A 114996-nucleotide genomic window follows, 5' to 3' on the forward strand; every position below is an offset into this window, starting at 1 on the left:
AGAAAGCGCATCAGAACGCGCAGACGATCCCGCGCTCGCGCGGCTATATGTATTCCTGAACGTTCGGTGAGCGTGTGAGGAGACAGACGGCGTGCGGTAGCGTAACTTGCATTGCGCTACCGCACACCGTCCCTCATTCCTGATGGCTTACGTATGTTGGGCAACAACGACGCCAGCAGCGCGACGTCCGCCAGCGTGACGTCGCATTACCTCGCATTACCTTATTACGCGGCCATGACCGACACTGCCTTCGTCACGAGGTAAGCCTCCATCGCCTCGGGTCCGCCTTCCGAGCCGTAGCCCGAGTCCTTGACCCCACCGAACGGCATTTCGGGAGACGGAGCAGCCGGTTGGTTGATCCACAACATGCCGACTTCCATCTGCTGCGAGAGCAGATGCACATTGCGGAACGATTGCGTGAACGCATAGCCGGCCAGACCGTACGGCAGGCGGTTCGCTTCCGTAATCGCCTCTTCCAGCTTATCGAAACCGCGAATGGCGGCAACCGGGCCGAACGGCTCGTTGTTGAACACATCGGCGTCGAGCGACACATCGGTGAGCACCGTCGGCGCGAAGAAGTTGCCGGTCGTGCCAACGCGCTCGCCACCGGTGGCAATCGTCGCCCCGGTCTTGCGTGCATCGTCGATCACCCGGCTCATGGCCGTCAGGCGGCGCGCGTTCGCGAGGGGCCCGAGGGTCGTGCCTTCCGCCAGCCCGTCGCCCAACTTCAGGCTTTCAGCATGCTTGACGAGCGCCTTCGCAAATTCGTCCTTGATGCTGTTGTGCACCAGAAAGCGCGTCGGGGAGATGCAAACCTGTCCGGCATTGCGAAATTTGGCGCCGCCCGCGGCCTTCACGGCGAGGGCCAGATCCGCGTCCTCGGCAACGATGACCGGCGCGTGGCCGCCCAGTTCCATCGTCGCCCGCTTCATGTGCAGACCCGCCAGCGAAGCCAATTGCTTGCCGACCGGAGTCGAGCCCGTGAACGTGATCTTGCGGATCACCGGATGCGCAATCAGATAGCTGGAGATCTCGGCCGGATCGCCGAAGACCAGGCCAACCGTACCCGCCGGAACGCCCGCTTCGACAAAGGTTTGCAACAACGCCGCCGGTGACGCCGGGGTTTCCTCGGGCGCCTTGACGAGGAACGAGCACCCGCTGGCCAGGGCCGCGCTCAGCTTGCGCACGATCTGGTTGACGGGGAAATTCCACGGCGTGAATGCCGCGACCGGGCCGATCGGCTCCTTGAGCACAGTCTGCTGCGCATTCAGATTGCGTGACGGCACAACGCGGCCATACACACGCATGCCTTCGTCGGCGAACCATTCGATGATGCCCGCTGCCGCCAGCACTTCGACGCGTGCCTCGGCAAACGGCTTGCCCTGCTCCTGCGTCATGAGGCGGGCGATGGCGTGCGCACGTTCGCGCACGAGCGCTGCGGCTTTGCGCATGGTCGTGGCACGCTCGGCGGCCGGGATCTTGCGCCAGGCGGCGAAACCTCGCTGCGCGGCGTCGAGCGCGCGGTCCAGATCGGCGATGCCCGCATGGGCGACCTTGCCGATGGCGCTGCCCGTTGCCGGGTTGATGACGTCGAGCGTCTTGCCGCTGGCGGCGTCGCACCACTCGCCATTTATCAGAAGCCGGGTGTCTGTATATCCTGACGTAACCATTTGAGTTTCCTGAAAATATGAGAATCAGTGGGCAAAGAACGAGGCGCATCGGCCGCCTTGTCAGGCCGCGCGCCTGCCGCGCTTTACATCGACGCTTCGAGCATGTCGTGATAATCCTGCGCGCTGGCGTCTCGCGGATTGGTCTTGTGGCTGTGATCTTTGAGCGCACCCTCGATGATGCGGGGGAACTGCTCGCGCGTCACGCCCAGTTCCGCAAGACCGCCCGGAAGCCCCAATCTGGCGCTCATCTGCGCAATCGCCGGACCGACGTCGTCGCCCGACGCCAGCCCCATCGCCTGAGCCAGCCGGTCGAGCTTGGCGTCTTCCTGCATCGACGGCGCCGCGCGGTTGAACGCGATCACGGCCGGCAGGAGAATGGCGTTCAGCGTGCCATGGTGAAGGCGCGGATTGATGCCGCCGAGCGAGTGGCTCAGGCTGTGCACGCAGCCCAGCCCCTTCTGGAACGCCAGCGCCCCCTGCATCGACGCACTCATCATATTAAGGCGCGCGGCGCGATCCGACGGCTCGCGCGTTGCTCGCTCGATGTGCCGCCATGCGCGCCACAGACCGTCGAGGGCGATGCCGTCCGCGGGCGGATTGAACGCCGGTGCCATGAACGTTTCCATGCAATGAGCGATGGCGTCCATGCCCGTGGCGGCCGTCAGGGCGGCGGGCAGGCCCAGCGTCAGCGCCGGGTCGCAAATCGCCACGCGAGGCACGACGTACGGGGAGATCACGCCGACCTTGCGGCCGTCGTCGAGAATCAGGATGGCACCGCGCCCGACTTCGCTGCCGGTACCGGCGGTGGTCGGAATTGCGATGACCGGGGCCGTCGCCGCCGTGATATGTGCCGCACCGCCTTCGATGACCGCGAAGCGCCGGAGCGTGCCGTCGTGCGTTGCGCACACCGCGACGCCCTTGGCCAGATCGATAGACGAACCGCCGCCGAGCGCGATCACGCCGTCGCACGTGTTCGCCTTGTACATGGCCACGGCCTCACGCACGACCGATTCGTTCGGATTGGGCGGCGTGCCGTCGAAGACCGGCACCGGCGTGCTGGCGCCGAGCGCGTCCAGTACCGTGTCGAGCAGGCCAGCCACGCGAATGCCCGCGTCCGTCACGATCAGCGGCCGGCGGATCCCGATTCGCTCGCACTCTGCGGCGAGCAGACGAATCGAGTCGTAGCCGAACTGGATCTGGGTAATGTAATTGATGAGCGACATGATGGATGACGAAAAGTTATAGGAAGGCTATGCTCACGCAGAGATTTCGCAGTGTATGGCCCATCGCGTCGCGGCGATATTGACAGCATTTGATAGCGATATAACTTTTCATCAACACCATGACGCCCCCTTCGCTCAACTCGATCATCTCCCGATTGCACGTCAAGCAGCTTCGTCTGCTGATCGCCATCGAAGAACACGGCTCCCTGCTGGGGGCGGCCAAACAGCTCGCGATGACCCAGCCCGGCGCCAGCAAGGCGCTACATGAAATTGAGACGACGTTCGGCACGGCGCTGTTCGAGCGTTCGAACCGCGGGCTTGAACCGAACGCTGTGGGGCACTGTGTGATTCGCTACGCGCGCCTGATCCAGTCCGATCTCGCGCACCTGCGTGAAGAGATGGTGGGCATCATGCGCGGGCACGGCGGACGCGTCTCCGTTGGCGTCATCATGGGCGCCGTGCCGTTGCTCACCGACGCCATTACGTCCGTGAGCGAGGCGCAGCCGGAGATGTCGATCGAAATCGTGGAAGACACCAGCGCCACCCTGCTCAGCCTGATCGACGCCGGCCGGCTCGATCTCGCCGTGTGCCGAACCAGCGTGAGCCAGACGCCCTACCTCTACGACAGCGCGTTCGTTCAGAACGAAACGCTCGCCGTCATCGCCAACACTGCGCATCCGCTCGCGAGCGAGGGACGGGTCTCTCTGGCGGATCTCGCGGACTACCGGTGGGTCGTCTACCGCGCGAACATGCCGATGCGACGCCTGCTGGAGCGGGAGTTTCACGACGCAGGGCTGCGCTTTCCCGCGCATTTACTGGAGACGACCTCCGCGTTTGCGACGGTGTCGCTGTTGCAGAAAAACCCGTCTCTGGTCGCGCTCGTATCGATCGACGTGGCGCGCTTCTATACGGAGCACGGCGTGGCCTGCACGCTGCCGCTGCAACTGTCCTCACTCAGCGAGCCGTACGAACTGGTCACGCGACGCGGCGCGCCCGTCTCGCACGGCGCGCAAATGCTCATGGACGCCATTGCCGAAAACGGGGCGAAGCGCGCCACTTGAGCCCGATGCCCCCGCGAGCGCCGCAGGTATGCCTTCTCCGCATGGCGATGGAACGTGCTGCCATCGCCTGCCTTGACGAAAAGTTATAGCGCTCACGCAAACGGTCAGTGTACTGACGCGCGCCACCTTTGTAGACTTCGTCCGGTCATTAAATAACAAGGTGGAGACAATGAGCGGAATAGCGCCCAACAGCGCAGGCAACCCCGGCCTGACGTCTGCGACGAAAGAAACGATGGTCCCCGACGCCGAGCGCCGCCGCGCGCTGCTCGGCAGTGCCGTGGGCAGCACGATCGAATGGTACGACTACTTCCTCTACGGAACGATGGCGTCCATCATCTTCGCCAAGCAGTTCTTCCCCAGCACCGATCCGTTGGTCAGCAATCTGCTCGCGCTGGCGACATTCGCGCTGGCGTTCATCATCCGTCCGCTGGGCGGGGTAATCTTCGCGCACATCGGCGATCGGGTCGGCCGCAAAAAGACACTCGCCATCACGCTGACGATGATGGGCATGTCGACGGTGCTCATGGGCCTGCTGCCGAACTACGACCAGATCGGCGTATGGGCACCGATTCTTCTCTCGGTGCTGCGCCTGATGCAAGGTCTGGCGCTGGGCGGCGAATGGGGCGGCGGCGTGTTGCTGGCGGTCGAGTATTCGCCACGCCATCGTCGCGGCTTCTACGGCGCCGTGCCGCAGACCGGTGCGGTGCTCGGGCTTGCACTGGGCAACATCATCACGTCGCTATTGAGCAATTCGATCAGCGACGCGGACTTCCAGAGCTGGGGCTGGCGTATTCCGTTCGTCGGCTCGATCGTGCTCGTGATGATCGGCATGTGGATTCGTAACGCCGTTGGCGAGACGCCATCGTTCAAGAAGATCATGGCGACGCGCACCGACACGCGCATTCCGCTCAAGGAGACGCTGCAGGATCACTGGCGCTCGGTGCTGATCGCCATCGGCGCCAAGGTGGTGGAGACGTCGACCTTCTTTCTGTATGCGACCTTTACCGTGTCGTACATGATCGGTCATGGCTTCCAGCGCTCGGACATTCTGAACATCGTGCTGGTGTGTGCGTTGCTCGCCTTCCCGTTCATGCTGTATTTCGGTCATCTCTCGGACAGGATCGGCCGCAAGAAAGTCTTCCTGTTCGGCACGCTCGCCTTCATCGTCTGGATCGGCCCGTACTTCTGGCTGCTGAACCAGAAGTCGATTCTGCTCGCGTCGGTGGCGGTCGGTGTCGGCCTGAGCGTGATCTGGACGACCTATGGCTCGATGATCGGCACCCTGCTCGCGGAAGCGTTCCCGCCGTCGATCCGCTATACGGGCATGTCGCTGGGCTACCAGATCGGCGCGGCGCTCGTGGGCGGCCCGATGCCGCTCATCGCTACCGCCCTGGTGGCCTACTTCGGCGGCAGCTACGTGCCGGTGGTTATCTTCATGATTGCGTGCGCCTTGGTGTCGGTGGCGGCAGTCGCACGGGTGAACGACCGCAGCGGGCTGCCACTGGACGACTGATTCAAATCTGATTCACCTCGGTAGACGTCTCATGACGAGGCCGCCAGACGCGTTGTCCGGCGGCTTTCTTCCATTTCGTTGAGCTTTTTTCGCGCTGCCTGTTAGCGAAAAACCGTGTCATCTGCGATTCACGGAGCGTTTCGATAATCCGCGCAGATTCAACTCAGGGAAGTGATATGAAAACGAAATGGGTCCGGCAAGCCGCCTTGGCTGCCGGGGTTGTATTGGGGATGGTCAACGCCGCGCATGCAGCAACGGACATTGTGTTCTGGCATGCGATGGATAGCTCGCTCGGCGAACGGCTGAACGCCATTACGAACGATTTCAACGCGTCGCAAAGCGAGTTCAAGGTCGTGCCTGTCTACAAGGGCGACTACGATCAGACGCTCGCTGCGGGGATCGCCGCCTACCGCAGCGGCGACGCCCCGGCGATCCTGCAAGTGTACGAAGTCGGCACCGCCACGATGATCGGCGCGAAAAAGGCCATTGTTCCGGTGTGGAAAGTCTTTCAGGACGCGGGCGTTGCGCTCGACAGCAACGCCTTCGTGCCCGCCATCGCCAGCTACTACAGCGATGCCAGGACGGGCCGCCTGATGTCGATGCCGTTCAACAGCTCGACGCCGATCCTCTACTACAACAAGGACGCCTTCAAGAAGGCCGGTCTCGACCCGAACCGGGCACCGCAAACCTGGGACGAAGTCGCGCAGGACGCCGCCAAGCTCAAGGCAAGCGGCATGGCGTGCGGTTTCTCGACGAGCTGGCAAAGCTGGGTTCAGCTCGAGAACTACAGCGCCTGGCACGCCGCCCCGATTGCATCGAAAAACAACGGGTTCGACGGGGCCGATGCGGTGCTCGAATTCAACCGGCCGTTGCAGGTAAGTCACATCCAGTTCCTCGCCAATATGGCCAGGCAGGGAACGTTCTCCTACGCCGGCCGCAAGGACGAAGCCAATTCGAAGTTCTATAGCGGCGATTGCGGCATTGTCACCAACTCGTCCGGCGCGCTAGCCAACATCCGCAAGACCGCGAAGTTCGAATTCGGCACGGGCATGATGCCGTACGACGCCTCGGTGAAGGGCGCGCCACAGAACGCGATCATCGGCGGCGCGAGCCTGTGGGTGCTGGCGGGCAAGAACGCAGAGGTCTACAAGGGCACGGCGAAATTCCTGTCGTATCTGACGAGCCCGGCAGTCGCCGCGAAATGGCATGAGGACACCGGCTATCTGCCCGTGACGAAAGCCGCCTACGACCTCGCGCTCAAGCAGGGCTATTACGCGAAGAACCCCGGCGCGCAGACAGCAATCAAGCAGATCCTCAACAAGCCGCCGCTGCCCTACACGCGCGGCCTGCGTCTGGGCAATATGCCGCAGATTCGCACGGTGATCGACGAGGAACTGGAGCAGGTCTGGACCGGCGCCAAGACGCCGCAACAAGCGCTGGACACCGCAGTCGCACGCGGTAACGACCTGCTGCGCCGTTTCGAGCGTCAGCAGAACTGACCCGCTAACGGGCTAACGCGTGCCAACCCGTGCCCGTTAGCCCGCATGTGCCGATAATGCTTCCGACATCCCGTTGCGGCATCATCGGCGCTGACGCAGCGTGGTGCGCCACGCAACGCGCCCTCCTTGAATCGCGCCGTCCTCGATGCGGCGTCACGCAACGTGTCAGCCGTTCGCCGCTTCCGTGTCCAACCGATTGCGGTGATTCGTCGCCAGCGCCTCCTGGTCCGACGCCACCACGACACAGTTTCTGCCACTGGCTTTTGCGACATAGAGCGCAGCGTCGGCCCGTGCCATGACGCTCGCCAGCGTATCGCCCTGGGTGAACGCGTCGACGCCCGCGCTGAGCGTCGGCACGACGTCCCGGTTCGGCACGCAGGAACCCGAGGTGGCGACGATGTCGCGCAACCGGTCGACGAGACGGCCGGCCTCCTCTCTCGACGCTAACGGCAGCAGCAACGCGAACTCTTCTCCGCCAATGCGTCCGACGACATCGTTGGCGCGCACCGAACGGGAGATCAGCGACGCCACATGCGCGAGCACGAAATCCCCCGACGCATGCCCATACCGGTCGTTGACGCCTTTGAAATTGTCGATATCCAGAATCGCGATGGACAACGGCGATTTTGTCGCTGCCGCTGCGGCCACGACCGCCTCCGCACGTGCGATGAACGCCCGTCGGGCGAGCACGCCGGTGAGGTCGTCGTAGGTGGCCAGCCGCTCCATGCGGTCGGCCAGCCGGTCGTGCGCGAGCAGCACCATGCCGACAGAAAGACTCGGCAGGGTCAGCGTCGCCATGCCGAGGAACAGTACATTGAGGGGCGTTGGCTCCAGGAACATCCGTTCATGCGCCAGACCGAGGGCATACGCGACAGACCGCACGGCGTGCACGACAGCGCCCAGGCTTGCGGCAATCGAGACGAAGTAATAGGCGTATTTGGGACGACCCGGCGGACGGTATCTCAAGACCGTCCAGCCAATGTTGAATCGGACATACGCGATGAAGCCCGAGACCAGGGCGCTACGCGCGTCAACGTGAGGGGACACGAACGTCCAGTAGATCAGCAGCGCGAGGATGAAGGCAGTCGCCGCGTATTCCCAGGCGTAGGACGCACGCGTATTCAGAAATTGCCTGAAGCCCTGCACGCCGAGAAGCGAGGCAACGAGCAACAGGCTGCTCGACGTGGCAACGACGATGTCGGACGTTCCGGTGAGCAGCAGCGCGGACGTCAGGGCCAATAAGCCGCTTGCCACACTCCACAGACGAACCCCCGGGACATGCGCCTGGAACAGCGAGCCGAGAACGGCGACGCTCATCACACAGGACAGGATCGCAATGCTGATGAAAACTGCCGGGATAGACATGTAGGCGTGGCGTTGTATTTTGTTCCGTACACGGCCAGAGCGAGCAGACGGTGCGGTCCGACACCGTCGCCGATTTCGGCACGCAGACCCGTCGTCTGCGTCGCTCACCTTGTGTAGTCGCCAGCATAGCCGAATTTCGTGACGGGACCACCTCCGTCAGATCACACACACAACGCCGAGTGTGCGACCGTCCGCCTATGGCGGCGAAATAGCTTGAGGCTTGGGGCTTGAGCCTTGAACTCAGGCACGCGCTGCATGAGCGCGCACCCGAACCGTCACGGATCAGGACACGCTCGACACCGGTGCTCGCACGCCGGCCACCTTGCGCAGCGAATCCAGGCTGAATGCGCCCGCGCCGAAGTAAGTGATCTGCAGCAGACCGCCGGCCATCATCACGTTCTTCAGGAAGTGGATCATCTGGTTCTGATCCGCGAAATTGTGGTGGAAGAACACAGCCGTGGCGAACGAAAAGAGGGCCAGTATCAGCGACACCGGACGCGCGCGATACCCCGAAATCAGCAGCAGACCGCCGCCGACCTCGACGATCACCGCCACGAGGTAGGCGAGCGACGGTGCAGGCAGTCCGACTGCCGTGATGTAGCCGACGGTCGCGGCATGCGCGCCGAGCTTGCCCAACCCGCTCATCAGAAACGGTGCACCGAGCAAGACACGGCCGAGCAACGGAAGAAACTTGTAGCGTTCCATAACAATCTCCAAACAATTAGAAAAAATGAAAAACGGTGGGAAATAGAAGTAAGACGACGCTCAGCCGGTCTCCACCATGACCAGTTCCGCGTCTTCGAAAGCAAAGATTTCAGCCATCGCGACGTCCGTGATCGCCACGCCGTCCAACGGACTCATCAACTCGCCGTTGATGCTGATTCTTCCCGCGGCGACCACGAGGTAGGCGTCGCCCGACGGTTCGAGCGCATGCTGGAGCGTGTCGCCCGCGCGCAGCTTGACTCCCAGCAGACGAGCATCCGCGCGGATCGGCAGCGCGCCCTCGTCGTCTGCATAACCGCTGGCCAGCACAGTGAAGTGCCCCGTCCCCGGATGCGCCGGAAACGGCTTGGTCGCCCAATACGGCGAGCCGCCCGTCTCGCGCGGCCGCAGCCAGATCTGATAGACCTTGAGCGGCACTTCGCCCTTGTTGAATTCCGAATGACGGATGCCGGTGCCGGCACTCATCACCTGCACGTCGCCCGCATGGATCGTGCCTTCCGAGCCGAGGGTGTCGCGGTGCCCAAGCACGCCCTGACGCACGTAGGTGAGGATCTCCATGTCGTGGTGGCCGTGAAAGGGAAAGCCGTTGTCTGTCGCAATCTCATCGTCGTTCCAGACCATCAGCGGCCCGAGCGCCTGATGCGCCGGATTGCCGGACGGCGTGACACGAAAGTGATACTTCGCGCGCAGCCAGCCGTTCTCGGCGCTGTCCAGGGATTCCCAACGTCGGTGGGTCAGCATGTCCATCTCCTTGATTCAGATGCACTGAATGCCCTTCGCTCCCGGCGAAGGCATCAGCTCATGGACACAATGCTATTGACGCAACGATTGCCTGCCTATCTCCTGAAATGCAAAGTATCATTGCTGTCAATAGAACAATCCGAGCGCGTCTGGCGCCCCATGTCTTATGGACCCGATTTCCGATCTGAATGACCTTCGCCTGTTCGCCGAAGTCGTCGAGCGCGGCAGCTTCACGGCGGCGGCCCGCAGCCTTGACCTACAGACGTCTAAGCTCAGCCGGCGCGTTCGTGCGCTGGAAGAAGAACTCGGCGTACGCCTGCTCAACCGGACAAGCCGCAGCCTGTCCTTGACGGAGACGGGACGGCAGTTCCATCAACACTGTCTGGCGCTCGTCGCGGAATCCAGAGCCGCGCGGGAGCTCATCGACCGAACGCGCAGCGAGCCGCAGGGCACCGTGCGGATCAGTTGCCCGTTGGGATTGTTGAGTGTGGGCATCGCAGGGATCGTCTCGCGATACGTTCAGCAATATCCGCAGGTGCAGGTCCTCGTCGACGCGACCAACCGGCGCGTCGATGTCATAGAGGAAGGACTGGATTTCGCGATTCGCGTGCGTCTGCCTCCACTCGAAGACACCGACCTCGCGGTACGCCAACTCGGACTGTCGGCGATGATTCTCGTGGCAAGCCCGGAACTGGTGGCCCGGCATACCGCCCCAGACTCGCTCGCCTCGTTGAGCGACTGGCCGACCGTTTCGATGGCCGACAAAAACGAGCGTCACACATGGCGCCTGACGGATGCCAGAGGCGACGTGAGCGCTTTCACCCATCGGCCGCGACTGGCAATGGACGATCTTGCCAGTCTGCGCGCGGCGGCGATGGCGGGCGTCGGCGTGGCATTGCTGCCGAAGGAGTTCGTGAACGCCGAGATCCGCGCCGGGCGACTGGTCCGGTTGCTACCGGATCTGTCCACGCCCCCCGCACTCGTCCATGCGATCTTCCCCACGCGACGCGGCATGGTGCCGGCGGTGCGTCACTTGCTCGATGCCCTGGTGGCCGGGCTGGCAGACGTGGACGACCTCAACATCTTCTAGCCGTCGCCCGAACGGACCTCAAAAATGGGCCATCAAACCGATGGCCTCCCCCGGGCTTTGATTGCCCCCTTGACGTGTCACTCACGCCAGGCCGGAGCCGGCTTCTGATGGCTGCTGAGGCCTATCAAGTGCGTCTTGCAAGCACTTCGTCTCTCGGCCCGGCGTCGACGACTCGCCCGCCCTCCATCACGACGATGGTGTCGAAACGCGCCAGCAGACTCGGCCGGTGGACGGAGGCGACGATGCACGCCGTCGGGAACGCCGCGTACATGCGCTCGAACACGCGGCCTTCCGCCAACGGATCGAGCGCGCTGGTGGGTTCATCGAGCAGCAATAGCGAACTGCCCTGCGCCGCCAGCGCGCCCCGCGAGAGCGCGAGCCGTTGTCGCTGGCCGCCCGAGAGATTGCTGCCGCGTTCGTTAAGCGCGCTCGACAGTCCGGCGGGGAGATGTTGCAGAACGTCGTCGAATACGCCTGCGTGGATAGCCGCTTGCAATGCCTGTGTGTCGGCCGGCTCACCAAACGTCAGATTCTCCTCGACGCTCGCCTCGAACACTTCGGCTTCCTGCGGGATCAGCGTTGCCAGGGTGCGCAGTTCGGACCAATCCGTCGATTTGCCGTCGCGAAGCAGTTCCCCCTGCTGCGGGAGATAGAGCCCGGCCAACGTGCGAAGCAACGTACTCTTTCCGCCGCCGCTCGCACCGACGAGCGCCACGCGAGAGCCGCGACGAAGCACGAGATCGACGCCACGCAAACCGCCGCGTGCATCGTCGGCGTAATGCCACGACACGTGACGCAGCGCCAGCGTCTGCCACGGTGCGTCGGCGATCACGGCCGGGACGACGGCATCGAAATCGCCAGGGGCATCCCAGATCGGCTGTGCGCTGCCGTAATCCGTATGCATGCGCGCGAAGCTCTGGAAGTTCGACGCCATCGCGCCCACCACCGTCGCCGCCTGCTGCGCGTACTGATAAATCATGAACACCGTGCCCAGCATCACCGTCTCTCCCGGCTCGCGCGACTGCAACACGTAGACCACGACCAGAATCCACGTCAGTCCCATGCCGAGAATATCGACGGCGAACCACTTGCCTTCGTTGAGCGTCACCGTGCGACGCAGCGGCACCATCACGGCGTCGATACGATGTCCCAGCAGTTTGCGCGATGCCGCTTGCAGACGCAGGCCGATCACCGTGCCCGCATTGCCGACGAAATCGAGCAGCGCGGCGGCGTAGCGTCGCTCGGCATCGTTTTCCGCGCGCGCGAGTTGCATCAGCACACGGTCGAAACGCAGGATGATGAGCGCGATCAGGACGTAGCCGGTCACGGCAATGACGCCGCTGGTGCGCGAGAGCAAGGCCAGCGCCACGAGCGGGCCGACGAAGCTGAATGCGCTTTGCAGATAGCCGAACTGATTCTGTGCGAAGTCGGAGAGCGCCCGGCTGGACTGCACCACGCGATGCTGCAACTCACCGGAGTGTCGTGCGTCGCGCCAGGCCAGCGGCGCTGCCGCAATGCGTGCATACAGTTGGTCGGCCAGCCGCATTCGCACCCGCACGCCGACGTTGCGCTCGAGGATTCGCCCCGGGCCGTGCATCAGCCAGGACAACAGATAGATGCCAACGAGATAGACGATCCAGCGCCCGGCGACGGCCATATTGCCTTGCTGAAGCCCATTGATCGCCTGTGCGGCCAGCCAGGGCATCGTCAGACGCAGCAATTGCGCCGCCGATAACAGCGCAGCGGCGCCGAGCAACTGACGGCGCACGCCCTGCGCATGACGCCACAGCGCCCGATAAAGATCGCGCGCGGCACTGCCCAGTCCGATAGCGGGTTCGCGCGAGGGAGAATCTGGCGCTGTCATGCGTTCATCGCTCCTTTGCCATGATGCCGTGATGCCCATGCGGCTGGGCGGCACGGCGCCCGGAGCGCAAGGTGTCCTCACGCCCCGGGAGATGGTCATGCGCCGTGATCGGCGTCGAGACCGGACAATATAGGGGAAAAACGCGCAGACGTCCCGATTACAGACTTGCGTGCACGTGTCGGCTCCTCCGAGACGAGTGCGTCCCGCTGGGCTGCGGGGCATCCGACGTTGCCGGGGTCGTCATCGCGGGGGACACCCGATAGCGTGGCGTGGGGGCGACGTAATAGAACCGCAGCGCGGCATCGGGATAGTGATACGGCACCATCGCGAGATTGACCGCGCACGAGTCGCAGAACGGCATGCGCGAGCACATCACAATCGAGCGCACCACATTTTCGCCCGCCGGGTGATCCGCGTAGATCTGCGCCAGAATCAGGCGCTCGGTGTCGAGCGTGCGAGTCTTGGCGTCGCCAGAGACGGCGTTGTACGTGGGCAGATCGGCGTCGGCCATCGCGAAACGCAACTCGGGCGGTTCCGTCGGCTGAGGCTGCTGAGGCTGCTGAGACGGCCGTGGCGACTGAGGGGATTGTGACGAACGCGGCGCTTGCGGGAAACGTGCCGATGGCGACTGCGGCGAGCGCGCGGCACCCCGCTGCTCATTGCGCTGTTGCGTGATGACGTTGCGCTCGCGCTGGACATACGCGCGGCCGGCATCCACGAAGCGCACCGTCGGCGGGTTCGTGGGCACCGGTGTGCGCTGACGCCCCGAGAGGCAGTAATAGATCGTGCGCGTGCCGTCGGCAAGCGTCACCTCGGCGACCGCAATATTGGCGTTGCGAGAGACTTCGCGCATTTGGTCTTGTACGGCGCGTACCCCGCGCAGGTTGCCCGTCACCAGCGATTGCAAATCCGCCATGCCCGGAAACACCGTCTCGAAGATGGCCAACACCTCGCGCGTCGTCTGCGGGTCGCTCGTGAACGGCAGTTGCGACCAGACGGCGAGCGGTGCCGGGCGCGACATGAAGTCTCTCGCCACGGCGTTGACGAACGCATCGGATTGCGCCGGATAGCGCTGCCAGTGCGCCCACAAGCGGTTGAAGGTCGGCAGCAAATCGGGATCGACGACGGGTGGCGATGACGTCGAGGCCATTGCATCCGATAACGCCCCCGCTCTGGCAGAGGCGACCCGGTGCTCGATCGCTTGCGTGAGCTGACTCACCGCTTGCCGCGCCTGCATGACGGACAACGGAATATCCTCAAGTCCGCGCCAGACATCCGCCGGAGAGGGCGCCTGCTCCCAGATTCGCAGATACAACTGCAACAAGGTGCGCGTCTCGCCATACGAGATCGTCGGCAATACGATGGCGTTCTCCGCCGCCGCACGATGGTGCTGTGCAATCCAGTACTCACGGATGTCGCGATGCTCGCGGTGGCGATACTGGAGATGGATCTGTTGCGGCGATGACGTGGCCGTCTCCACGCCCCCCGCATCTCCTTCATCCCCCGGCGGCGTGAAGCGGTAAAAGACGTCGCGCGACAGTTGCACCACGCCGTGCAGCGTGCCATGACGGTCACGATAGGTGCCGAATGGCGCCGCGACCTGCATGTCGCCGAGCGTGAGGTGTACACGGCGTGCACCGACCGGCCCATCTGTCGTCGCCTGCTCGTAGTAGGCGAGATCGCCGTTCAGTTCCGGGGCGTATACGGCGGGGTCGACCAGCGGTGAGTCGGGGGCGACGTGCGGCACGTCGTGCGTGTCGAATTCGCCCAGCCTGCCGAATGCGAAGAATTGTCGACGTCCGTCAGCCGCCTCGAAGGGCTGCGAATACACCGCCACACGCAAACGCACCAGGGGCGACGCGTCCAACGGCTGATGCTGCGCCACCGTCGCGCCCTGCTCCGTCACCGACACTTCCCCCTCTCGTTCCGTGTGACATTCGAGACACATGCCGTCGACGTCGATCCCCACGCCGCGCGAAATGCGGCAAAGCGCCAGCGGCCCCAGCTCGCGACGAAGGTCGTCGAGCGGACGCAGATCGGACGCATGCTTTCGCGTCTTCGCCACGGTCGTGCCGTACAGCGTGCCGTCGATCTCGAAGACCTTCACGCCGTTCTGCGTCAATTCGGGGCGGTATTCGACGTAGACGTCTGCGGGCAAGGCCCACTGCACGCCGCGTCCGAACGGCCCGCTGAAGGATTCGTGCGGAAAATCGACGGCGATCGGGGCGGCAGGTTCGGAAAGCGACACGCGTCCATTGGGCGCCACCGCCGGGTTCGCCGGATTCGCCGGATTCGCCGGCCAAAGATGCTGCAACAGCGCGAGGGCGTGCTCGTGGAGTGTCCCGGTGCGGATGACGGCCGCAAGGCATTCGAGTCCGGACACGGTCAGCCGCGAGGCCAATGCGTGAGACGCTGGGGCTTGTGCCCCCGGCATCGCGACAGCGTCTCGCCTGGGTCGCTGCAAGGGCGCGTCGGTCGGCGTAATGCCGTACCCCCACGACGCGCTACCGATCACTCTCTCCAGCAATACCTCGGCCACTTCCTCCATGTCGGGCGATTCGAGCACCGGCGTGTCGGGGGATGGCCATCCGGGCGAGACGGTCGCGCCGGCCCGCGTCGAGAGAAACGACACTTCATCGGTGTCGTCGATCTTCGACTCGACCGACGCCCAACGCTCGCCCCAGAGAACGGGGCCAAGCGCCTTGGCGAGACACCACGTGCCGAGCCGATTGCGCGGTCCGCAGGGGGTGATCGGGGTGACGAGTGACGGGGCCTGCGAAGACAGCGATATCGCGAAGGCGCGCCAACGTCCCCGCTCGTCGCGAAGATGAAGCGCAATGCCGTAAGGCGCGAGATACACGCTGGGCGGCGGCCAGCCTTTCGCCCCGTTGCGACTGACGCGAAGCGAAATATGCCTGGGACGCAAGACCTCGGCGTTGGCAAATGCCTCGCGCGTGTCTGCGTCGGCGTTGGCCACCGCGTCGCGGATCGAGGCAACAACGACACGTTGCAAGTCTTCGCGATAGGCCGACAACCCCATGCTCAGCGCGTCGTCGCTATCTGCCGGTACCGGCGATATGCCGAGCGCCCGCGCATGCGGCGCTGGCAAACACTGCGGCGCCACGCGGCCCCCCTCGTCCCGTTCCGGACGCATGCGAAGCAACGAGCGAATGCCGGAGACGGCTTCCGAAGGCGCAAACGTTGCAGGCGGTGGGGAGGCGATGGGCGCGGATAGCGCGTTGTTCCGCCCTATCGTGCGCAACCGGGTGAACGGCCCGGCAGGGACGTTGGCGCCCGCTGCCATACCGGCGACGCCAACGACACCGACCACGCCGGCGACGGTCAATAACGTCCGCGCGAACGTGGCATTGGCGACGTCGCGAGGTGACGCGCCATCCGCGTCTCTCGTCGACGCGACGGTGCGGCTCGACCGTGAACGCGCCGGGTGCCGGTTACCGGTGCGAGGCAGTGCACCGCCGGCACGCCAGTCGTCGGCGAAACCGGAGCGTCTGTTGCGCGGCGCGGTATTGCGCAAGTGCGTGTACGGCCGATGAGCATGGTGCGGCATCGCCTGTTGCAATCGGGTCATTCAGCATGTCTCCTGGTGATTGCGCTGCCAGTGGCCGTCGCGCAAGTGCACGACGCATCACCACTCGCGGCAAAACAGAGAACGCTAACGCGGCGCGACGCCGCACGATTGCTGAAACGAACCGGCGGTTGTGCCAGTTCTGACGATCCCCGTGGGCTTCGGCAACAAAATGGGCATTCGACGCGCCCACTGCCGTCACTTAGTCCGTCGGTGCGACCGGCAGATGCTCACGAACGAAGCGCACCACCTCCGCACGCAACTCCCGGTCTTCCGGCGCGCCCATGAACCCGCCGTGTGGCATGGCTTCGAAAATATGCAACTCGCAAGGCACCTGCGCGCGACGCAACGCCCGGTGCATGCGAACGGCATTCGACAGGAACAGATCGCGCGTGCCGCTCTGGATGAACGTCGGCACGAAACCCCGGGTGCGTGCGGGGACCCGCACGCCATCGACAGGCGTGTTCATGAACGACGTTTCGGCGAAATGAAGAAATAGGGACGCTAGCTGGCGTCGGGCGTCGACGGCCAGTGCTGGAGCGACACATGGAGCGCCTCCAGACTTCGACACCACGAAATGTCAGCGTCGGGGGCGCTGTGGGAGAAACTGGTGGCCGACTCCAGCGTGATGTAGCCCATCAAGAAGCCACCGAGAAAACGTACGGCGTGAACCTGTTCCGCCTCGGACACGCGGTAGCCCCTCAGCACGGCGCGAATCAGTTGCGTGAGCTTCGGACCGGCGCTCGCGCCCGCCTGCTCGGACGTCAGCGGATGACGCGCAGCGGTGAAACGCCCTGGATGGCGTCGGGCGTAGTCGCGATGCGTGTCGGCCAGCGCGCGCAGGGCGTCTTGTCCTGAGAGGCCCGCCATTGCTTGCGCCGCCGCGTCGGCGAGTTGCGCCAGCGCGAGCATGGCGATCTGGCATTTGAGGGCGTCCAGGTTTTTCACGTGCGAGTAAAGACTGGCCAGACGCACGTCGAATTTGCGCGCAAGCGCCGCCCCGGTGAGATGCTCGAAGCCGATCTCGTCGGCCAATTCCGCCCCGCCTTCCACCAGACGCTCTACTGTCAATCCCGCTCTGACCATGACAACCCTCGAATCAATTCCTAACCAAGCAAGCTATTTACCTAATGCCATTAGGAAACGTTCGAGCGAGCAAGTCCGGCGTTCGGGCACGCGAGATCGGCTTGATGCCGAGCGAACGAGACACAGCGCGATGTCGCGTCACTCCGACGTCACCGCATCGCTGCTATGCTCGACGCATTTCGTCCCTCGGATAACGTACGTTGGATCCCTCGAAGTCCGATCTCCGGGCAGTCCCGGATACCCCCTCAACCCCGCGCGCCGCACTCGACGTGCTGCGCGTGTTTCTCATGCTGGGCCTGACGAGCTTCGGTGGCCCCATCGCCCACATCGGCTATTTCCGGCGTGAATTCGTGGAGCGGCGTCGCTGGCTCGACGACGCGAGTTTTGTCGATCTGGTCGGCTTGTGTCAGTTTCTCCCCGGCCCGGCGAGTAGTCAGGTCGGTTTCTCGATCGGACTGCTGCGCGCTGGCTGGCTCGGTGGCCTCGCCGCCTGGTGCGGTTTCACGCTGCCGTCGGCGTTGCTGCTTGCCGTGTGCGCGATCGCTGCGCCGCATCTGGGCGGCACGGCGGGCAACGGCGTGCTGCACGGCCTGAAGCTGGTCGCCGTCGCGGTGGTGGCGCAAGCGGTCTGGGATATGGCGCGACGGCTTTGTCCGGACGCACGGCGTGCCGCCATTGCGTTGATCGCCATCGCCGTTCTCGCTTTGACGACCACGGTCTTCGCGCAACTCATCGTCATCGTGCTCGGGGCCGCGTTGGGTTATGGGCTGGTGCGCTCGGCCGCGCCGTTGGTCACGCCCTCTCTCACGTCACCGCTTGGATTCCGAATCTCCCGCACCGCAAGCGTCATCGCGCTCGCGCTCTTCTGTCTGCTTCTGGCCGGACTCCCGCTACTGCATCCACTTACCGGCGAGCGGGCCGTCGCCATTTTCGACGGCTTCTATCGCTCGGGCGCGCTGGTGTTCGGCGGCGGCCATGTCGTGCTGCCGCTGCTTCAGGAGCAGACCGTGGCGACGGGATGGGTGTCGTCGAACGACTTTCTGGCAGGCTATGGCGCGGCACAGGCGGTGCCCGGCCCGCTCTTCGCCTTCGCCACGTTTCTCGGATGGCTCTCGGCAGGCCCATCGAATTCGTGGCTCGGGGCGTCGCTCGCCACGATCGGTATCTTCCTGCCCGGACTGCTGCTGGTGATCGCTGCCCTGCCGCACTGGCAAGCATTACGGGCGAATGCATCGACGGCAGCCATGCTCGCGGGGGTGAACGCCGCAGTGGTCGGCATTCTGGCGTCGGCGTTGTATTCCCCGGTATGGACGAGCGCGGTCCACAGCCCGGCCGACTTCGCTGTGGCCGCCGTCGCGTTCGCGTTGCTGGTCCGCTGGAAGGCCCCGCCGCTGGCTGTGGTCGCGTTGTGCGCGATAGCCGGGGCAACGGGGATCGTCTGACTGGCCAATTGACGCCGAATGCCGTTGACCTGCCCCTTGGGGCCGGCCTGAAGATGGCGTCACCCGGTCAACACCAAGAGGTCAACGATGAAGGATTTGGCGGCAAATGTGACGGCAAGCCTGAATGCGTCCGATGCGGCACGCCAGCTCGGCGTCTCCAACAAAGCGCTTCGGCTCTATGAACACCACGGCCTGTTATCGCCCGGACGCACGGCCGCGGGATATCGCGTCTACGGCCCGAACGAAATGGTGCGGGCGGCCGAAGTCGTGGCCTTGCGCGCTTTGGGCCTGAGTCTGGCGCAGGTGGCGCGCGTGCTCAACGGCGACGCGCAAACGTTGGCGTCTGCGCTCGAGTCGCACGAAGCGGCGCTGGAGGTCGAGATCCGCGACCGTCTGCATCGGCTGGAGACGATTCGGAGCCTGCGGGCGGGGCTTGCCGCAGGCAGAATGCCCGCCACCGGCGAATTGCCCGGCCTCATCGAGCGCGCCGCGCCCAGCGTGGCGTTCGCGTTGCCGTGGCCATGGGGCGGCGAGTGGTTCGAGTTGCGCGACATCCGTGCGTTGAATTACATCATCGGCTCGCTGGGCAGCGGCAAGACGCGTTTGGCGATGTGCCTGGCACAGGCCATGCCGCACGGCACGTTTCTCGGATTGGATCGGCTGACCCAAGGACGAGATGCCGCGCTCCGCTCGCTTGCGCACGACGCGGCATTGCGAGGCCGTGTCGATCAGGCGCAGGCCTGGCTGCTGGACGAAGGGGCACAGGCGTCCGAGGCGTTGACGGGGCTGCTGGCGGCATTGGAAGCCGAACGCCCAGGGGCGCTTGTCGTCGACATGATCGAGCAGGATCTCGCACAGAACACGCAGGAGGCGCTGATTCGCTATTTGCGGCAACGCGCGAAGACTCGCACACCACCGCTGTTCATGATGACGCGCTCATCGTCGATTCTGGATCTGGCCGCGGTCGGCCCCGACGAAGCGATCGTGCTTTGCCCGGCGAATCACAGTCCGCCGGTGCGCGTCGCACCCTATGCTGGCGCGCCGGGTTTCGAAGCGGTAGCAACGTGCCTCGCGTCGCCCGAGGTCCGCGCACGTATCGCCGCCCCGCCGGAAACTGCCTGACGGCGCCGCGATCCGAAGCTGTCGCGACAAGCGGTTGTCAGGCGTTACCGCTCATTGTCGCAACCCGACACCGGCGGCGATCCTGCCTCGGTACGGGAACGTGCCTGCGTGATATTGCTGAACGGGGGGACGTCCTGCGTGAGCCAGACGTTACCGCCGATAACCGAACCTTCACCGATGGTGACGCGCCCGAGAATCGTCGCCCCGGCGTAGATGACGACATTGTCTTCGACGATGGGGTGACGTGCGAGGCCTTTGCGCGGGTTGCCGTCGTCGTCGGCCGGGAAGCGCTTGGCACCGAGTGTGACGGCCTGATAGACGCGCACTCGCTGACCGAGAATGGCTGTCTCTCCGATGACCACACCGGTTCCGTGATCGATGAAGAATCCGGCGCCGATTTGCGCGCCCGGGTGGATGTCGATCCCGGTTTCGGAATGCGCCTGCTCAGCGATGATACGGGCGAGCAGCGGCAGTTCGAGGCGGTACAACTCATGCGCGATCCGGTGATGGATCATCGCGTGAATACCGGGGTAGCAGATGAGCACTTCGTCGACGCTGCCCGCGGCCGGATCGCCCTGATAGGCGGCGAGCACGTCCTGATCGAGCCATTCGCGGATTTCCGGGAGCTTGGCAGCAAACTTCTGGATGGCCGAATGCGCACGTTCTTCGATCAGCGTTGCGGTGATTTCGGCGTCATGACGCGCTTTGTAACGCCATTCGAGACGGGCTTGTTCTGCCAGACCGCTAAGGACGCTGGTGAGCGTATGGCCGACGTAGTAGTTCTCGCCTTGCTGGTGCAGGTCGAGCGGGCCGAGACGCATGGGGAACAGCGCCCCCTTGAGTTGCACGACGATGTCCGCAAGCCGTTCGCGCGACGGAAGATCGCGGCCGCCGGGCTCCAGCAAACGCCGCTGACCGTCACGCCAGCGCAAACGGGCGGCGTGCAATGAGGAAACGATGTCGTCGATGTCGAACGCTGCCACGTGGGGGACTCCTGGAAAGCTTGTAGTGCCGGCGCGGTTGCTATCGCCGTCGGCACGGAATTTTTTTCGGGACGCGATGGCGCCAATCCACGAAGGATAGCGGGTTTCGAAAGCACCTGTCTTGATGGGGTCTTATCCGGGTTGCGTCTGCTTCAGCGTGTGCCGCTTTGCCTTATTGATCGCTCGCCTCCCTTTCAACCCGCTTTTGCTGCCGCCCTCAACCGACGGCTCAACGCCAATGCCGCCTCCCGATCCGGTATGTTGGTGAACCCCATCAGCAATCCCGACCCCGTGGGCGTGCTGCCGTACCAGCGACTCAGCGCATGCACCGCCAGTCCGTGCCGATGCGCCGCTTCCGCTATCGATACGTCGCTTCGCCGGGCGAACGCGCGTCGCAGATACGCCAAGGTTTGTATGCCCCCTGCCTGAGGCTGGACGTACAAGTCGTCGCCGAAGACTTCGTCAAGCGCATCGACGAAGTAACCCCGCCGCTCGGCATACAGGGTGCGCATCTTGCGCAGATGCCTCGCAAAGTGTCCCTGCTCCATGAAGTCCGCCACGGTGGCTTGCACCGGGACAGAAGCCGGACCGCCAAGCTGACTCGCGGCCTGCGCAAAGCGCTCGATGTGCGCAGCCGGAACCACCAGATACGCGAGGCGGAGCCCCGGAAACAGCACTTTGCTGAATGTCCCCGTGTATAGCACCCGGCCATCCCGGTCGAGGCTCTTCAATGCAGGCAACGGGCGCCCGTGGTAGCGGAACTCGCTGTCGTAGTCGTCTTCCACGATCCACGACTTCTGTTGGGCCGCCCAGTCGAGCAACTGGAGTCGTCGGGGCAAGGAAAGCGTTTCGCCCGTGGGGCTTTGATGCGTGGGTGTTGCCACGGCGAAGCGAGCGTTGGGCGCGCGTTGCATGCCGTGACTGACATCGAGTCCTTCGCCGTCCACGGGAATCGGTGCGAGACGCATGCCGGCACTCGTCAGAAACTGACGCGCAAAGGGGTATCCGGGCTCTTCGAACCATCCCTCGTCTCCCGGTTTGAGCAATGTCCGGCACACGAGATCGAGCGCGGCACGGTAGCCGGGGGTTACGAAGACCTGATGGGCGGTGCATGCAATGCCGCGCGAGATGCCGAGGTAGGTGGCGATGGCATGTCTTAGCGGCCCGTACCCCGCCGATTCGGGGTAGACCATGGACGCGAGATCCATCATGCGCAGACGCCGCCCCGCCAGACGCACCCAGGTTTTGCGCGGAAAGGCGTCGAGCGCGGGCAGGCCCAGTTGGAACGGACGCGGTACGCCAGCGGCCATCTCGGCCTCGAATGGCGCGGGTGCCGGGGGCGTTGGGGCGGCCATGGGCGCCGTTTCGCCAAGCAACGCCAGACGCGGCGACACGAATGTCCCGGCCGCCCCCCTTGGCGAGAAGTAGCCCTCGCTGGTGAGCATCTGATAGGCCAGTTCGACGGTGCCCCGCGCCACATTGATTTCGCTGGCCAGACTGCGCACAGACGGTACGCGATCGCCCGCCCGGAGTTTTCCGCTGGCGATGGCATCGCGGTAACGCCAGTAGAGCTGCAGATAGAGCGGTACGTCGTCGCCGGCTCCCGGCGTGAGGGACGGGAAGTCCATTTTGAATGTCCTATTGATTTCGTCAATTCTTGCATCTGACGACTAGGACATGATTCTCTTAAAGTGGTGACGTTGTGACAAGCCCCCGCCATTCGCACTTTGCGTCACTTTTTCTGGAGAGTTTTGATGAGTACGCTTCGCCTGTCTTATTACACGTTGTCGCCTGAAGCCTATCAAGGGTTTGCCGCGACGAAGAAGGCGCTGGAGAAGAGCAGCCTCGGCAAGCCGCTGGTCGAGTTGGTTTATTTGCGTGTGTCGCAAATCAACGGATGCGCGTTCTGTCTGGAAATGCATTCAAAGGCGCTTCGCGCTGGCGACACACCGGACGTCAAGATCGACAGTCTGGCTGGCTGGCGCGTGAGTTCGCACTACAGCGCACGCGAACGCGCAGCCCTGGCCTGGACGGAATCGGTCGTCGCCATCGACCAGACGCACGCCCCCGACGCAGACTTCGAACCGCTGCGCGAGCACTTCACCGACGCCGAAATCGCCGACCTGAGCTTCGCCATCGCCCTGATGAGCGCGTTCAACCGTCTGGCCATCGGGATGCGGCAGTGAGGTTCGGTTGACGGTGAATTAGGTCGAGTCGCGGCTGTGCGCCTCGTCTGAAGATCCTGTCGGCCCCTCAACGGCACGCAACGTAATCCCCGTCCAGTGTCCGTCGGCCTGTAGCTCGCGGATGAGATCGGCAATGCATTGACGCACGGCTACGGTCGCCGAGCCGACCGGCAGCGAGTTGGACCAGCACACGCTGGCCGGTCGTTGCAGGTGCGGTGCGACGATGCGTCGGGACGGCGGGCACAAGGCCGCCTCGCGTGACGCCAGTGCAGACACGGGCAGAATCGAACAGGCGTCGCCCGAACGGGCGATGTCGATGAGCGTCGGCAGCGAGTCGATGTCCGCGACGATGTTCAGTTCCACATTCGCCTGCGCGAAGCTGCGCTCGATGAGCAAGCGCAGGCCGTTGGATGCGCTCGGCGCAACGATCGGCACATTGGCCAGCTTCGCCAACGCGCACGTGCCATCCGATGTCCCTTCATAGATCTCCGGACACACCCGATGTCCGCCAAGCACGTACAGCTCTTCGTCAAAGAGCGGCATCACCGAGATGCCCCGCGTCTCCGAGTCGCGAAACAGCATCGCGAGATCGAGACGTCCGTTTGCCAGCAACTCGCCGATGTACCCGCTCATGCTCTCGAATATCTGAAGTCGAATGCCGGGGTACTGCTCACGCACACGCGCAAACAACGGCACGGCAAGAATGGACGCAATCGTCGTGGGGAAGCCGACAGCCACCGGTCCCGCCTCGCTGCCCCCGCCCTCGCGCACTTCCTGGCGTATCTGCTCCATCTGCCGCAACACCACGCGCGCATGCCGGTACAGCGCCTTGCCCGCTTCGGTCGGCGTGACGCCCTGGGCGCTGCGTACCAGCAATTGCGCTTGCAACTCGTCTTCGAGTCCGCGCAGTTGTGCACTCAGCGACGGTTGCGCGATATGCAACCGCTCGGCCGCTTTCGAGACGCTGCCGCTATCGACGATCGCTACAAAATTCCGCAGTTGTCTTACATCCATGACGGCTCAGGCCACCGGCATGCGTCGCATGCATCGGTTGGCAATTAGGGAAAAGCCATAGCGTACTGCTATATGGAATTGGAGAAAACCCGGTTTCTTGCCCACTCAACGACCGCAAAACCGAGATTACCGCGCGACGAGAAGAACAAGCCATAGCTTCACCCTATACCCACATCCAAAATCGGTATTTCCTCCACCGGTTCGCGCGCGCCTATAGTCCCGTCAACAAAGCCATTCCAAACAGACAAACAGACGGAGACAGCAGGATGCGAGACGGACTCCCCGCCACTGCCGCGCAAGGCGGCCAAGGCGCGAAGGCAACTTCACAGGCAGTGCAAACCCACCCGTTGCGCGATCTCTGGTGGCGTCTCATGGACATGCGCGTTGGCATCGTGCCGCTGCCGGTTCATCTGGTGCTGATCGCCGCCATCGCGACGACGATCCTGACGACCGGCAAGCTCTCCGCCGAACTGTCTCCGATCATCGCCCTGCTCGCGGTATGCAGCTTCACCTGCATGGAAATCGGCCAACGCATTCCGATTTTCCGCAGCATCGGCGGCCCCGTCATTCTGGTGACGTTTCTGCCGTCGTGGCTCGTGTTCACGAACGCACTGCCCCCGTCGGTCGTCACCCCCATCGTGGCGTTCTGGAAGCAAAGCAACTTCCTGTATCTGTTTATCCCCGGCATCATCGTCGGCAGCATTCTGAGCATGGACCGCAAGGTGCTGATCGGGGGCTTTGTGCGTATTTTCGTGCCGCTGGCCATCGGCTCGGTGCTCGCTGGCATCGTCGGGACTGCCGTCGGCACGATGCTCGGCATGGGCCTGTTCCACACGGTGTTCTTCGTGGTGATTCCGGTGATGTCCGGCGGTCTCGGCGAAGGCGTGATCCCGCTCACCATCGGCTACTCCGAAGTCATGCATCAGAGCGCCGGCGACCTGCTCGCGCACGCCCTGCCCGCCGTGATGCTCGGCAACGTCTGCGCCATCGTCTTCTCGGGCGTACTCAACGCCATCGGCAAGCGCTATCCGTCATTGACCGGCAACGGCCAGCTCATGCGCTCCGGCAACGACGATCTCGGCGCGCACGACGTTCATGACGGCCCCGCAAAAGCCGTCGACGCCACAGACATCGCCGCCGCCGGCATGATCGCCGTGTGCCTGTACTTCGTCGGCATGCTCGCGCAGAACACGCTCGGGCTGCCCGGTCCAGTGATGATGCTGGTGCTGGCCGTTGCCGCGAAGATCGGTTTCATCTTCTCGCCGAAGCTCGAAGCCGGTGCCGGTGTCGTCTACAAGTTCTTCGCCACCGCCGTGACTTATCCGCTGCTGTTCGCCATCGGTGTCGTGATCACGCCGTGGCAGAAAGTGGTCGCGTCGTTCAACGTGCCGACGCTGGTGACGATCGTCGCAACGGTTCTCACGCTCATGGCGACGGCCTTCGTCGTGGCGCGCCGCATGAATATGCATCCCATCGACGCCGCCATCGTGGTCGGCACGCACAGCGGCATGGGCGGCACGGGCGACGTCGCCATCCTCACCGCCGCGAACCGCATGCGACTCATGCCGTTCGCACAAATCGCGACCCGCATCGGCGGCGCCATCACGATCACGCTGAGCCTCATCGTGCTCGCCAAGATCGTCTGAGGCGGCGATCGCCCCCACTCGCTTAATTTTCTCGGAGATTTCTGTCATGAGGCCCCTGGACGGCATCAAGGTCATCGCGCTCGAACACGCCATTGCGGCGCCGTTCTGCACCCGTCAACTGGCCGACCTCGGCGCACGCGTCATCAAGATCGAGCGCCCCGGCGCAGGCGACTTCGCCCGCGCGTACGACGCCCGCGTGAACGGCATGTCGTCGCATTTCGTATGGACGAACCGCTCCAAGGAAAGCCTGACGCTCGACCTGAAGCAGGACGCCGCCCAGTCCGTCCTGCATGACCTGCTCGCCGATGCCGACGTCCTCGTGCAGAACCTCGCCCCCGGCGCAGCGGACCGCCTCGGCCTGAGTTACGAGTCGCTCTCCGAGCGCTATCCGCGCATCATCGTTTGCGGCATTTCGGGCTACGGCCCGGAGGGTCCGTACCGGGACAAGAAAGCCTACGACCTGCTCATCCAGAGTGAGTCCGGCTTCCTGTCGGTGACGGGCTCGCCGGATGCCTCGGCCAAGGCCGGCTGCTCCATCGCCGACATTGCCGCCGGCATGTACGCGTACACGAACATCCTCTCGGCGCTGATCCAGCGCGGCAAGACGGGACGCGGCTGCCGCATCGACATCTCCATGCTCGAATGCATGGTCGAGTGGATGGGCTTCCCGCTCTATTACGCTGTCGACGATCAGACGCCGCCGCCGCGCGCAGGCGCCGCTCACGCGACGATTTTCCCGTATGGCCCATTCGAGACGGGCGACGGCAAGACGGTCATGCTCGGGTTGCAGAACGAACGCGAATGGAAGATCTTCTGCGAGAAGGTGCTGGAACAGCCGACACTGGTCGAGGATGCACGCTTCGCCTCCAATCCCATGCGTCTGGAGAACCGCGACGCGTTGCGCGCCATCATCCACGACGTTTTCATGCAGTTGAATGCCCCGCAACTGGTGAGCCGCCTCGATGCGGTCGGCATCGCCAACGCGAACCTCAATGAGATGCACGACGTCTGGCAGCATGCGCAACTCGCCGCACGCGAGCGCTGGGCCGCGGTGGTAACGCCGAATGGCACGATCCAGGCGCCCATTCCCCCGGGCATGCCATGCGCCGGGCCGGACTTCACACCGCGCATGGACCCGGTTCCTGCGCTCGGCCAGCACACCGACGCCATCCTCGCGGAGCTCGGCCGCTCGTCTGCCCAGATCGAAGCGCTGCACGCGGCGCAGGCGGTGTAAGCGATGTCGACGACCGCAAACCGTCCGGCCATTCCTGTCGTTCGCAGTTGGCTCTTCGTTCCCGGCAATCGCCCGGAGCGCTTCGACAAGGCGCGCGCCTCGGGGGCAGATGCCGTCATTCTCGATCTCGAAGACGCGGTGCCCCCTGCCGACAAATACGCAGCGCGCGAGCATGTGGTGCGCTGGCTCAAGGCGTTGCGGCCCGACGCGTCGGTGCCCGTCTACGTGCGCATCAATGCCGCGTCGACCGAGTGGTTCGATGCAGACGTCGCCGCGCTGGCCGAATGGGCACCGCTGAGCGGCCTCATCGTGCCAAAGACGGAAGACGCCGCCACGCTGCACCGCGCGGCACAAAGCGCGACGCCGAGCTTGCGGCTCGTGCCGCTGATCGAGACCGCGCAGGCATTCGCCGCATTGGAGGAGATCGCCGCGGCACCGCGCGTCGAGCGACTGATGTTCGGCACCATCGACTTCCAGCTCGACATCGGCATCGAGGGCGACGGCGACGAACTCCTCTACTTCCGCTCGCAACTGACGCTGGCGTCACGCATCGCGGGCATTGCGGCGCCGGTCGACGGCGTGACGACCACGCTCGACGATGCGGCACTGATCGAAGCCTCGGCGCGTCGCAGCCGCGCACTCGGATTTCGTGGAAAGTTGTGCATCCACCCACGGCAGATTGCCCCGGTCCACGCGGCTTTCGCGTGGCGTGACGACGAGATGGCGTGGGCGGCGCGCGTGGTGGCCGCGGCCAATGCCAGCGGCGGGGCTGCCGTGGCGCTGGACGGCAAGATGATCGACGCGCCCGTCATCGCGAAGGCGAACGAGATCCTCGCAAGCTGCTAAGGTTGTCGTGCCGTGCGATATCGCGCGGTGTCGGGCGCCGCGTCAGTCGCGCTGTCTGGCAGACGCGCGTCGGGACACGCCAGGCGCCGCGTCCGGCACATCGTCACTGTGACGTACCGACGAGAGCACGCGCTGCGCCGCCACCTGACAATCCTCCCCTTCCTTGCGGTGCTCGATGGCGTCGATCAGCAGCGTCAGATTGCGCTTGGACGCCGCCAGACTCCGCGCCAGCGTCTCAATCTCATGCACCTTTCGACGCAACGCGTCGAGCAGCGTGTCATGCGGCCATTCGTTGAGATCCGGCGGCAGAATGGCGCGGATTTCGTCCAGCGAGAACCCTGCGTTCTGTGCCCGACGAATCAGATTGAGACGCGTGAGCGCGTCGTCGTCGTATTCACGGTAGCCATTGGCCTGACGCTGGGCGTTCGGCAACAATCCCTGCGTCTCGTAAAAACGGATTCGCGACGCCGCCACGCCGCTTGCCTGCGCCAGTTCACCGATCTTCATTTCCCCTCTCCCACCGCTTGACATTAAAGTTAACTTTAAGGTTATGGTCATGCCATCGTCAACTGAAGATTCGAGGCACGACCATGACCCTCTTCACTCCGCTCACCCTGCCGAACGGCACATCGATCCCCAACCGCATCGCCAAGGCGGCCATGGAAGAGAACATGGCAGACGCCGAGCACGCGCCATCGGACGCGTTGCTCCGTCTGTATGACGCCTGGGCGCGCGGCGGTGCCGGCCTGATCATCACCGGCAACGTCATGATCGACGCCCGCGCGATGACCGGTCCCGGCGGTGTCGTGCTGGAGCACGATGCTCACCTCGCCCGCTTTCGTCGCTGGGCGCAGACGGCACGGCAAAATGGCGCGCAGGTCTGGATGCAGCTCAACCATCCGGGGCGGCAAATGCAGTCTGCGCTCGGTCAGCCGACGGTGGCGCCGTCCGCAGTCGCCCTCGAACTGGGCTCGCTGTCGAAACGTTTCGCGATGCCCAAAGCGTTGACCGACGAAGATATCGCCAACGTCATTGCACGCTTTACCCACAGCGCACGGCTGGCCGAGCGCAGCGGGTTTACCGGCGTGCAGATTCATGCGGCGCATGGCTATCTGCTCAGCCAGTTCCTGTCGCCGCTGACCAACAAACGTCTGGATCGCTGGGGCGGAAGTCTGGAGAACCGCGCGCGATTGCTGCTGGATGTCGTGCGCTCGGTGCGCGACGCCGTCGCCCCTGAATTCGCGGTGGCCGTCAAACTCAACTCGGCCGATTTCCAGCGCGGCGGGTTCGGGCCGGACGAAGCGCGTCGTGTCATCGAAATGCTTGGCGCGCTCGGCGTCGACCTGGTCGAGCTCTCCGGCGGCAGCTATGAAGCGCCCGCCATGCAGGGCGAGGCGCGCGACGGACGCACACTGGCGCGCGAAGCCTATTTCCTGGAGTTCGCACAGGAGATGGTGGCCGTGGCCAGCATGCCGCTGATGGTGACGGGCGGGATTCGCCGTCGCGCTGTCGCGGAACAGGTGATCGCGAGCGGTACGGCCATGGTCGGTATCGCGACGGCGCTCTCGCTCGACCCGCAACTGCCGAATCAGTGGCGGGCGGGCAAGGCGTCCGAGCCGCGGATTCAACCGATCCAGTGGAAGAACAAAACGCTCGGTTCGCTGGCGAACATGGCCGTCGTGAAGTTTCAGCTCAGGCGTTTGAGCGCCGGCCGCACGACCCATCCGGCAGTCTCGCCCGTGCGGGCGCTCATCGCGCAGCAGTTGGGTGCGGCGTGTCAGACGCGGCGATATCGTCAGTGGATGGCACGCGGCGTAGCGCGCTGAGCGCTCGGCAGGTGCCGCGTGCCGTTGGGCTAGCGACTTACTCGAAAGCAGGATCGATCGGCACGCGGTAGCCGACGGCCAGTCGGTTGGTCTCGTTGGCCATGCCGACTACCGCCAGCAACTCGCCGAACATCTCGTCGGTCATGCCCGCGCGGCGCGCGCCCGCCGTGTGGCTGGCAACGCAGTAGCCGCAATTGTTCGTGACGCTCACAGCGACGTAAATCAGCTCCTTGACCAGCGGATCGAGCGCACCGGCCGACATCACATCCTTCAGGCTATCCCACGTGCGTTCGAGAGTCGGCGGATGCTGCGCAATATACTTCCAGAAGTTGTTGACGTCGGGAACGCCGCGAGTGGCCTTGATGTCATCGAAGACGGCTTTGACCTCGGGCGTGGCGCAGGCATATTCAACAGGTTTTTGCTGGCTCATGGATGGGCTTCGCCGGACCGGCGCGAGTGGAAGTGAATGCGTAGATTACAAGTATTTCCCATCGAGCGCCGCTTCATCGTCGCGTGAAATCGCGCTGTGGCGGCAGAAAAAGACAGACGCAGCAACGGCTCGCAATATCGCTAATGAGAATCATTTTGCAATATCTTCCGAGATCACCGATCATTACGATTCTGTCTCTGGAGATTCCCCCCGATGGGCACTACCCCCGGCACTACCCCCGATTTCGCGGCTCTATGCGCCGCGTCGCATCAAGTGGCGCTTGAATCCTCGATCGAATCCCCGCTTGAATTGCTTCTGTCGCGTCGGTCGCATTGGCCGTTGGCCGCGCCCGCGCCGAGCGACGCCGAACTGAATGTGATTTTCGACGCCGCGCTGCGCGCCCCCGATCATGGACGTCTGCGTCCGTGGCGTTTCGTGATCGTGCGCGACGAAGCCCGCGAGGATCTCGGTCAGGCGCTGGTCGAAGCGTCCGCCAGACGCAACCCCGACGCGCCTGCGCAGACCCATGAGCAGCGCCGACGCCGGGCCTTCTGGGCACCGTTGATCATCGTGATCGCCGCCTCGATTTCGACGGAAACGAAGGTGCCGGAAGTCGAACAGCTACTGAGCGTGGGCGCGGCCGGCATGAATCTGCTCAACGCCATCCATATGCTCGGCTACGGCGGATTCTGGGCAACGGGCCCCGACGCCTACGACGCCGATTTGCACAATATTCTCGACTTCGAGCCGAACGAGCGGTTGCTGGGCTTCCTCTTTGTGGGCACACCGTCCGAGCCCAAGGAAGCCCCGCCGCGCCCCGAACGAGGCGATTACGTGCGCGAATGGTGGGGACGTTCGTCGATCTGAGTAACGCGCTACGGGACGCAATGGCTCACGACGCCACGGCGTACAGCCTGGCCCGAGCCATGCCCGCAGTCCCGGTAGTCATGACGTCAGGCCCGCCGTCGTCGTGCTGCGCCAGACGAAACACGGCGACGGCGGCTTTCAGCGACTCGGCCTGTTCCGCGAGGGACTGCGCCGCCGCCGATGCCTCCTCGACGAGCGCCGCATTCTGCTGCGTCACCTCGTCCATCTGCGTGACGGCGCGTGCGACCTGATCGATGCCCGAGGTCTGCTCTTCCGAGGCGGCCGAAATCTCCGCCATGATGTCCGTCACGCGTTGCACGCTGTGCGCAATGCTGTTCATCGCCGCGCCTGCCTCTGCAACGATACGGCTGCCCGCCGTCGAGCGCTCGGCAGACGTTTCGATCAATGTCTTGATATCGCGCGCCGCACTCGCCGAGCGCTGCGCGAGGGTACGCACCTCACCCGCGACCACGGCGAAGCCGCGTCCCTGCTCTCCGGCGCGCGCCGCTTCCACGGCGGCGTTCAACGCCAGAATATTGGTCTGAAAGGCAATGCCGTCGATGAGCGCGATGATGTCGCGAATCTTGGCCGACCCCGTGTCGATGGCATGCATCGTGTCGGTGACTTCGACCATCGCCTTGTCGCCCGCCCCGGTCTGTTCGCTCGCCTGACGCGCCAGTTGATTGGCCTGACGCGCATGCTCCATGTTCTGCCTCACCGTGCTCGTCAACTGTTCCATGCTGGCCGCAGTCTGCTGGAGCGAAGCCGCCTGTTGCTCCGTGCGCGCCGACAGATCCAGATTGCCCGACGCGATTTCGCGCGCGCTCGCGGCAATCGCCTCGCCGCTCTTGCGCACCTTGGCCACCGTTTCGTTGAGCTGCGCCTTCATGTTGGCGAGCGCTTCGAGCAGACGTCCCATCTCGTCGTTCGACGTCACGTGCACGGCACGCTGGAGATTCCCGTCGGCAATTTCCTGGAAGTGTCCGAGCACATCGTCAAGCGGACGCGTAATCGACCGGTTCAACGAGCGCGCCGTCAGGAACGCGGCGATGACGGCGAATGCAATCGCGCCGAGCGTCACGGCGAACAGCCGGTCGTAGGTGGACACCGCCGAGTCGAAGCTGGCTTTGGCGCGTGCGTCGTAGCGCGTCTTGAGCGCCTCGTTGGCGTTGACGTACGCGGTGTAGCGCTTGCCCAGCGCGGCCGCCTGCGCGTAATAGACGTCGGTCTGTGCGGCGGCGATGCTGTTCTGGATCAGCGTGAAGGCGTCCTTGAGCGCCTGACGTGCGCTCGTCACCTGAGCGGCGAGGCGTTGCTCTTCGGCGTCGGACGGGAGCGTCAGATACGCTTGCCACGCCTTTTCTGACTCGCCCCAATACTCATTGCCCTTCTGAACGTCGGCGGACCTGAGCTCATCGCTCGGGGCCTGCGGGGCGCGTAATACCACCGCGCGCGCTCGCCCGATCTGGATCTCCGACTCCCCCAGCAATCGGGTGCTCGCCAACTCCTTTTCGTACACCTCGTGCAGGCTGCCGACGGTACCTCGCAGCCCGATCAGCGCCAGCGCGCCGACGACAAGCACCAGACCGGCCAGACTGGCCACGGCCACCCGCAACCGCCAACGAATCGTCCAATTTTTCAACATTTGCGCTTCCGCCTTTCTTCCTGAGCGTGGCCGCCGACACCGGCAGCCCCCTCCGCCACCCGGCACGATACACGTGACTTGATGACAGCATTAGCGGCTCCAACGGCGCGAAAGCAAAAAACTTGAGACAACTTAACCGGGTCGGCGCTTATTGGTGCAATTTCCCAAAGAAAGATGCGATATACGGCACATATACAGCCCATATACGGTGCGTTAGCGACTGATTAGCGTCTGGTAGACGACATTCATCAGGCAAAACAAGACCCAACGGGAAATGACTCACGTGGCGTGCGAAATCTACATCGGTTTGTACGAAATACCCGCCGTCAAACCATCTTGAGGACGTAACCGCGTGCACCGGCGCCGTGCACGAAAATTGCGTCGGGAAACGGCATCCCGTGGCGCGCAAGACAACGGGAGGTTGCCCGACATCGAGCGCGCCCTTCGCCCCCTTCGCCAGGCACTCAAATACACCATGACGTCAAACGCCCGCTCACCGTCGCCTAAGCGTGCTAACCCGGCAAGCCCATCGTCACGACACCGGCTCGGCGCGTGGATCACGGAAAACGAGGCCGCCATCGCGGATCTGCGCACCGAATTCGTGCGGCGCGCACGGGCGCGCACGACCACGACCCCCTTGAGCCCCACCGTCGCGCGCATGCGCGATTGCGTTCTCGACGACCCGGTGCGGCGCATGGACTTCAGCCTCGCCATCTCGCAAGCGTGGGACGATGGCCATCGGCTCGGCTTCGAAGACATCGACACGCTGATGCAGACGATCGACTACGTCGTCACGACGGCCCCCGCGTTCGACACCAAGAGCCTGATCGTCTGCCCGATCAACGCGCTGCTGGACTGGCTGATGTGCATGCCCTCCGGCTATGCCTGCTTTCGCGACCCGGAATTCAATCGCTGCATGCAAGACGTGCTCGGCCAGTGGTGCCAGTTCCTCAGCGGCCCCGACTCGCGAGGCTTTCTCAACACGCGAGCCCCCGACGGGTGGTTCTGCCCCGCCGCGCAGACGCGACTCGGGCTGGAAGCGTTCGAGATGGATCTGTCCCGGCCATTCGGCGGTTTCGATTCCTGGAACGCCTTCTTCACGCGACGCTTCAAGCCGGGCGCCCGTCCTGTCGCAGCCCCGGACGATACGCGCATCGTCGTCAACGCCTGCGAGAGCACCCCGTATCACGTGCGGCGCGATGTCCGTCTGCGCGACACGTTCTGGATCAAGTCGCAACCGTATTCGCTGGTCGACATGTTCGGCGCGGCGCATCGAGGTCTGGCGGCGCCTTTTGCGGGTGGCATGGTGTATCAGGCGTATCTGAGCGCCTACGACTATCACCGCTGGCACGCACCGGTCGACGGCACCGTCGTCGCTGCGTATCGTCTGCCGGGCACGTACTTCTCGGAGGCCGAACCGGAAGGGGACGATCAGGCGGGACTCAACGACTCGCAGGGCTATCTCACGGCAACGGCCACGCGCGCGGTGGTCGTCATCAAGGCAGACGATCCGGCGATAGGCACGCTCGCCTGTCTGTTTGTCGGGATGGGGGATGTGTCGTCGTGTGTACTCCAGACGGAGCGCGGCAAACACGTCGGAAAGGGAGGTGCGCTGGGGCACTTCCAATACGGCGGCTCGACGTACTGCATGATCTTCGAACCGGGCGTGGTGCGCTCGCTCACGGTCGACGAAAATCGCCTTCCTCACGACAAGCCCGTCAAGGTGAATGCAGCGCTAGCCATACTGACGGATGCGGAGTGAGACCCCGTTGCGCAAAACAGCCGGGCCAGCGATGCACCCGGCGTTGGACTTCCTTGCGTCGCCTTACAGCGCGCGCTTGACGGTGCGGGCGGCACCGGAAATATCCTGCCCGACGCCGTCGACGGTATTGCAACCTGCCAACGAAAGCAGCGAACCGACCACCAGGAAAAACGCCATGAAACGCGCCAACATATCGACCTCGATACAAAAAAGCTGAATAACCCCCGGGTTTCCGGCCATCGACGACGTCAACGACGCCACTTGTCCCCCAATGCCCGGCACCCGATTCTTTTTGAATGACGCGAATGCTTCTGCCCGCGTCTTGAAACAACCTGCAATTGTGCTTCAAATTCCCCCGAAAAGGGGTGAATTCAGGCACCCCTGCACGGCTCCCTTCCTACAACAGCGCCAGCGTCTGCCGGATGTGATCGGCAAATGCCACGCTCAGCGGGTTGGGACTTGTGCGATCGAACTTTACCGTAATCCCGACGGACGGCAACGGCGGCAAGGTATCACCTGTAACAATGCGTAAGTCGGGGGGCACCGCCGTTTGCGTCATGACGGCAAATGCCTGACCTGAACGGGCCAGCGCCGTCAGCCCCGCGAGATTGCTGCTCGCATAGGCGATCCGGTAGGACCGCCCCACCCGCGCCAACGCCTCGCAGGCCGCCATGTGGTCGAGCGTATCGGGGTCGGACAGGGCCAGCGGCAGCGGTTCGCCCGGGTCGTCGAGCACACTGTCCAGCCCCGGACTCCCGATCCACACCAACGGCTCGCGTCGGATCACGTTGCGCTCGTCCACACCGTCCGGCAGAGACATCAACGCCAGATCGAGCGCGTGACGCGCCAGTTGTGCTACCAGACGTGGTGTCGGCTCGCAAATCACCTCCACGAAAGCCTGCGGATGCACGACGGCAAACTCGCGCAGCAGGTGTGGCAAAAATGCCGCAGCGTAATCGTCCGGACAACCGAAGCGGATCGTCCCCGTTAGCCCTCGGCCCGACATATCGGCCATCGCCTCGTCATGTGCACGAAGCATACGCTGGGCATGCCCCAGCAAACGCTCGCCGGAACTCGTCAGCACCACGCCGCGTCCGGTGCGCTGGAGCAGCGGCTGGTCGACGATCGCTTCCAGGCGCTGCATCTGCTGGCTGAGCGCCGACTGCGTCCGGGCAATGCGCTGGGCCGCCTTGCTGAGCGAGCCGGCTTGCGCAATGGCCACGAACGAGCGCAGGAGATCGATTTCGAGGGTCAGACTCAAGCTATTAGTCTCGCTTCTATCTTTCATTAGCATTATTCGCTTCTATGAAACCAGAGCGCTGCTTAGACTGCAAGCGGTGGTTGCCCCTGCGCGTCAATTCGCGTGTGCCTGACTTCTATCGGAGATTCCCGCGTGTCCAATAATCAAGACGCCGATTTCTGGCGCAATGCCCGGCAGCATCTGATCCGTTACGGTGGCACGTTCGAGCCGATGATCGTCGAGCGCGCGCAAGGCAGCTTCGTCTACGACGCCGACGGGCGAGCCATTCTCGACTTCACCTCCGGTCAGATGAGTGCGGTGCTCGGTCATAGCCATCCGGACATCGTCTCGGTCGTCACCGACGCCATCGGTAAGCTCGATCATCTCTTTAGCGGCATGCTCTCGCGCCCGGTTGTCGATCTCGCCAAACGTCTGGCCGACATCACGCCGGCGGGCCTCGACAGGGTGATGTTGCTGAGCACGGGCGCCGAGTCGAACGAGGCCGCCATTCGCATGGCCAAGCTCGTCACCGGCAAGTACGAGATCGTGGGATTCGCACAGTCGTGGCACGGCATGACGGGCGCAGCGGCCTCCGCCACCTACAGCGCGGGACGCAAGGGTGTCGGTCCGGCCGCCGTCGGTTCTTTCGCGATTCCGGCGCCGTTCACGTATCACCCGCGCTTCGGTCCGGCCGGTCAGTACGACTATCTCGCGGAGCTGGACTATGCGTTCGATCTGATCGACCGCCAGTCCAGCGGCAATCTCGCGGCCTTCATCGCCGAGCCGATTCTGAGCTCGGGCGGCATCATCGAACTGCCGCCGGGCTATCTGGCGGCGCTCAAGCGCAAGTGCGAGGAGCGCGGCATGCTGCTGATTCTCGACGAAGCGCAGACAGGGATCGGACGCACCGGCACCATGTTCGCGTTCGAGCGTGACGGCGTGACGCCGGACATCCTGACGCTCTCCAAGACGCTCGGCGCCGGTCTGCCCCTCGCGGCCATCGTCACGTCCACCGAGATCGAGGCGCGGGCGCACGAGCGCGGCTATCTGTTCTACACGACCCACGTCTCCGATCCGCTGCCGGCGGCCGTCGGGCTTCGCGTGCTCGACGTGGTCGCGCGCGACGGACTGGTCGCGCGCGCCAATGTCATGGGCGAGCGACTACGCAACGGCCTGCTGGGCCTGATGGAGCGATTCGATTGCGTGGGCGATGTGCGCGGGCGGGGCTTGCTGCTCGGCATGGAGATCGTCAACGACCGGCGCACCAAGGCGCCCGCAGACGGGCTCGGCGCAAAGATCACGCGCGAGTGCATGAACCTCGGCCTGAGCATGAACATCGTGCAACTGCCCGGCATGGGCGGCGTGTTTCGCATTGCACCGCCGCTCACCGTCAGCGAAGCGGAACTCGATCTGGGACTGTCGTTACTCGGTCAGGCCATCGAGCGCTCACTGTAAAGCCGTTCGCGGCGCAGTCGTACGCGCCGCCAGTCAGCTCGCCGGTAGTCGGCCCACGGGCCGGTTGGCAAACGCTTCGCGCCTGGGGCGGTTCGCTATGCGGCTCGATTCAATCAAGGGCATCCCCCCGTTTCATGCTTGCTATTGTTCCCAAAAAGTGGGGGGCGACGCGTTATCAATTTACTGAAAGCGTACCGACACATATCATCAAATCCACCGCGAGAAAGCCCCGTGTTTTTCGATGTCGCGCGAGTGGGCGCCTTTACGTGCCGTGTCCTCTGCAACAATAATTCGGACTAAAAATAATTTAACCGACAAACCACGACGATGACTTGATCGCCCCCGAATGATGGGCGATAGGAACAGTGGGGATCACCATATTCGTTAAGCGTCGCGAGGCGATGGTATCCGGCAGCAGGCAACGGTAGCCGCAGGTGCTTGATGATTTGATACTGTTGAGGCGCTTTATGAATAAAATCCGTACGTTGATTGCCACTGTTCTTGCCACCGTCGCTGCGTCTGCCGTCGCAGCCGAGCCGCAGTACCTGAATTCGGGCAAGGTCCTGAAAGGGTCGTTCCCCTTTACGGAAGCCGTTAAGGTCGGAAACACACTCTATCTGTCGGGCCAACTCGGCATCGTGCCAGAAACGCAGAAACTCGCTCCAGGGGGAGTGAAGGCCGAATCGCATCAGATGATGCGCAACATCAGGACCATTCTCGAAACGAATGGCTACGCGATGGACAATGTGGTCAAGTGCACGGTATTCCTCGCCGATATGAAGGAATGGCCCGCCTTCAACGAAATTTACAAGACCTATTTCACGCAAGGCAAATATCCGGCCAGAAGCGCCTTCGGCGTGAATGGCATGGCCTTCGATGCGCGCGTCGAAGTCGAGTGCATGGCCGCCAAGTAATCGGAAGCCTGTGTGCGTTTGCGGGGGGCACGGCGTGCTTCGGGTTAGAACACGGAATCGTCGCTCGTGTGACGTTCTCGATGACGGCGTCGCGTCAGCATCAGCACGAAGATCGGCAACGGGAGCGCCACTACCAGCAACAGCCATAGCAGCGCATAGACAGCGCCGAGTCCGTCGTTCTGCAAATTGACGTACAGCTTGACCGGAATGCCCTGCGGGAAATAGGCAAAGATCATGACGATGCCGAACTCGCCGATCACCCGCACCCACGCGACGACGAGCCCGGCCGCCAGCCCCCCGCAAGCGAGCGGCAGCGTGACGCGCCGGAAGACCTGCCAGGGCGTAGCGCCGAGACTGCGCGCAGCCATCGGCAATACCAGCGGCACGGTTTCGAACGCCGCGCGGGCGGCGAGGATGAAATACGGCAACCCGCCATAGACTTGAGACAACACGAACGCCGGGGCATTGTTGCCGAGCAGAATGCCGCCGCGAGCGAGCATCGTCCCGAACGTGCCGACCGGCCCGTAAGCCGTCGCGAGCAGAATGCCCATGGCGAGCGGTGGTGTCATGAGGGCGACGAGAACGAGCACCTCCGCGACACTGGCAATACGTGAGCGTGTCGACGCCATCCAGTACGCGCCCCGTGTGCCGAGCGCAACGATGATCGCCATTGACAGGCACGACAGTCCCATCGAGACGGCCACGGCATCCCAGTCGCCATAGGCGAGGCGGAAGTGCCGCCACGGTGTCTCGACGGCCAGCGCAATGAACGGCACGAGGAGCAGCGACCATGTGATGCTTTCGCCGAGCCGCCCCAATCCACTGCCCAGACCGCGCCACCCACTGAGGCGCAGACGCCGGCCCGTCTCGGCGGGCACGCCATCGATCCCCTTCTGCATAGGCCGGTCCGTCGATCAGTGATAAAGCGCGTCGCCCTTGGGCCTGCCGTAACCGTTCTCGTCGAACAGTTGTTGTCCCTGTGCGGACGTCATGAACGAGAGGAAGTCGTCCGCCGCTTTGGGGTTCGCTGCGTTCTTCAGCCTGGCCGCGTAAAACACGAGCGGTTGCGGGCGGACGGTCTTGGCCTTGCCGTCGGCCGCGGGCAACGTGAACGACACCGTGTCGTACCACGTCTTCGCGAACACCGGATTGCTCAGATTGATTTCGTCGGGCAACGCCACATACGGCAGCCTGGCCGAGCGCGTCGCGCTTTCGTAGCCCGAGGCGGCATCGACCTGCCCCGCCTCCAGTCGCGTGAGCAAACCGCCCTCGCCGAAGACTTGCTGCGGATTGCGAATGTCACCGAGCACCGACTGCGCGAGTCCCGCCTGATCGTAGTATTTCTGGGCAAGCATCAGCGTGAAGACGATGTTCTGACCTTGCGGGTCGGTAGCCGGGTCCGTGCGGCCAAAACGAAGCCCCGGGGTTTGCAGCACTTTCCACCAGGCCGGATGCGCAGCGTCGGTGCCCGCGAGACGGAAGGCTTTGCCGAAGCGCCCCTTCGGGTTATAGGCGATGACCATACGCGTGCTGGCGACGGGCACGGCCTCGTCGATCAGTCCCGCGTCCTTGAGAATGGCCATCGGTCCCGGCGTGATCGAGACGAACACGTCGGCCGTCGAACGCCCCGAAGCGAGCAGACGCGCCAGTCCGTAAGCGCCTTCGCCCTGCCCCTGGTACGTTACATGCTCGCGCTGCGCGAAGGCGGGCCCGAGCGCCTTGTCCATCACCACCCCCATCGAACCGGCGTACGCCACGCGGAACATCTCGTCGGCATGCGCCGGCATCGTCATCGCCATCGTCGCGCCGACACACAACATCAACTTCATCGTCGCGGCAACGCGCGCGGAAAACGCCGTCTTCTTCACAGCCTGAACTCCGTTATATATGTCGATATATAGCGAATATCATATATCAGAGACGGCGTTCTTTTGTGACAGTCCTGCGAATTTCCATGGTTTGCGACGGTGCGCTGTGCCTGCTCAGTCACGCCGCGCTACCATGTCGGACCCCGTGATATCGCACGCGCTGATCCGTTGCAACGACGGCACTCAGGCAATCGGACACCCCACATGAGTCATCTTCCCTACCTAGATCATGCCGCGCTCGTCGCTCTCGCCGAGTCGGCCGGCATCGTTGCTACCACTTGCCAATGTACGAAGACGCCGCTCGACGGTTGGGCGAGTCTTCCCAACTCCCTGCCTGACACGCAGCTCGAAGCCATCGGCACATTGCTGGCACAGCACGATGCCGAAGAGCCGACGTTCAGCGAATACCATCCGGACGGCACGTCGTACTGGGCCGTCGACGCCCCCATCGCGCCGCGCTACTTCCCATACAACCGCGCGAACGTCTGCCGATGCCGGGAATGCGGCCGCCTCTATCTGCGTTATCAGGAAGGCGGGGGCTACTTCGTCGATCAGCGCATCCGGCTCGTGAACTCCGCGTTGATCGTGGACGCACCCGCCGACGGCGTATGACGTTGGACGCGCCACCATGAATATCTAAAGCAGAATCGCTTCGTTGCCCACGCGGAACCGGCCCGGATAATCCGTCCCAATCAGCCAATTCCAAACGGGGGCAACGTCCATGAAACCGCTCAACCACCTCTCACGCCGCCAATTCCTCAACGCGCTGGGCGCCACTGCGGCCTCTCTCGCACTGCCCTCGCTGTCCGCCCACGCGGCTTACGAGCCCGGCAAATTCCGCATCGGGTATCAGAAAGCCGCCAGCACGCTGGTGCTGGCCAAGGCCAATGGGTCGCTCGAAGCGCGTCTGCGCCCGCTTGGCGTGGAGGTGACATGGGCCGAGTTTGCGGCGGGTCCCCAGTTGCTCGAGGCGTTGAACGTCGGGGCCATTGACTTCGGTTACGTGGGCGAAGCGCCGCCGGTCTTCGCGCAAGCCGCTGGGGCCGACTTCGTCTATAGCGCCTACGAAATTCCGACGCCGCTCGCCGAAGGCGTGGTCGTCGCCAATAGCTCACCGATCAGGACGGTCGCCGATCTGCGGGGCAAACGCGTGGCCTTCAATAAGGGCTCTGACGTCCACTGGTTCCTCGTCGCCTTGTTGCGCAAACACGGCCTGGATTACGGCGACATCAGTCCTGTGTTTCTCGCACCGGCCGACGCCCGTGCCGCGCTCGAGCGTGGAGCGGTCGACGCCTGGGCCATCTGGGACCCGTTCCTCACGGCCGTCATCGATCAAAGCCCCGTGCGTCTGCTCGCCAATGCCGAAGGTGCAGCGGATCACCATCAGTTCTTCCTCAGCCAGCGCGCCTTTGCGGAAAAACGAGGCGACGTGATCAAGGCGACGCTCGACTCGCTGAGCCAGACCGGTCAGGAAATTCGCGGCGACTATGCTGCCGCCGCGGCCAAACTTGCGCCGATTCAAGGCCTCGACGCGAAAATCATCGAGAAAGGACTGCGTCACTACGCCCACATCTACAAGCCGGTCTCGGAACCGGTGTTGGCCGCGCAGCAACGTATTGCCGACACGTTCCTTCAACTCAAACTGATCCCGCGCCCGATACGCGTGGCCGACGCAACGCTGCGCCAGCCGCTTGCCTGACACGCCCGACGTGCCCAACGCTTCAAGTCGGGCACAGATCCCGCGACAAATCCCAGCACAAACCTCGGTATTCATCCCGACGCAGCCCCGCCGCCATCCCGTTTTTCATCCGGCGTCTGCGTCGCGGCACTCTCCCGTTCGGCTTTCCAACTTGGCAAAGCCACCGCGAATGTGACAGAATTCGCAACTCAGTTGCATTGCAATTGAGTTGCGTTTAACTGTCTGCGCGGCGCCGCAACGCGCCGTGGCTCCCTCGTTCTCTCGTTTTTACGTCCCAATCCTCTTCGGCTCATGCATCGCCGCTGGCTTCCTCTATGGCTGATCGTCTGCGTGCTCGTCTCGCAGATTGCGCTTGCGCGGCACGTGGTGTTCCACACGGCGGCCGCGCTCGCGGCTGCCTCGGCCACGGGGCCGGTCGCGTCGTCAGTCGACCCGGCGCACCAGCATGCACTGCCGGACTCGCCGGACGGGGATGAGAACGGCATCTGCGAGCAGTGTCTCGCGTTCATTGCCGTGGACGTGGCGCTGCCGGCGCTACCTGTCTTCGCGTCGCTCCCGCTCTCGCGCGGGTGGCATTACCCGCCTGCTGCGCCAGTGCATGTGCGCTCCGCATCACGCGGACCCACGCGTAATCGCGACCCGCCCCGCGCCTCAGTGCCGTTTGTCTGAATCAGAACATTCGCCGTCGCAGGTCGCGGCTCGCCAACGTTGGCGAGTCTGCCACCGGTCGCACGGCGTCCACACGCTAAGCACACTGAGGTCCGGCATGTCTGCCCGCTCCAACCGTTTTTCCCGTTCCATTCGCGCCACCCACGCTCCCCGCTCCGTCCGCGCCACCCGCTTCGGCACGTTCACCCGTCACGCTCTCGCCTCCGCGGCGGCGTGCGCATTCGTCGTCAACGCACACGCACAGGTTGCATCGCCGCAAGCCGGGGGCAACACCGCCAATAGCGACGCCAACGTCTCGCTATCGGGCACGACCGTCTCCGCCAAGCGACTCGACGCTGCACGCAACGCGCTCTCGCCCGACACCGGCAGCTCCGTCTACAACTTCGACCAGACCGATATCCAGACGCTGCCCCTTGGCACGAATACCCCGCTCAATCAGGTGCTGTTGCAGGCACCGGGCGTGGTGCAGGACTCGTACGGTCAATTGCATGTGCGCGGCGACCACGCCAATCTGCAATACCGGATCGACGGCGTAATCATTCCGGAGGCGATCAGCGGCTTCGGTCAGGCTATCGACGCGCGCATTGCTTCGCAGATCAACCTGATCACCGGCGCACTCCCGGCGCAGTTCGGATATCGCACGGCGGGCATCGTCGACATTCACACCAAGGGCTCGCCTGGCCTCGATGACGACACCGGCGAGCCCCCCAAGGCTTTCGGCGGCGAAGTCGGCGTCGTGTTCGGCAGCCACGCGGACCGCGAGGTCAACACTCAGTTGTACGGCACCAAGGGCGCGCTCAGCTATTACTTCAGCGCGCGCGTGTCGGCCAACGACATGGGGATCGAGAATCCGACGGGGGACCGCAACGCGATTCACGATCACACGAACCAGACGAACGCGTTCGGCATGATGTCCTATCTGCTGAACCCCGATAACCGTGTCTCGTTCATGTTCGGCACGGCCAACAACCGCTTTCAGATTCCGAACCTGCCGGGCGTCTCCCCGCAGTTCACGCTGGACAACGGCACGATCCCCGACTCGGCGAGCCTCAACGCGCATCAACGCGAACTCACCGACTTCCAGGTGCTGTCGTGGCAGAGCCATGTATCGCCGCAACTCGACACGCAGATCTCGCTGTTCCATCGCACCAGCCGTGTGGATTACACGCCGGACCCGATCGGCGATCTGGTCTACAACGGCGTTGCTTCCAACATCACGCGTCGTAACGAGGCTTACGGCATTCAGGCCGACAGCAGCTACAAGCTGACTGACCGTCACACCTTGCGCTTCGGTCTGTTCGTGCAGCAGGAGCATTTCAGCGTCGATAACACGTCGAACGTGTTCCCTGCCGACGACAGTGGCGCGCAGACGAGCGGCACGCCGATCACCATCGTGGACAATTCCAACGATCGCGGCACCACGTACGGGCTGTATCTGCAGGACGAATGGAAAGCGACCGATCGTCTGACGATCAATTACGGCGCGCGCTACGACCACGTCAACACCGTCACGAACGAGGGGCAACTCTCGCCGCGCCTCGGGCTGACTTACGACCTGACGAGCCGCACGCGCGTACACGCGGGCTATTCGCGCTACTTCACGCCGCCGGCCACGGAGAAGATCGATACGACATCGGTCGCGAAATTCCTGGGCACCACCAACGCGCTGCCCTCTGACGCCAACACCGCCGTGCGCGCCGAGCGGTCGGACTACTTCGATCTGGGGATCTCGCATCAGTTGACGTCGTCGATCACGGTAGGCCTTGACGCCTACTACCGTCGCGTCAACCACTTGCAGGACGAAGGCCAGTTCGGCAATGCGCTGATCTACTCGACGTTCAACTACGACAAAGGCCGCATCTACGGCCTGGAAGGGACGGTCAACTATCGTCAAGGCAACCTCGGTGCGTATCTGAACGTGGCGCTCTCACGCGCGATGGGCCAGGGCATCGAGACGGGCCAGTTCAATTTCGGCGCCGACGAGCTCGCCTACATCAGCAATCACTGGGTGCATCTGGACCACGACCAGCAGGTGACGGCGTCGGCCGGGGTGTCGTATCAATGGGGTAAGACGCTGTTCTCGACCGACGCGCTCTTCGGTTCGGGCCTGCGCAGCGGCTTCGTCAACAGCGAGCATTTGCCGGCGTACTTCCAGGTCAACCTCGGTATCGGCCAGAAGGTCAACCTGCCGGGGTTGGGACGCTTCGACGCGAAGCTCTCGGTCATCAACCTCTTCGACCGCGTCTACGAACTGCGTGACGGCACCGGCATCGGTGTCGGCGCACCGCAGTTCGGCCCGCGCCGCACGTTCTATCTCGCGTTGTCCAAGCCGTTCTGACGGCAACGCCCCGCCGCCCGGTGTCAGGGCGGTGGGGCGCGCAGTGAGGCCGGCGGGCGTGTTCGTTATTCGTTCGCCGCCCTGCGACGAAAGTCAGTGGTCGTTTGCCCGGCGTAGCCCCAGTTATCCGTGTCGATTTCCTCGATCACGATATGCGTGAGATGCGGCGGTTTGTTCAACACGCGCTCCAGTGTCTCGGTGACTTCGCGAATCACCTGCGCCTTTTGCTCGACGCTGTTGCCCTCGCGGGTGATGAGAATGCTAACGAATGGCATGGCTGACTCCTGTGAATCCAACCGCTAGCGATCAGCGGCCTGCCGCGTAACCGCCGTCGACCGGCAGAATCGTGCCGGTCACGAACGCGTTCTGCACCAGATAGCGCACCGCCTGCGCGCCATCTCGAAGACGCGGCGCTGGTCGTAGTCGCCCATCCGAACTATCTCAAGCGCGCGGGAACGCCAAAGACGCCGGACGATCTGGCCGCGCACGAATGCATCGAATTCGACCTGCCGAGCACTGGACGCCCGATACCGTGGCTATTCCGCGCGGCAGGCGAGGACATCGAATTCCTGGCACGCGGTAGTTTTCGTCGTGCGGACGATGTGCTCGGCGGTGTCACGCTCGCCAAGGCGGGGGGCGGAATCTTCCAGACGTACCGGTTCAACGTCGAGGAGGATCTGGCCTCGGGACGCCTGGTCGAGGTGCTGCCGGACTACGCGGGACGCTCCCGCCCGGTGAGCCTGGTGTATCCGCACGGCAAGACACTGCCCTCTCGCGCCCGCGCCTTCGTCGATTTCCTGATGCAGACACTTGCGCACTCATCCGAGCCGCGCAAGAGTGTCGTACGCGCGCCAGAGGTACCCGTCGATACGCGCTCGGACTAGACTCGCAATATCCGTTGCAGCAGCGCCGGCAGTGCGCCGCCGATGGATGGCTAAATCGCGACATCGCGAAATTCAGAGGTTTGTGTGAATCCCCCGTCTCAGCCCGATACCCCCACCGCCAGCTACACAGAGCGCAACGCCGCCTACTGGCAACGCAATCTGGCGATCTGCGTCTTCGGCTCGTTTACCACGCTGGCCGGCCTGAGCATGTTGTTGCCGTTCCTGCCGCTCTACGTCAAACAACTCGGCGTGGAATCGGAGTCGGCGGTCATTCAATGGTCCGGCGTCGCCTTCAGTGCGACGTTTCTCGGCACCGCCGTGACCGCCCCGATCTGGGGCCATCTGGCCGACCGGTTTGGCCGCAAGCCGATGCTCATCCGTGCGGCGCTCGGCATGGTGATCGTGACATCGCTCATCGGCATTGCCCATAACGTCTATCAACTTGTTGCGCTGCGCCTGATGACGGGCCTGATCGGCGGCTATGCGTCTGCGTCGACGGTGATGATCGGCACGCAGGCGCCGCGCGACCGTGCGGGCTGGGCCTTGGGCGTGCTCTCGACGGGTGCGCTCGCGGGCAATCTGACCGGCCCCCTCGTCGGGGGCCTGCTCCCGCCCTTGCTGGGGATTCGCGGCACGTTCTTCGCTTGTGCCGGGATGATCTCGATCACCGCGCTGCTCACCATCTTCGGCTTACGCGAGAACTTCGACCCGGCGCGCGACGGCAAGCGGCGCACCGCGGCAGCGGCGTCGGGCGGCGTACCCAAGGCACACGCAGGCATCATCGCCGCCATTCTTTTCACCGGGATGATGGTGTTGCTCGCCAACATGTCGATCGAGCCGATCATTACCGTCTACATCGGTCAATTGGGCGTAGACAGCGCGCATCTCACGCGCGTGGCTGGCGTGGTCATGGCGAGTTCGGCGCTGGGCAGCATACTTACCGCGGCGAAGCTCGGCGCATTGGCCGATCGCGTCGGCAGTTGGCGCGTCATCGTCGGGTGTCTGATCGCCACGGCAGCCGTGATGGTGCCGCAGGCCTTCGTCACCGAGTGGTGGCAGTTGGCGGTCTTGCGTGTCCTGATGGGCATGACGCTGGCCGGTCTGTTACCCGCCATCGGCAAGCTCGCACGCAATGCGGTCGACGAGCGCAGCACCGGCAAGCTGCTCGGCTATTTACAGTCGGCGCAGTTCAGCGGGCAGGTGATCGGCCCCGTCATCGGCGGTCAGGTCGCAGTGATATTCGGGCTGCCGGCAGTGTTTTTCATGACGGCCGCCCTGCTGGTGCTTTGTAGCCTGCTTGCACACCGGGCGCGCACGGTCAGCGCGCGTCTTGCGCATCAACCCGCCTGACGCCGCGACCGGCGCGCCGGCACCGACGCCGCCAGCGCGTCTTCCAGAAACGCCATGAGCGCCTGCAATCGCGCCGTGCGACCTCGTCGCGTCGGCACGAGCAAGGTGACGGGGGCGCTGTCAAAGTCCCAGTCGGCCAGCACCCGCACGAGGCGTCCGGCGGCAACGGCCTCGCGGGTGTCCCACTCCGAACGCAACACCAGACCGAGCCCTTGCTCGGCCCACTCGCGCGCCACGCTGCCGTCGTTGGTGGTGTAGGCCGCGGCGACGCGTACGCTGTCGCGCGTCGTAGTGCGGGATGACGCACGCCGCGACGTCGTATCCGAGGCCCCGGACGACGTCTTCGTCCGCCGCCGAAAGCGCCACAACGTGGCGTCCTCATCGTTCTCCCGAAGACAAATGCACCGATGCTGCAACAGTGCGTGCGGGTCGTCCGGTGTGCCATGGCGTTGCAAATACGTGGGACTCGCGCACAGCCACCGGTCGTTCGGCGCGAGCGCACGCGCGATCCACGACGAGTCCCTGACCGTTCCCACATGGATGACGGCGTCCGAATCGTGCTTGTCCGGCCACGGTGTCTCGCGCAAGTCCAGTTGCAGTTTCAACTCGGGATGGAGCAGCCCGAAACCGGCCAGCACCGGCGCCACATGATGGCGGCCGTAGCCGAACGGCGCCGAAATCCGCAGCGAGCCGGTCAGCCGCTTGTCCTCCCGGCGAAACGATTCGGGCAAGGCATCGAGTTGCGCGAGCAGTGCCGACCCTTCACGCGCGAGGCGCTCCCCCTCGGCCGTCAGACTGAGCTGACGAGACGTGCGCGTGGCGAGCGCCAGCCCGAGCGTCGCTTCCAGTTTGCGCAAGCGGGCGGACAGTGCGGGCGGCGTCACGTTGAGCATGCGGGCCGCCGCACTGAGCGACGCCGACTGCGACAGCGCCTCGATCAGGCGCAGGTCTTCGATCTGGATCATTCACCTGAGCTTAATGTTTGATGTGCGGCAATTTAACCACGACACGGCCTATCCTTCCTACACTGCGTCCTGTCATCCCTTAAAAGCACAACGACAGAGGCCTCCATGTCCAACGCATCCCCCGCACCGAGCCACGCGTACCCGCGCGCCGTGCTCTTCGACCTGCTAACCGCGCTTCTCGACTCGTGGACCGTGTGGAATCGCGCCGCCGGCAGCGAAACGGCCGGCCGCGCATGGCGCGCCGAATATCTGCGCCGCACCTATGGCTGCGGCGCTTACGTGAGCTACGAGCAACTGGTGCGCGAAGCGGCGGCGCATACCGGTCTGCCGCTCTCGGCACCACAGGCGCTGGAAGCCGAGTGGCTAACGCTCCCCGCCTGGGACGGCGCACGCGAATTGCTGCAGGCGCTGCGCCCGCACTGCCAACTGGCGGTCGTCACGAACTGCTCGAAGACGCTGGGACATCAGGCGGCGGCGTTGCTCGGCATCGACTGGGATGTCGTCGTCACGTCGGAAGAAGCCGGCTTCTACAAGCCCGATCCGCGCCCGTATCGCATGGCGCTCGACCAGCTCGGTGTCGCCGCGAGCGATGCGGCCTTTGTCGCAGGCTCGGGCTACGACCTCTTCGGCACCTCGCAGGTCGGGCTGCGCACGTTCTGGCATAACCGTGTCGGCCTGACCCGCCCGGACGGCGCGCCCGCCCCCGACAGCGAAGCCCCGACGCTCGAACCCGCGCTCGACTGGATTCGCCACTTCAACACCACTGCCTGATGCACCTCGCCATGACCTCGATGCATAACGTCCCCCTCGCCGCGTTGCAGACGCTCGAGACGCCTGCCGCCGTCATCGACGTGCCGCGCATGCAGCACAACATCCAGCGCATGCAGTCGCGTATGGACTCGCTCGGCGTGCGCTTTCGTCCTCACGTCAAAACCAGCAAATGTGTGGAAGTGGCGCGCGCGCAAATCGACGCGGGCGCAACGGGCATTACCGTCTCCACGCTCAAGGAAGCCGCACGCTTTTTCGACGACGGCGTGACCGACATCCTCTACGCCGTGGGGATGGTCGCGAGCAAGCTGCCCGCAGCCCTCGCATTGCGGCGTCGCGGCTGCGACCTGAAGATCGTCACGGACAGCGTGGCCTCCGCACAGGCCATCGTGGCGTTCGGCGCGGAGTTCGGTGAGACGTTCGAGGTGTGGATCGAGATCGATACCGACGGGCACCGCTCGGGCATCCGTCCCGAAGAAGACGCCCTGCTCGATGTCGCGCGCGTGCTCCATGGGGGTGGCGCCACGCTGGGCGGCGTGATGACGCACGCCGGGTCCAGCTACGACTTCGACACCCCCGAAGCGCTCGCGGCCATTGCCGAACAGGAGCGCGCCGGTTGTGTGCTAGCCGCGACGCGTCTGCGCGAAGCCGGTCTGCCGTGCCCGGTGGTAAGCGTCGGTTCGACCCCGACGGCACTCGCCTCAGCCCACCTCGAAGGCGTGACCGAAGTCCGCGCGGGCGTGTACGTGTTCTTCGATCTCGTCATGCACAACGTCGGCGTGTGTACGACCGACGAACTGGCGCTCAGCGTGCTCACGACCGTGATCGGGCATCAGGCCGACAAGGGCTGGGCCATCGTCGATGCGGGCTGGATGGCCATGAGTCGCGACCGCGGCACGCAAAAGCAGAAACGCGATTTCGGCTACGGACAGGTTTGCCGCATCGATGGCAGCGTGCTGCCGGGCTACGTGTTGAGCGGTGCGAATCAGGAGCACGGCATTCTGTCTCGGGAAGGCGAGCCCGATGCCGATATCGTGGCGCGCTTTCCCATCGGCACCCTGCTGCGCATTCTGCCGAATCACGCCTGTGCGACGGGCGCGCAATTCCCCGAGTACCACGCGATCGATCCGGATCGCGACAGCGAGACGTGGCCGCGATTGCACGGCTGGTAAGCGGCGCTCTCACCGGCCGGCATCGCGCCTCTCGTCACAGATCCTTATGCCGCCATGCGGCATAACGAATCCCGATTTCCTTCGTTCACGGCGGGCCACGTGCCCGCTACGCTCGCGCTTTGCCTGTACTGGAGTGCATTCATGAGCGTAGAAATTATCGGGATGATCACGGCTGCGCCGGGGTCCGAAGTCGATCAACCCTCGGGCGCGGCCGTCGATCCCACGTTCATCACGCGCATGGCGCAGGCCCATGAGACCGCAGGCTTCGACCGTGCGCTGATCGGCTATTTCTCGAACGGCCCGGAAGGCAGCCTCGTGAGCAGCCATGTGGCCGCCGCGACGCAGCGCCTGGGCATTCTGCTCGCCTACCGCCCGGGCGTGATCGCCGCGCCGCTGGCCGCCCGCCAACTCGCCACTCTCGATCAATTCTCGCGCGGACGCCTCGCACTGAACGTCGTCTCCGGCGGCAACGATGCCGACCTGCGTCGCGACGGCGACTTCCTGGAGCACGACGCCCGTTACGGCCGCACCGACGAGTATCTCGACGCGCTAAAACGCATCTGGACCGCCGAGGGTCCGGTCGATTTCGACGGTAGGCACTACCGCTTCGAGCAGGCGTCGCCCGCCGTGCAGACGTGGCAAAAGCCGCATATTCCGATCTACTTCAGCGGCGCGTCCGACGCCGCCCTCGACGTTGCCGCTCGTCATGCGGACACTTACATGCTGTGGGGCGAACCGCTCGACGCCGTGGAATCGCTGATTACCCGTGTGCGCGCCGCGGCACAACGCCACGGTCGCAAGCCGCGATTCTCGATTTCTTTCCGTCCCATCGTCGCCGACACCGAGGCGCAGGCCTGGGAGCGCGCCGACGAAGTGTTGCGTCAGGTCAACGCGACGCGCGCGAGCCTCGGGTTGCGCACTGAAGCGCCCGAGAACGTTGGCTCGCAGCGACTGCTGGCTGCCGCGCAACGCGGCGATGTGCTCGACGAACGTCTCTGGATGGGCGTTGCCAAGGCCACCGGGGCGCGCTGGAATTCGACGGCGCTCGTGGGCACGGCCGAACAGGTCGCGAAGGCCCTCGGCCGCTATTACCAGCTTGGCGTCGACACGTTCCTCATTCGCGGCTTCGATCCGCTGGGCGACACGATGCGCTACGGCGAGACGCTCATTCCCGCCATCCGCCGGCATACCGCCGAGCTCGACCGGCTGCGCACATTGCAGGCGGCGTGAGTTCAGCGACCGCTTCCGTTACTCCACGTTTTCTCAATCGCTTTTCCTTACATAGGTGTCATGATGTTGCTGCGCTGGATTCGTCGCGCCCGCTTTGCTGTTCCGGCCCTCTCCCTGTCCGCCTTCACGGCGCTCGGTGTCATGCACACCGGCGCGGCACACGCGCAAGGTGTCACGTTGCGCGTCGGCGATCAGAACTACTACAACGTGCGCGCCTCCATGGAGGCCTCCGGGGCGCTCGAGGGCGCGAATTATCAGGTCGAATGGAAGCACTTCCAGTCGGCAGCGCCGGTCGCCGAAGGCCTCAACGCCGGGGCACTCGATCTCGGGTTTCTCGGTGACTCGGGTTTTCTGTTCCTCGCCGCGAAAGGCGCCCCCGTCAAGCTGATCGCCGTCTCGCGTCAGAACCCGGACACGATTGCGCTGCTCGTGCCGAAAGATTCGCCCGTGAAGACGATTCAGGATCTCAAGGGCAAGAAGGTCGCCTACTGGCCCGGCGCGTGGAGCCAGCAACTGACGCTGCGCGCGCTTGAGAAAGCCGGATTGCCGACGGACTACGTGCAATTCGTCAAACTCATGCCGGTCGATGCCGCCGTTGCGCTGCCCAATGGCTCGATCGATGCCTTCCCCGTTTGGGAGCCGTACATCTCGCAACAGGTGGTGCATAACGGCGCGCGCCCGATCATCACGGCCCGCAACCTGATGCCGGGCCTGAGCAGCGTTGCCGCGTACGGCCCGTCGGTGAGCGCGAAGCATGCGGCGATTGCCGACTTCCTCGTGCGTCTGCAAAAGGCGCGTGCATGGGTCGAGAGCCACAAGGAGGTCTACGCCGATCAGTGGGCGAAGAAAGCCGGTCTGGATCGAGAAGTGGCACGTCACTGGATCGGTCAGGCAGGCATGACGATCGACCCCGTCGACAAGCAAGCCGTGGCCGACTATCAGGGCACGAGCGACTTCCTGACGCAAACCGGAGCACTGCCGAATCGATTCGACGTGAGCAAGATCGTCGACACGTCGTTCACGCAAGTACTCGAGGCGAAGGGACAAGCGACGCGGCAGAGCGCGTCGCGTTGATGTTCGTTAGTCCTCGTTAGCCCCCCGTCCCGTTGCTCACCTGGGCGACGGGACGATGCCCTGCTTCGCCATCAGCGTCAGATTGCCGCCCATGCGCGGATCCTTGAACGGGCCGGCCGCATGCATCGCGTCAAAGCGTGCCGGATCCGGCGAGCGCAGGCGATAGAACTCGACCCAGCCGCTGGACGCCTTTGGCGTCGCCGTCTCCTGCACCGCACCGGACTGTTCGTTGAACCATGCCGGATCGCGGTAGCCGTCGGCCACCCGGCCCGCGAGGCGCGCCAGCGCCTCGGGGCGATAGGCATACCAGTCTTCCCCGCGAAGCCGCGCCAATTCCGCCATGAGGACGAGCGGCGCCGTCGCGTAGTCGTGGTAATGCAAAGCACGACGCTTGCGCGCCATCTCCATCGGAAGACTGCCATCCGGCTGAATCGCGTCGATCCCGGTGCGATAGATGCCTTGCGCGGTCTTGAGCAACGCATCGTCACGCGTGGCGACGGCCGTTGCCATGATGCCCACGCCCGTCCAGTAGTAGTGGTTGTTTCGCTTGTGCTTCGGGTTGTCCCAGTACGCGAGATTCGCGCTCGACAGACGACGCAACCACGATTCGATCGACGCGCGTTGCTGCGGCGTGGCCAACGCCTGCGTGCGCAGATACGCGAGCGCCACTGCGCCGTGCGTCCACTGACGCATGTAATCGGACTGGTCGTTGTTCACGTGCTCCATGCGCCCGAGCATCGCGCCGCTGTCGGCCCAGGCGTCGAGCCACGTCAACGTGCAGCGCGCGGCCGCCTCGTCGCCGTCCCTGGCATAGGCGTCGGCGGTCTTCGCGAGGTGCGCCGCGAAGTCGTTCAGCGGTTTGACGGCCGCCTCGTTTTGCGCCAGAAGCCGGGGGTCGATCACCGAACTGGCGGCGTCGGCGTAGTAGCCCATGGCGCGAATATCCGGGCTGCCGGGCGGGGGCGCGGGACATTCGCCCTGAGCGGCGAAAGCATGGGGATGAATCAGCATGGTGGCGACGAACCCTGCAATGGGGAGTAACCGGAAACCGCTACGTTTGTGTTGCATCTTCCTTATCCTTGGGACGCCTGCGCCAACATCCATTCCCGGAAGTGCCGCAAGGCAGTACGTTGTTGCAGCCGCTCTCGCGGATAACACAGGTAATGACCGTGGCGCGGCACGTCCACGCCCGCATCCACCGGCTCGACCAGACGTCCGGCCGTCACCGCCTCACGCGCCAGAAACGCCGGCACCAGCCCAACGCCCATGCCCGCTTCCGCCGCCTGAAGCAGCACAGAATACTGCTCGAAACGCGGGCCGGGACGCTGCGCGTGCGGCGCGACGTCGTAGCAAGTGGTCCACGTCCCCCAGACCTCTTCCGCCTGGTTGTGCACCAGCCTCGGCGCCTGGGCAATGTCGGCCACCGACTCGAGCGGGTAACGCGCGAGAAAGGATGGCGCACATACGGGCACGAAACGGCGTCCGTCCAGATACTCGCTCACCACGCCCTCCCACGTGCCGTCGCCGTAGCGCACGGCGGCGTCCAGCGTGAACGGAAACGGATCACCGTGGGCGAGATGGCGGCTGAAGCTCAGCGTCACGCCGGGCGTACTCGCCAGAAAATCCGGCAGACGCGGAATCAGCCACTTGGTGGTAAACGTCGGCACGCTGGCAATCGTCAGCAAATCGCTTTCCCCGCGTGAGGTCATCAATTCCAGCGAGGCATTGCCGATCTCGCGAAGCGGCTCCGCCACGCGATCATGATAGCGGCGTCCGGCCTCGGTAAGCACAAGGTGACGGCCTTCGCGCACGAACAGTTCGGTGCCCACCAACCCCTCCAGCGCTGCGATCTGGCGGCTTACGGCACTCGGGGTCAGGCCCAGCTCACGGGCGGCACGAGAAAAATTCAAGTGTCTCGCCGCGCTGGTAAAAGCGAGCAATTCGGCGATGTTGGGATAGCAATGGCGCATCTCGGAGGTAGGACAGACGTGGGTTTGCGTTCGATGGCGGCAACTCGCGACGATCCGGGATGGACTCGCCAACTGTTCCGTTTTCGCACAGCACGATGCCCGATTCGTGTGTTTTCTTCATGACGATGACATTTCAGACAACGAAACTCTCGCCCAACGTCGATATGGCTGTCCCCCCTTAGCCGCAAGGCCTTCAAGGACATCCGGTCGACCACCGCAATTTCGTAACCGTATGCCGCTCAGGTTTCCCCGATGTCCGACGTCCACGCCGACCGCCTTGCCCAAACTGTGCCGCCCCGGCACAGCCCAGCCCCTGCCGATGCAGGTGCCGCGGGGCGTTCGCAGCCGCGCCAGCGTACCGGTGTGCTGATCTGGATCGTGCGTGCCGTCGCCGCGCTGTTCCTGATCTATCTGGGCTTGCCGGTGCTCTTGCTGCTGGTGGGGGCGTTCGGTCAGACGTGGACCAACACGGTGCTGCCGACCGGTGTCACCGGTCACTGGTTCATGGACCTGGCCGGCGATCCGTCGTTCCGGCGCGCGTTCTCAACGAGCCTCATCGTTGCGCTGAGCTGCTGTGTGATGACCGCGCTAGTCGGTCTGCCGCTCGCCTACACGTTGCATCACCGCGCCCGCAGCGGACGCGGCGCGATTACGCGTGTGGTGACGCTGCTGCCGGTGGCCGTGCCCGCGCTGACGCTCGGCTTCGGCTATATCGCTGTCTTCAGCGGCGACACGCTGCCGTGGCTGGGCTCGCTCTGGCTGCTCGTGCTCGCCCACACCGTGCTCACGCTGCCGTACCTCACACAGACCCTGCTCGCCGACCTGCGTCATCTCGACATCGCCAAGCTCGAAGATTGCGCCGCCACGCTGGGCGCCTCGCCACTGCGTCAGTTTCTGACCATCGCCGTGCCGAATCTCACGCATAGCCTGGTAGCCGGACTCGTGATGGTCGCGGCGCTGTCCATCGGCGAATTCCAGATTTCCAATCTCATCGCGGGTTTCCGCTATCGCAACTATCCGGTGGTGTTGCTCCAGGCGTTCTACGGCGCAACCGGCTTCGCCTGCGCCGCCACCGTCGTACTGCTGGTGCTCGCGCTCGCCGCCACCGGCCTGTCGATCGTTGCCGCTTCCCGCCAGAAGGTCAGTTCATGAGTCTCACTCTCGAAAACGTCAGCTTCCGCTACGCCGGCGCCGCCCAGGGCCTCGACGGCGTCAGCCTGCAAGCGCGCCAGGGCGAATTGCTCGCCGTGATGGGCCGCAGCGGCTCGGGCAAGTCCACCGTGTTGCGACTGGTTGCCGGTCTGCTCGACGGCTATCTCGGACGCATCGCCATCGGCGGTGAAGACGTTGGGGGCGTGCCGGTGTGGCGTCGCCACGTTGGCATGGTGTTCCAGCAATACGCGCTGTTCCCGCACCTGAGCGTTGCCGATAACGTGGCCTATGGGCTACGCATGCGCGGGGTGAAGACGGCCGAGCGTCAACGTGCGGCACTCGACATGCTTGCCCGTGTCGGGTTGGCCGAGTTCGCGACGCGTCGTCCCACCTCGCTCTCCGGCGGTCAGCAGCAACGTGTGGCATTGGCCCGCGCGCTGGCCGTCTCCCCGCGCGTGCTGCTGCTCGACGAGCCGCTCGCCGCGCTTGACGCCGGTATCCGTCAGCAACTGCGCGACGAGATTCGCGCGCTGCAACAAGCGAGCGGCGCCACCACGCTCATCGTCACGCACGATCGCGACGAAGCGTTGAGTCTGGCCGACCGCGTGGCCGTCGTCGATAACGGACGCCTGTTGCAGATCGACACGCCGCAACGCCTGTACGACGCCCCGGCCTGCGCCACGGTCGCGAGCTTCACGGGATTGTCGACGGTGCTGCCTGCGCGCGTGGTGCGCCACGGCATGGTCGATACCGGCTTTGCCGAACTGCACGTGGACACCGGCGCGTGGCGTCCGGGCACGGCCGTCTCGCTGCTCGTGCGCCCCGAACACATTCAGTGCGATCCGCCGGTGAGCACCATCAATCGTCTGGACGGACACCCCGGCGCGGTGCGCTTTTTCGGCGCGACGTGCCGCTTCGATTTCCTGCCCGATGGCGCAACGACCCCGCTGCTCGGCGAAAACCGCACGCCAGCGTCGTTCGCCATCGCCCTGGACCCCGCGCATTTGCGCGTGCTGCCGCCGGTCGCCGGCTGAAATTGCCGAGAGATTGCCCCGATGCGACCCGCCACGAATTTCTTACCCCATGCCCCAGACGGAGCTATGTCGATGATTCACCCCGCCCCTTCCCTGCGCTCGCGTGCCCTGCCCGCACTGGCCACCCTCGCCGCTTCCTTTGCCCTGCTGACGGGTGCTGCCGGTTCGGCGTTCGCACAAGCTGGCGCCTCCGCCACGGCCGCAGCACCGCTCTACCCGGGCGAAGCCGAGCTGTACGCCAAGGCCGCCGAGGAAGGTCTGGTGGTGTCGTTCGACACCGGCCCCGAGTGGGCCAACTGGAAGGCGCTGTTCGCCGAATTCCGCAAGCGCTATCCAAAGGTCGAGATCACGTATAACGACATCGGCTCGGCCGCGACGGTCGTGGCGCTCGACAAGTCGCGCCGCCGTCCGCAAGCCGATACGGCCTATTACTTCGCAGGCTCGGCGCTCGACGCCGTGCAGAAAGATGTCGTCGCCCCGTTCAAGCCGATCAACTTCGACACGCTGCCGAAGGTCTTTCGCGACAACGACGGCCGCTGGTTCACGATCCACTCGCTCAATATCGCGTTCCTCGTGAACACCAAGCTGGTCAAGCATGTGCCGCAAACGTGGGCGGACTTGCTCAAGCCGGAGTACAGGAATTCCGTGGTGTATCTGGACCCGCGCTCGACCGGTCAGGGTCAGGTGGCAGTCTTCGCCGCCGCCTACGCGTTCGGTGGCAACGTCGACAACCCGAAGCCGGGCGCCGACTTCTTCGGCAAGCTGCGCGACGCCGGCAACGTGATGCGCGTGGAAGGCACCACACCGTACGCCAAGTTCGTCAAGGGCGAGATCCCGATTCTCATCGGCTATGAGAACGACGGCCTCAAGGCCAAGTACACCGACGGCATGGGCGACGCCGCACAGGTCGTGATTCCGAAGGACGCCAGTGTCTCGGCACCGTATGCGATCAGCCTGGTCAAGAACGGTCCGAATCCGGACGCCGCCAAGCTCTGGCTGAACCTCATCATGAGCCCGGTCGGCCAGTCGCTCTTCGCGCAAGGCTATGTGCGCCCGGCTGTGCCGGGCACGCCGTTCACGGCCGAGATGCGTGCCCGCATGCCGGACGCCCCCCAAGTCCACCCGCTCGACGTCGCCCGCGCCGCTGCGCAGAAGGCGCAAGTCGATCGTCTGTGGTCGGCTGCCGCGCTCGCCAAGTGAGTTCCGGCACCATGACGTCAGCGCGCGTATCGGCCAGTCCGGCCGAGCCTCTTGAGCCCCATCGGCCGCAATCCGCGCAGCGCGCCAAAGACGCGCCGCGCGGTTGGGTGCGCCGCTTCGGCGGCCTGCCCTCCGCGGTCGTGCTCATGCTCGGCTTCGGTTTGCCGCTCGCCGCGCTGGTCGCCGCCGCGTTCGACGGCAATGGCGCCGCCTTTTCGGCCATCGCCGTCGACCCGCTGGTGCGCGACGCTTTCATGGGCTCGCTCGCGCTGGCGCTCGGCGCAGGCACCGTGTCGTTGATCGTGGGGACGCTGATTGCCGTCACGCTCGCGCGTCAGACACCGAGCCGGCGCCGCGTCTGGCTCGCCGCCATGGGGGTACCGCTCGCGTTCTCGGGGCTGGTGATTGCCTACGGCTTCATTCTGGCGTTCGGCCGCTCGGGGTTCGTCACGATGACGCTCGCCTCGCTCGGCGCCGATCCGGTGCGTCTCGGCGCACTGATCTACACGGCGCCGGGGCTCGTGGCGGCCTACGCCTACTACCTGATCCCGCGCGTGGCGCTGATGGTGTATCCGGCCATCGCCAACCTCGACCGTCGCCCCATCGAAGCCGCGCTCACGCTGGGGGCAACGCCCCTGCGCGCGGTTATCGACGTAGCCCTGCGCGAACTCTGGCCGACGCTGGCCGCCGCGTGGTGTCTCGTCACCGCCATTGCCATGGGGACCTACGGCACGGCGCTCGCGCTGGCCGGTACCCAGATCAATATCCTGCCGTTGCTCATGTTCCTGAAGATGTCGGACGGGCAAACGGATTTTCCTCAAGCTGCCGCGCTGTCGCTCGTATTGATGGCGGTATGCAGCGGTGTGCTCGCTCTCGGAGAGTGTCTTGTACGGCGTCATCCTCAATGAGTGGTCGGCTTCGGCCCGCCTCGCACTCGATCAACTGGCGGCCCGCCAGGCAGGCCCGTCGCGGCATGTGACGCCTGTCGGCCTCATCGGCCCGCGCGAAGCCTCGCCCGCGCAACTCTATGCGGCGCAACGCATCGGCGAAGCGCTGGCTGCCGCGGGTATCGCGCTGGTGTGCGGCGGCAAGGGTGGCGTGATGGAAGCGGCGTCCGCCGGGGCGTCGTCTGCCGGCGGCATCGTGATCGGTCTGCTGCCCGAGGACCATGCCGGCGACGCCAATCCGCACCTGAGCGTGGCGCTGCCCACCGGGCTGGGCATCACGCGCAATGCCCTCATCGCTCGTGCATCGATATGCCTCGTCGCCGTGGGCGGCGGGCTCGGCACGCTCTCGGAAATCGCCCTCGGCCTGCAGTGGCGCAAACCGGTTTTTACCGTCCTCGATGCCCCGGCCGTGCCAGGCACCGAGAACTTCGACGATATCGACGCGCTGGTCGTGGCCGTTGCCACCTGGCTGAGCGTCACCGGACTTCCCGGAGGTGAAACCCACCGGTAAGTAACGCCGACAGTTTGGAAAACCCGCCCCACACCGGGGAACTGCCGGTGCGTTTTCGTGATGTTCCTGCAATGAAAATTTAGGATTACTAATATTATGAAACGTATTCTTCTCGCTGCACTCGGCCTTGGCGGTCTGGCCGGTTACATGGTTCCGGTCTACGCGCAAAGCAGCGTCACCCTGTACGGCATCGTCGATGCCGGCGTGGGTTACACGAGCGGCCAGCGCACGGCCAACTCGAAGGGTGGCGTCGGTGCACCAATCAACTATGTCAACGGTTCGACCTGGGGCTTCGCGAGCGGTACGTGGTCGGGTGACCGTTGGGGTCTGAAGGGCTCGGAAGATCTGGGTGGTGGCAACTCGGCCATTTTCCAGCTCGAAAACGGCTTCAACATCGGTAACGGCACGCTGGGTCAGGGCAGCCGCCTGTTCGGCCGTCAGGCATGGGTCGGTCTGCAAAGCGCCACGCTGGGCAAGCTCACGTTCGGCCGTCAGTACGATCCGATCGTCGACTTCGTCGGCCCGATCAGCGCAGGCACGTACGTGACCGGCATGGGCGCACATCCGGGCGATATCGACAACCAGGATAACCAGTCGCGCGTGAACAACTCGGTGAAGTGGGCAAGCCCGGTGTACGGCGGCTTCCAGTTCGGCGCGATCTACGGCTTCGGCGGTCAGCCGGGCAGCGTGAAGAACCAGAACACCTGGGGTGTCGGCGGCCAGTACGCCAGCGGCCCGGTCGCATTCGGCGTGGGCTACCTGCAGGCTACCAACGCCTACGGCACCTCGACGAGCACGTGGAGCGGTTCGTATGACGGCACGTTCGCGTCGTCGATCAACGAAGGCTTCGCCTCGGCCGCCAGCCAGCGCATCTTCTCCGCCGCCGGTTCCTACACGTTCGGCGCTACGCAAGTCGGTATTCAGTACGGCAACGTGCACTACACCCCGGGTGCCCTGTCGACGTTCGCCAGCGGCTTCACGTTCAACACCATCGGCACCAGCGTGGCGTACCAGTTGACCCCGGCCGTGCGTCTGGCTGCTGCGTACAACTTCACGCAGGGCAGCGACGTGAAGGGTTCGGGCGGTCCGAAGTACCACACGTTCAACGTGGCCACCTACTACGCCCTGTCGAAGCGCACGTCGCTTTACGGCCTGGTCGGTTACCAGAAGGCGTCGGGCAGCACGCTCGACACGTTCGGCAACGTTGTCTCGGCGACGGCTTCGGTCGGCGACGTGGGCAACGGCATCTCCTCCGCCACGTCGACGCAGACGATCGTGCGCGTGGGTATCCGTCAAACGTTCTAAGCGTCTTGAAGGATTGAAGTTGTAGTACGGCTGTACAGATGCGTCACGTTGTACTGCCCCCCGCCGCCCCACGGCGGGGGGCTTGAGCCTCACCTCGGGGACTTCGCGAGAACCGGAGTCGGCAAGCAACGTTGTGGACATGGTGTGGCGTTGCATGACGGACCGGCTCACCCTTGGGCACGCTTTCGCACACCCTTGGCATGGCCAGCCTCAAGCCGTGCAGTGCGCAGGCGTGCCGTTTTTTTCTCCTCTGACGCGGCGATTCGCTTATCCTTCAGGCTTTCCTACCCGCACATTCGTGACCGGAGAGCCTAACAAGGTGCCACGTCAAACCGCCCAGCCGACTGCTGAAACGCTCAACGAACAAGGGCTCGCGCCGCGCTATTTGCAGCTCAAGCAGTTCATCTGCCGTCAGATCGACAGTGGCGTGTGGCCGCCGCATCACCGCGTGCCGTCGGAAAACGAGCTCGTCGAGCAGTCCGGCGTGAGCCGCATGACGGTCAATCGCGCGCTGCGCGAGCTCACCGCCGAAGGCCGGCTCGTGCGCATGCAGGGCGTGGGAACGTTCGTGGCAGAGCCGAAATCGCACTCGCCGCTGCTCGCCGTCAACAACATTGCCGACGAGATCTCGGAACACGGACATCGCCATCGCGCTGAAGTGAAGCTGCTGCGCGAGGAACTGGCCGGTCCCGAACGCGCGCTCGCCATGGGCTTGCAGGAACGCGAGAAGCTGTTTCATTCGGTGATCGTGCACTATCAGGACAACGTGCCGGTGCAGATCGAAGACCGCTTCGTCAACCCGGCCCTCGCGCCGAACTATCTCGAGCAGGACTTCACCCGGCTCACACCCAATGCGTATCTTCAACGCACCTCGCCGCTCACGTCCGGCGAGCATGTCGTGGAAGCCGTGACCGCGACACCTGACGAAGCGCAGATGCTGCACATCCCGCGCAGCGAGCCTTGTCTGCTGATTCGTCGGCGAACGTGGTCGGGCAAGCGCGTCGTCTCGGTCGCCCGCCTGCTGCACCCCGGCTCGCGTCACCGGCTCGAAGGCCGCTTCGGCGACGCCGAGTGAGTTCGGGCGCGCTCGTCTCGCTTGTCTCCTGAGCCAGCACACGCCGGCCTGCGGCTAATGCCGTTCGTGAAAACCCTAGTTCTCGATGTCTTGTATATACAATACTGTACAAGTCATCATATGCACAGAACCAGAGGAATCACTGTGAGCCAATCCCCCCGATATCGCGATGTCACGATCCGCGCCCCGCGCGGCACGCAGCTCAATGCCCGAAGCTGGCTCACCGAAGCCCCGCTGCGCATGCTGATGAATAACCTGGACCCGGACGTCGCCGAAAATCCGAACGCTCTCGTGGTCTACGGCGGCATCGGACGCGCTGCGCGCAACTGGGAATGCTTCGACAAGATCGTCGAAACGCTCAAGACGCTCGGCGACGACGAAACGCTGCTCGTGCAGTCGGGCAAGCCCGTGGGCGTGTTCAAGACGCACGCCGATGCGCCGCGCGTGCTCATCGCCAACTCGAATCTGGTGCCGCACTGGGCCACGTGGGAGCACTTCAACGAGCTCGACGCCAAAGGGCTGGCCATGTACGGCCAGATGACCGCCGGTTCGTGGATCTACATCGGTAGCCAGGGCATCGTGCAAGGCACTTACGAGACGTTCGTGGAAGCGGGCCGTCAGCACTACAGCGGCAAGCTGAAGGGACGCTGGGTGCTCACCGCCGGTCTGGGCGGCATGGGCGGCGCGCAACCGCTCGCCGCCACGCTGGCCGGCGCCTGCTCGCTGAACATCGAATGCCAGCAGAGCAGCATCGACTTCCGTCTGCGCACGCGTTACGTCGACGAGCAAGCCACGGACCTCGACGACGCCCTCGCCCGCATCGCCAAATACACCGCGGCCGGTCAGGCCGTCTCTATCGCCCTGTGCGGCAACGCGGCCGAGATTCTGCCGGAGCTGGTGCGTCGCGGCGTGCGCCCGGACATGGTGACCGACCAGACCAGCGCGCATGACCCGCTCAACGGCTACCTGCCGATCGGCTGGACGTGGGACAGCTACCGCGAGCGTGCGCGCTCGAAGCCCGCCGAAGTCGTGAAGGCCGCCAAGCAGTCGATGGCCGTGCACGTCAAGGCCATGCTCGATTTCAAGGCGATGGGCGTGCCGACGTTCGACTACGGCAACAACATCCGCCAGATGGCCAAGGAAGAAGGCGTGCACAACGCGTTCGACTTCCCCGGCTTCGTGCCCGCTTACATTCGTCCGCTCTTCTGCCGTGGCGTCGGTCCGTTCCGCTGGGTAGCGCTCTCGGGCGATCCGCAAGACATCTACAAGACGGACGCGAAGGTCAAGGAACTGATCCCCGACGACGCCCACCTGCACCGCTGGCTCGACATGGCGCGCGAGCGCATCAGCTTCCAGGGCTTGCCCGCACGCATTTGCTGGGTCGGTCTCGGCCTGCGCGCGAAGCTCGGACTGGCGTTCAACGAAATGGTACGCTCGGGCGAGCTCTCGGCGCCGGTGGTGATCGGCCGCGACCATCTCGACTCCGGCTCGGTCGCCAGCCCCAATCGCGAAACGGAAGCCATGCGCGACGGCTCGGACGCCGTCTCGGACTGGCCGCTGCTCAACGCCCTGCTCAACACCGCCAGCGGCGCGACGTGGGTCTCGCTGCACCACGGCGGCGGCGTGGGCATGGGCTTCTCGCAGCACGCCGGCGTGGTGATCGTGTGCGACGGCACCGATGCCGCCGCGGCGCGCATCGCTCGCGTGCTGAACAACGATCCGGCGACCGGCGTCATGCGTCACGCCGATGCCGGTTACGACGTCGCCATCGATTGCGCCCGCGAGCATGGCCTGAACCTGCCGATGATGGGCACCGCAAAGTAAAGCAAGAGAAGACACCCCCCGACAATGTCGAATCAAGGAATTTCGTCCATGGCACAACTGTTCGTGACGCCCGGAACGCTCACGCTGGCGCAACTGCGCACCGTCTATCAAACCCCGACCACCCTCACGCTCGACGAGCAGGCCTATGCCGCCATCGACAACAGCGTGGCCTGCGTCGAAGGTATCGTGGCCGAAGGCCGCACGGCTTATGGCATCAACACCGGCTTCGGCTTGCTCGCCTCGACGCGCATCGCTCACGAAGACCTCGAAAACCTGCAGCGCTCGCTCGTGCTCTCACACGCCGCCGGTGTCGGCGCCCCGCTTGACGACGCCCTCGTGCGTCTCATCATGGTGCTCAAGATCAATAGCCTGGCGCGCGGCTTCTCGGGCATTCGCCGCAAGGTGATCGACGCGCTCGTCACGCTCGTGAACGCCGAGGTGTACCCGCGCATTCCGCTCAAAGGCTCGGTGGGCGCCTCAGGCGACCTCGCCCCGCTCGCGCACATGTCGCTGCTGTTGCTCGGCGAAGGTGAGGCACGCTATCGCGGTCAGTGGATGAACGCCCGCGAAGCCCTCGCCGTCGCCGGACTCGAACCGCTCACGCTCGCCGCCAAGGAAGGTCTGGCACTGCTTAACGGCACGCAAGTCTCGACCGCCTACGCACTGCGCGGTCTGTTCGAAGCGGAGGATATGTTCGCCGCCGCGAGCGTCTGCGGCGCCATGACGGTCGAAGCCATGCTCGGCTCGCGCGCCCCGTTCGACGCCCGCATTCACGCCGCTCGCGGCCAGCGCGGTCAGATCGACGCGGCAGCGCTCTACCGTCATCTGCTCGGCGAGACGAGTGAGGTCGGCCAGTCGCACGCCAATTGCGAGAAGGTGCAGGATCCGTACTCGCTGCGTTGCCAGCCGCAGGTCATGGGCGCGTGCCTCACGCAAATCCGTCAGGCGGCTGAGGTACTGGCCGTCGAAGCGAACGCCGTATCGGACAACCCGCTTGTGTTCTGGGAACAGGGCGACGTGATCTCCGGCGGCAACTTCCACGCCGAGCCGGTGGCGATGGCCGCGGACAATCTCGCGTTGGCGCTGGCCGAAATCGGCGCGCTGAGCGAGCGCCGCATCTCGCTGATGATGGACAAACACATGTCCCAATTGCCCGCGTTTCTCGTGGCCAATGGCGGCGTGAACTCCGGTTTCATGATTGCGCAGGTGACGGCCGCAGCCCTGGCATCCGACAATAAGGCCTTGGCACATCCCGCAAGCGTTGATAGTCTCCCGACCTCGGCCAACCAGGAAGACCACGTGTCGATGGCGCCCAATGCCGGCAAACGGCTTTGGGAGATGGCCGATAACGTCAAGGGCATTATTGCGATCGAATGGCTCGGGGCCTGTCAGGGCCTGGATTTCCGCGAAGGTGTGAAATCGACGCCGGCCCTCGAACGTGCCCGCGCACTGCTGCGCCAGTCGGTTCCGTTCTACGATAAGGATCGCTATTTCGCCCCGGACATCGAGGGCGCAAGCGAACTCATCGCACAGCGGCACCTGAGTGCCCTCGTGCCCGCCGGTACCTTGCCGAGCATTTGAGTCACGTCCGATTTCCGCCTTGCCGGGGCGAAACGAACAGTGATTCGCGCGCCGGCGCTGCGACGTAGCGGGATGCCCTTCGTGTGCCGACCCACCGGTTCGCCGGTCGATTCAGCACGCGTACAACCCGATTTCACCCGCCGCCCGCAAACGCGGGCTGGCGCATCACGCCTTCAGGAGACAGCTTGAAAAACCTGCAACGCAATCTGAGTGCGCGGCACATCCGCTTCCTGGCCCTCGGTTCCGCCATCGGCACCGGCCTGTTCTACGGTTCGGCCTCGGCCATTCAACTCGCCGGCCCCGCCGTGATCCTCGCCTATATCGTGGGCGGCGCGGCCGTCTACATGGTGATGCGAGCGCTTGGCGAAATGGTCGTGCGTCAGCCGGTATCCGGATCGTTCGGCCGCTATGCGCGCGACAACCTCGGGCCGCTGGCCGGGTTTCTCACGGGGTGGACGTACATTCTGGAGATGGTCATCGTCTGCCTTGCCGACGTAACGGCCTTCGGTATCTATATGGGCTTCTGGTTCCCGGACGTTCCCCAATGGATCTGGGTGCTCGGCATCGTGATGGTGATCTGCGCCCTGAATCTCTGCAACGTCAAGGTTTACGGCGAGATGGAGTTCTGGCTGGCGCTGGTGAAGATTGTCGCCATCGTGGCGATGATCGTGGGCGGGGCCGTCATTCTGTTTGCCGGGGTGCAACTGCATAACGAACATGCGCCGGCGGTGAGCAATCTGTGGTCGCACGGCGGATTCCTGCCAAACGGCTGGGGCGGACTGGCCGCATCGCTGGCGGTGGTGATGTTCGCATACGGCGGCATCGAGATCATCGGCATTACGGGCGGCGAAGCGAAGCATCCCGAGAAGGTGATCCCGCGCGCGATCAACGCCGTGCCGCTGCGCATCTTGCTGTTCTACGTGCTCACGATGTGCGTGCTCATGACGATCTTCCCGTGGACCGGCATTGGCTCCCAGGGCAGCCCGTTCGTGCAGATCTTCTCGGGTCTGGGTATCAAGTCGGCCGCCGCCATTCTCAATCTGATCGTGATTTCCGCCGCGATCTCGGCCATCAACAGCAATATCTTCGGCGCGGGTCGCATGATGTTCGGCATGGCCGAGCATGGTCAGGCCCCGGCGGTTTTCTCGGCGACATCGCGCCATGGCGTGCCCTGGGTCACCGTGCTCGTGATGACGGCCGCGCTGCTCGGCGGTGTGGTGCTCAACTACCTGATTCCGGAAGGCGTGTTCCTGATTATCGCTTCGATCGCCACGTTCGCCACGGTATGGGTGTGGCTGATGATCCTGCTCTCGCAGGTCGCGATGCGCCGCCGTCTGTCGGCTGACGAAGTCGCTGCGCTCAAGTTCAAGGTGCCGCTATGGCCGGTCGGCCCGGCGCTGGCCATCGCCTTCATGGGCTTCGTGATCGGTGTGTTGGGCTATATGGAAGACACGCGTGTCGCGCTCTATGTCGGCGCTGGCTGGATCGTGCTGATGTCGATGGCGTATCAGTTCGGCGTCAAACCCAAGGAAGCGCAACTGCGCAACCAAATGCGTCTGGAATAAGCCACCCATGAAACATACCTACTGGAAGCACTGCCATGTCGCAACGATGCGCGACGGCCGCTACCACGCTATCGAAGATGCCGTGATCGTGACGAACGGCAAGCGGATCGAGTGGGTTGGCCCGCGCGGCGAGCGCCCGGCCTCGGGCGCGGACGAGTGTATCGATCTGCAAGGGGCGTGGGTCACGCCCGGTCTGATCGATTGTCATACGCATCTGGTGTTCGGCGGCAATCGCAGTCTCGAGTTCGAGCAGCGCCTGCAAGGCGTGAGCTACGCCGAGATTTCGGCGGCGGGCGGTGGCATCAAGCACACGGTGCGGCACACGCGAGACGCCACGGAGGACGCACTCTTCGCGTCGGCGCGCAAGCGGCTGCTGGCGTTGATGCGCGACGGCGTGACGACGGTCGAGATCAAGTCGGGCTACGGGCTCGATCTGAACAGCGAGCGCAAGATGCTGCGTGTAGCCCGTCGGCTCGGGGAGACGCTGCCGGTCACGGTGAAGACGACGTGTCTGGCCGCCCACACGGTGCCCTCGGAGTTCGCGGGCAAGGCGGACGAGTATGTGAATTACGTCTGCGCCGAGATTCTGCCCACGCTCGCCGAGGAACGATTGGTGGACGCCGTCGATGCCTTCTGCGAGACGATTGCCTTCACCCCGGCGCAGGTGATGCGCGTGCTGCTGCGCGCGCAAAAGCTGAGGCTGCCGGTGAAGCTGCACGCCGAGCAGCTCTCGCCGCTCGGCGGTTCGAGCCTGGCAGCGGAGCTGGGGGCATTGTCGGCAGATCACCTGGAATACATGAGCGCCGAAGACGCCGCGGCAATGGGCCGCGCGGGCACGGTTGCGGTACTGCTGCCGGGCGCCTTCCACATGTTGCAGGAGACGCGCCGCCCGCCGGTCGATCTGCTACGGCGTCATGGCGTGGACATTGCGGTGGCGTCGGATCTGAACCCCGGCACCTCGCCCGCCCTATCGTTGCGTCTGATGCTCAACATGGCCTGCACGCTTTTCGGACTGACGCCGGAGGAGGCGCTCGCGGGCGTTACGCGAAATGCCGCGAAAGCACTCGGCATGCTCGACACGCACGGCACGATTGAAACGGGCAAGACGGCCGACTTCGTGGCGTGGGAAATCGACCGTCCCGCGGAATTGGCCTATTGGCTTGGCGGTGAGCTCCCCTCGCGCACGGTGCGCAACGGTGAGTGGCGCGACCTTCCGAGCGTCTGACACATCCGGCGAAGAGGAGACATTGGCATGGCAACGCAACTGAAGCCGGTATCGGAGGACACGCCGGTCTGGCAAGGCCGCACGGATACGGGGGAGCGAGGCGACACTCGCCGTCTTTTCAACGTGGTGCGGCGGATCGATCCGGGCACGGAGGTCTCGTCCGGCAGCGCCCCGGTCCTTCTCGGTTTTGCCTGCGACGCAGGCGTCAAACGCAATCAGGGACGCGTCGGCGCCGCCGAAGGCCCGCAAGCGATCCGACGCGCCCTCGCGAACCTGCCGGCACACGACATTGCCTGTCTGTATGACGCAGGTGACGTCACCTGCGACGGCGATGCCCTCGAAGCCTCGCAGCAGACGCTCGCCGACGCGGTGCACCGTCAACTCGATGCCGGGGCACAACCGGTGGTGCTTGGCGGCGGACACGAGATCGCATGGGGCACGTGGCAGGGTTTGCGCGCGCATCTCGACGCTCAGGGCGACCGCTCGCGTGTGCTGATCCTGAATCTGGACGCGCATTTCGACTTGCGCACGGCCCGCCCGGGTACGTCAGGCACGCCGTTCGATCAGATCGCTCAGGCTTGCGAGTCGGCGGGACTGCCGTTCGACTATGCCTGTCTGGGCGTAAGCCGGTTGAGCAATACGGTGTCGTTGTTCGAACGCGCCAACGCGCTGAAGGTGACGTATGTCGAAGACATCGATATGCAGGACCGTCATCTGGACGAGCGCCTCGCGCAAATCGATGCCCTGATGGCGGATGTGGCTCACGTCTATCTGACGATCGATCTGGACGTGCTACCGGCCCCGGTGATGCCCGGGGTGTCGGCGCCCGCCGCATACGGTGTGCCGATCTCGGTCGTCGAAGCCATCGTCACGCACGTTCGCCGCTCCGGCAAACTGCGTGTTGCCGATATAGCGGAGTACAACCCCCGCTTCGATCCTCAAGGCACCGGTGCACGTGTGGCCGCTCGGCTCGCTTATCGGCTGCTCTGATCGTTTCACCGTTTTTTCCGGGGCGTAATTTTTTACGCCCCGGATTCTGTCTGGGCGATTCACTTTTCTCCCTTCTCCCTTCTCCCTTCTCCCTTCTCCCTTTTCTCCCTTCTCCCCCGCCTCACCCACTTCACCCCCGCCTCACCCACTTCACCCCCCCCTCAGTCAGACGGACCGGGGCCCCTTTCCGCCTCTCAGACATAGACCCAACTCGATTCAGAAAGGGGCCCCGGTCCGTCTCTCTCAATTCCCTCGTCCCCTCAACAGAAACCCTCTCGCCCCACCTTCGATACTCCACGTTTCATCTGCCAAGACATTTGGCTCCCATTCCCGCTTTTAACACCTCTGGATTCTCATGCCCTAATACCAAGTATTAGTTTTACTTAACTTTGTTTTGTTTTTTCCCTCCTCGTCCCTACAATCCACAGAAATTCTTATACCAATTCACCGCGATACATCAGGAAGGCAATTCCGCCCCCGATTCGCGCCACCCGGAATGGAGACTCGCCGATGAAAAAGCGCGCAGACCTCGACGTCAGATCGTTGCGGATCTTCGAGGCCGTGGCGTCAGCCGGTAGCCTCTCAGGCGCCGCCGAAACGCTCGGCGTCACGCAATCGGCCATCTCTCAAGCAATCGCGCAAATCGAACAGACGGTCGGCACGCGTGTGCTCGATCGCTCGCGCCGCCCTCTCAAGCTCACCCCGGCAGGTCTGGCCCTCTCTCGCCATGCCCGCCAGATCGTGGACGACATGGACCGCCTCATCGCTCAGGTGCAAGACGCCGATGTCGCCAGCCGCGCCGCCGTCCGTGTCGGCATGATCGATTCGTTCGCCGCGACGGTGGGCCCCTCCATCGTGCGGCAAATGTCGGGGAGCACGAGCGAACTGCTGCTCTGGTCGGGGCTCGCGAACGGACACGCGCAGGCGTTGCTCGCCCGGCAACTGGATCTGATCGTGACGAGCGATCCGATGCACGACATGGAGCGCCTGGTGCGCCGGCCGATTTTCACGGAACCGTTCATTGTGGTGGTGCCGAAAACGCGCGAGGCGGAGCTCGCGCAAGCGGATCTGAGCGAGTTGATCCGCTCGATGCCGCTGATTCGTTTTTCCGGACGCTCCCACTTCGGTGCCGTGATCGAGCGCCATTTGCGCCGCACCGGACACTCGCCGCGTATGCACCTGGAAATCGATACGTCGGATGTGGTGATGTCGATGGTCGCCGCCGAGGTCGGTTTCACGATCGCGACGCCGCTCTGTCTGTTGCAAGGCCGCGCCTCGCTCCCGCAAGTCGCCGCCCTGCCACTGCCCGGCCCCGCGCTCTCGCGAACGATTTATCAGGTGTCGCGCGAAGGCGAGGTCTCGGAGATGGCATCGCAATGTTTTCTCGCCGGTCGTCTCGCACTCGCCCAGGAGGCTTTTCCGGAACTGCGCCGGATCATGCCCTGGCTAGGCGAACGGCTGGCACTGTGCTGAACCACCGCCCGGGGCGCCGGGCCAGATGATTTTCACCTGAAGCGCGCCCATCGTTCAACGCGAATAACACATAGCCTACAAAGGAGACACGCATGAACCTCTCACGACGCAAATTCCTCCACACGAGTGCCGCCATGTCGGCCGCTGCCGCCGCCGGTGGTCTGTCCCTGCCGGGCATCGCCCGCGCAGCAGATGCCACCACGGTGCAGTACGGCGGCTCGGCCTGGCTCGGGCACTATCCGGCTTATCTGGCGATGAAGTCCGGCGCGTTCTCGAGCGCCGGCATCGATCAGCAGTGGCAATCGTTCGGCACGTCGTCGGCTCGCATGAGCGCGGTGCTCTCGGGCGGCATCGATATCGCCTGCACAGGCATTGTGTCGGCCCTCGCGCTGATGGCACGCGGCTCGAAGCACTTTTCTATCGTCGCAGTACCGGAGAGTTTCGGTCGCGTGGAAGGCCTGTTCGTGCGGGACGGCGTGAATTCGCTGCAAGACCTGAAGGGCAAGAAGCTGGGCGTAACGTTCGCATCGAGCGCGCATCTGCTGGTGCTCGATCTGCTGGGCAGCGCCGGTCTGTCGAATGATGTGACGGTGCTCAATGTCCCCGCGCCCGAGATCCCCGGTGCGATTCAGTCGGGTCAGATCGACGCCGCAGCCGCCTGGACGCCACAGTTCAACCGCATTCGCGCAATGTCGGGCATGAAGCTGCTGGCCGACGACACGCAGTTCTCGCTCTACAAGAAGTACAACGTGACGCCGGGTCCGGACGTGCTGATCGTGCGCAACGCCTGGGCGGAGAAGAACGGTGACACGGTTCGCAAGTATCTGAAGGTGTATTTCGACGCTTGCCAGACGCTGCGCGACAAGCCGGATGAGGCCGCGCGCTTGCTGGTCCCGCTGACGGGCATGTCGGCGCTGGATCAAATCGAGACGATCAAGGGCGCGGAGTGGTACAGCCTCGCCCAGCAAACGCAATTGCTCAAGTCTCCGGGCAGTTATGTGGACGGTCTGCAACGTCTGGCTGAAATGCTGGTGACGTACAAGCAGATCGACAAGGCGCCGCAGGTGCGCCAGTGGATCAACACGTCGTATCTGTAAGCATCCGCGCGCCGGTACGCACCCGATTGACCCGATGACGTACCGGCACACGCTTGAGGAGTCTGATTGTGAATCATCGTCAACCGTCCCGCGCCACGCTGCTGGGTGTGGGATTTGCCTCCGTGGTGGTGTTCCTGCTGGCGTGGGAAGCCGCCTGCCGCAGCGGGATCATCGATCCCCTGTTCCTGCCGCCGCCGTCTGCCGTGGGCGAACGTATCGTCTCGATGCTGGCCGACGGCACGCTGCTCTCGAATGTGCTGGCGTCTACCCGGCGGGTGATGACGGGCTTTATCGCCGCCACGGTCGTGGCGATTCCGCTGGGCATCGTGCTGGGCACGTCGAGCTACGCCCGCGCGGCGTTCGACCCGATTCTGTCGTTCTTGCGCCCGCTGCCGTCGATGAGCTGGATTCCGCTCTCGCTGCTGTGGTTCGGTATCTCGGAAACGCAGAAGTACAGCATTGTGTTCATGGGGACGTTCGCCCCGGCGCTGGTCTATGTGATCGAGGCCACGCGCAATGTCGATCCGCTGCTCGTTCGTGCAGCGAAGAATCTGGGCGCGAGCAACTGGCAGGTCATGCGTGAGGTGATTCTGCCCGCGAGCCTGCCGCAGATTCTCTCGGGTCTGAAGATCATTCTCGGGCTTTCGTGGACGTGCGTGATCTCGGCCGAACTCGTGGCGGCACGTGAAGGGCTGGGCTTCCTCATCATGAACGGCAAGGAGTTTTTCCAGACGGAAGTCGTTGTGCTGGGCATGGTGATGATCAGCGTCACGGTGCTGGTGACGGATATCGTATTTCGCGCTATCGAGCGCAAGGTGTTGAGGTGGCAAGCATGAACGATCGCATCGATTCTCACGCCGGCATGCCGGCGGCGCACGGCACGACGTGCGCCGACAACACGCAGACGATGATCGCCATCGACGGTGTATCGAAGCGCTATGGCGACTTTCAGGCGCTTGAGCGGGTGGATATGAATATCGCGCGCGGCGAATTCGTGGTGCTGCTCGGCGCGTCGGGCTGCGGCAAGTCGACGCTGCTCAATCTGATCACCGGTTTCGACGACCCGACAACGGGCCAGATCCGCGTGAACGGCCGCGAGGTCAAGGGCATCGATCCGCACTGCGGCATGGTGTTCCAGCAGTACGCGCTGTTCCCTTGGCTGAGCGTGCTGGATAACGTGGCGTTCGGGCTGAAGATGAAGGGCATTGACCGCGCCACGCGCTATGCCACGGCCCGGCGCTATATCGAGATGGTGGGCCTGAAGGGCTTCGAGGATCGCTATCCGAAGGCGCTCTCGGGCGGCATGCGTCAGCGCGTGTCGATTGCCCGCGTGCTCGCCAACGACCCGGACGTCATTCTGCTCGACGAACCGTTCGCCGCGCTCGACGCGATGACGCGTCAGGTGCTGCAGGAGGAGCTGCTCCAGATTTATCAGAAGAGCGGCAAGACGATCGTCTTCATTACGCACTCGATCGACGAGGCGCTGATGCTCTCGACGCGTATGGTCATCATGAGCGCGCGTCCGGGCCGGGTGGCCTGCGATCTGCCGAACGATCTGCCCATGCCGCGCGACGCACAGGTCCAGCTCTCGCCGCGCTACAACGAACTCAAGTCACAAATCTGGAGCACCGTGCAAACCGAGGTGATGCGCAGTCTGGAGAGTCAGGCAGCGTAGGTCTGCCGAGGCGCCGACAGCATTCGCAACGCTCGCGACATTCGCAATATTCGCGGTATCCGATAAGCCCCCGCATCTCTATCGTCATGTCCAATCACGTCACTTCCCCCCGCGCTTCGCGGGACACTTTTCCCGCTTACCAGGCGGGTGCCGGCTGGAACGCTCTGCTGCCGGCTCGCATGCCGCACACGCGGGCGCCGGTGGAGCGCAGTTTCGACGTCATCGTCATCGGTGCGGGGTTCACCGGGCTGGCGGCGGCGCGCCGCATCGCGGAACTGCGTCCCGATGCGTCGGTACTGGTAATCGACGCAACCACCGTCGGCAACGGCTCGGCGGGACGCAACTCGGGCTTCCTCATCAACTTGCCGCACAACACCGGCATGGGCGGCCACGGCAGTCCGGTGGAGATCGCGCGCAAGCAGATCCGGCTGTATGACATCGGCCTGAAGTGGCTTCACGAACTCGTTACCACGCACGGCATCGATTGCGGCTGGAACCCGGTCGGCAAGTACCACGCGGCCGCCACGCCCGAGGGCGAGCAGCGGCTACGCGACACGCTGGCGCAATACCGCGAGTGGGGTGTGACCTACCGGGAACTGTCGCGCGACGCGCTGCGCAACGAGATCGGCACGGACTATTACGGCTACGGCTATCACTCGGACAACAATGTCTTCGTGCAACCGGCTGCGCTCGTGCGCGGACTGGCGGACAGTCTGCCCGCCAACGTCCGGCTCTGGGAGAACGAGCCTGTCGTGTCGCTAAACGGCACCGGGCCCTTCACGGTAACGACGGCAACAGCAGAACTGCGTGCCGCGCAGGTCGTCGTCGCCAACAACGGGTTCGCCAGCAAACTCGGGCTCGCGCGGGACCGCGTGTTCACGATCTACACGTATGCCGCGATGACCCCCGTGCTCTGCGCCGACGAATTGGCCAAGCTCGGCCCGGCTCGCGAGTGGGGCGTGATCCCCGCCAACCGGCTCGGCACGACGTTGCGCAAAACGCTCGGCGGCCGCTTCGTCGTGCGCAGCGCCTATTCGTATGAGAAGGAGCGCCCGATGGCGGACGTCGGCGCCATGCTCACCGACGCCTATCAACGCCGCTATCCGCACCTGGCTTCGCATAAGTTCGAGCATGTCTGGGGCGGGGTGACGGCGCTCACGCGTAACGGCGCGCTGTACTTCGGCGAAGTGCGCAAAGGGCTGTTTACCTCGCTGGGATGCAATGGCGCCGGCGTGCTCAAAGGCAGCATGTTCGGCAAGCTGCTCGGCGAGATGGCCTGCGGCCAACAGTCCCCCGAACTAGCGGATGCGCTGGGTTTCGAACGGCCCACGTGGCTGCCGCCCGAGCCGATCCGCCGGGTGGCCATCGTATCGGCAATTCAGTATCAGAAGCACCGCGCGGGGCTGGAGCGGTAACCCCATCGCTGCGATCATGGCGATCACAGCGACACGAGGAAGCGCAGCAAATCGGCACGGGCTTGCGGCGTCATCGCGCGAAATCTTTCGCGCGAGACCTGCGCTTCGCCGCCGTGCCAGAGAATGGCTTCCTGCAAGGTGCGAGCGCGTCCATCGTGCAGGTAGGCGGCTTCCGGGTTGACCAGCGCACTCAGGCCCAATCCCCATAGCGGCGGCGTGCGCCAGTCGCGTGGCCCCGCGAGGAAGTCGGGACGCCCATCGGCAAGCCCCGGCCCCATGTCGTGCAGGAGCATATCGGTGTATGGCGCAATCTCGCGATTCGCCATCGCGCGCAGCGGTGGGAATGCGCCGGTGCGCATCTTGGGGACGTGGCACGCAGCGCAACCGGCTTGACCGAAATGCTGCTCACCGCGTCTGACTTGCGGTTCGTCGACGTCTCGCCGTGCCGGGACTTCAAGCGTGCGCTGGAAGTACTCGATGGCGTCGAGTTGCGCCGTGGTGAGATCCGGTTCGCCGTCGGTCGGCGCAGCACGACATGCGGTTTGCACGGACGGGCACGACTTCTTCGGGAACACCGGTGATGTAATGCCGAGGTCTCCCACGAACGCGCTCGCGATCTGCTGCCGGATCGACGGCTGATTGGCCTTCCACCCGAAGCGCCCGACCACCTGCCGCTTCGCGCTCACATCCCACACGCGATTGACGCGACCGCGCACGCCATCCGGCAAGCGGCGCGCCGCCAACGCGTGAAGCGTGGCGTCATCTACGGCTTCGAGCCAGCCCAGACCATAGACGGGTGAGCCGACACGCACCGACGTCATCGTGCCGTGTTCCAATGGACCGAATGCGAGCTCACTCACGCGCAGATGGGGCACGCGCAATTGCACCGTCTCGCCCCCCACCAACGTCTCGCTGCGCGCCGTGTAGTGGATACGCACCTGCCCTTCTGCCGGCACGCCGGGGATTGCCTTGTCACCCAATTGATCGCCGTAATGCGGATGCTCGCGCGGTGCGCCTGTCGCGGTCTTTCCCGGCACGCTCAGGCGTACCAGCAGTCCGCGAGGCGCCTCGTCGGGGCGGAGCGGTGCATTGCCGCGCCCGAACTTCACATGGCACGCGATACATGAGATCTGGTTGTAGACGGGACCAAGCCCCGCGATGCGGCGATCTGACGATGGGTAGACGACCCAACTCTGCCGGAACAGCGACCGCCCCTGCGCGAACGTCGCGAGAGACGCGTCGTCATCGACCACGAACGCCATCGGCTGACCGAAGGCCTCGCGCGTGACCGATGTCACCGATGTCACCGATGTAGCAGGCGTGGCAGCGGTCTGCGCGAGCGCGTCGAACCCCATCCCGCTGGCGACGACGATCGTCGTCAGCCACGCCTGCCACGGCAGCGTCAATCCGGGCATCGCGCACCCTCGGCAAGCCACTGACGCACCTGCACGGCACGACCGTCCAGCACCTGCGCCCAACGCGCTTCAAACGCATCGGCCTGCGCCTTGGCCGCCGGATCGTGACGCCTGCGGTCAAACGTCTTGCGCAGTTCAGGGTCTGACGCGGTCGCGGCGTCGATGGGTGGCAGCGCCAGCCATGCGCGCGCCTTGGCGAGACATTGCGGATCCGTCGCAACATGAACACCGTGAGCTTTGCCATCCTCCTGCCCGGCAAGCGTTTGCCAACGAGTCCACAACTCGGTCAGGGCCGCCTTGCGCCGGGTCACGAACACGTCGAACAGGGCGTTGTCCAGTGCATAACGGGCAAGGCCGAGCGTTTCCTCGTAAGTGACGTCGGCCGTTGCCGCATTGGCGGCAAACGGGTCGTAAGTCCCCATCGGAGCGTCGCGATACACGCTGGGGCGAACGGGCAGCTTGCGCACGTCCGGCGCGAACAGCAGGCGTTGCCCCTCCTCCGACAACACGAATGTGACGAATTCGCGCGCGGCGTCGAGATGGGGCGTATCGCGCAAGATGCCGATATGCGCTGGCGAATAGCCCGTTCCCGGCGGATAGACGAACGCCAGCGGCGCGCCATTGGCAATTGCCGAACTGGCGAAGAAGTCGATCGTCACGGCCACGGACAACGGCGCTCGCATGCCCTGCGACAAACTCGCAAAAGCGCCGCCCGTCTCGGCAAACACGAAATTCGGCGCAGCTTCGCTGAGCAACGCCCATCCTTCATTCCAGCCTTGCGATTGCAGCATCACGTCGAGCAGTGTCGGCGCGAAGCCGACGCGACTGGGCACGGGAAACAGGAGGTGGCCCCGGTAGCGCGCCAGCGCAAGGTCTCGCCATGTGGCCGGCGCAGGCAAGCCCTGGCGCGCCAACGCGGCGGGATCGACCATGAAACCGAACCCCGCGATCTCGGACGCCACGAAGCGTCCATCCGGATCGGATATCCGGAACTTGCCAACGTGAGACGGCAAGCCGCTCAGATCGACGTCGAGCTTGCGCAGCGAACCCTCCTCGCCAAGATCCGCAAAGTTGCGCACGGCCGGCGACCAGTACACGTCGACGCCCCCTTGCGCCGGCCCTTGCAGGTAATCGTAGGCGTCGCGATGCTGACGCCACAGAATCCGCAAGGCAATTTCCGGATGACGGCGCTCGAATGCACGCTCGAATGTCGCCACGACCTCTTCCGGATAACTCGTCAGGACCGTGAGCGTCTCGCGCGGCGCCGAGACGACGCCACCCGACACGACAGCCAGGACCAGCGCTGCCGTCACGCGAATTCGCCCCCCCCACGACAGACTTCCTTTTTCCCGCATTGCCCGCTCCGTCAGAATGCGTAATTCAGATTGACGTAATAGTTGCGCCCGGCCTCCGGATACCCTTCGGTGTAGGCGTAGTTGCGATCGAAGATGTTGCGCACGCCGAACTCGGCTGTCACGTTGTGCACGACCTTCCACGCCAGCTTGGCGTTCGCGATACCGAAGCCTGCGGCCACGCGGCGGCCATCGCTCGAACTCACGCGCGACGACGTGAACTCCGTGTCGCCGCTCAACGCGATCTTCGATGTGATGTTCCATTGGCCGTACAGGAACCACTTGTGACGCGGCACGTCGGTGAGCACGATGGACGGATCGCTGCGATTCTGGCGGTTCAGGTAGGTGTAATTGCCGCCGACTTCGATGCTGTCGCCGATCTGACTGTTGACGGACAGTTCGACGCCCTGCGCGGCCACGTGCCCGACGTTCTGCATCTGCGTGCATGGCGGGCTGCTGCACGCGCTGGCGGGAATGGACGTGCCCTGAATCAGATCCCGGATATCGCTATAGAACAGGTTCACGGTGCCCATCGTGCCCGGCGCGTGATCCGCTTGTCGTAGCTCACGCCCGCCTGCGCGGAAAGCCGGTCGGTGAATTCGTGGGTGTCCTCGATGCCGAACGACAGCGTGGCGTCCTCGAAATGCTGATCCGGCTTGCCCGCATTCATCTCGTGGTGGAAATCGTTCTTGATATGCGCGGCGAACTTCAGCGTGTTTGCGGCGAACAGCTTCGTACCGACTTCGGCGCTCGCGCCCCAGGTATGGTCGTCGTAGGACGAGTTCGACGACGACTTCTTGAGTTGCGTCGAGTAGGTGGCGTCGTCGTAAATGCTCAGCCCGTTCTTGTAACGGTCGTAATACGCACGAAGTTTGAGATAACTGTCGTCGCCCAACTGGGTGCGCGAGATGTAATACAGGCTCTCCTTGTCCCAGTACGGCCAGCGCCAGTAGCGCGGCGTTTGCGTCGGATCGGTTCCGGCGTAAGGGGGATTGCCCTTCGAGCCTTGCTGATTGATGTAATTCAGCGAGTATTCGTCGGTGGCGTTCGGCGTCAGCCCGATCTTGACGTTGATCTTCCTGTCGCGGCTATCCGAGTTGTTGCGCCGTCCGGGGCCCTGGTACGGTGTGCCCTTGAACGTGTCGGAGAGCGTGTAGAAGTCGCGCTCCAGGTACGATCCGCTCACCTGGAAGTACCACATGCCCTGGTTGCTGCCCAGGTTGAAGTTGCCCTGATAGCCGTTGTTGGCGAGTTGACGGTCGAACATCAACCCGCCGCCGATGTTGCCTTCGAACTTGCTCTGCGGGCGCTTGCTGACGAGATTGATCACGCCACCCAGCGTGTTCGGCCCGGCAAGCACGGTGCTGTAGCCCTTCTGAACTTCGATGGTGCCGATGTCGAACGTCGTGAAACGCCCCAGATCGACGTATCCGTCATACGACACGTACACCGGAATGCCATCGATGAGCAATGGCACCTGGCGCATGTCGAAGCCGCGGACATAGACCATCTCTTCGTTACGCGGGCCGACCTTTGAAATATTCACGCCGGGCAGCATATCGAGCGCTGCGCCCACCGTCAGACGGCTGGCCTGCTCGATCTGCTCGGCGTCGAGCGTCTCTGTCCCGGTGGGAATCCGGTCGCTCTTCGCTGTGACGTCCACCCGGCCCAGTTCGAACACCGGTTCCTCGGCGGCGTAGCTCATCGGCGACGACATCGCGGCCGCCACCATCCACGGAAGCTTCCGCTTCGACAGTTTCTTCATCGTAAAGCGCACTGCTTTTGTCCCCTCTCGTTCTTGTTGTTCGTCGCCATTCGGCATTCGTTATATATTCGCCTATACAGCGATGGCCGTGCCAAAAGCCAAGCGCAGCAAGGCGCTACAGGACCCTCAAGGGTCCGGCTCGGCATTTTGGGAACGGTTTGCGTGAAACGCGGTTGCGCCGTGCGAAACAGGCAACGGCGGTGCGAGTGTAGGGGAAACGGCGTGACGAGGGAAGTCGATGAACCCCTATGAAGCACATTCGGTGTCCGTGATAACGCTTTTCGGGACGAGCGGTAATGGCGCGTCGCCGGGCTGCCTCACGCACGCGCAGAGGAATTGCTACACTCGCTCGCAAGCGGCAATTGCCGTGTTTTTGACTAGGCCTTTCCGATGTACATCGTCGAACTGACATACCTGCAACCGCTAAGCGCCATCGACGCTCAGCTCGAAGCGCACCGCGCGTTTCTCACCGCCCATTACGAGCGCGGGATCTTCATCGCCTCCGGACCGAAGCAGCCGCGCGACGGCGGCGTCTTCCTCGTCTCGGGCAAGATCTCGCGCGACGAACTCGATGCCCTGATCGAGCAGGACCCCTTCCGCATCCACAAGCTCGCCGATTACCGCGTGACCGTGTTCGATCCGATCAAGTCGCATCCCCAAGTCACCGATCTGCTCTGATCCGATAACACGGCCCGCGCCCATCGCAGTGTTTTGCATGGCGCGGGCCGTGGCTTTTGTATCGCGATACCGCGCCGATGAGGGCCCCCCTCGGGTGCCGCCAGCGCAGTACGGGACACATGCCTCGGACGGTTGGAGACGCATCCAACCGCCGGTTTTTAGACACTCGGCTAAAAGGGCCAGCAGCAGCGAAGTCCGACCGTCAATTCGATCGTCCGTGCCCGGCATGCCGTCGTCATGCGCCTTTGTACAGCGTCATGTTCAGGTGATCGATCTGGCCCGACGCCTCGGCGGTCTTCAATTCCGCCTTCACTTGTGCCGTGGAGAGCGAGGGGCCGTTGTCCGGCGTCCAGTGGGCGGCCGACACGGCATTGCCGGTGCTCGTCAGGATTTCATGGGTGCCGGCCGCATAAGCGACGCCAGCGGTGCCAAGGGTCGCGAGCGAAACAGCGATCAGAAGGGCTTTCATGGTGAAACTCCAAAGGATTCAAGGGGAGTAACGCGCGGAATTTTTCAGATTGGCTGAGGCGTTTGCCTCGTGCTTCTGTCGTTCCGCCGTTGACATCATTAAACCGCTCGGAAGTATCTTCAATTTGTCTGACGAGGCGCTCAGTGCAATCGCAAGTACCGGCAACACCGTCAGACAAACTACGATACAAAGTCCCTGCTCAATCGCCCCCCCGGAGGCTTACGCCCGGAGCGAAAGACACGCTTCCAGCCCGCCGCCCTCACGATTGCGCAACGTGAGCGTGGCGTCCATCGCCTGAGCCAGTTGACGGGCAATGGCCAGTCCCAGCCCCGTGCCGCCCGTGTGCCGATTGCGCGACGTCTCCAGACGCACGAACGGCGCGAAGACGGCTTCGAGCATGTCCTGCGCAATGCCCGGGCCGCGATCGGTCACGATCACGTCGATACCCTCTGCGCGCCGGGTCACTTCCAGATGCGCTTCGCTGCCGTACTTGAGCGCGTTGTCGACGAGGTTGCCCACGATGCGCCGCATCGCCTGCGGGCGCGTCACGATCGGGTGGCCCACCTGCCCCGCCAGCGTGACGGGCGAGCCCGCGTCGACGTAATCGCACACGAGACTGTCGAGCAACGCATCGAGGTCGACTTTGCACGGGGCTTCGGAGGCGCCATGCAACGTCCGCGCATACGTCACGCCCTCCTTGACCAGCGATTCCATTTCCTTCAGATCCTGCTGCAAGCGCATCGCCGAAGTCTCGTCGTCCATCGTGTCGACGCGCAAACGCATGCGCGTGATCGGCGTCTGCAAATCGTGCGAGATGGCCGCGAGAATCTGCATGCGCTCGGTCATATAGCCGCCGATGCGGTCCTGCATCGCATTGAAGGCACGGGCGGCACGGGCGACTTCCGAAGGGCCGTCTTCGCTCAAACGCTCGGCGCGCAAATCCGGGCCAAGCGTATCCGCCGCTTTGGCGAGCGCATTGAGCGGACGCGTCGCCACCCGAACCGCCAGCCAGCAGCACGCGGCGATCAGCAACAGTTGCAGCACCAGTACAGCAGGCAGCCAGCCGGAGAGCGGGAGGTTCGGCGTGGGGAAGACGTCGATGGTGAGTGGCGAGCCGTCGGTCAGGCGCAGATGGGCCTGAAGCTCGTCGGGGTTGCCCGGCACGCTAGTGACCGTCACCGGATACGACACGCCGATGGAATCTTCGATCACTCGCGCGACTTGCACTGCGGCACTTTCGTTGGACTTCCCGTGGGGAGCACCGTCCCCCAGCTCGAAGCGATAACTGCGCCGCGCCAGACGCGGCAACCACTGCGCGCGTTCGGCCGCCGGCAAATGATCGAGCAACGCCACCGAACTGGCGACTTCGCTCTCGATATAGGTGCTCATCATGTTCGACGTCACGCGATTGCGCTCGGTCATCGTGAGCCAGAACGAAAGCGCCTGCGCCAACGCGAGGCCGACAAAGAGGATGAGCGCAAGCCGCGCGAAAAGCGAATGCGGCCAGTGCCAGTGAATCCGTCTCTGCGGCCCGGGAGGCGGGGACGGCGAGGTCGACGGCGAAGCCGGTATCGAGGTCGGTGTCATTGCGCAGCGGCAACGATGGCGACGGCCGCGCAGAACACATACCCTTCGTTGCGCAGCGTCTTGATATAGCGAGGCTCACGCGCGCCGTCGCGCAAACATGACGCGCCGTGGTGTCCAGCCGCCACTCGCCGAAACCGAGAATCTCGGCCGTCTCCGTGATCTGTATGCCCGGCGGCAGCATACGTGTGCGACGCAGCACGGCTTTGATGCGGGCGAGCAGCTCGCGCACGGCAAACGGCTTGGCCAGGTAATCGTCTGCGCCCATTTCAAGCCCGACGATCCGGTCGGTCTCCTCGCTGCGCGCCGTGAGCATGAGCACCGGCACCGCCTTGAACTTGCCCGCGCGCAGCTCGCGGCAGAGCACGAGACCGTCTTCGCCCGGCAGCATCAGATCGAGCACGATGAGGTCGGGCGCGCCGTCGGCGAGCACCGTGCGCATCTCACGTCCGTTAGCAGCCACGCTCACTCGCATGCCGTTCTTTTCGAGATAGTCGGCAAGGAGTTCACGGATACCACGATCGTCGTCGACGATCAGCACATGATCGATTTTTTCCATGCGAACGATTATAGCGACTGGGGTTGCGACGCACGGCCGTTGCCGTCGGCGCACACATCCGGATCCTTGCGACGCCGCGCCCGCTCGGTTTCCGGCAACACGCGACGGCTGGCAGGCGCGAGATCGCATTGCAGCGGATGGACGGCTTCGACACTCAGGCCGCCCGCCAGAAACGCCAGCTCACTGAGCAGACGTCTCATGCGTCCTCCACCACGGAGAGCTTCTGACCGTCGGCCACCGAGGCGTTCAGGGCATAGGGATCGATGCCGTCCAGGCAGCCGATGTTCACGCGCCACATGCCGGGGAGCGTGCGCGAGGCATGAAACGTGTAGATGCCGCAGTGCTTGCAGAAGTAGTGCTTCGCGATACGGGTATTGAACTGGTAGCAGGTCAGATCATCCGCCCCCGAGAGGATATGCAGATCGGCCTCGGGAAACGCGGGCGACATCAGCGCGCCCTTGCGACGGCAGAGGCTGCAATTACAGCGGCTGGCCGGTTCGACCGGCGTGAGAACTTCAAAACGGACGGCCCCGCAATGGCAGGAACCTTGCAGCGGTTCGGACGACATCTCGACTCCGGGGTGAGCCCGCGCCGGCGGCGCGATCGCTGACTGCTTTATAGACCAAACGCCGCCCCCGTTTGTATCACTGTGCATCCGGGGGCCGTCCGGATACACGACATTGCCGAAATGGGGGCCCCCGCACACATGGCAGATACGCCTGCGCAGTGAAATACCACGACCGACTCACCCAAACCGTTGCACTGCTCTCAGGAGAAAATTGCCATGCTGACGCTGCTCAGAAGTGCCTTCGTTGCCCTCACCCTCACCGGGCTCGCGGCTTGCGCGCCGTCGCAGGCGCGGCCCGTCACCGGTGTCGCCGCCCCGGAATTCGCCGGCATCGACAACTGGCTCAACAGCTCGCCGCTCACAATGCAGCAACTGCGCGGCAAGGTGGTGCTGGTCGATTTCTGGACCTACTCGTGCATCAACTGCATCCACACGCTGCCGCATGTACAGCAGTGGTATCAGAAATATGAGAATCAGGGATGGGTCGTGGTCGGCGTGCATACGCCCGAGTACGCATACGAGCGCGATACCAACAAGGTACGTGACGCCATTCGCCACTTCGGTCTGACCTATCCGGTGGCACAAGACAACCGCTACGCGACCTGGAAGGCCTACGACAACCTGTACTGGCCCGCGTTCTATCTCGTCGACAAGTCCGGCAAGATCGTCTACACCCACTTCGGCGAAGGCGATTACGACAAGACGGAAGCGGCCATCAAGGCGCAGTTGGCGGCCCAGCAGTAGTCGGGGACGAAACCGGCGAAGGGCAACGCTCAGTGGGCCGACATCTCGCGCTGCGAACACAGGGCGTCGAAACGGTCGGCCAGATCGGCCAGCGAGATCGCGCCGAGCCGGGCGATGAGGATGGCCTCGGCCTCGCGCAACGCATCGTCGAGCGCCGCATTCACGGCGCGCTCGACGGCGCATTCCGGGTTGTCGCTTTCCACCCCGATTGCGAAGATATTCGGGCCGCCCACCGCGCGATGGATATCGAGCAGGGTCACGTCGCGCAGATCGCACGCGATGGACCAGCCGCCGCCATGCCCCTTGTCGGAGCGCACGTAACCGGCGTCGCGCAGGCCGGCCATGGTGCGTCTGACCACCACGGGGTTGGTGCGCAGCATCTGAGCGAGTTGTTCGGATGTGAACGGCGCGTCGTGCCGCGCCATGTGCAGCAGCACGTGGAGCATGCGGGAGAGTCGGCTGTCGCTTCTCATGGTGACCTCAACCTTCAAGTGCCTGACGGGCAAACCAGGTCATACGTCGCCGCGTGCTGATCGAACATCGCGATGGTGTCTTGTTGCATGGGCTGGCTCCCGCATTTACGTAACTTTTGATGTTTCATCATGCCATGATTTCGCGTTGTCACGCAAGTGCCGCCTGGGATCGGGGCCGGCGGGCGACGCACCGCCCGTCAGGCGCACCGCGATGGTACGCATGGAAATTGACAGGCCGCATTAAATAATGGCGTCTGCGAGTCGTTAATCCTCTTGATCGCCCCCAATTCCTTACCGGGGCTTACCAGAATAGGCCTGACGACACGCCCCCCGATGATGTCCATCAATACGGCAACCAACCTTCTCCCGTTGACGACCGGCAACATTGCGTCGCGCGCAACCAGTCCTGGCAGTGTGTCCGGCACAGCCGGGGCCAACCTGACGGCGTCCCAGATCGCCACGGACTCGACGCGCGTCACGCTCTCGCAGACGCCGCCCGTCGCCAACTGGCCGACGTACACCCAGCCGGTCGCCAACGGCGGCGCGCTGGTCTGGCGGCAAGTACCGTCCGATTCGCTCTCGTTGCTGATGTCCGGCAATGTCACGACATCGGCGCTGGGCAACCGTCTCGACCAGCTCGGGGCGAAACTGATGTCCGCCATCGCCACCGGGGCCACGTCGTACTCGCAGAGCGCGATCCGGTCGAACTCGGCCACGCCTGCGTCCGGCATCGATCTGGCGGTGCAGCAAGCGAAGCTTCAGTCGAGCGCCGACAACCGCTTTGCACTGTCGATCACGACCGCGAGCGGTGCGCAAGTGAGCGTTAAGCTCGGTAGCGACGACGACGGGCTGTCCGCCGAGTTCTCCGTCACGAACGGCACCCTCACGGACGCCGAACGCGATCAACTCGGCAAACTCGCCGACGCGTTCCAGAACGCCGTGAACGGTCTGGCCAAGCAGCCGCCGGTCATGGATTTCAGCGGGCTGACGGGGTTCGACACGTCGGTGCTCACGTCCGTCGACCTGTCGGCCACGCTCGGCGCGAACAGCACTACGCCGCAAGACATCAGCTTCCACGCCGATGCGACGCAGCGCTCGATGCATGTCGATGGCGCCAGTGGCAAGTTCGACGTCAACGTCGATCTGAAGAATCTGCAAACCATCGGCAGCCCCAAAGCACAAGCCGCCGCGCTCGACGCCTGGCTCACCCGCTTCGACACGGCGCAAACCCGTGGCAACGGCGACGCCTCGCTCATGCGCCTGTTCAAAGCCGCCTTCACCGACCTGAACAGCCACTATCCGGCGCCGGCCACGTTGCCGCGCATTGCGCTGAGCAATGCCGACAAGTCGGTGCTGAGCGGGCTGGCGGACTTCAGTGCGTCGATTTCGCAGACGACGAAGGCACCGAATCCGATGCGCCCCTCGGAAACCGATACGTTCGACTATCAGATCTCGCAGAACACCCAGATCGGCGGCAAGGACACGCTCAATCGCACCCTCCAGCAGCAAACCCAGGCCACGCTCTCCGCGAGCTATCACCGCTCGCTCTGGGCAGGCGTGCCGCTGAATCTGACGAGCGATCCGAAGTCGCAGAACTACGAGTATCTGAAAGTCCAGGACTCGGCAACGAGTCATGTCGACGTGGGCTACCGCGACGGGTTGCTCGCCCACGCGCAGGTTCGCCGCGCCGTCCGCCAGACGACGCAGGTGCAGCGCTACGAGATGGCCAAGCTCGTGAGCGACGTCACGACGCCGCTCTCCGCGTCGAGCACCACCGATCTGATGACGCTGCTCGAGTCCGTGATGCGTAACGACGCGGCGCGCGCCGGCAAGCCGTCTGGCGCCACTGCGGGCGACGGCGATGCCGCGAACGGCGAAATCCGCCAGCGCACGGCGCTGGAGATCGATCCGCGACGTCTCGACAGCTCCGCAAGCCAGTAACGACGCCGCTCAACGAAAGTCCCGGCAGCCCGTGCCGACATCGCGCATGGGCTGTTTTGTTGATATCCCTCCAATTCGCCGCTTGGTGCGCGCCTGACGATCGGGCGTATCCCGGGCGCGCGCCAAGCCTGACAACGCTTCGCCCGCCGATTGCACTTTAAGTGCACAGCCAGCGCGAGGTTGTCCATCCCCCATCCCCTTTCTATGCTTCACCGGTGAAACGCGTTGCGGCGTTTCCGGGCCGTCATCTCGCCTGATCGACGGCGTTCAACTCAGCCTTTCGTGGAGAAACACATGTCAGAAATCACCGATGTACTGGTCAGCATCGACACCAAGACGATCGTCGACCGGTACGGCAAGAACTCCAGCATGTCGAATCCGCCGGTCATCGACTTCAAGCACGTCTTCATGATCGTGACGCAGAACAATGTCGTGAGTGGACAGGCAGGCGGCGAGCTAGATGTCGCTGCGACCGTCGGGGACGTCATCCGCTGGCGCGAATGCTCTCTCTCGCTCGGTTTCGAGCAGTCCTGTATCTTTTACAAATTCATCGGCAACCAGGGCAACGACCTGATCTCGCCGCCGTCGCCACGGGAGGCGAAAGTCACCATCCCGGTGCCGAATCCGCAGGACCCGACCAAGCCGAAGAAACAAGAAGTCTCGAACTACTTCTGGTCGTGCGAAACGCTCAAGACAGGGCGCGTGACGTATCACTTCCAGTTCCAGATCCTGGATCGCAGCGGTAATCTGCTCGGCTGCTATCAGTGGGATCCGTTCATCTCCATTCGCAACAACTGACCCACGCCATGCCGCCGTCCGTCACGCGTGGTTCCGCGCGAGGCGGATCGCGGCGACGGCGGTCCAAGGCGAGGAGCCTTCATGTCCGACGCAAAGACCTGCGGCAACGGTGGCAACGGCGGCGATAGCGGCAACGCCGGCACCATCGCCGATGTGCTGCTCGTCATCGATACGGTGACACTGCTCGACAAACACCCCGAAGCGGCGACCGAACCCGTGGACGTCGACGGCGCCGAATGCTTCGCCCTGGCGCCCCGTGGCGATGCGCTAACCGGCTTGAGCGCCTCCAGTTGGCAGATCGACGTGCGCCCCGGCGCGCAGTTGCGGCTGCGCTGGACCCCGCTCGCGATGCGCGGCGAACATGCCCTGCTGTTACAACTATCGCTTGACGGCGAAACCACGCTGGGCAAGCTACAGCTTCACGTCGAAGAACACGCCGTGCGGTACGCGCCACAAGCGGGCACGCCCGAGGAGGCCGTCGCACACGAAGCGCCGGACGCTTTCTGGCAGGCGGCGGTCGTCGGCAGTGGCACGGCCGAGGTGAGTGTCGACGCCCTGGTCACGGATCGCGATGCGAACGTGCTTGGGCGCTTGCGCTGGCCGCTGCGGATCATTGTGCCGTAAGCCTCCCGCTGCCATGAACGCCCCAGACAAGCGCCGTACACCGGCGCTTTTTGCGTCGCCGCCAGCCATTCAGAAATCGAATGCCCCGCATTTTGATATTTAATTTGTCGATGTGCGACCGGTTCGCTATCTTGTAACGCTTACCCCGCCGTTTCACCCCCCACGAGACCCCGCGGCGCGGCTGCGCCCACCACACGCAACGCAGCGCCAGCGAGGCCCCGGGCAGTACAGAGGCCGCACCCATGTGTTCCACCCGTTCCCCGAGCTCCGCGAATTCCATTCATCATCGCGTTTTCGTTGGCGCCGTCGATGCCGATGGCAAGCCCATCACCCTTGTCACGCGCGACGCACGCTTCACGTACGTCGGCGCGCCCCTGCCGCAAACACCCGACACCCAAGGCGCGCAAGTCATCGATCTGCAAGGCAAACTCGTCTTGCCGGGCTTTGTCGACGGGCACATCCATCTGGACAAGAGCTTCGTCGGCGACCGCTGGCGCGCCCATCGCCCGGCCGCCACGCTGCGCGAGCGTCTCGCCGCCGAGAAGCAGCAGATTGCCGCGGCCGCGCCAATGGCCCAGCGCGCAGACACGCTAATGCGGCAAACGGTGTCGTTCGGCACGGTTGCCATGCGTTGTCATGTCGACGTCGACGCCAGCACCGGCCTCACGCATCTGCACGAGATCACGGCCATGCGCGATAAGTGGCGCGAATGGCTCGATATCGAACTCGTAGCGTTCCCGCAGGCCGGCGTGATGAGTTGCCCGGGCACTGCCGAGGTGCTGGAATCCGCGGTACGCGAAGGGGTTCAGGTCGTGGGCGGGATCGACCCGACAACGCTCGACGGCGATCCCCACGGTCAGTTGAACGTGATCTTCGGCATTGCGGAGAAACACGGCACGAAGATCGACATCCATTTGCACGAGCCCGGCGATATCGGCCTCGCGCAGTTGCATCGCATCGCGTCGCGCACGCAGGCGGCCGGATTGCAGGGACGCGTGTGCGTCAGTCATGCCTACGGCTTGGGCGACATTGGCGCCGCCGAGCTCGACATCATCGCCCGTGCGCTGGCCGACGCCGGCATCTCGATCATGACCAACGCCCCCGGCGACCGGGCGTTCCCGCAGATCCTGCGTCTGCGCGAAGCGGGCGTGCGCGTGTTCACGGGCAACGACAATATTCAGGACAGCTGGTGGCCGTACGGTAACGGCGACATGCTGCAACGCGCGATGCTCATCGGCTATCGCTCGGGTTTCTATACGGACGAGGATCTGTGCGTCGCGCTGGACATGGCGACGAATGCCGCCGCCGCGGTCGTCGGCAAGGCCGATTACGGCCTGCGCGCAGGCAACGAAGCGAGCTTCGTCGTGCTCGACGCACCGAACGCCGCCGCAGCCGTAGCCGCCGCACCGGCAGCCCGCGCAGTGATTCGTCATGGACGTTATTGGGGCGGCCCGGCGCAACTCGCGCTGGACCCCGCCCTGCTTCAAGACACAGCAGGGTCCACCCCGACCTGACTGTCATGCGCGACGCCGCCATCTGCAGCGGGCGGCGGCATCGCACGCGTTTGTCGTGCCGAGGTGAAGCGGTTTGTGCGCGCCCCCAGGCGCAGATCGTGGCCGAGGCGCCCGTCGACGAATGACTGACGGCGGACGACGAACGATGGGGAGAAAAACAGAATGACTCAGGAGCAAACAGCAATGTCGAAGACCACGTATTACGCGCCGCACGGCGGGCATCCGGGCCAAACGGAATTGCTCACCGACCGCGCCATGTTCACCGAGGCGTATGCCGTCATCCCGAAGGGCGTGATGCGCGACATCGTCACGAGCCATCTCCCGTTCTGGGACAACACCCGGCTGTGGGTGCTGGCACGTCCGCTCTCGGGCTTCGCCGAGACGTTCGCGCAATACATCATGGAAGTCGGTGCCGGCGGCGGCAGCGACAAGCCCGAGCAGGACGACAAGGCCGAAGGCGTGCTGTTCGTCGTCGAGGGCGAAATCACGGTGACGATTCAAGGCAAGGCCAACACCCTCACACCCGGCGGCTATGCGTTCATTCCGCCCGCGACCGACTGGCAACTGCGCAACAACAGCCAGAGCACCGCGCGCTTTCACTGGATTCGCAAGCATTATCAGGCCGTGGAAGGACTGCCGTATCCCGAGCCGTTCGTGAAGAACGAGCAGGACGTCGAGCCGATCCCGATGCCGGGCACCGATGGCCGCTGGGTCACGACACGCTTCGTCGACATTCAGGACATGCGCCACGACATGCATGTCAACATCGTGACGTTCCAGCCCGGCGGCGTGATTCCGTTCGCGGAAACGCACGTGATGGAGCACGGCCTGTACGTGCTCGAAGGCAAGGCCGTCTACCGTCTGAATCAGGATTGGGTGGAAGTCGAAGCCGGTGACTTCATGTGGCTGCGCGCGTTCTGCCCGCAGGCCTGCTACGCGGGCGGTCCCGGCCCGTTCCGCTACCTGCTGTACAAGGACGTCAACCGTCACATGACGCTCACGCTGGGTGCACAGCCGAAGTAAGCCCCCTGTGCCTGCGTTTCGCAACGTCTTGTGACATTTTGCGCAGGACTTCACCGCGCGTGTCGCCTATTTCGACGCGCGCGGTTTCGATGCCAGCATTCCCACGAGCACCTTGGCAAGTGCGCCCACCATGGCGTCGGCCGTCGGTCGATAAAAGATCGCCAACTCGAACGTATCGATCACCGGCAGCCCTTGCGCGCGGCCCAACACCACATGTCCCGGCAAGACAGCGCGCGGCGGCACCAGACTGATCCCCATTCCGTCGGCGACCGCGCCCTGAATGCCGCTCAGGCTCGAACTGGTGAAACTGATGCGCCAGTGGCGGCCCATCGCCTCCAGCGCATTGATCATGTCGTCGCGATACAGCCCGCGCGTCGGGAACGTGACGAGTGGCACAGGATCAAGTCCGAACGACGGATGCCGGGCGCTGTCGATCCACGCGAGTTTTTCAGGGCGGCTCGCCACCGGCTCACGACTGTTGCGACGCTGCTTGACGAGCACGAGATCGAGTTCGCCGCGATCGTAGCTGCCGAGCAGATCCCGGCTCAGGCCGCTGGTGACTTCGAGCTTGACCTGCGGATACTGACGGTTAAAGCGCGCGAGCACCTGTGTCGTGGCTCCCGTCGCGAAGTCTTCCGGCACGCCCAGACGCACCGTCACGGCCACCACGGCGCCGGAAAGCGCTTCGAACATCTGTTCGTTGAGCGCGAGCATCTGCCGCGCGTAGCCGAGCAACAGCTCGCCTGCGTCGGTCGCGAGCACTTCGCGATTGCCCCGGTCGAGCAGCTTGTGGCCCACCATGTCTTCGAGACGCCGCACCTTCTGGCTCACGGTGGACTGCGTGGAATGCAGACGCGCAGCCGCGGTGGTGAAGCTGCCGCAATCGGCCACCATGACGATCGAGCGCAACAGGTCCAGATCGAAGAGCGATCGATTCGGCGGTCGATTCGCTTTTGCACTGCCAGCCATGGCTTGTATTGATATTGTGGATGGATGGCAGCACTTGTATCACGCGCGACGCACGCCCGGCAACTGGGGTTTGCGGCGTTCCCGGGTGTCGCGTCGCGCGTTATCCGAGTTGGGGTTCGTTCCTCAAACGCCCAATGCCCGGCCGTCGCTGCGCGGATCGTGCGCGCCGCTCATCTGCCCCTGCGCGCCGATGCGAATCGCCCCCGGATGCCCCGCCAACTGACTCTGCGGCGGCAGTGCGCTCATCTCGTGCCCGCGTGCCGCGAGTGCCGTGAATACGTCAGCGCCGGCGTCCTGTTCGAGCTTGAGGCTGTCGCGTGTGTCGGAGAACGTTTTGCCGAGCAGGAAGCGCGGGCGTCTGAGCGCCGTCAGCGGATCCATCTCGTAATCGATCAAACGCGTGAGCACGGCCGCCAGCGTCTGCGGCTGTCCATCAGCCCCTTGCGTGCCGTAGAGCAATTGCGGGCGGCCCTGCTTGAGGTACATGCCCGGATTGAGCGTATGAAAAGGCCGCTTGCCGCCGCGCAGCACGTTGGGGCTTGCCGGATCGAGACTGAACGACGCCCCCCGGTTGTGCCACAGCACGCCGGTGTCGCCCAGCACCACGCCGCTGCCCCAGTCGAAATAGACCGTTTGCAGCATGCTCACGCAGTTGCCCTGGCTATCGGCCGCGCCGATATACACCGTATCGCCGGTCTTGAACACATGCGGCCAGGGCATCGCCTGGTCCATGCGGATGCTGCGCGCGTGGGCGTCGAGGTTTGCGCTGGAAAGCAGGCGATCCACGGGGACGTCGACGAAATCGGGGTCGGCCACGTAACGATTGCGGTCGATGAATGCGAGCTTCACGGCCTCGACGAGCACGTGATAGTAATCGGCGCTGCCCTCGGGCATCGACTTGAGATCGAAGCGATTCAGAATGCCCATGATCTCGAGCGTCGTCACCCCTTGCGTGGGCGGACGCAAGCCCAGCAACTCTCCGTCGCGGTACGCCACGCGCAGCGCGACTTCTTCACGCGCTTGCGCCCGCGACAGATCGTCGGCGCGCAGCGGTGAGCCCACTTGTTTGAGTCCGGCGGCGATTCGTCCGGCCAGATCGCCTTCGTAGAATTCGCGTCCGCCGTGCGTGGCGATGCTGTCGAGGCTTCGTGCGAGCGCCGGTTGATAGAAGCGTTCGCCCGCCTGCGGAATGCGGCCGTCCGGCATGAAGACGGATGAGAAACCGTCCCAGTTCGACAGCTCGCCCGCGCGATACGTCTGCCAGAAGTGCTGCGACGGCGTGACCGGAAAGCCGTTCGCGGCATATTCGGTCGCCCGTGAGAACAGCGACGACCAGGCCTGTTGGCCGCCCCACTGCTTGCGGCTGAACTCGAAGGCTTTGTCCCAGATAGCGACCGTCGCCGCCGTGGTGAGTGCTGCCCCCGGCCCGCGCACGGGAATCGTACTGCCGTATTGGGGTGTCTGCGCGGCGGCTTGCCCGATGCCGGAGAGCGTGCGCACATTGCCGTCGCGGTCGCTGATGACCATGAAGGCGTCGCCGCCCAGACCGGTGAAATGCGGATACGTCACGCTCAACACCGCGCCGATGGCAATTGCGGCTTCGATAGCGTTCCCGCCCGCGCGCAGCACCTCCAGGCCCGCCTCGCTCGCCAGCTCGTGCGGGCTCGTGACCATGCCGCGAGTCGACTGTGCGAGACGCCGCTCCGTATCGCCACCAAGGTTGCCGGGGCCGGTTCTGGCCGTCACGGCAGGCGCCACCGCTTCGGCTGCGTCGGCTGCCGTGAGAGGCAACACGGCGCTGCCCGCCAGCGCAGCGGTGCCCATCAGAAAGTTGCGACGCGTGGTGCTGCTAGCGGCGTCGCCTGTCGTGACCGGCTGTGTCGGTGCGAGCCCATCGGTCATTTTTTCTACGAACGTCATGCCGTCTCCCCAGGGAATGTCATGGGAAGACGAAGCCCGCCCGACACTGGCAGACGCTTCGTCCTTCCATCGTCAATGCTCAGATCGCTGCTCAGACTTCCGCCTTCCAGCCCTTCCAGTGGCGTTGGTGCGAGACTTCCGGCGCCGAGTAGCGCTCCTTCACCCAGGCGTAGACCGGGCCGAGGGCGTTCATCGCCACGGCGGCGCCAAGCGCCGCGAGCGGGTCTTGCGCCACCGGACCGAAGCCGCCGAACAGCGTGGCGAAGTACGTGGCAAAGCCGAAGAACATGCCGGGAATGAAGTTCAGGCCGGGGAAGAACCGCGCGAGCGCCATCATCGAGCCGTTGCCCACGAAGAGAATCACCATCTCGGCCATCACCAGCGCGTTGCCGCTGAACTGGGTGGCCGCCTGCTTGAATCCCAGCACGATGAGGAATGCGAAGAACGCGCCCACGGGCAGCGTCGCCCAAATGCGTTTGAGGTTCACCAGCGAGGGGCCGCCCATGGCGAAGGTCGCCGCCCAACTGATGAAGATCGCCCATGGCGGCAGATGCAGCGGCAGCATCGCGATCGGGATGGTGGTGACAGCAAGTAGTGAGGCAACGACTTCCGCAGGCAGCTTCTTCATGATTGTCTCCTTGAGTTTTATGAGAACTTCATTGCGCACAACAACATGAGTGCCGGTGAATTTCGCAGTGGTGCTGCGTGACGACCGTGATCCGGCCGCGTTTGATGACCCACAGGCGTGGCGGGATATCGAGCAGCGCGTCGGCCACCCGGAACGTGTCGAGAATGATCAGATCGGCCTGCTTGCCCACGGCGATGCCGTAGTCGTGCGAGAGCCCGATGGCGCGCGCGGCGTTGTGCGTGCCCATGTCGAGAATCGCCTGCTGATGCTCGGGCACACCGAACTGCGCCACGTGCGCGAGCAGATTGCCGATCTGCAACATGTCGGCCTTGCCGAACGGTGTGAACGCATTGCGCACGTTGTTCGACGAGTACGCGACATTCACCCCTGCGCTGTGCAGCGCCTTCACGGGCGTGAGGCCACGCCGCGGGTTCTGCGTGTCCTTGCGCCCGCCCAGATAGAGATCGGTCGCGGGCAGCGTAACGATGCTGATGCCCGCGAGACGAATCTGCTCGATCACCGGCGCGAGTTCGTCGTTATCGAGCGCACCCAGGCTCGTGACATGGCCCAGAGAGACACGTCCCTGATAACCGGTTTCGATGGTTTTCTGCGCGATGTAGGAGATCGCAGCGAAGCGCTGGTCGGCCGTGTCGTCCGCGAAGTCCGCGTGCATGTCGACGGGGGCGTCGAAGCGCTGCGCCAGCTCGAACACAATGTCGATGTGGCGCTTCGTGTCCTCCCAGTTCAGCTCGTTGTACGGGCATCCGCCCACGACATCCGCGCCCATGCGCAGCGCGTCGATCATCAACTCATACGTGCCCTTGGACTTGAGAATGCCTTCCTGCGGGAACGCCACGATTTGCAGGTCCAGCAGGCTGTCGTATTCGTCTTTGAGCGTGAGCAGCGTCTCCACACCGATCAAACCCTGAATCAGATCGACGTCGGGGTGCGCACGCACGGCGACGGTGCCGTTCTTGACCGCCATGTCGAGCACCTGACGCGAGCGATCGAGCACGTCTTCCCGCTCCTGCTTGCTCTTGAGAATGCCGGTCACGCGAATCGCCTCGTCGAGCGTGCCGAAGCGCGCCGGCAGACGACGGTGCAGCAACGCCTTGTCCAGATGCAGATGCGCCTCGACAAGCCCCGGGATCGCCGCACGGCCTTGCGCGTCGATCTGCTCGTCGGCGCTGGCATCGATGCCCGGCTCTATCGCGGCGATACGCCCGCCTTTGATGGCGATGTCCACGAGCGGCGCATCGTCACGCACGCACACGTTGTTGATCAGCAGGTCCACATGCATGGTGCGGTCTCCTTACGTCACGGATGAAAGTGGGAAAGTGGCTTGCCGGCAGAGGCGAGGCAACGCACGCAGTGCCGGCCGGGTGGCAACGGCCTGAACCAAGATTAGGTGAGTGGCCGCCCTTGGGGCATCAGGATTTACTGGTTTTCGCCTAGGAATTTCCCTAAAAGCGGTGCAGCAATCGAAATGGGATAGCGTGCGCCACGGGCAGCGCGGCCTAACGTTCGGCCGGTGTCGTCAGGCGGAGTCAGGCGTCGGTACCCGCAACGATCAGGCCGTGTTCAATGGCGTAGTGCACGAGGCCAGCGGTGGACGCGATGTCCATCTTGGTGAGGATGTTGGCCTTGTGAGTGCTGACGGTCTTGGCCGACAGCGACAGGCAGCGCGCGATGTCGTTGATGCCGTTGCCTTCGACGAGCATCTGGAAGATCTGGAATTCGCGCGCGGTGAGCCGCGTGTGCGGCAACGTCTCGGCCGGTTGCTGCAACTGGCGCACGAGCTTGTCGGCCACCAGCGGTGAAACCACCGTGCCACCGCGCGCCACACGCCGGATCGCGCTCATCAATTGCTCCGACTCGGCGTTCTTCGTCAGATAACCGGCGGCCCCCGCACGAATGGCCTGCACCGCGTATTGCGATTCGCGGTACATGCTCAGCACGAGTATCGGCAATGACGGATAGCTGGATTTGATCTGGGCGATCAGCGCAATGCCGCTCTTGCCCGGCATCGACATATCGAGCAACAACACGTCCACGCTCGCCAGACGCAGCCGCTTGAGCACGTCGTCACCATCCACCGCCTCCGATACGACCTGCATGTCGGGCGCCGTGGCGATGATTTTTTTCAGACCGTCGCGAATGATCGCGTGGTCGTCGGCAATCATGACGCGCATGACCACCCCGCCTCGTTCGTCGCGCCCGACGTCGCGCTCTGTGTCATGCCGCCCGCTGCCGCACGCGCCGGAATGCGCACCATGACGCGTGTGCCCTGCCCCGGCGCGCTCTCGATCTCGAACGCGCCACCCAGCATCAGCGCCCGCTCGCGCATGCCCATCAGACCGAGCCGCTGGCCGTGTCCGGCGCGGGTGGTCTCCATGCCCCGGCCGTCGTCGGCAACGCTGACATGGCAGTGGCCGTCGCGCACGTCGAGCGCCACGCGGACGTGCGTGGGCTGCCCATGACGGCTGGCATTGGTCAGCGACTCCTGCACGATGCGGAAGATCGCCGTGCTGCACTCGCTGTCGAGGCAAGCGGTCACCGCCTCGGGCATCACCAGCTCGCACGGCAGGCCGTGGCGCTGCGCGAACGACTCCGTGAGCCACTCCAGCGCCGCGTGCAAACCGAGCTCGTCGAGCACCGCCGGACGCAGGTCCGCCGCGATCCGGTGCACGGCGTCGATGGTCTCGTCGACCAGTTCCTTGAGCATCTGGAGATGGGCGGACTGATCGGCGGCGGGCATGTCCGGCTGCGTCTCCAGATAGCTCAGACCCAGCCGTAAGCCGCCCAGCCATTGTCCGAGTTCGTCGTGAAGCTCACGCGAGAGGCGCGTGCGCTCCGCTTCGCGCACCGTTTGCAGGTACGCCGAGAGTTGACGCAACTGGGCGCGCGAATCGAGCAGCGCCATCTCGGAGCGTTTCCGGTCGGTGATATCGCGTGAAATGCCGACGGTACCCACGATGCGCCCATGCGCGTCGCGCACGGGCATCTTGACGGTATCGAACCAGCGCGGCGCGCCATCGGCGCCGGGGCGGCTCTCCTCGTAGCGCCGCCGCACGCCGCTTGCCACTACCGCTTTGTCGGTGGCGAGATAGACCCGTCCCCATTCGGAGGACCAGACCTTGTCTGGGGTGCTGCCGATAATGTCGGCCTCGCTGCGCCCGCATGCGGCCATGAAGGCATCGTTGACAAGGATGTAGCGCGACTCGGTGTCCTTAAGCCACGCCTGATCCGGGATGTTGTTCAGAATCGCCCGGTGCAGTTCGCCATGCGTCTCCACTGCGTCTCCTTGCCGTACATCATGAAATGGCGCGGCGCAGCACAATCAGAGGTTCGCGAACAAGGCATTCGCCTCGTCAGAGATTCGCCGCGACGTCAGCACCGGTCCGGATTCAATATAGCCAGACCAGCGCCCGCGCGCGCCTCTAGTTTTCCCGCATATCAGGATGTTGCGGCGTTTCATGATTTTTTCTGATGATCGCCGCGCGGCATCGGTCCTTGCCTCGTGCGCCACTTCATCCGTCGTAGCCACGGAAAAGTCCGCACAGGCGAAACACGTCTTCCGTGTACGGCATGCCCTTGACCTTGCAGTAGCGGCTCGCCAGCTTCATCAGTTCCTTGATGTCGCGCCCGCTCGCTTGCGGATAACGGGACGCAAGCGTTTCGATCAGGCCGTCGTCGAGATACGCGCCGACCTGCTCCGCCTGCATGCGCCACAACCGTCGCGCATCTGCCGGCGACGGGACTTCGTAGTGGATCGTGGCGATACAGCGCGACAGGATGGCGTCGTCCACGTCGCCGATCCGGTTCGTCGTCATGAACAGCAGGCCGTGAAAGTATTCCAGCGAGCGCAGGAATTCCGCGACGATGGCGTTGTGCTCCAGATCGTTGTCGCGACGACGGATGTACACGTCGGCTTCGTCGAGCAGCAGGATCGCGTTCCAGCGCATGGCGCGTCGCAGAATGCTCATGAGCGTGGCGCCCACCGACGCCGCCGTCGTGCCCAATTGCCCGGAATGCACGCGATACAACGGCTTGCCGACGACCTCCGAGTAAATCTCCGCCGTGAGCGTCTTGCCCAGCCCCGGCGCGCCCTGACAGAGGATCGTCGCGCCGCCCGATTTGCCTGGCACGAAGTCGGGCATCATCACATCCATGTTCGACGTCAGGATGTCGATCAGATCGTGATGATGCGCCGGCAACACGAGCTTGTCGCGCAGGCCGGGCTGATAGTCGTATTCGGTCATGTTCTGCACGTGCACCCAGAGATTGCGGTGCCAGTCCAGATGGAATACATGTACATAGCAGTGCAGCGGAATCGTCTCGAACGCCCGGTCGATCTCGGCGTTGCGCCAGAAGTCGGCGTCGCACGCCATCTCGAAATTGCGCTCGAGCCGCGCTTCGTCGTTGACGCACTTCGCCGTCACGCCGTCGCCCACGCGAATCAGTTCCGTCGCGCCCTTCGGATCGACGGAAAACGCCGCGCGGCTCAACACGAACTGCGCGCCGAACGCCCGCTGCACGCGCAAAAAGCGCTGCGCATGCTGTTCGTATTCGTGCTTGAACTCCGCACACTCCTTGTAGAAGCCGAATTCCGCGAGCAATTCGGGAATGGTGCGGTTCACGATATCGTCGCGCGTGAAGACCAGCGCCGTCGTCATGCCCGAGCGCCGCGGACGATGCTCCGTCGGACTCAGATTCGCCGACTGCATGGTGTTCGCCAGCATGTCCACGACGACGTATGGCGAGCCCTGATCCGGCTCCACGTAACGCAAACGCCGCACCAGCCACGGCAACAACGCGCCGTCGCGATGGCGCTGATACAGCCAGCCGTCGATCACGTCGCGTGCGAGATACGCCACGAGCCCCGGCACCAGCTTGTCCAGACTCGGGATCACCCGTGCCTGCGGCGCGTTATAGGCGTTATCGAGCGCAAGCATCTGAAACATCAGCGCGCGCTCGTTCTGCGATTTGCACAGCACGTAGAGCGTGTTGAGCGACTTGGCGTCGAACCATTCGCTCGATACCAGCATGTTGCCCCGGCATACGCCGTAGGCCGTCAACTGCTTGCCCAGGGGCGAATCGGCGCCGATCAGTTGCATCAGCGGATGAATCAGTGACTCGGGAATTTCGAAATCCATGGACGGCACTCCCCGTATGGCGTGTAAGGCATGTGAGGCGTTTGACGCTTGCGTGCTTGGCCGCTTGAACGCGCTATCGCTTGGCCAACCGACCGTTGAACTGCTTCGCAGCGCGCGCGTCAGGCAAGGAAGAAGTCAATGGCACGGGCCACGACGCCCGGCTCGATGATGTGCAGCCCGTCGAATTCGACGAATTGCACATCGTAGCCCGCCGCTTTGAGCTTGTTGGCGTTCTGACGGCCACTGGTGGCAATCGGCAGTTGCTCGTCGATCAACCCGTGCGCGATGAAGATCTTCGGCTGCCCTTCCTGCACGAAGATCGACATGAACCCGCCCGAGAACGCAATGACATGGCTCGCGATATCGCCGTTTGTCACGCCGATGGAAAGCGCGTAGCTCGCCCCGTCCGAGAAGCCGGCGAACGCCACGTGCCCGGCGTCGAGCCGGTAGCGTGCCGCAACGAGGCGCAACGCCACTTGCAGACGCTCCAGATCGGGCCCATTGCCACCGATCACGATGTCCCACGTCGGGAAGGTCGAATGCGGCGCGAGAACGAGAAACCTATGCTGGTCGGCATGCGGCTCGATGAACGGCAGCACCTTCTCCGGGAAACCGCCGGCCCCGTGAAACATCACGAATAGCGCAACGGGCTGGTCCGTCGGCAAACCGTCAGGGACATAGAGGACAGCGTCGCGCGTCTCGCTCAGACCGAGCGAATGACGTCCGGGGGCGAGCGCAGCGAATGATGGGATCGAGCCGGAAGCCTGCGCAGACTCAGGCGCGGCGCAGGGAATGGGCGTGGACGCGATGACGTCCGGTGACATGCGTCCGAACAATGAAGGGTCGAACATGGCGCGGTGATTGTCTCGTGATCGTTGATGTTATTGATATATTGTATATCACACAATTCTCCGATGACATTCGGTATTTGCCGGATCTCAGCCTTATCCGGCCATGTAGGCGGTCATTCCGGCCACGAGGGCATCGAATGCGACTTTGCAGCGGGGGCTCGAACGCAAGTCTTCGTGCATCGTGACCCAAGTCTGCAACTTGAAACGGAAGGCGCTCGGCAGTATCCGCACGAGCCGGGCATCGCGTCGGGCCAGCGGCACCTGACATCCTCCTATCCCGTAGCCCGCGCGAATCATCGCCAGTTGCGCCAGGTCGCTGTCGGCCCGGAACGCGAAGGCGTCTCGCGACCAGGCGGGCACGCCGCGCGTGGCCTCGCGCAGGAAAGGCGTCATCTGGTCGAAACCGATCACTGCATGGTGCGCGAGGTCGGCCATCGACGACGGCACGCCGTAGCGCGCGAGATAGTCGTCGCGCGCGTGCAGGCCGACGTCGATGCTCCCTATGCGACGCGCGATCAACGCGTCCTGCTGCGGCGGTGCCATGCGCACGGCGATATCCACTTCGCGGTGCAGCAGATCCTGAATGCGGTTCGTCGTCACCAGCTCGATGGTCAGATCCGGGTGCGCGCGACGCAACCCCGTGAGCATCGGTGGCAGCACCTCTACCCCGACCACTTCACTCGCGGAGATGCGCACAACGCCGCTCACCCCGTCGCCGTGGCTCGCTGCCGCACGCTCGAACGCCAGCGCCGTGTGCTGCATCGCCTGCGCATGCGGACGCAGCGACTGGGCGGCGTCGGTCGGCAGCAAGCCTGTCTGCGAGCGCGTAAACAGCGTCTGACCCAGCGCCTGCTCCAGTGCTGCGATATGGCGTCCGGCCGTGGGCTGTGTAATGCCCAGCGCACGTGCCGCGCCCGATAACGAGCCTTCGGTCAGCACAGCGAGAAACGTCCGATAGAGATCCCAACTGAGATTTTCTGTCATACAAAAACGTATAGCCGATAGATGATTTTAGGCAATTTTATTCTATCCGCGTCGCGCGGAGAATGGCATCACCGACACCCAATCAGGAGCAACCTCATGACCCACTCATCCGAACCGAAAGTGTCCCGCGCGCTGGTGCTGGGTGCGACCGGCGGCATCGGCAGCGAAGTGACGCAACAGTTGCTCGCCGCAGGCTGGCATGTGCGTGCGCTGCGTCGCGGCGGCGCGCCCCGTACGTCGTCATCCGATAGCGGCGTGCAATGGATCGACGGCGATGCCATGCACGCGGACGACGTACTGGCCGCCGCCCGCGATTGCGATGTGATCTTGCACGCCGTCAATCCGCCCGGATATCGCAACTGGGACACGCAAGTGCTGCCCATGCTCGATAACACGGTCGCCGCGGCAACGCGCCACGGCGCTACCATCGTCCTGCCGGGCACCGTCTACAACTATGGTCCGGAAACGTTCCCCGTGCTGCGCGAAGACGCCCCCCAACGGCCGCGCACCCGCAAGGGCAAAATTCGCGCGACGATGGAAGGCCGTCTGCGCGACGCCAGCCGCCATGGCGTGCAGACGATCGTCGTGCGTGCCGGTGACTTCTTCGGTCCGCGAACGCGCAATAGCTGGTTCGCCCAAGGGCTCGTGAAGCCCGGCCAGACGACGCGTATCGTCCAGGTGCCCAACGCCCCCGGTATCGGTCATCAATGGTCGTATCTGCCTGACGTGGCCCGCACGATGGTCATGCTGATCGAGCGCCGTCGCACGCTTCCGGCCTTCTCCAACTTCCACATGGCCGGGCATTGGGATGCCGACGGCACGCAGATGGCCGACGCCATCGTGCGCGTGATGTCGCGTCACGGTATCGACGTCAAGACGCGCCGCTTCCCGTGGTGGCTCATGACGGCCATGTCGCCCTTCGTCACGACGCTGCGCGAGTTGCGGGAAATGCGTTACCTGTGGGAGCAGCCCGTGCGCATGGATAACACGCACCTCGTCGAGACCCTCGGCGAGGTGCCGCATACCCCGCTCGACGTGGCCGTTCAGGCAACGCTCGAAGGCCTTGGGTGCCTGCCCGGCAAACCGGGTGCCAAAGGGTTTGCATGCCCCTGAGTTATGCAGGCGTGAATCCGCATAAATCTCTGGATGAATCGCAATGCGCCCCTATGCGCACGATTTCACGGCTGGGCCAGGCGAATGACCGACGGGCAGTCCGAATAGAGTCGTGCAACGTCCTGCGCGCGCAAGTTCAGCACCGCGCGTTGATTGACGTAACCCTTGTCCGTAATCTCCCCTTGCTCCAGCGACGGCGGCAACGCCAGAATCACCGCGCGCGCTGCGCGTTGCGAGTTGCCCGCGTCCTGCGCCAGTTGCGCGAGCGCCTGCGCTACGAGCGAACGAATGTCGTCGTGCATCGCCATCGCCTTACCTCCATGCGGCGCGTGAAGGGCATCGGCGTGCCCGGCCTTGGCCAGCAGGGCCGGACTCGGGAAGATCAGCAGCCCGATTTCGTCGCGGTCGTGGCCGGCGATCACCACATCCGACGCATAGGGTGCGAGCGCCGTCACGGCGCGCAGCCGCAGCGCGCCCACGCAGACCCACGTGCCGCTCGTCAGTTTGAAATCCTCGGACACGCGACCATCGAAAATCACGCCGGCGCTCGGATCGTTCACGTCGGACAGACGGCCTGCGTCGCCGGTGCGATAGAAGCCTTCGTCGTCGAACGCCTCGGCCGTGGCCACCGGGTCGCCCGCGTAGCTGCGAAACACCGACGGCCCCCGCACGCGCATCTCCAGCTTGTCGCCATTGGGCACGAACTTGAGTTCGTTGCCCGGCGCCGGCACGCCAATATTGCCCGCGCCGGGAATCGGGAAATGCACGCTGGTGATGAGCGGAGACGTCTCCGTCGCGCCCCACGCCGAGCTGAAGAACGGCAACGTGTCGCAGTGCCGTGACGCCAGCCGTTCGAAGCGCTGCCACACCGCGGGCGGCAAGCTCGCCGCCGCGTAGAACAGCACTTGCAGACGGCTGAAGAAGCGCGCGGCAAACGCATCGTCGTCTTCCAGAAACGGCGCCAGCGCCTCGAAACCCTTCGGGACGTTGAAGTGCAGCGTGGGCGACACGTCGCGTAACGCCTCGACGGAGCGCCCGATCAACTCGGGCACGGGACGCCCGTCGTCCACATAGAACGCCCCGCCGTTGCGCAGCGCCATATGGAAGTTGTGATTCGCCCCGAACGTATGACTCCACGGCAGCCAGTCGACGACCACCGGCGCGGCCTCGTCGATGAAGTGCCAGCACTGCGCAATCATCTGCTGGTTCGCCGCGAGCATGCGATGCGTGTTGACGACAATCTTCGGCTTGCCGGTCGAGCCGGAGGTCAGCAGCAATTTGGCCGTGTCCTCGGGACGCACCTGCGCAAAAGCGTCATCGAGCTCGGCACACACCGGCGTTGCCGCGAAAGTGTCGAAGCGCAGCCAGTGCGCGCGCCCATTCCGGGTGGCGACGACCGGACAACGGATCGGCGCGTCGGTTAGCGCCCGCGCATAGGCATCGCCATCCTCCACGTACACGAGCGCCGGGTCGAGTCGCGCGAGAATGCCGTGCAACTTGCCCATGTCCTTTGCGATGCGCGAGTACGCCGACGACACGATGGCCGTCTGACGGCCCGCCATCATCGCGCCGAGCACAAGCAGCGCGTGGTTCACGCTGTTGTCCGACAGGATCACCACCGGACGCTCGCGCGGTACGTCGAGATCGAGCAACGCCTGTCCGATACCGCGCGCCATCGTCAGCGCGTCGCGGTACGTCACACGTCGCCACAACCCCGCATCGGCTGCCCCTTCGCCCGGCGCCCATCGCTGCGCGACGAACACGGCATCCGGCGTGCGCGCCGCCCATTGCACGAGCCAGTCGGCCGGGCTGCGCGCGAATTCGCCCAGCGCGGCGCGCGAGCGGATGACGAAGCTGCCGTCTGCGCGAAGCTCGCGTTCGATGTCCGGTCTGGCCAGGCGCCGCGCACCGCCCGCCGCCATGTTCAGTCGATCGTCCACTTGCCGCCCTTCACCGTGACGAGCACCCGACCGTCTTCGCCATATGCCGAATGGTCCTGCGCGCTGACATTGATCATGCCGTGCGTCGCCGCAAGGCCGCGAGTCTGTTCGATCGCGCCGACCAGGGCGTCGCGAAAGGCCTGCGTGCCCGGCTGGGCCTGCTTCGCGGCCACAGCGACGGCGCGATCGAGCACCAGGTAGGCGTCGTACGCATAGCCCGCGAAGAGATTGCGCGAGCCTGCGCCGTACTGCGTCTCGTAGCGTTTGACGAAGTCCACGGCAACGGCTTTGCCCGGATGGTTCGCACGCAACTGCTCGGCCACGAGGATGTTGCCCACCGGCAGAATCACACCCTCGGCGTGCTTGCCCGCCACCCGCAGGAAGTCGTTGTTGGCGACACCGTGCGTCTGATAGATGCGGCCCTTGTAGCCGCGCTCGCGCAACGTGCTCATCGGCAGCGCACCGGGCGTGCCGCTCGCGGCGATGATGACGGCGTCCACGTTGGACGACATCACCTTGAGCACCTGCGCCGTTACGGACTGGTCGTTGCGGGCGTAGCGCTCGACCGGTGCGACCTGAATCTGGCGGGCCGCCGCGCGCGCCTGAATGTCCTTGAGCCACGCCTCGCCGTACGAGTCGTTAAAGCCGATGAAGCCGAGCGTCTTGACCTTATGCGCCTTCATGTCGTCGAGCACCGCGTCCGCCATGACCGCGACCGATTGCGGCAGCGAGAAGACGTAACGCATTTGCGCCGCACTCGGCACGAACGGACACAACCCCAGTTGCGGTGTGCGCGTATCGGCAGCCACGGCTGCCACGGCCAGACACGCTGGCGTCGTGGACGAGCCGATGATCGCGTCGACTTTGTCTTCCGTCGCCAGACGACGCGCGTTCTTCGTCGCCGTGGTGGGGTCGGTCGCGTCGTCGAGCACGATGTAGTGCGCAGGCAGCCCGCCCAGCGTGGGCGGGAGCATGCCGATGGCCTGTTTCTCCGGAATGCCAAGCGACGCGCCCGGTCCTGTCGACGAGAGCGTCACCCCGACGGTGACGCCTGCCGGTTGCGCATGGGCCGGCGTGGCGAGCGACGCAGCGCAGACCGTGGCCACAGCCAGGGACAGCGTGCAGAGCGAGGACGTGAAACTGCGTGTGAATCTGTTTGCCGCCATGTGACTTGTCTCCTGGGGTTTTTTTTCGTTCTTGGGGCCAGACAGCTTGCGACGCACTTCCTCCGATCAACGCACGGCGAACTCCGGCAGCACGTCGCGATTGCGCGGCAAGCCCATGATGTCGCGGGCTTCGGCCGGCGTGGCAGGCTCATAACCCATTTCGCGCACGAGACGCACGACCCGCTCGGTCAGTTGCTGGTTCGTCGCCGGCACACCGTGCTCGTAGTACAGGTTGTCTTCCAGCCCCACGCGCACGTGCCCGCCCAGCAGCAGCGAATTCATGGCCGACGGCAGTTGCGCCGGGCCGATGCCGCTCACACAGAAGATGCTTCCCTTGGGCAGCAGATCGACCATCGACTGCAACACGCGCGGGGTGTACGGCATGGCATTCTGGAAACCGCGATGCACGCCGAGCACGAGGTTGACGAAGAAGGGCTCGTCGTCGAATCCTGCCGCCGTAAGCGTGGCGAGGTCCTGCACGATGTGCGTCGGACTGAACACTTCCCACTCGGGTTTGATGCCGCGCTTTTTCATCTCGATGGCGAGATGCTTCGAGCGCTCGGGCGACGTATGCATCAGCAGTTCCTTGCCGCCGAAGCTCGCGATGATCGTGGTGGCGTCGAGCGTGCACATCTCGGCCCCGGCGTCCATGCCCTTCAGACGCTCTTCCCAGAGGATTTCCCAGTAACCGTTGTCGGCCTGCCCGATCATGTCGCCATGCACGCCGCCACCCGTCGAGTTGTTGATGACGATGTCGCACTTGTCGCGAATGCGGCGATTGATATCGCGGTAGATGGCGGGATTGCATGTCGCGCCGTCGTCGCCCGGACGACGCGCGTGAATGGCCACGACGCTGGCCCCCGCGTTGTAGCAGTCGTAGACATCGCGCGCGATTTCGTCCGGCTGTGTGGGCAGATGGGGGTTCTGCGACTTGTACGCCATGCCGCCTGTCGGCGCGATGGTGACGATGACTTTCGGCTTGCTCATGCGTGTCTCCTTTTTCGAATCGGTCGTTCGTTCCTTCGTCACGGCCGGATTCATGGCCGGATACGTGATCCCGAACCGGCTGGCGCTACGTCCTGTTCGCGAGAATGCCGAGGATGACGGCGTCGCGCTGGGCTTCGAGCCGTGCGTTGCCGCGTCCGGCCAATTCCGCTTCGACACCGGCGGTAATGCGTGCCTTGAGCTCGTCCGTCAGCACTGGCTCGCCGAGATCGGCCCACCACGATTCGATCGGCGGGCCGAGATGTTCGAGCAAATGGGCAATGCCGCCGGCGCCGCCCGACAGATGCAGATTCAGGAACGGACCGAGCGCCGCCCAGCGAAGGCCGGGACCGTACGCGATGGCGTCGTCGATATCCGCCACGGACGCCACCCCGGTGTCGACCAGATGCATCGCCTCGCGCCACAACGCCGCCTGCAACCGGTTCGCGATATGGCCCTTCACCTCTTTCTTCACGTGAATGGCGCGCTTGCCGATGGCGCGATAGAACTGCATCGCGGTGTCGATAGCGGCCTGCGAGGACTGCGCGCCGCCGATCACTTCGACAAGCGGAATGAGATGCGGTGGATTGAACGGGTGCCCGAGCACCACGCGCTCGGGATGTGCACACACGAACTGCACCCGGCTCATCAGCAATCCCGACGAACTCGATGCGATCACGACCGACGGCGCCAGCGCAGCGTCGATCCTGCGAAACAGATCCTGCTTCAGATCCTCTCGCTCCGGGCCGCTCTCCTGCACGAAGTCGGCACCTTCGAGCGCGGCGTCGAGCGTATCGTGGAAGGTCAGCGCATCGCGCGTCGCCCCCGCCGTCAGGCCGATGCGGATGAGCGTCGGCCAGTGCGCGTCGAGCGCTTCGCGCAGACGCTCGCGCGCCCCGGGCGCCGGGTCCCAGGCACTCACGCGCAAACCACGCGCCAGAAAGTACGCCGCCCAGCTCGCACCGATGACACCCGTGCCGATGACCGCGACCTGCTCGATGTTGTCGTATTTCACGTTCGTCTCCGTGAGGATCGGACACGCGCTCAGCGTGCCGCGCGGCCCAGAAAGCGTTCCATGCGCTCGCGCGCTTCAGGCGTGGCCAGCATCAATGCGCTGGTCACGGATTCGGTGAACAACCCGTCGGCCATCGACATATCGTGAATGCGCGAGAGCGCATGAATCGTCGCCCAGTTCGACAGCGGACTGTTGGCCGCCGTGTCGCGCGCCAGTTGCGTGGCAAGGGCGAGACCTTCGCCCGCTGGCGTCAGATAATGACCCAGGCCCAGGCGCTCACCGTCAGTCGCATCGTAGCGGCGCCCGGTGAGCATCATTTCCGTCATGCGGTCCGGGCCGAGAATGCGCGCGACGCGCACCGACGCCCCGCCCCCGACGAAGATACCGCGCTTGCCCTCGGGCAACTGGAAAAACGCGCTGCGCTCGATCACGCGCACATGCGCGGCCAGCGCCAGCTCCAGCCCGCCGCCGATGACGGCGCCGTGCAGCACCGCGACGACAGGACGTCCGCCAAACTGAATGTCGTGGAAAACCTTGTGCCAGCGCTGCGAGACGCGCAGCACGTCGAGGGGGTCGCGCGTGCTGTTCTCCGAGAGATCCAGCCCGGCGCAAAAGTGCTCGCCAGCGCCGCTCAGAACGACGGCCCGCACACCGTCGCCGAAATCCCGGAAAGCGGCTTCCAGCGAGTCGATGGCCGCATCGCAAAGCGCATTGCGCTTCTCGGCGCGCTCGAGTGTCACGAAGGCGATGGCGTCTTCGACGCGCACACGCAAGTGGGGATAGGTCATTGTCTGCATTCGCTCCAAATCGTGAAAAGTATCTTATAAGATATTTTCACCGTTGCGCGATTTGTGCAATGCAGTTCAGGGTTAACAGGGATAATCCGAAAATTAAAGCAATTTAATGCACACAAATGCCGAATGATGCCAGTGCAAGCGGCGTGCACGCCTCATATGCGATATCTCATAGTATATTTGGCGACGATCCCTTCATCGCGCTTCGCTCATGACGACATTGCCTCCCGACAGCCCGCCTTCCGATCTGGTCGACGACGCCGGAGACGGGGTGTCGTCGCGCCTGGCCTCGCTCGCACGGCAGGTGCGAACGCTGCGCGCCCAGCGCGGCATGACGCGCAAACAACTGGCCGCGCAGTCGGGCGTCTCGTTGCCGTATCTCGCCCGGGTGGAGGCGGGAACGGGCAACGTGTCGCTCACCGTGCTCCACAAGCTGGCCGAGGCGTTGAACGTAGGCGTGGAGACGCTCGTTGCGCAGCGCACGGTATACGACGGCGACCTGCTCATCCTGATCGAGTATCTGCGTCAGCAACCGGCGGAAGTGCTTTCGCGGCTGCGCCGTCAGATCGTTGTGCCGGGCGCGGCCGATAGCCGGCGCACCGGGCAGCGCATCGCGCTCATCGGCCTGCGCGGTGCGGGCAAGTCGACCCTCGGGCCGCAACTGGCACAGGCCATCGGCGCGCCTTTCATCGAACTGGACAAGGAAGTCGAGCGCGAAGCGGGCATCGCCATCGGCGAAGTCATCACGCTCTACGGGCAAGCGGCGATGCGACGCATCGAGCGCCAGTGCATCGAGCGCATCATCGGCGAGCACGAGCATGTCGTACTGGCAACCGGCGGCGGGATCGTGTCCGAAGCGCCAACGTACGAACGCGTGCTCCGCGCCTTCCGCACGGTGTGGCTGCGCGCGCGTCCGGAAGTGCATTTCCAGCGCGTGATGCAGCAGAACGACGCCCGCATCGCCACCGAAGCGCTGCGTAACGAAGCGCTCGAACACATCCATCGCATGCTCGACGCACGTGAATCGCTCTACCGACTCGCCGACATTACGCTCGATACATCGGATATCACGCCCGAAGCCGCGCTCGCCTCGCTCAAGGCAAATCTTTCGCCTGCGCGCGCTGCCTGACGCTGCCTGGCATTCGCGTCCGGCATGGATGCCTGCGCTTCGCGCCCGCGTTTCACGTCTCGCACATCACGCCCGCATGTCACCCCTATTGCGTTGCCCCGGCATTCACGCTTAGAATTAATAAGAATCATTATCATTTGCAGATCGGCGCCATTCATTCGCGAACCGCCGGACGTTTGGCAACGTTCAGCACCACTGACGTTTATTGCCCGAGTGTCCTGTGCGGCATTGCCCGTGGAGCGCGCATCATGCGAACACGGGGAATCATGGAAAGTCATTTTCAGCGCGAGGTGGGAGCGCTTTACCGCGATCATCACGGCTGGCTGCGTGGCTGGTTGCGCAAGAAACTGGGCAATGCGCTCGACGCCGCCGATCTCGCACACGACACCTATCTCCGCGTGCTTTCGACAGGGCGTGCGCCGCAGGCCGACGACTCGCGCCGTTATCTCGCCCGCATTGCCAACTGTCTGGTGATCGATCTGTTTCGCAGACGTCATATCGAGACCGCCTATCTGGAGACGCTTGCCGCCCTGCCTGAGCCGGTCGCCCCGTCGCCCGAGACGCGGGCGCTCGTGCTCGAAGCCCTCATCGAAATCGACACCCTGCTCGCCCGTCTGCCGGCCAAGGCGCGTACCGCCTTCCTGTTATGCAAGCTCGAAGGTCTCGGCTATCGCGAGATTGCCGAGCAGTTGCAGGTCTCGGTGTCGTCCGTCGAGAAGTACGTCGCGCAGGCGCTGCGCGAATGTTACGTCGTGCAGTACGGGAGCGATGCGTGAGCGCCCCGCGTGGCGTTTCGAGCAGCGTATCGCCTGCGGCGCCGCTGGCGCCCGAAGTCGTCGAGCGCGCAAGTCTCTGGCTCGCCCGGTTGTGGTCCGAGGCCGTCACCGCCGACGACATTTCCGCGTGCGAGCGCTGGCGGGCCGCGCATCCCGATCACGAACGCGCGTGGCAACGGCTCGGCGTTATCGGGCAGAAGTTCGAAACGCTCGAAACGCTTAATGGGCGCGATGGGCTCCCCCCGCGGCTGGCGTTCGACACGCTGACGGCGCGCCCGGCACCGCGGGTGAGCGCGGCCGGACGCCGTCGCGTGCTGCGTGTGTTCGGTGGCGTCATCACGTTGGCGGGCGCGGGCTACGCCCTTCGTCGCTCCCCCATGTGGGACACCGTCGCGGCCGATTACGCCACAGGCGTTGGCGAGGTGCGGAGCCTCACGCTGGCCGACGGCACGCGTCTGTGGCTCGATACGGCGTCTGCCGTCGACGTGCGCTTCACGCCCGGTGAGCGCCGCATTACGCTGCGACGCGGACGGATCTGCATCGACACAGACGCGTCGCAACCGCCTCGGTCATCGCGCTCAGCGCCCCTGGTCGTCGTCACCCGACAGGGAGAGATCCGCGACATCGGCACACGCTTTACGGTGCGCGAGGACGGCGACCGCACACAGGTCGCGATCTTCGACGGCATCGTCCTCGTACGCCCGACCAACGGCGCACGCACCCAACGGCTCGACGCCGGTCAGGCCGCGAGCTTCTCGTCGAGCGCCATCGATCCCGCCGGTCCCTCGCAGGCGTTCGACGAAAATGCCGCGGCATGGACGCGCGCGCAACTCATCGTCGAGCGAATTCGCCTGGGCGACCTGGTCGATACGCTCGCGCGCTACCGGCGAGGGGTGCTTCGATGCGATGCGGCCGTGGCCGACCTGCGCGTGAGCGGCGTGTTCTCGCTCGCAGACACGGACCGGGCGCTGGCCAGCCTTGCCATCGGCCTGCCGGTCGAGACCGTCTACCGCACCCGGTACTGGGTCACGGTGAAAGCCCGATAGCCGTCGGGCGTCCGTCGCAAGCGCTCTGCCTGCAAGACAACGCCCCGGCAACTTTTTTCAATTTTTTCGATATCGGTTGAGGGTTTGCCGATCTCGTTCGGAATACGTGTATGCACCGGTGCGAAGCGATCGCGCCGGTATCTCTTTCCGAACTCTCAGGCACTCCGACCGTGTTGATTTCCGAAGCTGTTCCCCTGCGCCCGACGCCATTCGCCGCCGCCCTGCACCCCGCTGTGGCATTGCTCATCGCCCTCGCCGCCGCCGGCGTCACTGAGCGCGCCCACGCCGCCCCCGCGGCATCCACGTCCGCGGCACAAAGCGCTGCCGACGCACGCCGCGCGTGGCAAATCGCGCCGGGCACGCTCGACGCCGTGCTCAACCGCTTCGCCAACACGGCGGGCATCGAGCTGGTCGTCGACGCTTCGCTGACGCAGGGCCGTCAGAGCACCGGGCTCGACGGCGACTACACGCTGACGCAAGCGCTCTACCACCTGCTCTCGCCGCATCAGTTGCAGGCGATGCGCAGCAGCCAGGGCGTGTATACGCTGCGCGCCGCAGCCCACGACACCGGCGCCGCCGCGGCGATGGGCGACGGCGTGTTACTGCCGACCACGCACGTCGTCGCGCAAGCCGTGGGCCTGCCGGAAGCGTATGACGGCGGACAAGTCGCACGGGGCGGCCGCCTCGGTCTGCTCGGCAACAAAGACTTCATGGACGTGCCGTTCAACCTCACCGCCTACACGGCGCAGACCATTCAGGACCAGCAGTCGACAACGCTGGCCGATGTGCTCGACAACGACCCTTCGGTGCGCTTCACCACATCGAGCGGTCACATGTACGAGAACTTCAGCGTGCGCGGTTTTCCGTTGACGGCCGACGAAGTCTCGCTCAACGGCATGTTCGGACTCTCGCCCTACGGTCACGTGCCGACCGAGTTCATCGAACGCGTAGAAGTCCTCAAAGGTCCGAACGCGCTGCTCAACGGCATGTCGCCGTCGGGCGCGGTGGGCGGTGCGATCAACGTGGTGACAAAGAAAGCGCAGAGCGCACCGCTCACTCGCCTGAGCGCCGACTATCTCTCCGACTCGCAATTCGGCGTGCAGGCCGATATCGGTCGACGCTTCGGCGATAACGAGGCATTCGGCATCCGGTTCAATGGCGCGCTGCGCGACGGCCGCACCACGCTCGACGGCCAGAACAAGCGCCGCGAGTTCGGCTCCGTTGCCCTGGACCTGAAAACGGATCGCGTGCGCATCGGGCTCGACGCCTATACCGATACCGAAAAGTTCACCGGCGGCAGCCCCTGGATGGCAACCTTCGCGACGACGGTCGTCGCCCCGCCATCCCCCGGCACCAATGTGCTGCGCGGCGAATACGGCGATCTGCAGAGCAATGGCGTGCAGCTTCGCGCCGAAGCCGACGTGACCGACGCGATCACGGCCTACGCCGGCGTCGGTTCGCTGAGCTATCGCTACTCGGGCTTTATCACGGGCACGCGTACCGGGCCGATCAAGCCGGACGGCAGCTACACCGGCGCGACGTATTTCCAGCGCGGCTGGACAGACACGCTCTCGCTCGACGCAGGCGTTCGCACACGCTTTCGCACGGGGCCGGTCAGGCACGAACTCACGCTCTCGGCGACGTCGCTGGAGACAACCAGCGGCAATGTCTTCACGACGAGCGCGAACTACAACTCGAACATCTACGCGCCTGTCGAGCCCACGCTGGCGAAGGCCGCCGGCTCCGCCCCGAAGACGGCCGAATCCACGCTGTCGAGCTTCGCGCTGGCGGACACTATCTCGATGTGGCAGGACCGCGTGACAATCGTCGCAGGCCTGCGCAGCCAGCGTGTTCGTGCAGCGGCGTTTGCGGCCACCACGGGCGCACGCACGTCCAACTACGACGAGAACGCCATCACCCCGGCCTTCGGTCTGGTGCTCAAGCCCTTCGGCCCCAACGTCTCGCTGTACGGCAACTACATTGAAGGCCTCACGCAAGGCGGCATGGTCACCGACGTGAGCGCCGCCAACTACGGGCAGGTCTTCGCGCCGTATCGCAGCAAGCAGGCCGAATTCGGCGTGAAGTGGGACGCAGGCAGCTTCGCGAACACGTTGTCGTTCTTCCAGATCACCAAGCCGGGCATGATCAAGGACGTGGCGACCAACACCTACAACCCGGACGGTGAGCAACGCAACCGCGGCGTCGAATGGAACATCTTCGGCGAATTCACGCCGCGTTGGCGCGTGCTGGGCGGTGTGGCTTACACGCGCGGCGAGTTGACCAAGACAGCGGGCAATCTCTACAACGGGAATACGCCCTACGGCGTGCCGAAATGGACGGCGAACCTCGGCACGGAATGGGATTTGCCATGGGTGCCAGGTGTCACGCTCACGGGACGTATGATCGCCACCAGCGCGCAATACGTGAACTCCGCCAATACGCAGCAGATCGGCGGCTGGACGCGTTATGACGTAGGCGCGCGTTATGCCACGCGCCTCTATGGCAAGGGCGTGGTGTTTCGCGCCGCCGTGGAAAACGTCACCAATCGCATTGCGTGGTCGGGCACGTTCAACGACGGTTACGTGATCCAGAATGCCCCGCGCACGGTCAAGCTCTCCGCCAGCATCGACTTCTGAGGTTCGCCATGACATTCACCCTGACCCGGACGGCGTCGGCCGCTGCGGGTACTGTTGCCGCGACTGTCTTCGCCGTTGCATGGCTCGGCAGTGCTGCGAGCGTTGCGCAGGCAGCGCCATCCACGACATCCGCATCGAACGTCGCTCCCGCTTCATGCGCAGGCGATCCGCTTGCGCCGAAATACCGCCTCGGACTCGTGAGTCCGCGACTGTTGGCGTTGAACGCCACGCTATGCAGCGGCGGCAGTACCGACACCTTCTGGCAAGACGTCGGCGCGACAGGCACGCCGATGATCGAAGCCATTGCGCAAGGGACCGTCACCGGCGACGAAACGGCTTCGCTGCTCGCGCAGTCACCCGGCAAGGTCTCGTTGATGACGTTCCTCTGGCGCGGCCATCCGCACAACGTGCGCATTCTGGGCGCGCCTTCAGGAGATCACGACGATATGCGTCAGTTGGGCAACAGCGACGTCTGGTATCGCAGCTACGTGGTGCCCGACACCACACGCCTGTCCTACCAGCTTGCGCCGGACGTCCCCGATATCGAAGGCACGGCGATGGAACGCCGTCGTGCGGTGGTCAAGACCCTGCAGGCCGATCCGCTCAATCGTCATCCGTTCGTCGTGGAAGGATTCGACGGCAAGCGCAGCGTGAAGTCCTCGATCACGCTGCCCGACGCCCCGCCCCAGCCATGGATCGCGCGGCGCGCCGACGTTCCGGCGGGTACCGTGCAGGCCACGCGCTTCACCAGCCGCGCGCTCGGCAATACGCGCGACGTGTACGTCTATCGCCCCGCCGGATACCGCGCGGGAGACGCGTCGCAAGGATTACTGGTGGTGTTTGACGCCCATGCTTATGTGAACACGGTGCCCACGCCGGTGATTCTCGACAACCTCATCGCTGAAGGCCGCATCCCGCGAACGGCCGCGCTCATCGTCGGCGTGATCGACGGCAACACGCGCGGCAAGGAGCTGCCGCCGAACCCGGCGTTTGGGCGGTTCCTTGCCGAGGAACTGATGCCATGGGCCAGGGCGCAGGGTGTGTCGGCACCGGCCGAGCGCACGGTGGTCGCCGGGTCGAGCTACGGCGGACTGGCGTCCGCCTGGGCCGCGCATGTGGCGCCCCAGTGGTTCGGCAACGTGCTGTCGCAGTCGGGCTCCTATTGGTGGGCACCGTCGCAAGGCGATGCCGACGCACGCGAATCCGGTTGGCTGATCCGTCAATACGCCAACGGCCCGCGTCTGCCGGTCGCGTTTTATCTGGCGTCGGGGATGTTCGAAGACCGTGGCGGGCCAACGGGAATCGGCACCTCCGGGCGGCACATGCGCGATGTGCTTCGCGCCAAGGGGTATCGTGTCTCGTATGCGTCGAGCGCGACCGGGCACGACTACCTGCACTGGCGCGGTTCGCTGGCCTGCGGCCTCATCGCCCTCATCGGCACGCCACAGGCGCAACACGACTTGCAGACGAGTCCCGCAGCGCCGGCAAGCCTCGCGGGCGTTTGTCCGATGTCGTGGAGTCCGCCTGTCAGGGAATTCGCCAGGTAACGCTCAAGGTGCCGGAATCGGGCGAGTCGCTTGGGTCGTTCGATTCGATTGCGTCGCCCGAATCGCGCGCGAGATACCGAGGACAACATCAAAATCCCAAAGCACATTTGACCGTGCGCTTGAGCTGTCACAGACGCCGTACTATAGTTGCCGACGCCATGCCGCGCACCCCATGCGGCTGGCGTCCTCACAAAACGGCATGACGGCGTCACAGGCCAGGGCACCGGCAACGTGCGCCAACTCAAGGATTTTGCGCACTATGGACACCACTGTCGTCGAGAGCTGGAAGGATTTCATGGAGCTGTCTTCCCGCTTCGAAGGCTGGGCGTTTCGCGGGCAGCAGGACGCCCGGTGGCATCTGCAAAGCTCTCTGTCGCGCTATCTGCACGCCTATGTGGCCGACAAGGAGCAGTGGCGCAGCCGCGAGGCACGGGCGATCCGCATCTTTCGTCGCAAGGCACACAATCATGTGCCCTGGCCCGAACTGCTGCACGACGATCTGCGCTGCCTCGGGCTGATGCAGCATCACGGCGCGCCCACGCGTCTGCTCGACTTCACGAAGTCCCCGTTCGTCGCCGCCTTCTTTGCGCTGGAGCGCGCCACGGCCGACGCCGCCATCTTCGCGCTCAATACCCCCGCGTTGTACGCCGACCGTGCGCGTCCCCGCCACGCGCCATGGCTCACCCGCGATACGATCGATCCGCGCGTCAAAGGGAATATGGAGAAGTATTTCCTCGGTAACGACA

At 64.4% G+C, this 114996-nt stretch carries 103 protein-coding genes and 1 pseudogene (2 of these 104 running past the window's edge); 57 read left to right on the top strand and 47 right to left on the bottom strand.

Going from position 1 to position 114996, the window contains the following annotated elements; genetic code table 11:
• Positions 1-59, top strand: the 3' portion of a protein-coding gene (locus ACIPHM_RS01420; protein ID WP_400323694.1) for a class I SAM-dependent methyltransferase. Its footprint begins 1156 nt before the window's first position; 59 of the gene's 1215 nt are visible here — the last part of the coding sequence; its start codon lies beyond the left edge, outside the window; it ends in the stop codon at positions 57-59.
• Positions 60-224: 165 nt separating this feature from the next.
• Here ACIPHM_RS01420 and ACIPHM_RS01425 read toward each other — a convergent pair whose 3' ends face one another.
• Together ACIPHM_RS01425 and ACIPHM_RS01430 are read right to left on the bottom strand one after the other, a co-directional pair.
• Positions 225-1670: an NAD-dependent succinate-semialdehyde dehydrogenase gene (locus tag ACIPHM_RS01425; RefSeq protein ID WP_400323697.1), complete on the bottom strand. Its 1446-nt coding sequence runs from the start codon at positions 1668-1670 to the stop codon at positions 225-227.
• 83 nt (positions 1671-1753) lie between these two features.
• Positions 1754-2893, bottom strand: coding sequence for an iron-containing alcohol dehydrogenase (locus tag ACIPHM_RS01430; RefSeq protein WP_400323700.1), 1140 nt, complete (start codon positions 2891-2893; stop codon positions 1754-1756).
• A 119-nt stretch (positions 2894-3012) separates the two neighbouring features.
• On the opposite strand from ACIPHM_RS01430, the gene ACIPHM_RS01435 reads away from it, so the two are divergent.
• The 3 genes from ACIPHM_RS01435 to ugpB all read left to right on the top strand — a co-directional run bounded on the left by ACIPHM_RS01435 (position 3013) and on the right by ugpB (position 6966).
• The gene (locus ACIPHM_RS01435) at positions 3013-3954 is read left to right on the top strand and encodes a LysR family transcriptional regulator (RefSeq protein ID WP_400323703.1); all 942 of its coding nucleotides are present in this window, start codon (positions 3013-3015) and stop codon (positions 3952-3954) included.
• A 169-nt stretch (positions 3955-4123) separates the two neighbouring features.
• Positions 4124-5467, top strand: coding sequence for an MFS transporter (locus ACIPHM_RS01440; protein ID WP_400323706.1), 1344 nt, complete (start codon positions 4124-4126; stop codon positions 5465-5467).
• 176 nt (positions 5468-5643) lie between these two features.
• Complete coding sequence (gene ugpB / locus ACIPHM_RS01445; RefSeq protein ID WP_400323709.1) at positions 5644-6966, top strand: sn-glycerol-3-phosphate ABC transporter substrate-binding protein UgpB; 1323 nt, start codon at positions 5644-5646, stop codon at positions 6964-6966.
• Positions 6967-7131: 165 nt separating this feature from the next.
• Here ugpB and ACIPHM_RS01450 read toward each other — a convergent pair whose 3' ends face one another.
• The 3 genes from ACIPHM_RS01450 to ACIPHM_RS01460 form a co-directional block, all read right to left on the bottom strand.
• Positions 7132-8331, bottom strand: a complete 1200-nt coding sequence (locus tag ACIPHM_RS01450) for a GGDEF domain-containing protein (protein WP_400323712.1) — start codon at positions 8329-8331, stop codon at positions 7132-7134.
• 282 nt (positions 8332-8613) lie between these two features.
• Entirely contained in the window at positions 8614-9036 is a 423-nt protein-coding gene (locus ACIPHM_RS01455; RefSeq protein ID WP_400323715.1) for a DoxX family protein, read from the bottom strand.
• Between the two features lie 60 nt (positions 9037-9096).
• Positions 9097-9795, bottom strand: coding sequence for a pirin family protein (locus tag ACIPHM_RS01460; RefSeq protein WP_400323718.1), 699 nt, complete (start codon positions 9793-9795; stop codon positions 9097-9099).
• Positions 9796-9961: 166 nt separating this feature from the next.
• On the opposite strand from ACIPHM_RS01460, the gene ACIPHM_RS01465 reads away from it, so the two are divergent.
• Complete coding sequence (locus tag ACIPHM_RS01465) at positions 9962-10885, top strand: LysR substrate-binding domain-containing protein (RefSeq protein ID WP_400323721.1); 924 nt, start codon at positions 9962-9964, stop codon at positions 10883-10885.
• Positions 10886-11009: 124 nt separating this feature from the next.
• On the opposite strand, the gene ACIPHM_RS01470 is transcribed toward ACIPHM_RS01465, so the two are convergent.
• From ACIPHM_RS01470 to ACIPHM_RS01485, 4 genes are all read right to left on the bottom strand, one after another.
• A complete protein-coding gene (locus tag ACIPHM_RS01470) occupies positions 11010-12749 on the bottom strand; it encodes an ABC transporter ATP-binding protein (protein WP_400323724.1) in 1740 nt (579 codons plus the stop codon).
• A 157-nt stretch (positions 12750-12906) separates the two neighbouring features.
• Positions 12907-16338 carry a hypothetical protein gene (locus ACIPHM_RS01475; protein WP_400323727.1) on the bottom strand — a complete coding sequence of 1144 codons (3432 nt, stop codon included), beginning with the start codon at positions 16336-16338 and terminating at the stop codon, positions 12907-12909.
• Positions 16339-16537: 199 nt separating this feature from the next.
• Positions 16538-16804: an alpha/beta hydrolase gene (locus ACIPHM_RS01480; RefSeq protein ID WP_400323730.1), complete on the bottom strand. Its 267-nt coding sequence runs from the start codon at positions 16802-16804 to the stop codon at positions 16538-16540.
• Between the two features lie 35 nt (positions 16805-16839).
• A complete protein-coding gene (locus ACIPHM_RS01485; RefSeq protein ID WP_400323733.1) occupies positions 16840-17421 on the bottom strand; it encodes a TetR/AcrR family transcriptional regulator in 582 nt (193 codons plus the stop codon).
• A 287-nt stretch (positions 17422-17708) separates the two neighbouring features.
• Here ACIPHM_RS01485 and chrA point away from each other — a divergent pair, with 287 nt between their 5' ends.
• Positions 17709-18863 carry a chromate efflux transporter gene (chrA, locus tag ACIPHM_RS01490; protein WP_400324298.1) on the top strand — a complete coding sequence of 385 codons (1155 nt, stop codon included), beginning with the start codon at positions 17709-17711 and terminating at the stop codon, positions 18861-18863.
• Positions 18864-18950: 87 nt separating this feature from the next.
• Positions 18951-19985, top strand: a complete 1035-nt coding sequence (locus tag ACIPHM_RS01495) for a MerR family transcriptional regulator (RefSeq protein ID WP_400323736.1) — start codon at positions 18951-18953, stop codon at positions 19983-19985.
• 44 nt (positions 19986-20029) lie between these two features.
• Here the strand turns inward: ACIPHM_RS01495 and epsC are convergent, their stop codons facing one another.
• Both epsC and ACIPHM_RS01505 read right to left on the bottom strand, forming a co-directional pair.
• Positions 20030-20968: a serine O-acetyltransferase EpsC gene (epsC, locus tag ACIPHM_RS01500; RefSeq protein WP_400323739.1), complete on the bottom strand. Its 939-nt coding sequence runs from the start codon at positions 20966-20968 to the stop codon at positions 20030-20032.
• 194 nt (positions 20969-21162) lie between these two features.
• Complete coding sequence (locus tag ACIPHM_RS01505) at positions 21163-22596, bottom strand: PLP-dependent aminotransferase family protein (RefSeq protein ID WP_400323742.1); 1434 nt, start codon at positions 22594-22596, stop codon at positions 21163-21165.
• Positions 22597-22722: 126 nt separating this feature from the next.
• Between ACIPHM_RS01505 and ACIPHM_RS01510 the strand changes: the two genes are divergently transcribed.
• Positions 22723-23154, top strand: a complete 432-nt coding sequence (locus ACIPHM_RS01510) for a carboxymuconolactone decarboxylase family protein (protein ID WP_400323745.1) — start codon at positions 22723-22725, stop codon at positions 23152-23154.
• An 18-nt stretch (positions 23155-23172) separates the two neighbouring features.
• Here ACIPHM_RS01510 and ACIPHM_RS01515 read toward each other — a convergent pair whose 3' ends face one another.
• Positions 23173-24168 (bottom strand): LysR substrate-binding domain-containing protein, encoded by a 996-nt coding sequence (locus ACIPHM_RS01515; protein ID WP_400323748.1) that lies wholly within the window; start codon positions 24166-24168, stop codon positions 23173-23175.
• Between the two features lie 266 nt (positions 24169-24434).
• On the opposite strand from ACIPHM_RS01515, the gene ACIPHM_RS01520 reads away from it, so the two are divergent.
• Genes ACIPHM_RS01520 through ACIPHM_RS01530 form a run of 3 tightly spaced genes read left to right on the top strand, consistent with a single transcriptional unit; the run spans position 24435 to position 27894 of the window.
• Positions 24435-25814, top strand: a complete 1380-nt coding sequence (locus ACIPHM_RS01520) for a 2-hydroxycarboxylate transporter family protein (RefSeq protein WP_400323751.1) — start codon at positions 24435-24437, stop codon at positions 25812-25814.
• A gap of 46 nt (positions 25815-25860) precedes the next feature.
• Positions 25861-27048, top strand: coding sequence for a CaiB/BaiF CoA transferase family protein (locus tag ACIPHM_RS01525; protein WP_400323754.1), 1188 nt, complete (start codon positions 25861-25863; stop codon positions 27046-27048).
• Between the two features lie 3 nt (positions 27049-27051).
• Complete coding sequence (locus tag ACIPHM_RS01530) at positions 27052-27894, top strand: HpcH/HpaI aldolase/citrate lyase family protein (RefSeq protein ID WP_400323756.1); 843 nt, start codon at positions 27052-27054, stop codon at positions 27892-27894.
• Positions 27895-27936: 42 nt separating this feature from the next.
• Here the strand turns inward: ACIPHM_RS01530 and ACIPHM_RS01535 are convergent, their stop codons facing one another.
• Positions 27937-28401 carry a MerR family transcriptional regulator gene (locus ACIPHM_RS01535; protein WP_400323758.1) on the bottom strand — a complete coding sequence of 155 codons (465 nt, stop codon included), beginning with the start codon at positions 28399-28401 and terminating at the stop codon, positions 27937-27939.
• An 83-nt stretch (positions 28402-28484) separates the two neighbouring features.
• Here ACIPHM_RS01535 and ACIPHM_RS01540 point away from each other — a divergent pair, with 83 nt between their 5' ends.
• A complete protein-coding gene (locus tag ACIPHM_RS01540; protein WP_400323760.1) occupies positions 28485-29720 on the top strand; it encodes an NADH:flavin oxidoreductase/NADH oxidase family protein in 1236 nt (411 codons plus the stop codon).
• Between the two features lie 37 nt (positions 29721-29757).
• Here ACIPHM_RS01540 and ACIPHM_RS01545 read toward each other — a convergent pair whose 3' ends face one another.
• The gene (locus tag ACIPHM_RS01545) at positions 29758-30150 is read right to left on the bottom strand and encodes a carboxymuconolactone decarboxylase family protein (RefSeq protein WP_400323763.1); all 393 of its coding nucleotides are present in this window, start codon (positions 30148-30150) and stop codon (positions 29758-29760) included.
• A 213-nt stretch (positions 30151-30363) separates the two neighbouring features.
• Here ACIPHM_RS01545 and ACIPHM_RS01550 point away from each other — a divergent pair, with 213 nt between their 5' ends.
• Positions 30364-31017, top strand: a complete 654-nt coding sequence (locus ACIPHM_RS01550; protein WP_400323766.1) for a nitroreductase — start codon at positions 30364-30366, stop codon at positions 31015-31017.
• A 25-nt stretch (positions 31018-31042) separates the two neighbouring features.
• On the opposite strand, the gene ACIPHM_RS01555 is transcribed toward ACIPHM_RS01550, so the two are convergent.
• Positions 31043-32662, bottom strand: coding sequence for a methyl-accepting chemotaxis protein (locus tag ACIPHM_RS01555; protein WP_400323769.1), 1620 nt, complete (start codon positions 32660-32662; stop codon positions 31043-31045).
• Positions 32663-33137: 475 nt separating this feature from the next.
• Here ACIPHM_RS01555 and ACIPHM_RS01560 point away from each other — a divergent pair, with 475 nt between their 5' ends.
• Complete coding sequence (locus tag ACIPHM_RS01560; RefSeq protein WP_400323771.1) at positions 33138-34424, top strand: phosphatidylserine decarboxylase family protein; 1287 nt, start codon at positions 33138-33140, stop codon at positions 34422-34424.
• A 63-nt stretch (positions 34425-34487) separates the two neighbouring features.
• Here the strand turns inward: ACIPHM_RS01560 and ACIPHM_RS01565 are convergent, their stop codons facing one another.
• Together ACIPHM_RS01565 and ACIPHM_RS01570 are read right to left on the bottom strand one after the other, a co-directional pair.
• Positions 34488-34685: a hypothetical protein gene (locus ACIPHM_RS01565; protein ID WP_400323775.1), complete on the bottom strand. Its 198-nt coding sequence runs from the start codon at positions 34683-34685 to the stop codon at positions 34488-34490.
• 136 nt (positions 34686-34821) lie between these two features.
• On the bottom strand, positions 34822-35712 hold the full coding sequence (locus ACIPHM_RS01570) for a LysR family transcriptional regulator (protein ID WP_400323777.1): 891 nt from the start codon (positions 35710-35712) through the stop codon (positions 34822-34824).
• A 105-nt stretch (positions 35713-35817) separates the two neighbouring features.
• Between ACIPHM_RS01570 and ACIPHM_RS01575 the strand changes: the two genes are divergently transcribed.
• Both ACIPHM_RS01575 and ACIPHM_RS01580 read left to right on the top strand, forming a co-directional pair.
• Positions 35818-37119: an aspartate aminotransferase family protein gene (locus ACIPHM_RS01575; protein WP_400323779.1), complete on the top strand. Its 1302-nt coding sequence runs from the start codon at positions 35818-35820 to the stop codon at positions 37117-37119.
• A gap of 434 nt (positions 37120-37553) precedes the next feature.
• Complete coding sequence (locus tag ACIPHM_RS01580) at positions 37554-38033, top strand: RidA family protein (RefSeq protein ID WP_400323782.1); 480 nt, start codon at positions 37554-37556, stop codon at positions 38031-38033.
• A 44-nt stretch (positions 38034-38077) separates the two neighbouring features.
• Here the strand turns inward: ACIPHM_RS01580 and ACIPHM_RS01585 are convergent, their stop codons facing one another.
• Together ACIPHM_RS01585 and ACIPHM_RS01590 are read right to left on the bottom strand one after the other, a co-directional pair.
• The gene (locus tag ACIPHM_RS01585; RefSeq protein ID WP_400323785.1) at positions 38078-38932 is read right to left on the bottom strand and encodes a molybdate ABC transporter permease subunit; all 855 of its coding nucleotides are present in this window, start codon (positions 38930-38932) and stop codon (positions 38078-38080) included.
• A 15-nt stretch (positions 38933-38947) separates the two neighbouring features.
• Positions 38948-39901, bottom strand: coding sequence for an extracellular solute-binding protein (locus tag ACIPHM_RS01590; protein WP_400323788.1), 954 nt, complete (start codon positions 39899-39901; stop codon positions 38948-38950).
• Between the two features lie 204 nt (positions 39902-40105).
• Here ACIPHM_RS01590 and ACIPHM_RS01595 point away from each other — a divergent pair, with 204 nt between their 5' ends.
• The 4 genes from ACIPHM_RS01595 to ACIPHM_RS01610 all read left to right on the top strand — a co-directional run bounded on the left by ACIPHM_RS01595 (position 40106) and on the right by ACIPHM_RS01610 (position 44607).
• Positions 40106-40513, top strand: a complete 408-nt coding sequence (locus tag ACIPHM_RS01595; protein ID WP_400323791.1) for a hypothetical protein — start codon at positions 40106-40108, stop codon at positions 40511-40513.
• Positions 40514-40622: 109 nt separating this feature from the next.
• Complete coding sequence (locus ACIPHM_RS01600; protein WP_400323793.1) at positions 40623-41600, top strand: aliphatic sulfonate ABC transporter substrate-binding protein; 978 nt, start codon at positions 40623-40625, stop codon at positions 41598-41600.
• 291 nt (positions 41601-41891) lie between these two features.
• Positions 41892-42269 (top strand): hypothetical protein, encoded by a 378-nt coding sequence (locus ACIPHM_RS01605; RefSeq protein ID WP_400323796.1) that lies wholly within the window; start codon positions 41892-41894, stop codon positions 42267-42269.
• Positions 42270-42366: 97 nt separating this feature from the next.
• On the top strand, positions 42367-44607 hold the full coding sequence (locus ACIPHM_RS01610) for a TonB-dependent receptor (protein WP_400323799.1): 2241 nt from the start codon (positions 42367-42369) through the stop codon (positions 44605-44607).
• A 65-nt stretch (positions 44608-44672) separates the two neighbouring features.
• On the opposite strand, the gene ACIPHM_RS01615 is transcribed toward ACIPHM_RS01610, so the two are convergent.
• The gene (locus ACIPHM_RS01615; protein WP_400323802.1) at positions 44673-44882 is read right to left on the bottom strand and encodes a 4-oxalocrotonate tautomerase family protein; all 210 of its coding nucleotides are present in this window, start codon (positions 44880-44882) and stop codon (positions 44673-44675) included.
• A gap of 138 nt (positions 44883-45020) precedes the next feature.
• On the opposite strand from ACIPHM_RS01615, the gene ACIPHM_RS01620 reads away from it, so the two are divergent.
• Together ACIPHM_RS01620 and ACIPHM_RS01625 are read left to right on the top strand one after the other, a co-directional pair.
• A complete protein-coding gene (locus tag ACIPHM_RS01620) occupies positions 45021-45491 on the top strand; it encodes a substrate binding domain-containing protein (protein WP_400324300.1) in 471 nt (156 codons plus the stop codon).
• Positions 45492-45575: 84 nt separating this feature from the next.
• Positions 45576-46841 carry an MFS transporter gene (locus tag ACIPHM_RS01625; RefSeq protein ID WP_400323805.1) on the top strand — a complete coding sequence of 422 codons (1266 nt, stop codon included), beginning with the start codon at positions 45576-45578 and terminating at the stop codon, positions 46839-46841.
• Here ACIPHM_RS01625 and ACIPHM_RS01630 read toward each other — a convergent pair.
• Positions 46829-47806, bottom strand: a complete 978-nt coding sequence (locus tag ACIPHM_RS01630) for a LysR family transcriptional regulator (RefSeq protein WP_400323808.1) — start codon at positions 47804-47806, stop codon at positions 46829-46831. The genes ACIPHM_RS01625 and ACIPHM_RS01630 overlap by 13 nt on opposite strands.
• Positions 47807-47911: 105 nt before the next feature.
• Here ACIPHM_RS01630 and ACIPHM_RS01635 point away from each other — a divergent pair, with 105 nt between their 5' ends.
• From ACIPHM_RS01635 to ACIPHM_RS01650, 4 genes are all read left to right on the top strand, one after another.
• A complete protein-coding gene (locus tag ACIPHM_RS01635) occupies positions 47912-48577 on the top strand; it encodes an HAD family hydrolase (protein WP_400323811.1) in 666 nt (221 codons plus the stop codon).
• 11 nt (positions 48578-48588) lie between these two features.
• Complete coding sequence (locus tag ACIPHM_RS01640) at positions 48589-49746, top strand: DSD1 family PLP-dependent enzyme (protein WP_400323814.1); 1158 nt, start codon at positions 48589-48591, stop codon at positions 49744-49746.
• A 141-nt stretch (positions 49747-49887) separates the two neighbouring features.
• Complete coding sequence (locus ACIPHM_RS01645) at positions 49888-50976, top strand: LLM class flavin-dependent oxidoreductase (RefSeq protein ID WP_400323817.1); 1089 nt, start codon at positions 49888-49890, stop codon at positions 50974-50976.
• 60 nt (positions 50977-51036) lie between these two features.
• The gene (locus ACIPHM_RS01650; protein ID WP_400323820.1) at positions 51037-52050 is read left to right on the top strand and encodes an ABC transporter substrate-binding protein; all 1014 of its coding nucleotides are present in this window, start codon (positions 51037-51039) and stop codon (positions 52048-52050) included.
• A 36-nt stretch (positions 52051-52086) separates the two neighbouring features.
• On the opposite strand, the gene ACIPHM_RS01655 is transcribed toward ACIPHM_RS01650, so the two are convergent.
• Together ACIPHM_RS01655 and ACIPHM_RS01660 are read right to left on the bottom strand one after the other, a co-directional pair.
• On the bottom strand, positions 52087-53118 hold the full coding sequence (locus tag ACIPHM_RS01655) for a polysaccharide lyase (protein WP_400323823.1): 1032 nt from the start codon (positions 53116-53118) through the stop codon (positions 52087-52089).
• A 5-nt stretch (positions 53119-53123) separates the two neighbouring features.
• Positions 53124-54020: a LysR substrate-binding domain-containing protein gene (locus ACIPHM_RS01660; RefSeq protein WP_400323826.1), complete on the bottom strand. Its 897-nt coding sequence runs from the start codon at positions 54018-54020 to the stop codon at positions 53124-53126.
• Between the two features lie 252 nt (positions 54021-54272).
• Between ACIPHM_RS01660 and ACIPHM_RS01665 the strand changes: the two genes are divergently transcribed.
• The 17 genes from ACIPHM_RS01665 to ACIPHM_RS01745 all read left to right on the top strand — a co-directional run bounded on the left by ACIPHM_RS01665 (position 54273) and on the right by ACIPHM_RS01745 (position 74089).
• Positions 54273-55172 (top strand): ABC transporter permease, encoded by a 900-nt coding sequence (locus ACIPHM_RS01665; RefSeq protein ID WP_400323829.1) that lies wholly within the window; start codon positions 54273-54275, stop codon positions 55170-55172.
• The gene (locus ACIPHM_RS01670) at positions 55169-56206 is read left to right on the top strand and encodes an ABC transporter ATP-binding protein (RefSeq protein ID WP_400323832.1); all 1038 of its coding nucleotides are present in this window, start codon (positions 55169-55171) and stop codon (positions 56204-56206) included. The genes ACIPHM_RS01665 and ACIPHM_RS01670 overlap by 4 nt, the downstream gene beginning before the upstream one ends.
• Positions 56207-56278: 72 nt before the next feature.
• Positions 56279-57406 (top strand): extracellular solute-binding protein, encoded by a 1128-nt coding sequence (locus ACIPHM_RS01675; protein WP_400323835.1) that lies wholly within the window; start codon positions 56279-56281, stop codon positions 57404-57406.
• A 146-nt stretch (positions 57407-57552) separates the two neighbouring features.
• Positions 57553-58314, top strand: coding sequence for an ABC transporter permease (locus tag ACIPHM_RS01680; RefSeq protein WP_400324302.1), 762 nt, complete (start codon positions 57553-57555; stop codon positions 58312-58314).
• Entirely contained in the window at positions 58292-58864 is a 573-nt protein-coding gene (locus ACIPHM_RS01685; protein ID WP_400323838.1) for a TIGR00725 family protein, read from the top strand. The genes ACIPHM_RS01680 and ACIPHM_RS01685 overlap by 23 nt, the downstream gene beginning before the upstream one ends.
• 96 nt (positions 58865-58960) lie before the next feature.
• The gene (locus ACIPHM_RS01690) at positions 58961-60169 is read left to right on the top strand and encodes a porin (RefSeq protein WP_400323841.1); all 1209 of its coding nucleotides are present in this window, start codon (positions 58961-58963) and stop codon (positions 60167-60169) included.
• Between the two features lie 319 nt (positions 60170-60488).
• Positions 60489-61244, top strand: coding sequence for a histidine utilization repressor (gene hutC, locus ACIPHM_RS01695; RefSeq protein WP_400323844.1), 756 nt, complete (start codon positions 60489-60491; stop codon positions 61242-61244).
• Between the two features lie 144 nt (positions 61245-61388).
• Entirely contained in the window at positions 61389-63068 is a 1680-nt protein-coding gene (gene hutU, locus ACIPHM_RS01700; protein ID WP_400323847.1) for a urocanate hydratase, read from the top strand.
• 48 nt (positions 63069-63116) lie between these two features.
• Positions 63117-64649 carry a histidine ammonia-lyase gene (gene hutH / locus ACIPHM_RS01705; protein WP_400323850.1) on the top strand — a complete coding sequence of 511 codons (1533 nt, stop codon included), beginning with the start codon at positions 63117-63119 and terminating at the stop codon, positions 64647-64649.
• 185 nt (positions 64650-64834) lie between these two features.
• Positions 64835-66214: an amino acid permease gene (locus ACIPHM_RS01710; protein WP_400323853.1), complete on the top strand. Its 1380-nt coding sequence runs from the start codon at positions 64835-64837 to the stop codon at positions 66212-66214.
• A 7-nt stretch (positions 66215-66221) separates the two neighbouring features.
• Positions 66222-67439: an imidazolonepropionase gene (gene hutI, locus ACIPHM_RS01715; RefSeq protein ID WP_400323856.1), complete on the top strand. Its 1218-nt coding sequence runs from the start codon at positions 66222-66224 to the stop codon at positions 67437-67439.
• 27 nt (positions 67440-67466) lie between these two features.
• Complete coding sequence (gene hutG, locus ACIPHM_RS01720) at positions 67467-68429, top strand: formimidoylglutamase (RefSeq protein WP_400323859.1); 963 nt, start codon at positions 67467-67469, stop codon at positions 68427-68429.
• Positions 68430-68939: 510 nt separating this feature from the next.
• Positions 68940-69902 (top strand): LysR family transcriptional regulator, encoded by a 963-nt coding sequence (locus tag ACIPHM_RS01725; RefSeq protein WP_400323862.1) that lies wholly within the window; start codon positions 68940-68942, stop codon positions 69900-69902.
• Between the two features lie 92 nt (positions 69903-69994).
• Positions 69995-70999 (top strand): ABC transporter substrate-binding protein, encoded by a 1005-nt coding sequence (locus ACIPHM_RS01730; protein WP_400323864.1) that lies wholly within the window; start codon positions 69995-69997, stop codon positions 70997-70999.
• Between the two features lie 68 nt (positions 71000-71067).
• Positions 71068-71835: an ABC transporter permease gene (locus ACIPHM_RS01735; protein WP_400323867.1), complete on the top strand. Its 768-nt coding sequence runs from the start codon at positions 71068-71070 to the stop codon at positions 71833-71835.
• Positions 71836-71906: 71 nt separating this feature from the next.
• Complete coding sequence (locus ACIPHM_RS01740) at positions 71907-72674, top strand: ABC transporter ATP-binding protein (protein ID WP_400324303.1); 768 nt, start codon at positions 71907-71909, stop codon at positions 72672-72674.
• Between the two features lie 86 nt (positions 72675-72760).
• Entirely contained in the window at positions 72761-74089 is a 1329-nt protein-coding gene (locus ACIPHM_RS01745) for an NAD(P)/FAD-dependent oxidoreductase (protein ID WP_400323870.1), read from the top strand.
• Between the two features lie 23 nt (positions 74090-74112).
• Here ACIPHM_RS01745 and ACIPHM_RS01750 read toward each other — a convergent pair whose 3' ends face one another.
• From ACIPHM_RS01750 to ACIPHM_RS01765, 4 genes are read right to left on the bottom strand one after another with little or no spacing between them, the layout of a single operon-like run.
• Complete coding sequence (locus ACIPHM_RS01750; protein ID WP_400323873.1) at positions 74113-75504, bottom strand: di-heme oxidoredictase family protein; 1392 nt, start codon at positions 75502-75504, stop codon at positions 74113-74115.
• Positions 75492-76859: an ABC transporter substrate-binding protein gene (locus ACIPHM_RS01755; RefSeq protein ID WP_400323876.1), complete on the bottom strand. Its 1368-nt coding sequence runs from the start codon at positions 76857-76859 to the stop codon at positions 75492-75494. The genes ACIPHM_RS01750 and ACIPHM_RS01755 overlap by 13 nt, the downstream gene beginning before the upstream one ends.
• Before the next feature lie 11 nt (positions 76860-76870).
• Positions 76871-77380, bottom strand: coding sequence for a TonB-dependent receptor domain-containing protein (locus ACIPHM_RS01760; protein ID WP_400323879.1), 510 nt, complete (start codon positions 77378-77380; stop codon positions 76871-76873).
• Entirely contained in the window at positions 77377-78621 is a 1245-nt protein-coding gene (locus tag ACIPHM_RS01765; RefSeq protein WP_400323881.1) for a TonB-dependent receptor plug domain-containing protein, read from the bottom strand. Before ACIPHM_RS01765 ends, ACIPHM_RS01760 begins: the two co-directional genes overlap by 4 nt.
• Positions 78622-79011: 390 nt before the next feature.
• Here ACIPHM_RS01765 and ACIPHM_RS01770 point away from each other — a divergent pair, with 390 nt between their 5' ends.
• Positions 79012-79299 carry a YciI family protein gene (locus ACIPHM_RS01770; protein ID WP_400323884.1) on the top strand — a complete coding sequence of 96 codons (288 nt, stop codon included), beginning with the start codon at positions 79012-79014 and terminating at the stop codon, positions 79297-79299.
• 235 nt (positions 79300-79534) lie between these two features.
• Here ACIPHM_RS01770 and ACIPHM_RS01775 read toward each other — a convergent pair whose 3' ends face one another.
• From ACIPHM_RS01775 to ACIPHM_RS01795, 5 genes and pseudogenes are all read right to left on the bottom strand, one after another.
• Positions 79535-79768: a hypothetical protein gene (locus ACIPHM_RS01775; protein ID WP_400323887.1), complete on the bottom strand. Its 234-nt coding sequence runs from the start codon at positions 79766-79768 to the stop codon at positions 79535-79537.
• A gap of 219 nt (positions 79769-79987) precedes the next feature.
• Positions 79988-81355 carry an ATP-binding protein gene (locus ACIPHM_RS01780; protein WP_400323890.1) on the bottom strand — a complete coding sequence of 456 codons (1368 nt, stop codon included), beginning with the start codon at positions 81353-81355 and terminating at the stop codon, positions 79988-79990.
• Positions 81352-81911 (bottom strand): annotated as a pseudogene (locus ACIPHM_RS01785) (response regulator). The gene ACIPHM_RS01780 and the pseudogene ACIPHM_RS01785 overlap by 4 nt, the downstream one beginning before the upstream one ends.
• An 8-nt stretch (positions 81912-81919) precedes the next feature.
• Positions 81920-82111 carry a hypothetical protein gene (locus ACIPHM_RS01790; protein WP_400323893.1) on the bottom strand — a complete coding sequence of 64 codons (192 nt, stop codon included), beginning with the start codon at positions 82109-82111 and terminating at the stop codon, positions 81920-81922.
• Entirely contained in the window at positions 82108-82479 is a 372-nt protein-coding gene (locus tag ACIPHM_RS01795; protein WP_400323896.1) for a GFA family protein, read from the bottom strand. Before ACIPHM_RS01795 ends, ACIPHM_RS01790 begins: the two co-directional genes overlap by 4 nt.
• 216 nt (positions 82480-82695) lie before the next feature.
• Between ACIPHM_RS01795 and ACIPHM_RS01800 the strand changes: the two genes are divergently transcribed.
• The gene (locus tag ACIPHM_RS01800) at positions 82696-83223 is read left to right on the top strand and encodes a thioredoxin family protein (RefSeq protein WP_400323899.1); all 528 of its coding nucleotides are present in this window, start codon (positions 82696-82698) and stop codon (positions 83221-83223) included.
• A gap of 29 nt (positions 83224-83252) precedes the next feature.
• Here the strand turns inward: ACIPHM_RS01800 and ACIPHM_RS01805 are convergent, their stop codons facing one another.
• Positions 83253-83696: an Rrf2 family transcriptional regulator gene (locus tag ACIPHM_RS01805; RefSeq protein ID WP_400323902.1), complete on the bottom strand. Its 444-nt coding sequence runs from the start codon at positions 83694-83696 to the stop codon at positions 83253-83255.
• A 333-nt stretch (positions 83697-84029) separates the two neighbouring features.
• Between ACIPHM_RS01805 and ACIPHM_RS01810 the strand changes: the two genes are divergently transcribed.
• The 5 genes from ACIPHM_RS01810 to ACIPHM_RS01830 all read left to right on the top strand — a co-directional run bounded on the left by ACIPHM_RS01810 (position 84030) and on the right by ACIPHM_RS01830 (position 89596).
• The gene (locus tag ACIPHM_RS01810) at positions 84030-85637 is read left to right on the top strand and encodes a hypothetical protein (protein ID WP_400323905.1); all 1608 of its coding nucleotides are present in this window, start codon (positions 84030-84032) and stop codon (positions 85635-85637) included.
• Between the two features lie 294 nt (positions 85638-85931).
• On the top strand, positions 85932-86435 hold the full coding sequence (locus ACIPHM_RS01815) for an inclusion body family protein (RefSeq protein WP_400323908.1): 504 nt from the start codon (positions 85932-85934) through the stop codon (positions 86433-86435).
• Between the two features lie 81 nt (positions 86436-86516).
• The gene (locus ACIPHM_RS01820; protein WP_400323911.1) at positions 86517-87059 is read left to right on the top strand and encodes an AidA/PixA family protein; all 543 of its coding nucleotides are present in this window, start codon (positions 86517-86519) and stop codon (positions 87057-87059) included.
• 278 nt (positions 87060-87337) lie between these two features.
• Positions 87338-88573, top strand: coding sequence for an amidohydrolase family protein (locus ACIPHM_RS01825; RefSeq protein ID WP_400324305.1), 1236 nt, complete (start codon positions 87338-87340; stop codon positions 88571-88573).
• A gap of 183 nt (positions 88574-88756) precedes the next feature.
• Complete coding sequence (locus ACIPHM_RS01830; protein WP_400323914.1) at positions 88757-89596, top strand: bifunctional allantoicase/(S)-ureidoglycine aminohydrolase; 840 nt, start codon at positions 88757-88759, stop codon at positions 89594-89596.
• Positions 89597-89662: 66 nt separating this feature from the next.
• On the opposite strand, the gene ACIPHM_RS01835 is transcribed toward ACIPHM_RS01830, so the two are convergent.
• The 9 genes from ACIPHM_RS01835 to ACIPHM_RS01875 form a co-directional block, all read right to left on the bottom strand.
• The gene (locus tag ACIPHM_RS01835; RefSeq protein ID WP_400323917.1) at positions 89663-90565 is read right to left on the bottom strand and encodes a LysR substrate-binding domain-containing protein; all 903 of its coding nucleotides are present in this window, start codon (positions 90563-90565) and stop codon (positions 89663-89665) included.
• 123 nt (positions 90566-90688) lie between these two features.
• Positions 90689-92467: a gamma-glutamyltransferase family protein gene (locus tag ACIPHM_RS01840; RefSeq protein WP_400324307.1), complete on the bottom strand. Its 1779-nt coding sequence runs from the start codon at positions 92465-92467 to the stop codon at positions 90689-90691.
• Positions 92468-92576: 109 nt separating this feature from the next.
• The gene (locus ACIPHM_RS01845) at positions 92577-93113 is read right to left on the bottom strand and encodes a DUF1097 domain-containing protein (RefSeq protein ID WP_400323920.1); all 537 of its coding nucleotides are present in this window, start codon (positions 93111-93113) and stop codon (positions 92577-92579) included.
• A gap of 28 nt (positions 93114-93141) precedes the next feature.
• Positions 93142-94413 (bottom strand): amidohydrolase family protein, encoded by a 1272-nt coding sequence (locus tag ACIPHM_RS01850; protein WP_400323923.1) that lies wholly within the window; start codon positions 94411-94413, stop codon positions 93142-93144.
• Between the two features lie 247 nt (positions 94414-94660).
• On the bottom strand, positions 94661-95305 hold the full coding sequence (locus ACIPHM_RS01855) for a response regulator (protein ID WP_400323926.1): 645 nt from the start codon (positions 95303-95305) through the stop codon (positions 94661-94663).
• A complete protein-coding gene (locus tag ACIPHM_RS01860; RefSeq protein ID WP_400323929.1) occupies positions 95293-96408 on the bottom strand; it encodes a PAS domain-containing protein in 1116 nt (371 codons plus the stop codon). Before ACIPHM_RS01860 ends, ACIPHM_RS01855 begins: the two co-directional genes overlap by 13 nt.
• 235 nt (positions 96409-96643) lie before the next feature.
• On the bottom strand, positions 96644-98269 hold the full coding sequence (locus ACIPHM_RS01865; protein ID WP_400323932.1) for an AAA family ATPase: 1626 nt from the start codon (positions 98267-98269) through the stop codon (positions 96644-96646).
• A 119-nt stretch (positions 98270-98388) separates the two neighbouring features.
• Entirely contained in the window at positions 98389-99120 is a 732-nt protein-coding gene (locus tag ACIPHM_RS01870; RefSeq protein WP_400323935.1) for an alpha/beta hydrolase, read from the bottom strand.
• Between the two features lie 93 nt (positions 99121-99213).
• A complete protein-coding gene (locus ACIPHM_RS01875) occupies positions 99214-100104 on the bottom strand; it encodes a LysR family transcriptional regulator (RefSeq protein ID WP_400323938.1) in 891 nt (296 codons plus the stop codon).
• Positions 100105-100200: 96 nt separating this feature from the next.
• Here ACIPHM_RS01875 and ACIPHM_RS01880 point away from each other — a divergent pair, with 96 nt between their 5' ends.
• Positions 100201-101217 carry an NAD-dependent epimerase/dehydratase family protein gene (locus ACIPHM_RS01880; protein ID WP_400323941.1) on the top strand — a complete coding sequence of 339 codons (1017 nt, stop codon included), beginning with the start codon at positions 100201-100203 and terminating at the stop codon, positions 101215-101217.
• 65 nt (positions 101218-101282) lie between these two features.
• On the opposite strand, the gene ACIPHM_RS01885 is transcribed toward ACIPHM_RS01880, so the two are convergent.
• The 5 genes from ACIPHM_RS01885 to ACIPHM_RS01905 all read right to left on the bottom strand — a co-directional run bounded on the left by ACIPHM_RS01885 (position 101283) and on the right by ACIPHM_RS01905 (position 107110).
• Entirely contained in the window at positions 101283-103157 is a 1875-nt protein-coding gene (locus tag ACIPHM_RS01885) for a feruloyl-CoA synthase (RefSeq protein ID WP_400323944.1), read from the bottom strand.
• Positions 103142-104323: an ABC transporter substrate-binding protein gene (locus ACIPHM_RS01890; protein WP_400323947.1), complete on the bottom strand. Its 1182-nt coding sequence runs from the start codon at positions 104321-104323 to the stop codon at positions 103142-103144. Before ACIPHM_RS01890 ends, ACIPHM_RS01885 begins: the two co-directional genes overlap by 16 nt.
• A 66-nt stretch (positions 104324-104389) precedes the next feature.
• A complete protein-coding gene (locus ACIPHM_RS01895) occupies positions 104390-105310 on the bottom strand; it encodes a 3-keto-5-aminohexanoate cleavage protein (RefSeq protein ID WP_400323950.1) in 921 nt (306 codons plus the stop codon).
• Between the two features lie 85 nt (positions 105311-105395).
• On the bottom strand, positions 105396-106322 hold the full coding sequence (locus ACIPHM_RS01900) for a 3-hydroxyacyl-CoA dehydrogenase NAD-binding domain-containing protein (RefSeq protein ID WP_400323953.1): 927 nt from the start codon (positions 106320-106322) through the stop codon (positions 105396-105398).
• A gap of 29 nt (positions 106323-106351) precedes the next feature.
• The gene (locus tag ACIPHM_RS01905) at positions 106352-107110 is read right to left on the bottom strand and encodes a crotonase/enoyl-CoA hydratase family protein (RefSeq protein WP_400323956.1); all 759 of its coding nucleotides are present in this window, start codon (positions 107108-107110) and stop codon (positions 106352-106354) included.
• A gap of 217 nt (positions 107111-107327) precedes the next feature.
• Here ACIPHM_RS01905 and ACIPHM_RS01910 point away from each other — a divergent pair, with 217 nt between their 5' ends.
• The 6 genes from ACIPHM_RS01910 to ACIPHM_RS01935 form a co-directional block, all read left to right on the top strand.
• The gene (locus ACIPHM_RS01910; RefSeq protein ID WP_400323959.1) at positions 107328-108245 is read left to right on the top strand and encodes a helix-turn-helix transcriptional regulator; all 918 of its coding nucleotides are present in this window, start codon (positions 107328-107330) and stop codon (positions 108243-108245) included.
• A 248-nt stretch (positions 108246-108493) separates the two neighbouring features.
• Positions 108494-109021 (top strand): sigma-70 family RNA polymerase sigma factor, encoded by a 528-nt coding sequence (locus ACIPHM_RS01915; protein ID WP_400323962.1) that lies wholly within the window; start codon positions 108494-108496, stop codon positions 109019-109021.
• Positions 109018-110067 carry a FecR domain-containing protein gene (locus ACIPHM_RS01920; protein WP_400323965.1) on the top strand — a complete coding sequence of 350 codons (1050 nt, stop codon included), beginning with the start codon at positions 109018-109020 and terminating at the stop codon, positions 110065-110067. The genes ACIPHM_RS01915 and ACIPHM_RS01920 overlap by 4 nt, the downstream gene beginning before the upstream one ends.
• A 170-nt stretch (positions 110068-110237) precedes the next feature.
• On the top strand, positions 110238-112703 hold the full coding sequence (locus ACIPHM_RS01925; protein WP_400323968.1) for a TonB-dependent siderophore receptor: 2466 nt from the start codon (positions 110238-110240) through the stop codon (positions 112701-112703).
• A gap of 8 nt (positions 112704-112711) precedes the next feature.
• Positions 112712-114250 carry an enterochelin esterase domain-containing protein gene (locus ACIPHM_RS01930; protein WP_400323971.1) on the top strand — a complete coding sequence of 513 codons (1539 nt, stop codon included), beginning with the start codon at positions 112712-112714 and terminating at the stop codon, positions 114248-114250.
• Between the two features lie 259 nt (positions 114251-114509).
• On the top strand, positions 114510-114996 hold the 5' portion of the coding sequence (locus ACIPHM_RS01935; protein WP_400323973.1) for an FRG domain-containing protein. Its footprint extends 299 nt past the window's final position; only the first 487 of its 786 coding nucleotides appear in the window; its start codon is at positions 114510-114512; the stop codon falls past the right edge of the window.

The sequence above is a fragment of the Pandoraea sp. NPDC087047 genome (genome assembly GCF_044745225.1).
Taxonomy (GTDB): Bacteria; Pseudomonadota; Gammaproteobacteria; order Burkholderiales; family Burkholderiaceae; genus Pandoraea.

Excerpts from the sequence above, each read along its gene's own strand:
- ACIPHM_RS01425 (WP_400323697.1), bottom strand. The coding sequence starts at position 1,670 with ATGGTTACGTCAGGATATACAGACACCCGGCTTCTGATAAATGGCGAG.
- ACIPHM_RS01430 (WP_400323700.1), bottom strand. The coding sequence starts at position 2,893 with ATGTCGCTCATCAATTACATTACCCAGATCCAGTTCGGCTACGACTCG.
- ACIPHM_RS01435 (WP_400323703.1), top strand. The coding sequence starts at position 3,013 with ATGACGCCCCCTTCGCTCAACTCGATCATCTCCCGATTGCACGTCAAG.
- ACIPHM_RS01440 (WP_400323706.1), top strand. The coding sequence starts at position 4,124 with ATGAGCGGAATAGCGCCCAACAGCGCAGGCAACCCCGGCCTGACGTCT.
- ugpB (WP_400323709.1), top strand. The coding sequence starts at position 5,644 with ATGAAAACGAAATGGGTCCGGCAAGCCGCCTTGGCTGCCGGGGTTGTA.
- ACIPHM_RS01450 (WP_400323712.1), bottom strand. The coding sequence starts at position 8,331 with ATGTCTATCCCGGCAGTTTTCATCAGCATTGCGATCCTGTCCTGTGTG.
- ACIPHM_RS01455 (WP_400323715.1), bottom strand. The coding sequence starts at position 9,036 with ATGGAACGCTACAAGTTTCTTCCGTTGCTCGGCCGTGTCTTGCTCGGT.
- ACIPHM_RS01460 (WP_400323718.1), bottom strand. The coding sequence starts at position 9,795 with ATGCTGACCCACCGACGTTGGGAATCCCTGGACAGCGCCGAGAACGGC.
- ACIPHM_RS01465 (WP_400323721.1), top strand. The coding sequence starts at position 9,962 with ATGGACCCGATTTCCGATCTGAATGACCTTCGCCTGTTCGCCGAAGTC.
- ACIPHM_RS01470 (WP_400323724.1), bottom strand. The coding sequence starts at position 12,749 with ATGACAGCGCCAGATTCTCCCTCGCGCGAACCCGCTATCGGACTGGGC.
- ACIPHM_RS01475 (WP_400323727.1), bottom strand. The coding sequence starts at position 16,338 with ATGACCCGATTGCAACAGGCGATGCCGCACCATGCTCATCGGCCGTAC.
- ACIPHM_RS01480 (WP_400323730.1), bottom strand. The coding sequence starts at position 16,804 with ATGAACACGCCTGTCGATGGCGTGCGGGTCCCCGCACGCACCCGGGGT.
- ACIPHM_RS01485 (WP_400323733.1), bottom strand. The coding sequence starts at position 17,421 with ATGGTCAGAGCGGGATTGACAGTAGAGCGTCTGGTGGAAGGCGGGGCG.
- chrA (WP_400324298.1), top strand. The coding sequence starts at position 17,709 with ATGCTGGGCCTGACGAGCTTCGGTGGCCCCATCGCCCACATCGGCTAT.
- ACIPHM_RS01495 (WP_400323736.1), top strand. The coding sequence starts at position 18,951 with ATGAAGGATTTGGCGGCAAATGTGACGGCAAGCCTGAATGCGTCCGAT.
- ACIPHM_RS01505 (WP_400323742.1), bottom strand. The coding sequence starts at position 22,596 with ATGGACTTCCCGTCCCTCACGCCGGGAGCCGGCGACGACGTACCGCTC.
- ACIPHM_RS01510 (WP_400323745.1), top strand. The coding sequence starts at position 22,723 with ATGAGTACGCTTCGCCTGTCTTATTACACGTTGTCGCCTGAAGCCTAT.
- ACIPHM_RS01515 (WP_400323748.1), bottom strand. The coding sequence starts at position 24,168 with ATGGATGTAAGACAACTGCGGAATTTTGTAGCGATCGTCGATAGCGGC.
- ACIPHM_RS01520 (WP_400323751.1), top strand. The coding sequence starts at position 24,435 with ATGCGAGACGGACTCCCCGCCACTGCCGCGCAAGGCGGCCAAGGCGCG.
- ACIPHM_RS01525 (WP_400323754.1), top strand. The coding sequence starts at position 25,861 with ATGAGGCCCCTGGACGGCATCAAGGTCATCGCGCTCGAACACGCCATT.
- ACIPHM_RS01530 (WP_400323756.1), top strand. The coding sequence starts at position 27,052 with ATGTCGACGACCGCAAACCGTCCGGCCATTCCTGTCGTTCGCAGTTGG.
- ACIPHM_RS01535 (WP_400323758.1), bottom strand. The coding sequence starts at position 28,401 with ATGAAGATCGGTGAACTGGCGCAGGCAAGCGGCGTGGCGGCGTCGCGA.
- ACIPHM_RS01540 (WP_400323760.1), top strand. The coding sequence starts at position 28,485 with ATGACCCTCTTCACTCCGCTCACCCTGCCGAACGGCACATCGATCCCC.
- ACIPHM_RS01545 (WP_400323763.1), bottom strand. The coding sequence starts at position 30,150 with ATGAGCCAGCAAAAACCTGTTGAATATGCCTGCGCCACGCCCGAGGTC.
- ACIPHM_RS01550 (WP_400323766.1), top strand. The coding sequence starts at position 30,364 with ATGGGCACTACCCCCGGCACTACCCCCGATTTCGCGGCTCTATGCGCC.
- ACIPHM_RS01555 (WP_400323769.1), bottom strand. The coding sequence starts at position 32,662 with ATGTTGAAAAATTGGACGATTCGTTGGCGGTTGCGGGTGGCCGTGGCC.
- ACIPHM_RS01560 (WP_400323771.1), top strand. The coding sequence starts at position 33,138 with ATGACGTCAAACGCCCGCTCACCGTCGCCTAAGCGTGCTAACCCGGCA.
- ACIPHM_RS01570 (WP_400323777.1), bottom strand. The coding sequence starts at position 35,712 with ATGAAAGATAGAAGCGAGACTAATAGCTTGAGTCTGACCCTCGAAATC.
- ACIPHM_RS01585 (WP_400323785.1), bottom strand. The coding sequence starts at position 38,932 with ATGCAGAAGGGGATCGATGGCGTGCCCGCCGAGACGGGCCGGCGTCTG.
- ACIPHM_RS01595 (WP_400323791.1), top strand. The coding sequence starts at position 40,106 with ATGAGTCATCTTCCCTACCTAGATCATGCCGCGCTCGTCGCTCTCGCC.
- ACIPHM_RS01600 (WP_400323793.1), top strand. The coding sequence starts at position 40,623 with ATGAAACCGCTCAACCACCTCTCACGCCGCCAATTCCTCAACGCGCTG.
- ACIPHM_RS01605 (WP_400323796.1), top strand. The coding sequence starts at position 41,892 with ATGCATCGCCGCTGGCTTCCTCTATGGCTGATCGTCTGCGTGCTCGTC.
- ACIPHM_RS01610 (WP_400323799.1), top strand. The coding sequence starts at position 42,367 with ATGTCTGCCCGCTCCAACCGTTTTTCCCGTTCCATTCGCGCCACCCAC.
- ACIPHM_RS01615 (WP_400323802.1), bottom strand. The coding sequence starts at position 44,882 with ATGCCATTCGTTAGCATTCTCATCACCCGCGAGGGCAACAGCGTCGAG.
- ACIPHM_RS01630 (WP_400323808.1), bottom strand. The coding sequence starts at position 47,806 with ATGATCCAGATCGAAGACCTGCGCCTGATCGAGGCGCTGTCGCAGTCG.
- ACIPHM_RS01635 (WP_400323811.1), top strand. The coding sequence starts at position 47,912 with ATGTCCAACGCATCCCCCGCACCGAGCCACGCGTACCCGCGCGCCGTG.
- ACIPHM_RS01640 (WP_400323814.1), top strand. The coding sequence starts at position 48,589 with ATGACCTCGATGCATAACGTCCCCCTCGCCGCGTTGCAGACGCTCGAG.
- ACIPHM_RS01645 (WP_400323817.1), top strand. The coding sequence starts at position 49,888 with ATGAGCGTAGAAATTATCGGGATGATCACGGCTGCGCCGGGGTCCGAA.
- ACIPHM_RS01650 (WP_400323820.1), top strand. The coding sequence starts at position 51,037 with ATGATGTTGCTGCGCTGGATTCGTCGCGCCCGCTTTGCTGTTCCGGCC.
- ACIPHM_RS01655 (WP_400323823.1), bottom strand. The coding sequence starts at position 53,118 with ATGCAACACAAACGTAGCGGTTTCCGGTTACTCCCCATTGCAGGGTTC.
- ACIPHM_RS01660 (WP_400323826.1), bottom strand. The coding sequence starts at position 54,020 with ATGCGCCATTGCTATCCCAACATCGCCGAATTGCTCGCTTTTACCAGC.
- ACIPHM_RS01665 (WP_400323829.1), top strand. The coding sequence starts at position 54,273 with ATGTCCGACGTCCACGCCGACCGCCTTGCCCAAACTGTGCCGCCCCGG.
- ACIPHM_RS01670 (WP_400323832.1), top strand. The coding sequence starts at position 55,169 with ATGAGTCTCACTCTCGAAAACGTCAGCTTCCGCTACGCCGGCGCCGCC.
- ACIPHM_RS01675 (WP_400323835.1), top strand. The coding sequence starts at position 56,279 with ATGATTCACCCCGCCCCTTCCCTGCGCTCGCGTGCCCTGCCCGCACTG.
- ACIPHM_RS01680 (WP_400324302.1), top strand. The coding sequence starts at position 57,553 with ATGCTCGGCTTCGGTTTGCCGCTCGCCGCGCTGGTCGCCGCCGCGTTC.
- ACIPHM_RS01690 (WP_400323841.1), top strand. The coding sequence starts at position 58,961 with ATGAAACGTATTCTTCTCGCTGCACTCGGCCTTGGCGGTCTGGCCGGT.
- hutH (WP_400323850.1), top strand. The coding sequence starts at position 63,117 with ATGGCACAACTGTTCGTGACGCCCGGAACGCTCACGCTGGCGCAACTG.
- hutI (WP_400323856.1), top strand. The coding sequence starts at position 66,222 with ATGAAACATACCTACTGGAAGCACTGCCATGTCGCAACGATGCGCGAC.
- hutG (WP_400323859.1), top strand. The coding sequence starts at position 67,467 with ATGGCAACGCAACTGAAGCCGGTATCGGAGGACACGCCGGTCTGGCAA.
- ACIPHM_RS01725 (WP_400323862.1), top strand. The coding sequence starts at position 68,940 with ATGAAAAAGCGCGCAGACCTCGACGTCAGATCGTTGCGGATCTTCGAG.
- ACIPHM_RS01730 (WP_400323864.1), top strand. The coding sequence starts at position 69,995 with ATGAACCTCTCACGACGCAAATTCCTCCACACGAGTGCCGCCATGTCG.
- ACIPHM_RS01740 (WP_400324303.1), top strand. The coding sequence starts at position 71,907 with ATGATCGCCATCGACGGTGTATCGAAGCGCTATGGCGACTTTCAGGCG.
- ACIPHM_RS01745 (WP_400323870.1), top strand. The coding sequence starts at position 72,761 with ATGTCCAATCACGTCACTTCCCCCCGCGCTTCGCGGGACACTTTTCCC.
- ACIPHM_RS01750 (WP_400323873.1), bottom strand. The coding sequence starts at position 75,504 with ATGCCCGGATTGACGCTGCCGTGGCAGGCGTGGCTGACGACGATCGTC.
- ACIPHM_RS01755 (WP_400323876.1), bottom strand. The coding sequence starts at position 76,859 with ATGCGGGAAAAAGGAAGTCTGTCGTGGGGGGGGCGAATTCGCGTGACG.
- ACIPHM_RS01765 (WP_400323881.1), bottom strand. The coding sequence starts at position 78,621 with ATGAAGAAACTGTCGAAGCGGAAGCTTCCGTGGATGGTGGCGGCCGCG.
- ACIPHM_RS01770 (WP_400323884.1), top strand. The coding sequence starts at position 79,012 with ATGTACATCGTCGAACTGACATACCTGCAACCGCTAAGCGCCATCGAC.
- ACIPHM_RS01775 (WP_400323887.1), bottom strand. The coding sequence starts at position 79,768 with ATGAAAGCCCTTCTGATCGCTGTTTCGCTCGCGACCCTTGGCACCGCT.
- ACIPHM_RS01780 (WP_400323890.1), bottom strand. The coding sequence starts at position 81,355 with ATGACACCGACCTCGATACCGGCTTCGCCGTCGACCTCGCCGTCCCCG.
- ACIPHM_RS01790 (WP_400323893.1), bottom strand. The coding sequence starts at position 82,111 with ATGAGACGTCTGCTCAGTGAGCTGGCGTTTCTGGCGGGCGGCCTGAGT.
- ACIPHM_RS01795 (WP_400323896.1), bottom strand. The coding sequence starts at position 82,479 with ATGTCGTCCGAACCGCTGCAAGGTTCCTGCCATTGCGGGGCCGTCCGT.
- ACIPHM_RS01800 (WP_400323899.1), top strand. The coding sequence starts at position 82,696 with ATGCTGACGCTGCTCAGAAGTGCCTTCGTTGCCCTCACCCTCACCGGG.
- ACIPHM_RS01805 (WP_400323902.1), bottom strand. The coding sequence starts at position 83,696 with ATGAGAAGCGACAGCCGACTCTCCCGCATGCTCCACGTGCTGCTGCAC.
- ACIPHM_RS01810 (WP_400323905.1), top strand. The coding sequence starts at position 84,030 with ATGATGTCCATCAATACGGCAACCAACCTTCTCCCGTTGACGACCGGC.
- ACIPHM_RS01815 (WP_400323908.1), top strand. The coding sequence starts at position 85,932 with ATGTCAGAAATCACCGATGTACTGGTCAGCATCGACACCAAGACGATC.
- ACIPHM_RS01820 (WP_400323911.1), top strand. The coding sequence starts at position 86,517 with ATGTCCGACGCAAAGACCTGCGGCAACGGTGGCAACGGCGGCGATAGC.
- ACIPHM_RS01830 (WP_400323914.1), top strand. The coding sequence starts at position 88,757 with ATGTCGAAGACCACGTATTACGCGCCGCACGGCGGGCATCCGGGCCAA.
- ACIPHM_RS01835 (WP_400323917.1), bottom strand. The coding sequence starts at position 90,565 with ATGGCTGGCAGTGCAAAAGCGAATCGACCGCCGAATCGATCGCTCTTC.
- ACIPHM_RS01840 (WP_400324307.1), bottom strand. The coding sequence starts at position 92,467 with ATGACCGATGGGCTCGCACCGACACAGCCGGTCACGACAGGCGACGCC.
- ACIPHM_RS01845 (WP_400323920.1), bottom strand. The coding sequence starts at position 93,113 with ATGAAGAAGCTGCCTGCGGAAGTCGTTGCCTCACTACTTGCTGTCACC.
- ACIPHM_RS01850 (WP_400323923.1), bottom strand. The coding sequence starts at position 94,413 with ATGCATGTGGACCTGCTGATCAACAACGTGTGCGTGCGTGACGATGCG.
- ACIPHM_RS01855 (WP_400323926.1), bottom strand. The coding sequence starts at position 95,305 with ATGCGCGTCATGATTGCCGACGACCACGCGATCATTCGCGACGGTCTG.
- ACIPHM_RS01865 (WP_400323932.1), bottom strand. The coding sequence starts at position 98,269 with ATGGATTTCGAAATTCCCGAGTCACTGATTCATCCGCTGATGCAACTG.
- ACIPHM_RS01870 (WP_400323935.1), bottom strand. The coding sequence starts at position 99,120 with ATGTTCGACCCTTCATTGTTCGGACGCATGTCACCGGACGTCATCGCG.
- ACIPHM_RS01875 (WP_400323938.1), bottom strand. The coding sequence starts at position 100,104 with ATGACAGAAAATCTCAGTTGGGATCTCTATCGGACGTTTCTCGCTGTG.
- ACIPHM_RS01880 (WP_400323941.1), top strand. The coding sequence starts at position 100,201 with ATGACCCACTCATCCGAACCGAAAGTGTCCCGCGCGCTGGTGCTGGGT.
- ACIPHM_RS01890 (WP_400323947.1), bottom strand. The coding sequence starts at position 104,323 with ATGGCGGCAAACAGATTCACACGCAGTTTCACGTCCTCGCTCTGCACG.
- ACIPHM_RS01895 (WP_400323950.1), bottom strand. The coding sequence starts at position 105,310 with ATGAGCAAGCCGAAAGTCATCGTCACCATCGCGCCGACAGGCGGCATG.
- ACIPHM_RS01905 (WP_400323956.1), bottom strand. The coding sequence starts at position 107,110 with ATGACCTATCCCCACTTGCGTGTGCGCGTCGAAGACGCCATCGCCTTC.
- ACIPHM_RS01910 (WP_400323959.1), top strand. The coding sequence starts at position 107,328 with ATGACGACATTGCCTCCCGACAGCCCGCCTTCCGATCTGGTCGACGAC.
- ACIPHM_RS01915 (WP_400323962.1), top strand. The coding sequence starts at position 108,494 with ATGCGAACACGGGGAATCATGGAAAGTCATTTTCAGCGCGAGGTGGGA.
- ACIPHM_RS01930 (WP_400323971.1), top strand. The coding sequence starts at position 112,712 with ATGACATTCACCCTGACCCGGACGGCGTCGGCCGCTGCGGGTACTGTT.